At 66.8% G+C, this 115,343-nt stretch carries 104 protein-coding genes and 2 pseudogenes (1 of these 106 running past the window's edge); 36 read left to right on the forward strand and 70 right to left on the reverse strand.

The genetic code is table 11. The annotated features are described in order from the left end of the window. Nucleotides 1–1,194, reverse strand: a 1,194-nt coding sequence (locus CYU59_RS17175) for an HNH endonuclease signature motif containing protein (RefSeq protein WP_292991876.1), incomplete at its 3' end; no start/stop codon positions are given. A 106-nt stretch (nt 1,195–1,300) separates the two neighbouring features. Next, complete coding sequence (locus tag CYU59_RS17180) at nt 1,301–2,731, reverse strand: FAD-binding oxidoreductase (RefSeq protein ID WP_292991878.1); 1,431 nt, start codon at nt 2,729–2,731, stop codon at nt 1,301–1,303. A gap of 160 nt (nt 2,732–2,891) precedes the next feature. Here CYU59_RS17180 and CYU59_RS17185 point away from each other — a divergent pair, with 160 nt between their 5' ends. Next, nucleotides 2,892–3,257, forward strand: coding sequence for a DUF732 domain-containing protein (locus CYU59_RS17185; RefSeq protein ID WP_292991880.1), 366 nt, complete (start codon nt 2,892–2,894; stop codon nt 3,255–3,257). Here CYU59_RS17185 and CYU59_RS17190 read toward each other — a convergent pair. After that, the gene (locus CYU59_RS17190; RefSeq protein ID WP_292991882.1) at nt 3,254–3,526 is read right to left on the reverse strand and encodes a DUF3017 domain-containing protein; all 273 of its coding nucleotides are present in this window, start codon (nt 3,524–3,526) and stop codon (nt 3,254–3,256) included. The two genes, CYU59_RS17185 and CYU59_RS17190, sit on opposite strands and share 4 nt — an antisense overlap. A gap of 2 nt (nt 3,527–3,528) precedes the next feature. Continuing rightward, complete coding sequence (locus CYU59_RS17195; protein WP_293001161.1) at nt 3,529–4,374, reverse strand: bifunctional methylenetetrahydrofolate dehydrogenase/methenyltetrahydrofolate cyclohydrolase; 846 nt, start codon at nt 4,372–4,374, stop codon at nt 3,529–3,531. Between the two features lie 48 nt (nt 4,375–4,422). Here CYU59_RS17195 and CYU59_RS17200 point away from each other — a divergent pair, with 48 nt between their 5' ends. Next, the gene (locus CYU59_RS17200; protein ID WP_292991884.1) at nt 4,423–5,616 is read left to right on the forward strand and encodes an NADH:flavin oxidoreductase; all 1,194 of its coding nucleotides are present in this window, start codon (nt 4,423–4,425) and stop codon (nt 5,614–5,616) included. Nucleotides 5,617–5,695: 79 nt separating this feature from the next. After that, nucleotides 5,696–8,311, forward strand: a complete 2,616-nt coding sequence (locus CYU59_RS17205; RefSeq protein ID WP_292991886.1) for an ATP-binding cassette domain-containing protein — start codon at nt 5,696–5,698, stop codon at nt 8,309–8,311. Here the strand turns inward: CYU59_RS17205 and CYU59_RS17210 are convergent. Genes CYU59_RS17210 through CYU59_RS17230 form a run of 5 tightly spaced genes read right to left on the reverse strand, consistent with a single transcriptional unit; the run spans nt 8,308 to nt 12,968 of the window. Then, nucleotides 8,308–8,853 carry a pentapeptide repeat-containing protein gene (locus tag CYU59_RS17210; RefSeq protein ID WP_292991888.1) on the reverse strand — a complete coding sequence of 182 codons (546 nt, stop codon included), beginning with the start codon at nt 8,851–8,853 and terminating at the stop codon, nt 8,308–8,310. The two genes, CYU59_RS17205 and CYU59_RS17210, sit on opposite strands and share 4 nt — an antisense overlap. Next, nucleotides 8,853–9,422 carry an ATP/GTP-binding protein gene (locus CYU59_RS17215; RefSeq protein WP_293001163.1) on the reverse strand — a complete coding sequence of 190 codons (570 nt, stop codon included), beginning with the start codon at nt 9,420–9,422 and terminating at the stop codon, nt 8,853–8,855. Before CYU59_RS17215 ends, CYU59_RS17210 begins: the two co-directional genes overlap by 1 nt. Nucleotides 9,423–9,435: 13 nt before the next feature. Then, nucleotides 9,436–9,816: a DUF742 domain-containing protein gene (locus tag CYU59_RS17220; protein WP_292991890.1), complete on the reverse strand. Its 381-nt coding sequence runs from the start codon at nt 9,814–9,816 to the stop codon at nt 9,436–9,438. A 9-nt stretch (nt 9,817–9,825) separates the two neighbouring features. Further along, complete coding sequence (locus tag CYU59_RS17225; protein WP_292991892.1) at nt 9,826–10,272, reverse strand: roadblock/LC7 domain-containing protein; 447 nt, start codon at nt 10,270–10,272, stop codon at nt 9,826–9,828. Further along, the gene (locus tag CYU59_RS17230) at nt 10,269–12,968 is read right to left on the reverse strand and encodes an ATP-binding protein (protein WP_293001165.1); all 2,700 of its coding nucleotides are present in this window, start codon (nt 12,966–12,968) and stop codon (nt 10,269–10,271) included. Before CYU59_RS17230 ends, CYU59_RS17225 begins: the two co-directional genes overlap by 4 nt. 428 nt (nt 12,969–13,396) lie before the next feature. On the opposite strand from CYU59_RS17230, the gene CYU59_RS17235 reads away from it, so the two are divergent. Further along, nucleotides 13,397–13,861, forward strand: a complete 465-nt coding sequence (locus CYU59_RS17235; RefSeq protein ID WP_292991895.1) for a tRNA (cytidine(34)-2'-O)-methyltransferase — start codon at nt 13,397–13,399, stop codon at nt 13,859–13,861. A 36-nt stretch (nt 13,862–13,897) separates the two neighbouring features. Here the strand turns inward: CYU59_RS17235 and CYU59_RS17240 are convergent, their stop codons facing one another. Further along, the gene (locus tag CYU59_RS17240) at nt 13,898–14,542 is read right to left on the reverse strand and encodes a nitroreductase family protein (protein ID WP_292991897.1); all 645 of its coding nucleotides are present in this window, start codon (nt 14,540–14,542) and stop codon (nt 13,898–13,900) included. Between the two features lie 118 nt (nt 14,543–14,660). Continuing rightward, nucleotides 14,661–17,942 carry an error-prone DNA polymerase gene (locus CYU59_RS17245; protein WP_292991900.1) on the reverse strand — a complete coding sequence of 1,094 codons (3,282 nt, stop codon included), beginning with the start codon at nt 17,940–17,942 and terminating at the stop codon, nt 14,661–14,663. A gap of 65 nt (nt 17,943–18,007) precedes the next feature. Between CYU59_RS17245 and CYU59_RS17250 the strand changes: the two genes are divergently transcribed. From CYU59_RS17250 to otsB, 3 genes are all read left to right on the forward strand, one after another. After that, the gene (locus CYU59_RS17250; protein WP_292991902.1) at nt 18,008–18,199 is read left to right on the forward strand and encodes a hypothetical protein; all 192 of its coding nucleotides are present in this window, start codon (nt 18,008–18,010) and stop codon (nt 18,197–18,199) included. A 226-nt stretch (nt 18,200–18,425) separates the two neighbouring features. Then, nucleotides 18,426–19,823: a wax ester/triacylglycerol synthase family O-acyltransferase gene (locus tag CYU59_RS17255; RefSeq protein ID WP_292991904.1), complete on the forward strand. Its 1,398-nt coding sequence runs from the start codon at nt 18,426–18,428 to the stop codon at nt 19,821–19,823. A 61-nt stretch (nt 19,824–19,884) separates the two neighbouring features. Beyond that, nucleotides 19,885–20,997 (forward strand): trehalose-phosphatase, encoded by a 1,113-nt coding sequence (gene otsB, locus CYU59_RS17260; protein ID WP_292991906.1) that lies wholly within the window; start codon nt 19,885–19,887, stop codon nt 20,995–20,997. Here otsB and CYU59_RS17265 read toward each other — a convergent pair whose 3' ends face one another. The 4 genes from CYU59_RS17265 to CYU59_RS17280 all read right to left on the reverse strand — a co-directional run bounded on the left by CYU59_RS17265 (nt 20,998) and on the right by CYU59_RS17280 (nt 23,448). Next, complete coding sequence (locus CYU59_RS17265; RefSeq protein WP_292991908.1) at nt 20,998–21,399, reverse strand: PaaI family thioesterase; 402 nt, start codon at nt 21,397–21,399, stop codon at nt 20,998–21,000. It abuts the gene before it with no gap. A gap of 4 nt (nt 21,400–21,403) precedes the next feature. Further along, nucleotides 21,404–22,195, reverse strand: a complete 792-nt coding sequence (locus CYU59_RS17270) for a helix-turn-helix transcriptional regulator (RefSeq protein ID WP_292991911.1) — start codon at nt 22,193–22,195, stop codon at nt 21,404–21,406. Nucleotides 22,196–22,277: 82 nt separating this feature from the next. Then, nucleotides 22,278–22,544, reverse strand: a complete 267-nt coding sequence (locus CYU59_RS17275) for a hypothetical protein (protein WP_292991914.1) — start codon at nt 22,542–22,544, stop codon at nt 22,278–22,280. Between the two features lie 28 nt (nt 22,545–22,572). Next, a complete protein-coding gene (locus CYU59_RS17280) occupies nt 22,573–23,448 on the reverse strand; it encodes a MaoC/PaaZ C-terminal domain-containing protein (RefSeq protein ID WP_292991917.1) in 876 nt (291 codons plus the stop codon). A 157-nt stretch (nt 23,449–23,605) separates the two neighbouring features. Here CYU59_RS17280 and CYU59_RS17285 point away from each other — a divergent pair, with 157 nt between their 5' ends. The 8 genes and pseudogenes from CYU59_RS17285 (at nt 23,606) to CYU59_RS17320 (ending at nt 34,842) form a co-directional block, all read left to right on the forward strand. Further along, a complete protein-coding gene (locus CYU59_RS17285) occupies nt 23,606–24,316 on the forward strand; it encodes a histidine phosphatase family protein (protein WP_292991919.1) in 711 nt (236 codons plus the stop codon). 57 nt (nt 24,317–24,373) lie between these two features. Next, nucleotides 24,374–24,987, forward strand: a pseudogene (locus CYU59_RS17290) (TetR/AcrR family transcriptional regulator). Next, nucleotides 24,984–25,424, forward strand: a complete 441-nt coding sequence (locus CYU59_RS17295; RefSeq protein WP_292991922.1) for an MmpS family transport accessory protein — start codon at nt 24,984–24,986, stop codon at nt 25,422–25,424. Before CYU59_RS17290 ends, CYU59_RS17295 begins: the two are co-directional and overlap by 4 nt. Next, nucleotides 25,421–28,321: an MMPL family transporter gene (locus CYU59_RS17300; RefSeq protein ID WP_292991924.1), complete on the forward strand. Its 2,901-nt coding sequence runs from the start codon at nt 25,421–25,423 to the stop codon at nt 28,319–28,321. Before CYU59_RS17295 ends, CYU59_RS17300 begins: the two co-directional genes overlap by 4 nt. A gap of 64 nt (nt 28,322–28,385) precedes the next feature. Beyond that, entirely contained in the window at nt 28,386–30,416 is a 2,031-nt protein-coding gene (locus tag CYU59_RS17305; RefSeq protein ID WP_292991926.1) for an SDR family oxidoreductase, read from the forward strand. Between the two features lie 40 nt (nt 30,417–30,456). Next, nucleotides 30,457–32,406 (forward strand): SpoIIE family protein phosphatase, encoded by a 1,950-nt coding sequence (locus tag CYU59_RS17310; RefSeq protein WP_292991929.1) that lies wholly within the window; start codon nt 30,457–30,459, stop codon nt 32,404–32,406. Between the two features lie 25 nt (nt 32,407–32,431). Beyond that, the gene (locus CYU59_RS17315) at nt 32,432–33,466 is read left to right on the forward strand and encodes a nucleoside hydrolase (RefSeq protein ID WP_292991932.1); all 1,035 of its coding nucleotides are present in this window, start codon (nt 32,432–32,434) and stop codon (nt 33,464–33,466) included. 56 nt (nt 33,467–33,522) lie between these two features. Beyond that, the gene (locus CYU59_RS17320; RefSeq protein WP_292991934.1) at nt 33,523–34,842 is read left to right on the forward strand and encodes a hypothetical protein; all 1,320 of its coding nucleotides are present in this window, start codon (nt 33,523–33,525) and stop codon (nt 34,840–34,842) included. Here the strand turns inward: CYU59_RS17320 and CYU59_RS17325 are convergent. The 5 genes from CYU59_RS17325 to CYU59_RS17345 all read right to left on the reverse strand — a co-directional run bounded on the left by CYU59_RS17325 (nt 34,813) and on the right by CYU59_RS17345 (nt 39,021). Next, nucleotides 34,813–35,409 (reverse strand): hypothetical protein, encoded by a 597-nt coding sequence (locus CYU59_RS17325; protein WP_292991936.1) that lies wholly within the window; start codon nt 35,407–35,409, stop codon nt 34,813–34,815. The genes CYU59_RS17320 and CYU59_RS17325 overlap by 30 nt on opposite strands. Then, nucleotides 35,406–35,981 (reverse strand): hypothetical protein, encoded by a 576-nt coding sequence (locus CYU59_RS17330; protein ID WP_292991939.1) that lies wholly within the window; start codon nt 35,979–35,981, stop codon nt 35,406–35,408. Before CYU59_RS17330 ends, CYU59_RS17325 begins: the two co-directional genes overlap by 4 nt. Next, entirely contained in the window at nt 35,978–36,679 is a 702-nt protein-coding gene (locus tag CYU59_RS17335; protein ID WP_292991942.1) for a hypothetical protein, read from the reverse strand. Before CYU59_RS17335 ends, CYU59_RS17330 begins: the two co-directional genes overlap by 4 nt. A 75-nt stretch (nt 36,680–36,754) precedes the next feature. Beyond that, the gene (locus tag CYU59_RS17340; RefSeq protein ID WP_292991943.1) at nt 36,755–38,350 is read right to left on the reverse strand and encodes a DNA polymerase Y family protein; all 1,596 of its coding nucleotides are present in this window, start codon (nt 38,348–38,350) and stop codon (nt 36,755–36,757) included. Continuing rightward, nucleotides 38,347–39,021 carry a hypothetical protein gene (locus CYU59_RS17345; RefSeq protein ID WP_292991944.1) on the reverse strand — a complete coding sequence of 225 codons (675 nt, stop codon included), beginning with the start codon at nt 39,019–39,021 and terminating at the stop codon, nt 38,347–38,349. The genes CYU59_RS17340 and CYU59_RS17345 overlap by 4 nt, the downstream gene beginning before the upstream one ends. 277 nt (nt 39,022–39,298) lie before the next feature. On the opposite strand from CYU59_RS17345, the gene CYU59_RS17350 reads away from it, so the two are divergent. After that, on the forward strand, nt 39,299–40,105 hold the full coding sequence (locus CYU59_RS17350) for an SDR family oxidoreductase (protein WP_292991945.1): 807 nt from the start codon (nt 39,299–39,301) through the stop codon (nt 40,103–40,105). On the opposite strand, the gene CYU59_RS17355 is transcribed toward CYU59_RS17350, so the two are convergent. From CYU59_RS17355 to guaA, 5 genes are all read right to left on the reverse strand, one after another. Continuing rightward, nucleotides 40,084–40,770 carry a TetR/AcrR family transcriptional regulator gene (locus tag CYU59_RS17355; protein WP_292991946.1) on the reverse strand — a complete coding sequence of 229 codons (687 nt, stop codon included), beginning with the start codon at nt 40,768–40,770 and terminating at the stop codon, nt 40,084–40,086. The two genes, CYU59_RS17350 and CYU59_RS17355, sit on opposite strands and share 22 nt — an antisense overlap. Then, a complete protein-coding gene (locus CYU59_RS17360; protein ID WP_292991947.1) occupies nt 40,757–41,902 on the reverse strand; it encodes a sulfotransferase in 1,146 nt (381 codons plus the stop codon). The genes CYU59_RS17355 and CYU59_RS17360 overlap by 14 nt, the downstream gene beginning before the upstream one ends. Beyond that, on the reverse strand, nt 41,899–43,104 hold the full coding sequence (locus tag CYU59_RS17365; RefSeq protein WP_292991948.1) for a DUF1214 domain-containing protein: 1,206 nt from the start codon (nt 43,102–43,104) through the stop codon (nt 41,899–41,901). Before CYU59_RS17365 ends, CYU59_RS17360 begins: the two co-directional genes overlap by 4 nt. A gap of 173 nt (nt 43,105–43,277) precedes the next feature. Then, nucleotides 43,278–43,631 carry a UBP-type zinc finger domain-containing protein gene (locus CYU59_RS17370; RefSeq protein WP_292991949.1) on the reverse strand — a complete coding sequence of 118 codons (354 nt, stop codon included), beginning with the start codon at nt 43,629–43,631 and terminating at the stop codon, nt 43,278–43,280. 6 nt (nt 43,632–43,637) lie between these two features. Then, on the reverse strand, nt 43,638–45,191 hold the full coding sequence (guaA, locus tag CYU59_RS17375; protein WP_292991950.1) for a glutamine-hydrolyzing GMP synthase: 1,554 nt from the start codon (nt 45,189–45,191) through the stop codon (nt 43,638–43,640). Nucleotides 45,192–45,312: 121 nt separating this feature from the next. Here guaA and CYU59_RS17380 point away from each other — a divergent pair, with 121 nt between their 5' ends. The 3 genes from CYU59_RS17380 (at nt 45,313) to CYU59_RS17390 (ending at nt 49,540) form a co-directional block, all read left to right on the forward strand. Beyond that, on the forward strand, nt 45,313–46,191 hold the full coding sequence (locus tag CYU59_RS17380; protein WP_292991951.1) for a TauD/TfdA family dioxygenase: 879 nt from the start codon (nt 45,313–45,315) through the stop codon (nt 46,189–46,191). Between the two features lie 226 nt (nt 46,192–46,417). Next, the gene (locus CYU59_RS17385) at nt 46,418–47,152 is read left to right on the forward strand and encodes a beta-phosphoglucomutase family hydrolase (protein ID WP_292991952.1); all 735 of its coding nucleotides are present in this window, start codon (nt 46,418–46,420) and stop codon (nt 47,150–47,152) included. 9 nt (nt 47,153–47,161) lie between these two features. After that, complete coding sequence (locus CYU59_RS17390) at nt 47,162–49,540, forward strand: glycoside hydrolase family 65 protein (RefSeq protein ID WP_292991953.1); 2,379 nt, start codon at nt 47,162–47,164, stop codon at nt 49,538–49,540. A 187-nt stretch (nt 49,541–49,727) separates the two neighbouring features. On the opposite strand, the pseudogene CYU59_RS17395 reads toward CYU59_RS17390, so the two are convergent. From CYU59_RS17395 to guaB, 3 genes and pseudogenes are all read right to left on the reverse strand, one after another. Further along, a pseudogene (locus CYU59_RS17395) lies at nt 49,728–51,449 on the reverse strand (GMC family oxidoreductase); the annotation flags it as partial. Between the two features lie 54 nt (nt 51,450–51,503). Next, complete coding sequence (locus CYU59_RS17400; RefSeq protein WP_293001167.1) at nt 51,504–52,631, reverse strand: GuaB3 family IMP dehydrogenase-related protein; 1,128 nt, start codon at nt 52,629–52,631, stop codon at nt 51,504–51,506. Nucleotides 52,632–52,658: 27 nt separating this feature from the next. Then, the gene (gene guaB, locus CYU59_RS17405) at nt 52,659–54,248 is read right to left on the reverse strand and encodes an IMP dehydrogenase (RefSeq protein ID WP_292991954.1); all 1,590 of its coding nucleotides are present in this window, start codon (nt 54,246–54,248) and stop codon (nt 52,659–52,661) included. A 167-nt stretch (nt 54,249–54,415) separates the two neighbouring features. Between guaB and CYU59_RS17410 the strand changes: the two genes are divergently transcribed. Continuing rightward, entirely contained in the window at nt 54,416–54,829 is a 414-nt protein-coding gene (locus tag CYU59_RS17410; protein ID WP_292991955.1) for a DUF5319 domain-containing protein, read from the forward strand. Between the two features lie 26 nt (nt 54,830–54,855). Here the strand turns inward: CYU59_RS17410 and CYU59_RS17415 are convergent, their stop codons facing one another. Next, nucleotides 54,856–55,668, reverse strand: a complete 813-nt coding sequence (locus CYU59_RS17415; protein ID WP_292991956.1) for a hypothetical protein — start codon at nt 55,666–55,668, stop codon at nt 54,856–54,858. 317 nt (nt 55,669–55,985) lie between these two features. Here CYU59_RS17415 and CYU59_RS17420 point away from each other — a divergent pair, with 317 nt between their 5' ends. After that, complete coding sequence (locus CYU59_RS17420) at nt 55,986–56,294, forward strand: WhiB family transcriptional regulator (RefSeq protein WP_292991957.1); 309 nt, start codon at nt 55,986–55,988, stop codon at nt 56,292–56,294. Between the two features lie 39 nt (nt 56,295–56,333). Here CYU59_RS17420 and CYU59_RS17425 read toward each other — a convergent pair whose 3' ends face one another. The 10 genes from CYU59_RS17425 to CYU59_RS17470 form a co-directional block, all read right to left on the reverse strand. Then, a complete protein-coding gene (locus CYU59_RS17425; RefSeq protein ID WP_292991959.1) occupies nt 56,334–57,554 on the reverse strand; it encodes a CoA transferase in 1,221 nt (406 codons plus the stop codon). Nucleotides 57,555–57,585: 31 nt separating this feature from the next. Further along, nucleotides 57,586–58,593, reverse strand: coding sequence for a dihydrodipicolinate synthase family protein (locus CYU59_RS17430; protein ID WP_292991961.1), 1,008 nt, complete (start codon nt 58,591–58,593; stop codon nt 57,586–57,588). Between the two features lie 16 nt (nt 58,594–58,609). Next, nucleotides 58,610–59,476 (reverse strand): hypothetical protein, encoded by an 867-nt coding sequence (locus CYU59_RS17435; protein ID WP_292991963.1) that lies wholly within the window; start codon nt 59,474–59,476, stop codon nt 58,610–58,612. An 89-nt stretch (nt 59,477–59,565) separates the two neighbouring features. Continuing rightward, nucleotides 59,566–60,783 carry a cytochrome P450 gene (locus tag CYU59_RS17440; protein ID WP_292991964.1) on the reverse strand — a complete coding sequence of 406 codons (1,218 nt, stop codon included), beginning with the start codon at nt 60,781–60,783 and terminating at the stop codon, nt 59,566–59,568. Between the two features lie 13 nt (nt 60,784–60,796). Next, entirely contained in the window at nt 60,797–61,777 is a 981-nt protein-coding gene (locus CYU59_RS17445; RefSeq protein ID WP_292991966.1) for an SDR family oxidoreductase, read from the reverse strand. Further along, on the reverse strand, nt 61,770–62,894 hold the full coding sequence (locus CYU59_RS17450; protein ID WP_292991968.1) for a spirocyclase AveC family protein: 1,125 nt from the start codon (nt 62,892–62,894) through the stop codon (nt 61,770–61,772). The genes CYU59_RS17445 and CYU59_RS17450 overlap by 8 nt, the downstream gene beginning before the upstream one ends. 7 nt (nt 62,895–62,901) lie before the next feature. Next, complete coding sequence (locus CYU59_RS17455; protein ID WP_292991970.1) at nt 62,902–64,020, reverse strand: ABC transporter substrate-binding protein; 1,119 nt, start codon at nt 64,018–64,020, stop codon at nt 62,902–62,904. Nucleotides 64,021–64,111: 91 nt separating this feature from the next. Next, nucleotides 64,112–64,963 carry a CbbQ/NirQ/NorQ/GpvN family protein gene (locus CYU59_RS17460; protein WP_292991972.1) on the reverse strand — a complete coding sequence of 284 codons (852 nt, stop codon included), beginning with the start codon at nt 64,961–64,963 and terminating at the stop codon, nt 64,112–64,114. Between the two features lie 91 nt (nt 64,964–65,054). Continuing rightward, complete coding sequence (locus CYU59_RS17465; protein WP_293001169.1) at nt 65,055–66,710, reverse strand: VWA domain-containing protein; 1,656 nt, start codon at nt 66,708–66,710, stop codon at nt 65,055–65,057. Between the two features lie 58 nt (nt 66,711–66,768). After that, nucleotides 66,769–67,650, reverse strand: coding sequence for a mycofactocin-coupled SDR family oxidoreductase (locus tag CYU59_RS17470; protein ID WP_292991974.1), 882 nt, complete (start codon nt 67,648–67,650; stop codon nt 66,769–66,771). 272 nt (nt 67,651–67,922) lie between these two features. On the opposite strand from CYU59_RS17470, the gene CYU59_RS17475 reads away from it, so the two are divergent. Next, the gene (locus CYU59_RS17475) at nt 67,923–68,324 is read left to right on the forward strand and encodes a hydrogenase (protein ID WP_292991977.1); all 402 of its coding nucleotides are present in this window, start codon (nt 67,923–67,925) and stop codon (nt 68,322–68,324) included. A 175-nt stretch (nt 68,325–68,499) separates the two neighbouring features. Here the strand turns inward: CYU59_RS17475 and groL are convergent, their stop codons facing one another. Both groL and groES read right to left on the reverse strand, forming a co-directional pair. Then, nucleotides 68,500–70,125, reverse strand: a complete 1,626-nt coding sequence (groL, locus tag CYU59_RS17480; RefSeq protein ID WP_292991980.1) for a chaperonin GroEL — start codon at nt 70,123–70,125, stop codon at nt 68,500–68,502. Between the two features lie 78 nt (nt 70,126–70,203). Further along, the gene (gene groES / locus CYU59_RS17485) at nt 70,204–70,506 is read right to left on the reverse strand and encodes a co-chaperone GroES (RefSeq protein ID WP_163779981.1); all 303 of its coding nucleotides are present in this window, start codon (nt 70,504–70,506) and stop codon (nt 70,204–70,206) included. A gap of 280 nt (nt 70,507–70,786) precedes the next feature. Here groES and CYU59_RS17490 point away from each other — a divergent pair, with 280 nt between their 5' ends. Further along, a complete protein-coding gene (locus CYU59_RS17490) occupies nt 70,787–71,440 on the forward strand; it encodes a C39 family peptidase (protein WP_292991988.1) in 654 nt (217 codons plus the stop codon). Between the two features lie 4 nt (nt 71,441–71,444). Here CYU59_RS17490 and tsaD read toward each other — a convergent pair whose 3' ends face one another. The 8 genes from tsaD to CYU59_RS17530 all read right to left on the reverse strand — a co-directional run bounded on the left by tsaD (nt 71,445) and on the right by CYU59_RS17530 (nt 79,196). Next, a complete protein-coding gene (gene tsaD / locus CYU59_RS17495) occupies nt 71,445–72,470 on the reverse strand; it encodes a tRNA (adenosine(37)-N6)-threonylcarbamoyltransferase complex transferase subunit TsaD (RefSeq protein ID WP_292991991.1) in 1,026 nt (341 codons plus the stop codon). Continuing rightward, nucleotides 72,467–72,925 (reverse strand): ribosomal protein S18-alanine N-acetyltransferase, encoded by a 459-nt coding sequence (gene rimI, locus CYU59_RS17500; RefSeq protein ID WP_292991994.1) that lies wholly within the window; start codon nt 72,923–72,925, stop codon nt 72,467–72,469. The genes tsaD and rimI overlap by 4 nt, the downstream gene beginning before the upstream one ends. Further along, nucleotides 72,922–73,554 (reverse strand): tRNA (adenosine(37)-N6)-threonylcarbamoyltransferase complex dimerization subunit type 1 TsaB, encoded by a 633-nt coding sequence (gene tsaB, locus CYU59_RS17505; protein WP_292991997.1) that lies wholly within the window; start codon nt 73,552–73,554, stop codon nt 72,922–72,924. The genes rimI and tsaB overlap by 4 nt, the downstream gene beginning before the upstream one ends. Further along, on the reverse strand, nt 73,539–74,006 hold the full coding sequence (gene tsaE, locus CYU59_RS17510; RefSeq protein WP_292992000.1) for a tRNA (adenosine(37)-N6)-threonylcarbamoyltransferase complex ATPase subunit type 1 TsaE: 468 nt from the start codon (nt 74,004–74,006) through the stop codon (nt 73,539–73,541). Before tsaE ends, tsaB begins: the two co-directional genes overlap by 16 nt. Further along, a complete protein-coding gene (locus CYU59_RS17515; RefSeq protein ID WP_292992003.1) occupies nt 73,999–75,084 on the reverse strand; it encodes an alpha/beta hydrolase in 1,086 nt (361 codons plus the stop codon). The genes tsaE and CYU59_RS17515 overlap by 8 nt, the downstream gene beginning before the upstream one ends. 38 nt (nt 75,085–75,122) lie before the next feature. Next, nucleotides 75,123–76,283, reverse strand: a complete 1,161-nt coding sequence (gene alr, locus CYU59_RS17520; RefSeq protein WP_292992006.1) for an alanine racemase — start codon at nt 76,281–76,283, stop codon at nt 75,123–75,125. Nucleotides 76,284–76,386: 103 nt separating this feature from the next. Then, on the reverse strand, nt 76,387–77,772 hold the full coding sequence (locus tag CYU59_RS17525) for a glutamate decarboxylase (protein ID WP_293001171.1): 1,386 nt from the start codon (nt 77,770–77,772) through the stop codon (nt 76,387–76,389). After that, nucleotides 77,763–79,196: an NAD(P)H-hydrate dehydratase gene (locus CYU59_RS17530; RefSeq protein WP_293001173.1), complete on the reverse strand. Its 1,434-nt coding sequence runs from the start codon at nt 79,194–79,196 to the stop codon at nt 77,763–77,765. Before CYU59_RS17530 ends, CYU59_RS17525 begins: the two co-directional genes overlap by 10 nt. 118 nt (nt 79,197–79,314) lie before the next feature. On the opposite strand from CYU59_RS17530, the gene CYU59_RS17535 reads away from it, so the two are divergent. Continuing rightward, nucleotides 79,315–80,199, forward strand: coding sequence for a class I SAM-dependent methyltransferase (locus CYU59_RS17535; protein ID WP_292992009.1), 885 nt, complete (start codon nt 79,315–79,317; stop codon nt 80,197–80,199). 116 nt (nt 80,200–80,315) lie between these two features. Next, nucleotides 80,316–82,250: an NAD(P)/FAD-dependent oxidoreductase gene (locus tag CYU59_RS17540; protein ID WP_292992011.1), complete on the forward strand. Its 1,935-nt coding sequence runs from the start codon at nt 80,316–80,318 to the stop codon at nt 82,248–82,250. On the opposite strand, the gene glmS is transcribed toward CYU59_RS17540, so the two are convergent. Further along, entirely contained in the window at nt 82,237–84,102 is a 1,866-nt protein-coding gene (gene glmS / locus CYU59_RS17545) for a glutamine--fructose-6-phosphate transaminase (isomerizing) (protein WP_292992014.1), read from the reverse strand. The genes CYU59_RS17540 and glmS overlap by 14 nt on opposite strands. Before the next feature lie 149 nt (nt 84,103–84,251). Next, nucleotides 84,252–84,635 carry a hypothetical protein gene (locus tag CYU59_RS17550; RefSeq protein WP_292992017.1) on the reverse strand — a complete coding sequence of 128 codons (384 nt, stop codon included), beginning with the start codon at nt 84,633–84,635 and terminating at the stop codon, nt 84,252–84,254. Nucleotides 84,636–84,934: 299 nt separating this feature from the next. Between CYU59_RS17550 and CYU59_RS17555 the strand changes: the two genes are divergently transcribed. Next, complete coding sequence (locus CYU59_RS17555; RefSeq protein WP_292992019.1) at nt 84,935–85,777, forward strand: hypothetical protein; 843 nt, start codon at nt 84,935–84,937, stop codon at nt 85,775–85,777. Nucleotides 85,778–85,795: 18 nt separating this feature from the next. Here CYU59_RS17555 and CYU59_RS17560 read toward each other — a convergent pair whose 3' ends face one another. The 5 genes from CYU59_RS17560 to rplM all read right to left on the reverse strand — a co-directional run bounded on the left by CYU59_RS17560 (nt 85,796) and on the right by rplM (nt 89,922). Next, nucleotides 85,796–87,199 carry a hypothetical protein gene (locus CYU59_RS17560; RefSeq protein WP_292992022.1) on the reverse strand — a complete coding sequence of 468 codons (1,404 nt, stop codon included), beginning with the start codon at nt 87,197–87,199 and terminating at the stop codon, nt 85,796–85,798. An 11-nt stretch (nt 87,200–87,210) separates the two neighbouring features. Continuing rightward, complete coding sequence (locus CYU59_RS17565) at nt 87,211–87,513, reverse strand: type VII secretion target (protein ID WP_292992025.1); 303 nt, start codon at nt 87,511–87,513, stop codon at nt 87,211–87,213. Nucleotides 87,514–87,550: 37 nt separating this feature from the next. Then, on the reverse strand, nt 87,551–88,888 hold the full coding sequence (glmM, locus tag CYU59_RS17570; RefSeq protein WP_292992028.1) for a phosphoglucosamine mutase: 1,338 nt from the start codon (nt 88,886–88,888) through the stop codon (nt 87,551–87,553). Nucleotides 88,889–88,975: 87 nt separating this feature from the next. After that, a complete protein-coding gene (gene rpsI, locus CYU59_RS17575) occupies nt 88,976–89,479 on the reverse strand; it encodes a 30S ribosomal protein S9 (RefSeq protein ID WP_292992030.1) in 504 nt (167 codons plus the stop codon). Continuing rightward, on the reverse strand, nt 89,479–89,922 hold the full coding sequence (gene rplM, locus CYU59_RS17580; RefSeq protein WP_292992033.1) for a 50S ribosomal protein L13: 444 nt from the start codon (nt 89,920–89,922) through the stop codon (nt 89,479–89,481). The genes rpsI and rplM overlap by 1 nt, the downstream gene beginning before the upstream one ends. A 303-nt stretch (nt 89,923–90,225) precedes the next feature. Here rplM and CYU59_RS17585 point away from each other — a divergent pair, with 303 nt between their 5' ends. Then, nucleotides 90,226–90,549: a hypothetical protein gene (locus tag CYU59_RS17585; protein ID WP_292992035.1), complete on the forward strand. Its 324-nt coding sequence runs from the start codon at nt 90,226–90,228 to the stop codon at nt 90,547–90,549. Between the two features lie 70 nt (nt 90,550–90,619). Here CYU59_RS17585 and CYU59_RS17590 read toward each other — a convergent pair whose 3' ends face one another. The 4 genes from CYU59_RS17590 to eccCb form a co-directional block, all read right to left on the reverse strand. Beyond that, nucleotides 90,620–90,925 carry a WXG100 family type VII secretion target gene (locus tag CYU59_RS17590; RefSeq protein WP_292992038.1) on the reverse strand — a complete coding sequence of 102 codons (306 nt, stop codon included), beginning with the start codon at nt 90,923–90,925 and terminating at the stop codon, nt 90,620–90,622. Between the two features lie 10 nt (nt 90,926–90,935). After that, nucleotides 90,936–91,262 (reverse strand): WXG100 family type VII secretion target, encoded by a 327-nt coding sequence (locus CYU59_RS17595; protein ID WP_292992040.1) that lies wholly within the window; start codon nt 91,260–91,262, stop codon nt 90,936–90,938. A gap of 82 nt (nt 91,263–91,344) precedes the next feature. Next, the gene (locus CYU59_RS17600) at nt 91,345–92,544 is read right to left on the reverse strand and encodes a type VII secretion-associated protein (RefSeq protein ID WP_292992042.1); all 1,200 of its coding nucleotides are present in this window, start codon (nt 92,542–92,544) and stop codon (nt 91,345–91,347) included. Beyond that, nucleotides 92,541–96,290 (reverse strand): type VII secretion protein EccCb, encoded by a 3,750-nt coding sequence (gene eccCb, locus CYU59_RS17605; RefSeq protein ID WP_292992044.1) that lies wholly within the window; start codon nt 96,288–96,290, stop codon nt 92,541–92,543. The genes CYU59_RS17600 and eccCb overlap by 4 nt, the downstream gene beginning before the upstream one ends. An 84-nt stretch (nt 96,291–96,374) precedes the next feature. On the opposite strand from eccCb, the gene eccD reads away from it, so the two are divergent. Both eccD and mycP read left to right on the forward strand, forming a co-directional pair. Next, nucleotides 96,375–97,745, forward strand: a complete 1,371-nt coding sequence (gene eccD / locus CYU59_RS17610; protein WP_292992047.1) for a type VII secretion integral membrane protein EccD — start codon at nt 96,375–96,377, stop codon at nt 97,743–97,745. 29 nt (nt 97,746–97,774) lie between these two features. Then, entirely contained in the window at nt 97,775–99,106 is a 1,332-nt protein-coding gene (gene mycP, locus CYU59_RS17615) for a type VII secretion-associated serine protease mycosin (RefSeq protein WP_292992050.1), read from the forward strand. On the opposite strand, the gene eccB is transcribed toward mycP, so the two are convergent. Further along, the gene (gene eccB, locus CYU59_RS17620; RefSeq protein ID WP_292992053.1) at nt 99,062–100,465 is read right to left on the reverse strand and encodes a type VII secretion protein EccB; all 1,404 of its coding nucleotides are present in this window, start codon (nt 100,463–100,465) and stop codon (nt 99,062–99,064) included. The two genes, mycP and eccB, sit on opposite strands and share 45 nt — an antisense overlap. Before the next feature lie 133 nt (nt 100,466–100,598). Between eccB and CYU59_RS17625 the strand changes: the two genes are divergently transcribed. The 3 genes from CYU59_RS17625 to CYU59_RS17635 all read left to right on the forward strand — a co-directional run bounded on the left by CYU59_RS17625 (nt 100,599) and on the right by CYU59_RS17635 (nt 102,839). Continuing rightward, nucleotides 100,599–101,441: a cutinase family protein gene (locus CYU59_RS17625; RefSeq protein WP_363114923.1), complete on the forward strand. Its 843-nt coding sequence runs from the start codon at nt 100,599–100,601 to the stop codon at nt 101,439–101,441. A gap of 44 nt (nt 101,442–101,485) precedes the next feature. Beyond that, entirely contained in the window at nt 101,486–102,106 is a 621-nt protein-coding gene (locus tag CYU59_RS17630) for a cutinase family protein (RefSeq protein WP_293001175.1), read from the forward strand. Between the two features lie 64 nt (nt 102,107–102,170). Continuing rightward, the gene (locus tag CYU59_RS17635) at nt 102,171–102,839 is read left to right on the forward strand and encodes a cutinase family protein (protein ID WP_292992057.1); all 669 of its coding nucleotides are present in this window, start codon (nt 102,171–102,173) and stop codon (nt 102,837–102,839) included. Here the strand turns inward: CYU59_RS17635 and truA are convergent. From truA to CYU59_RS17680, 9 genes are all read right to left on the reverse strand, one after another. Further along, a complete protein-coding gene (truA, locus tag CYU59_RS17640) occupies nt 102,836–103,708 on the reverse strand; it encodes a tRNA pseudouridine(38-40) synthase TruA (protein WP_292992059.1) in 873 nt (290 codons plus the stop codon). The two genes, CYU59_RS17635 and truA, sit on opposite strands and share 4 nt — an antisense overlap. A gap of 10 nt (nt 103,709–103,718) precedes the next feature. Beyond that, nucleotides 103,719–104,303: a 50S ribosomal protein L17 gene (gene rplQ, locus CYU59_RS17645; protein WP_292992061.1), complete on the reverse strand. Its 585-nt coding sequence runs from the start codon at nt 104,301–104,303 to the stop codon at nt 103,719–103,721. Nucleotides 104,304–104,378: 75 nt separating this feature from the next. Continuing rightward, nucleotides 104,379–105,425, reverse strand: a complete 1,047-nt coding sequence (locus CYU59_RS17650) for a DNA-directed RNA polymerase subunit alpha (RefSeq protein WP_240259689.1) — start codon at nt 105,423–105,425, stop codon at nt 104,379–104,381. Between the two features lie 80 nt (nt 105,426–105,505). After that, nucleotides 105,506–106,111 (reverse strand): 30S ribosomal protein S4, encoded by a 606-nt coding sequence (rpsD, locus tag CYU59_RS17655; RefSeq protein ID WP_292992066.1) that lies wholly within the window; start codon nt 106,109–106,111, stop codon nt 105,506–105,508. Nucleotides 106,112–106,121: 10 nt separating this feature from the next. Beyond that, on the reverse strand, nt 106,122–106,538 hold the full coding sequence (gene rpsK / locus CYU59_RS17660) for a 30S ribosomal protein S11 (protein ID WP_292992068.1): 417 nt from the start codon (nt 106,536–106,538) through the stop codon (nt 106,122–106,124). 3 nt (nt 106,539–106,541) lie between these two features. Beyond that, nucleotides 106,542–106,916, reverse strand: a complete 375-nt coding sequence (gene rpsM / locus CYU59_RS17665; protein WP_292992070.1) for a 30S ribosomal protein S13 — start codon at nt 106,914–106,916, stop codon at nt 106,542–106,544. Between the two features lie 203 nt (nt 106,917–107,119). Continuing rightward, a complete protein-coding gene (rpmJ, locus tag CYU59_RS17670; RefSeq protein ID WP_003879483.1) occupies nt 107,120–107,233 on the reverse strand; it encodes a 50S ribosomal protein L36 in 114 nt (37 codons plus the stop codon). Nucleotides 107,234–107,283: 50 nt separating this feature from the next. After that, nucleotides 107,284–107,505 carry a translation initiation factor IF-1 gene (infA, locus tag CYU59_RS17675; RefSeq protein WP_003418601.1) on the reverse strand — a complete coding sequence of 74 codons (222 nt, stop codon included), beginning with the start codon at nt 107,503–107,505 and terminating at the stop codon, nt 107,284–107,286. Between the two features lie 207 nt (nt 107,506–107,712). After that, nucleotides 107,713–109,569 carry a serine/threonine-protein kinase PknD gene (locus tag CYU59_RS17680; RefSeq protein ID WP_293000767.1) on the reverse strand — a complete coding sequence of 619 codons (1,857 nt, stop codon included), beginning with the start codon at nt 109,567–109,569 and terminating at the stop codon, nt 107,713–107,715. 147 nt (nt 109,570–109,716) lie between these two features. On the opposite strand from CYU59_RS17680, the gene CYU59_RS29015 reads away from it, so the two are divergent. The 4 genes from CYU59_RS29015 to CYU59_RS17705 all read left to right on the forward strand — a co-directional run. Continuing rightward, on the forward strand, nt 109,717–112,317 hold the full coding sequence (locus CYU59_RS29015; protein ID WP_363114887.1) for an FAD-dependent oxidoreductase: 2,601 nt from the start codon (nt 109,717–109,719) through the stop codon (nt 112,315–112,317). A 234-nt stretch (nt 112,318–112,551) separates the two neighbouring features. Further along, complete coding sequence (locus CYU59_RS17695) at nt 112,552–113,802, forward strand: pyridoxal phosphate-dependent aminotransferase family protein (protein WP_293000769.1); 1,251 nt, start codon at nt 112,552–112,554, stop codon at nt 113,800–113,802. Next, complete coding sequence (locus tag CYU59_RS17700) at nt 113,799–114,776, forward strand: NAD-dependent epimerase/dehydratase family protein (protein ID WP_293000771.1); 978 nt, start codon at nt 113,799–113,801, stop codon at nt 114,774–114,776. The genes CYU59_RS17695 and CYU59_RS17700 overlap by 4 nt, the downstream gene beginning before the upstream one ends. Beyond that, nucleotides 114,773–115,343 carry the 5' portion of an acyl-CoA dehydrogenase family protein gene (locus CYU59_RS17705; RefSeq protein WP_293000773.1) on the forward strand. Its footprint extends 566 nt past the window's final position, so 571 of the gene's 1,137 nt are visible here — the first part of the coding sequence; its start codon is at nt 114,773–114,775; the stop codon falls past the right edge of the window. Before CYU59_RS17700 ends, CYU59_RS17705 begins: the two co-directional genes overlap by 4 nt.

The following is a 115,343-nucleotide window of genomic DNA, read 5'->3' on the forward strand; positions in this document are numbered from 1 at the left end:
GCAGGTCAGGGTCATGGTGTTGGCGTCGGTTTCGGGGTGGGTGCGGTAGGGGTTGTTGTGGTGGACCTGGCACTGGTAGGCGGGCACGGTGCAGCCGGGGAAGGTGCAGCCGCGGTCTCTGGCGTGTAACACGATTCGCTGGGCTGGGGAGGCCAGGCGTTTGGTGTGATACAGCGCGAGTGCTTTGCCGTGGTTGAAGATGGCCAGGTAGTGGTGGGCGTGGGAGGCCAGCCGGATCACATCCGACATCGGTAGCAGGGTGCCGCCGCTGGTGAGTCCGCGGCCGGCGCCGGCTTCCAACTCCTGCAAGGTGGTGGTGACGATGATCGAGGTGGGCAGCCCGTTGTGCTGACCCAGCTCCCCCGACGCCAGCAGTGCCCGGCCGGCGGCGACGAGTGCGTCGTGGTGGCGCTGCCCGGCGGTGCGGGTGTCACCCTGAATCGCGGCCTGCGACGGTGTCCCACTGATGCACGGTGTGTCGTCGGCCGGGTTGCACATCCCGGGGGCGGCCAACTTCGCGAAGACGGCGTCGAGGGTGGCGCGGGCTTCGGGGGTGAGCCAGCCGCTGATCGATGACATCCCGTCGATGTCCTGTTGACCAATGCTCACGCCGCGACGCCGGGCGCGGTCGGTGTCGGTGAAGTCGCCGTCGGGTTTGAGGCAGTCGGTCAGGGTGTCGGCCAGCTTGGCCAACTCATCGGGGCGGTGCTCCAGACTCAGCCGGGCCAATTGCGCTTCAGCGGTAGCGCGGGTGTCCACATCGACGAAGTCGGGGAGCCGGTGCCAGAAACTGCGAATCACCGCGACATGGCCAGCACCGAGGTCGCCGTTGCGTTGCGCGGCCGCGGTCGCCGCAAGGACCGGCGCTAAAGCCTCACCGTTCAAGGCCCGCCGCTCACCGAGGTCGGCGGCTTCGTGGACGCGTCGGGAGGCGTCGGTGCGGCTGATCCGTAACCGGTTGGCCAGCACCGGCGCCAACTTCCCGCCCAGCACGGCCGGCTCGACAACAGCCAGCTCGTTGATCAGCGCATGCTCGACGGCGGGCTGGGCGCGGCGAAACCCTTCGAGGCTGTCGAGGAGGTTCAACCGCTCAGGTGTGGTCAGGGCGTCAAAGCTGAGGTCCAGGACGCGTTTCCAGGCAGACTGGAGCGCGTCGAATCCCTCGACGATCTCTTCGCGACTACTAGAACGCATGTTCGAATATTAACGACGGCCACCGACAGCAGCACCTCACCGAAGCCCGATTGTGGATAAAGCCGCCACTGTGGATAAAGCCGCAACAGTCCACGCCCGCTACGCCTCACACCGGCATGCCGGAGAACATCACCCGCCCGGGATCGTACTTCTGTCGGACGGCGTCCAGCCGCGACAGATTGGGCCCGAAGTAGCGCGACGCCGGCTGGTTGGCCTCGAGGTAATTCACATACCCGCCAACGGAATACGGCTGCACAGCCCGATGCGCGGCGCCCAGCCAGCCAAGAGCAGCGGAGGGATCACCCGGCGTTTCGACGTACCACTGGACCAACGACGACTGCTGGCGCCACGGAAACGCGGACGCCCCGACCGGCACATCCGCCAACGCCCCATCGAGAGCATGCATGATGGCCAGCATGCGACCGGCTCCGCGCGGGAACGCCTCGACAGCTGCGGTGATCCCCTGCGCCGCAGCCGGTGTCAGAGATGAGAACACGTCTGAGCCGCCGACATATCCGAGCGGCGACGGATTGAGGTTGTTCACCGCCAGATAATTCGTCAAATCCAGATAGTTGAATCGGTGATTCTCCGTGCCGGTCGGCGCCAACCCGACGGCCGACGTGATTGCCGATGCGACGCTGCCTCCGGACCCGGGCGGACACGTCGCAAGAATGCGGCAGTGCGTTCCCATCGCGTCGACGGTGGCATCGGCGAGTGCCCAGCAGCTGCGGTCCGCGGTCCGCAGCCAGCTCTGCCAGCCCACCAACACCTGAGCGAACGCTTGCGGTGGAAAGTCGAGATTGACCGCGTCGACCTCCCCCGCCGGGAACGTCGCGAACGTCAACGACGTGGTCACGCCGAAATTGCCACCGCCGCCGCCTCGCAAACCCCAGAACAGGTCGGGCTGGCTCTGCGCCGACGCCGTCACCGCCTGCCCGTTGGGCAACACCACCGTGACCGACCGCAATGCATCCGACATCAGCCCGGCATGCCGGGAATGAGCGCCGAGTCCGCCGCCCAAGGCATGACCCGCGGCCCCGACCGACGGACAGGTCCCGGTGGGAATGCCCCGACCGGCCGCGGCCAGAACCTGATGCATCGCATACAAACTCGTGGCGGGCGGCACTGTGACCAGCCCGGTTGCCGCGTCGAATTCGACGCCGCCGGGCAGCTGACGCAGATCGAGCACCATCGTGCCGTTCGCGGTGGACGCCCCCACGTAGGAATGTCCGCCACCGCGCGGAGCAACTTTGAGATTGTTGGCAGCGGCAAAGACCACGGCTCGCTGCACATCGGACGCAGAGTTCGGCACGACGACGGCCACCGGCGACAAACCGTTGTAGTTGGTGTTGAAAACCGCTTTGGCTGAACCGAATTGAGCAGCGTCTGGGCGGATGACCTGCCCGCCGATGGACAGTCCATCCCAGCCGGTGGCGATCGGCTCGCCGGCGGCGCGGCCCGGGCCGACGAAAGCACCCGCCGCCAACGCCCCGACGGCGCCGCGCAGGAACGTCTGACGTGAGATTCCACCCGTCATGCCCGAATTGTCATGCACGTGAACCCAAGACACGCCGTGACGCCACGCGGACGATCGCGTGTCGCCCCAAACGTACGCGAACCTTTACTCCGCCGTGTTCTGAACGTGACTGCGCTAGACCAGAGTTCGATTCGAACCACGCAACGTAAAGGGGGTAGCGATGCTCGGCAACCAGCCCCTCGCCGTGCGTGTCCTGATCGGTCTGTCATGTCTGATCACCGTCGCCACCGCGTTCTCGATTCCAGGTGAAGCGGATCCCAGCGACGACAACTTCATCGACGCGCTCAGTCACGCCGGGATCGAGTACGGCGAACCGGGCAACGCGATGGCGGTCGGTCAGTCCATCTGCCCGATGCTCGCTCAGCCAGGTAGCAGTTTCGCCGCTGCGGCCTCGGGCGTCGCACGCCGCGGTGTGTCACCGCAACTGGCCCGCGCGTTCACCACGATCGCGATCCAGACCTATTGCCCCGAGCAGATGTCAAACTTGTTGGGCGGCAGCGGCGTAACCACCGCTCCGCGCTTCTAGCGGGTTCCGAGCGGGTCGATCGTCCAGGCGATGTAAACCATCGCCGTGGCGACCGTCGCCATCGTCGCGAAGTCGATCGCCTTGCTGCGCACCACCAACAGCCCGGCACGCTCATCGGTCAACGCCAACCGCAGGACGGCGGCCACGCCCACGCCGATCCCGATCAGTAACGCGCCCCGGCGCCAGAAGTTGGCCGCGGCCAAGCTGAATGCCACCACGAAGATCAGCGTCACCCAGACGATCGGCCACTGCGGTCCAAGTCGGCGCATGCCTATCGGCTCTCGGCCAGCTCGACGACGTTCGTCAGCAGGAACGCGCGGGTGAGCGGCCCGACACCGCCCGGGTTCGGCGACACATGACCCGCAACGTCCCAGACGTCGGGATGCACGTCGCCGGTGAGTTTGCCGTCGACCCGGCTCACCCCGACGTCGATCACGGCGGCACCGGGGCGCACTATGTCGGCGGTCAGCATGTGCGGCACACCGACGCCGGCGACGATGATGTCGGCTTGCCTGGTCAGGGCCGGCAGATCCCGAGTTCCGGTGTGGCACAACGTCACCGTGGCGTTCTCCGACCGCCGGGTGAGCAGCAGGCCGAGAGGGCGACCGACCGTCACGCCGCGACCGATCACCACCACGTGCGCACCGGCGATCTCGACATCGAAGCGCCGCAGCAGGTGCACGATGCCGCGCGGCGTACAGGGCAGCGGCGCCGGATCCATCAGCACCAGCCGACCCAGATTCGTCGGGTGCAACCCGTCGGCGTCTTTTGCGGGATCGACGCGCTCCAGCGCCGCGTTCTCGTCCAGACCCTTGGGCAGCGGCAACTGGACGATGTAGCCGGTGCACTCGGGGTTGGCGTTGAGTTCGTCGATGGTGTCGTTGAGCTCGGCCTGGCTGATGTCGGCGGGCAGATCGCGGCGCAGCGAAGTGATGCCCACTTTCGCGCAATCGGCGTGCTTGCCGCGCACGTAAGCCTGCGAACCGGGATCCTCGCCCACCAGGACGGTGCCCAGTCCCGGAGTCTTGCCCGCCGCGGTCAGCGCGGCGACGCGCTCCTTGAGATCGACGAAGATCTCGTCACGTGTGATTTTGCCGTCCAACGTGATTGCACCCACGTCGTCCAGTTTGGCATGTGCGTCCGCCATCACAGTTAGGCTCCACACATGTCCGAAGCCCCGGACGTGCTGGCACCGGCAAAGCTCGGACCCATCACGCTGCGCAATCGCACGATCAAATCCGCAACCTTCGAAGCTCGTACGCCGGGCGCGCTGGTCAGCGACGACCTCATCGAATATCACCGATTGCCCGCGGCCGGCGGCGTGGGCATGACGACCGTCGCCTACTGCGCGGTCTCGCAGGGTGGCCGCACCGAAGGCAACGGGATCTGGATGCGCCCGGAGGCCGTGCCCGGATTCCAGCGACTCACCGAGGCGATCCACGCCGAGGGCGCGGCGGTCAGCGCCCAGATCGGGCACGCCGGACCGGTCGCCAACGCCCGCTCCAACAAGGCGACGGCCTTGGCGCCGGTGCGTTTCTTCAATCCGATCGGCATGCGGTTCGCCAAGAAGGCCAGCCGCGACGACATCGACGACGTGATCGCCGCGCACGCCAACGCGGCCCGGCTGGCCGTCGAGTCCGGATTCGACGCCGTCGAAGTGCATCTGGGTCACAACTACTTCGCCAGCGCCTTTCTCAGCCCGCTGATCAACCGCCGCAGCGACGAGTTCGGCGGGTCGCTGGAGAACCGCGCCAAGGTCGCCCGCGGAATGGTGTTGGCCGTCAAACGCGCCGTCGGCGACCAGATTGCGGTGACCGCAAAGCTCAACATGTCCGACGGCGTGCGCGGTGGCATCTCGGTCGACGAATCCATCACGACTGCCAAGTGGCTGCAGGACGACGGCGCCCTGGACGCGATCGAACTCACCGCGGGCAGCTCGCTGGTCAACCCGATGTACCTGTTCCACGGCGATGCGCCGCTCAAGGAATTCGCCGGCGCGTTCTCCCCACCACTGCGCTGGGGCATGCGGATGACCGGAAAGAAATTTCTCCGCGAATATCCCTATCGCGAGGCTTACCTGTTACGCCAGGCGAAGCAGTTCCGCGCCGAGCTGACCATCCCGCTGATTCTATTGGGCGGCATCACCAATCGCGACACGATGGATCTGGCGATGGCGGAGGGCTTCCAGTTCGTCGCGATGGGCCGGGCGCTACTGGCTGAGCCCGACTTGATCAACCGGATCGCCCGCGACGGCGCCCAGGTCCGTTCCGCCTGTACGCACTGCAACCGGTGCATGCCGACGATCTACAGCCGCACCCGCTGCGTGGTCACCGGCGCGCCCGACGCGCTGGCACGTTGATCGCCCGTATCTATCGAAAAGGCTTGAAACGCCAGCCGATGCATTCGGCTCAGTGAGCCGAGCAGCTAATGTTGGGCCGATGAGTCACGCAGCACAGCCCGCGCTGACAGTCCGGTACGACGGGTCACAACGCACTTTCGGTGCAGGTCATGACATCGTGGTCGGCCGCGATCTGCGCGCCGATATGCGCATCACGCATCCGCTGATCTCCCGGGCGCACCTATTGCTCCGCTTTGACCAGGGCCGTTGGGTGGCCATCGACAACGGCTCGCTGAACGGAACGTACGTCCACGGCCGTCGCGCACCGGTGATCGACCTGCACGACGGCCAGACGATCAACATCGGCAACCCGGATGGCCCCGCGCTCAGCTTCGAGATCGGCCGCCACGACGGTGGACGACCGCCGCAGACGACGTCGATGCCGATCGCCCGGGCCGGCGCGCCCGCACGGCCAGGCCCCGGGCAGCAGCCACACCGCCCGCCGCCGCGCCCGCAGGAGCCCCCGCCGGGCCCCGGACCGCGCCCGTATCCCGGCGGACCACCGCAGCAGCCGTATCCGGGACCACGGCAGCCCAATTACCAGCCGGGTCCGTCGCCGCAGGTCCCCTCGCATCAACCGCCGCCCCCGAGCCGGCAACCCGCACCGGCACCGGTGAACTACGCGCCGAAAACCGAGATGGGGCCGGCTCCGGCGATCAGCACTCCGCCCGAGGCGGGCAACCTCGCCACCAAGATGATTCAGGCGATCCTGCCCGGCTCGTCGACCCCGAACAAGCCGGCCGGATCGATGACGATCGGCCGTGCCAACGACAACGACATCGTCATCCAGGACGTCCTGGCCTCGCGGCATCACGCATTCCTGGTCGACTCGCCGCTCGGCACCGAGATCCGCGACGCCAGCAGCATCAACGGCACATTCGTCAACGGCGTGCGGGTCGGCTCTGCGGTGCTCAGCGAGGGTGACGTGGTCACCATCGGCAACATCGACCTCGTCTACACCGACGGCAACCTGGTTCGCCGTACCGAGGCCGCGACCCGGACCGGCGGTCTCGAGGTCAACAACGTGCACTTCCGGATCGACGGCAAGGAGTTGATCAACGGCATTTCACTGACGGCCCGCCCTGGCAGCCTGACCGCGATCATCGGCGGCTCCGGTGCGGGTAAGACGACGCTGTCGCGGCTGATCGCAGGATACACCCGGCCGAGCGCCGGCAATGTCACGTTCGAGGGCCACGACATCCACGGCGAATACGCGACCATGCGTAGCCGGATCGGGATGGTGCCGCAGGACGACGTGGTGCACCGACAGCTGACGGTGAACCAAGCGCTGGGCTACGCCGCGGAGTTGCGGCTGCCACCGGACACCAACAAAGAGGAGCGAGCTCAGGTCGTAGCGCAGGTGCTCGAGGAACTCGACCTGACCAAGCACGCCGATACCCGCGTCGACAAGCTATCGGGCGGTCAGCGCAAACGCGCGTCGGTCGCGCTGGAGTTGCTCACCCAACCGTCGCTACTCCTGCTCGACGAACCGACCTCTGGTCTCGACCCGGCGCTGGACCGTCAGGTGATGCTGATGCTGCGCCAGCTCGCCGACGCAGGCCGTGTCGTGCTGGTGGTCACCCACTCGGTGTCCTACCTGGACGTGTGTGACCAGATCCTGCTGTTGGCGCCCGGCGGCAAGATGGCTTTCAACGGCCCGCCCAGCCAGGTAGGCGAAGCGCTGGGCACCACCAACTGGGCGGACATCTTCGCCAATGTCGGCGCCGACCCCGACGAGGCGAACCGCCGCTTCGTCGAACGCGGCGGCAGATCCGCGATCAAGCCGCCGGACAGAGAATCCCCCGCCGATCTCGGCGAACCGGTGCACACCGATCTGTTCCGTCAACTCTCCACGATCGCACGTCGGCAGATCCGGCTGGTCATCTCCGACCGCGGCTACTCCGTGTTCCTCGCGGTGCTGCCGTTCCTGATCGGCGCGCTGTCACTGACCGTCAAGGGCCCGAAACCCGGTCTGGGACCGGCGGATCCGCTGGGCCTGGCACCCACTCAGCCGCAGTACATCATGGTGCTGCTCAATATCGGGGCCGTGTTCATGGGCACGGCGCTGACCATCCGAGACCTGATCGGTGAGCGGCCGATCTTCCGCCGAGAACAGGCGGTCGGGCTCTCCACGACGGCCTATCTGCTGGCCAAGGTGTCGGTGTTCTGTGTGTTCGCGACGGCCCAGGCGGCCATCGCGACGTTCATCGTCCGGCTCGGAAAGGGCGCTCCCACAGCGCATCCCCCGTTCTTCGGCGATTCGACCTTTGCGCTGTTCATCACGGTCGCCGGAACCTGTGTGGCGTCGGCCATCCTCGGGCTGATGATGTCAGCCTTGGCGCAGACCACCGAGCAGATCATGCCGCTGCTGGTGGTGACGATCATGTCCCAGCTGGTGCTGGCCGGCGGCATGATTCCGGTGACCGGCCGGGCCGGACTCAACCAGCTGTCCTGGCTGACACCCGGACGCTGGGGCTACGCCGCCGGTGCGTCGTCGATCGACTTCCCGAGCCTGGTGAAGGTCAAGCAGATTCCCACCAACGACCCGATCTGGCAGCACTCCCAGCACATCTTCTTCTTCGACCTGGGGATGCTGGTGACGCTGTCGCTGATCTACGGCGGCTACGTGCGGTGGCGCATCCGGCTCAAACGCTAACCGTCCAGACGTAATCCGTGCGCCACGGCGTAGGCCAGCGCCTGCTCGACGTCGATGCGCGCCTTGGTCAGCGTCGCCGTCGTCCACAGCGACGGGTCGACGATTGCGCCGCGCAGATCGGCTTCGTCCAGCCGGGTTCCGGTACTGCGCGCCCCGGAGAGGTCGGCGCCGCGCAACACGGTCTTGCGCAGATCGGCTTCCACCAGGTTGGCCTCGCGCAGCCGGCAGCCGCTGAAATCAATTCCGCGCAGGTCGTTTCCGCCGAGTGTGGTCAGCGTGAAGTCGACCTCGTCGAGGACCACCGGCCGAAACCGGCATCGCACGAACACCGAGCCCAGCATGCTGCACTGACGGAAAGTGCTGTGCCACAGTGTCGTCAGGTTGAATCTGCAGTTGCGAAACGCCGACCCCAGATGTTCCGACTCGGCCAGGTTGACGCCGCTGAAGTCGCATTCGGTGAACACCACCCGGTCGGTGCGTATGCGGCTGAGATCGTCGTCGCGGAAGTCACGGCCGACGAACTCGCAATCGGTCCAATCCACTACGCGGTGGGCGACAAACTCGCCAGCGCGTACTCACTGACGGCGATCAAGGCGTCCGTCGCCGATCTGCGGTCGCGGGCGTCGACATTGATGACGGGGACATGCGTGGGCAACGTCAAAGCTTTACGCACCTCGGCCGCCGGATACCTTGGTGTGCCGTCGAACTCGTTGACCGCGATCAGGAATGGCAGGTTGCGGTGCTCGAAGAAGTCGACCGCGGCGAAGCAGTCCTCCAGTCGCCGACAGTCGACCAGGATCACCGCGCCGATCGCACCCCGCACCAAGTCGTCCCACATGAACCAGAACCTGCGCTGCCCCGGCGTTCCGAACAGGTACAACACCAAATCCTCGTCGAGGGTGATGCGGCCGAAGTCCATGGCGACCGTGGTGGTCCGCTTGTCCGGGGTGGCGTCGACCATGTCGACACCGGCCGAGGCATCGGTGACCATCGCCTCGGTGCGCAGCGGCATGATCTCCGACACCGCACCGACGAAAGTTGTCTTGCCCGCGCCGAATCCACCGGCGATGACGATCTTCGTGGACGCGGTGTCGCGCGACTTCTGATGCAGAGGGGGCCCCGCGTCAAAGCGCTCGTAGGCCACGGAGCGTCCTTCCTATCAGTTCGCGGCGTTCGTCACGGGTCGAGTGTTCGGTCAACGACTGATTCACTCGAAGGTAACCCGAAGTCACCAGATCGCCGACCAACACGCGCGTGACACCGAGCGGCAAATCCAGCCGAGCCGATATTTCCGCCACCGACGGGCTTTTGACGCACAGCTTCACGATTCGGCCCCGGACGTCGTTGAGCGGCCACCGGTGGAACATCGCCGACTGCAACGCCTGCACCGGCGCTTCGAGCGGAATGTCGACGCTGGCCTTCGTCCGGCCCGCCGTCAAGGTGTAGGGGCGGACCAGGCTGGCTTCGGGCGGCGGGGGCTCGAATCTCGGCTCGCGGCTGTCCATCACGTCTCGCTAGTACGTCTGGCTCGGCGACGCAGCGCGTCGGGTCGATTGCACGACGTTGCCGACGCGTTCGACGAGGACCGCCATCTCGTAACCGATCTGGCCGATGTCGCACGACGTCGAGGCCAGCGTCGCCAGGTGTGACCCGTCGCCGACCTGCATCAGCAGCAGGTAGCCGTTCTGCATTTCGACCACCGACTGCAACACCTGGCCACCCTCGAAGAGCTGCGCCGCGCCGCTGGCGAGACTGGCCAGGCCTGAGGACACCGCGGCGAGCTGGTCGGCCCGCTCCTTGGGCAGCCGCTCGCTGGCGGCGATGAGCAGCCCGTCGACGGACACCAGGATGGCGTGCGAGACCCCGCGCACTTCGCGGGCGAAGTTGGACACCAGCCAGTCCAACGATTCGCCCGATCGAGCGGGATGGCTGGGCTGTGCGGGATGAAACGCTGAGGTCATTCGGTGTCGGATCCTTGATCGTCGTCACGGGCATGGGCGCGGCCGGCGCGCACACCGCCGAAATGGCTGCTGATCGACGCGCGGACCGCCTCGGGGTTGCGAGCCGGCGCCGTCCCGTTGTCGTCACCGTCGGCTCGGTGGTGCGCGCTGCCATTCTGCTCTGATCCGGCGCCGCCGGGAATCAGCCGGGCACCGGGGTCACGCACCGGCAAGCCTTGTTCGGTGTGCGTCTGAACCGGTGTGTTGTCCACCTCCGCGGCGGCCGTCCAGCCGTGGTCCCACACCGATTGCCAGTCCAGGTCCGGACTCTGGACCAGATCGCCCGGGTCGACCAGCCATTCGGAGAGCATCCGCTGGTAGATCAGGTCGTCCTCTGCTGTGTCGGTCGGCGCCGCGGCCGGTTCTTCAACCCAGACATCGTCGGGCTCGGCCGCCGGTGCGGGTGGCGGGGCCGGCGGTGCTTCCGGGCGCCGCCGGTTCTCCTTGTTGAGCCGGACCCGCGAGCCGAAGAACGATGAGGTGTTCGAAACGGGTTGCGCCACAGCTCTTTCCGGAACCGGCGGGGCGACCTCGGCTTGGGCGGCCCGATTCGGTACGGGTTGGCCCGGGGCGGCCGGCACGCCGGTGATGCCGCTGCCGCCGGGCCGGCGGCGGGGCAAGAGGCTGACCGAGGACTCGGTCGAAGGAGCGCCATTGCGCTCGGAGTCGTCCTCGATCGGAGCGAGGTCGGCCACGTAGTCCGGTTCGTCGAGCGGCGGCTCGGGCGGCAGCGCGGCCGACTCCGTCGGGCGTGGCGCCGCCGGGCCCGCGTCGGCCCCCGCCAGCACGCTCGACGGCAGGTAGACCTCGGCCGTCGAACCCGACCGCGCCTCCTCGAGCGACGTCCCCCGCAACCGCACCCGGATACCGTGCCGGTCCGCCAACCGGCCGACCACGAAGAGACCCATGTGCCGGGCGCTGTCAGGGCTGACCTCTCCCCCGGCGCGCAGGCGCATGTTGGCGATCCGGCGATCGCCTTCGGTCATGCCGAGCCCGACGTCGACGATGTGCAGTAAAACCGCTCCATCGCTGCGGAATCCGGCCGACACCCGAACCGGCGATGCCGGCGGCGAGTAGCGCAACGCGTTGTCGATCAACTCGGCGAGCAAATGGACGACGTCGCCGGAGACCGCCCCGGAGACCGCGCAGTCGGGCACCATCGACGTCTCGACACGGCGGTAGTCCTCGACTTCGGAGGCCGCCGCGTGGATGACCGACGACAGCGGCACGGTGGTGCGCTGATCTCCCCGGGAACTCTGGGCACCCGCCAGCACCAGCAAGTTCGCGCCGTTGCGTCGCATCCGGGCGGCCAGGTGGTCCAGGCGGAACAGGCTGTCGAGGCGCTCTGGGTCTTCCTCGTTGCGCTCGAGCCGGTCGATCAGCGAGAGCTGTTGGTCGACCAGGGACCGGTTGCGCCGCGACATCGTCTCGAACATGTCGTTGACCAGCAGCCGCAACCGGGCCTCGTCGCCGGCCAGCAGAAGTGCCTGGGTGTGCAACTCGTCGACGGCGTGCGCGACCTGACCCATTTCCTCGGTGGTGTACACCGGCAGCGGCTCCGGTGGTGATTCGTCACCGGCCCGCACTCTGACGATCTCGCGCTCGAGGTCTTCGTGGGCGACCTTCAAGGCACCGTCGCGCAGCACGCGCAACGGGCGGATCAGCGAGCGTGCGACCAGCAACACGATGACGATGGCGGCGAGGATCGCGGTCAGCACCAGCACGGTGTCCCGGATCGCCGCGTTGCGACGATCGTGCGCTTGGTTCTCGACGGCCTTGGTCACCTTGGCGGTGAAGTCCGCGATGATCTGGGAGGCGATCCGGTCGGTGGTCTGCACCGAGCGCAGCAGCGCCGGGTTGTTGACCAGGTTCTGCGCCGGGTCCGACATCACGCCCATCCGGGTGACCATCTGCTGCTGAAGCGTCTTGGCATCCGGAGAGCCGACGCCGAGCACTTCGGCCATTCCGAACAGCGTCGACGGCTCGGTACCGGCAAGGGTCGTCATTGAGGTGCGCAGCTCGGGCTCGGGGAGGTCGGCCCCGCGCGCGATCAGGATCTGCTGCATCGTCATCTGCCCGCGGGCCCCGATCGCCCGGCTGAGCCCCTGCGCCTCGGCGCGGATCTGCTCGTTGTCCACCCGAACCGAACCGTCGATAGCGTTCTCGGCGGTCAGCAGGATGGGCGCGTAGGTGGTCACCCGGGGCCGCAGTCCCAGGGTGTTCGAGGCGACGTTGTCCAGCAAAGATTGCCCGCCGTCCAGCATGGCGTCGACGCCGGCGCTGACGTCGGCTTCGACATCGGTTCCGTGCAGGCGGGCTTCGAGCTCGCTCCTGCGGGCGTCGTAATTCTTCTTTGCTCCCGCGACATCGCCGCCGGTCGAGTTCGCCAGCAGGGCTACATCGAGAGCCGACATGTATTTGGTGATCGCCGGAACCATCTCGGCCCGGTCGGCGGCCAGCCGAAGCCGGTGCGCGTCGGTCAGCGCGCCGGCGACGCGAAAGCCTCCGAACACCATTGCCAGGATCAAAGGCAGCGCGACAATTGCCACGACTTTCCAACGGACAGGCCAATTGTGCAGTGACCACGACGCGGGCCGTTTGGTCGACGCGGATTCGACACCGTTGCGCGCCGCGGCGTCACCGTTGGTCGGTGAGATGGCTCGCGTGGCGCGGGCAAATATCGTCACCGGACCAGCGCGGTGTAAGCGTCCGCTCCGCTGAATCGCAGTGATAGCGCGTCGTTCATGGGACTTCCTGCTAATTGCGCTCGCCCCGAGCGACGGGCAAGCAAGTACGCCTGGCAATTCTGCGAGTATGCCAGGCTGCGGCGGTAGTGACCACAATTCTTACTGAACAGACAGAGTTCACCGATGCCGTTCAGACTGCACTCATCAGCGTCCAGCAAACTTTCTGAACGGTTTACCAGCGCTGCGGCAACACTCAGTACGGTCAACCGGCGGCGTGCCCGATACCGTCATTGCCGTCGCGCACCGAGCGATTAATCGGTTCGGCGAATCGGCGATTCTGCGCGACGCCTACCCATCGGTCCCGGGAGCGAATCCGCCCATTCCGGTTACCGTGTGTTGTGTTCCGCCTCCTGTTTTTCTCGCCGCGAATCCCGCCCAATACCGGTAATGCAATCCGGACGGCCGCGGCCACCGGGGCAGAACTGCATCTCGTCGAGCCGTTGGGTTTCGACCTGTCCGAGCCGAATCTGCGACGGGCTGGGCTCGACTACCACGACCTGGCCTCGGTCACCGTGCATCCGTCGCTGGAGGACGCGTGGACGGCGCTACAGCCGCAGCGGGTGTTCGCGTTCACCGCCCACGCCACTCAGCTGTTCACCACGGTGAGCTATCAGCCCGGCGACGTGTTGATGTTCGGCCCGGAACCCACTGGGCTGGACGCGGCCACGCTGGCCGACCCCCATGTCACCGAGCGGGTGCGGATCCCGATGCTCGATGGTCGGCGTTCGCTGAACCTGGCCAACGCCGCGGCGGTCGCGGTGTACGAGGCATGGCGACAGCAGAGCTTTGCCGGCGCGCGGTGACGATGCGGAACGCGAAGCGGTGATGCAGCCGGTGACTTACCAGGTGTCCCAGTGCGTCAACTGCTCGGCCGGCAGTCGCTTGGCTCGCTTGAAGTCAGTGCCCTTGGTGTAGGCGATCGGGAAAAGACCGCCCTGGCTGTACTTCTCGAAAGGGATGCCGAGAATTTCGGCGACCTGCTCTTCGCCACCCTTGAGTAGGTGCAGCGTCGTCCAGCAGGTGCCCAGCCCGCGCGAGCGCAGCGCCAGACAGTAGCTCCACACCGCGGGGAACAACGAGGCCCAGAACGACACTCCGCCCAGCGGCTGCTTGTCCTCGCGGCCCTCGATGCACGGGATCAGCAGGACCGGCGCTTCGTGCATGTGCTCGGCCAGATACCCGGCGGAGTCCCGGACCGCTCCCATCCGCTCGCCGCGGGTGTCGCCCTCGTCGTATTGGGGTGCCGGCGAGCTCAGGTATTGGCGGGCATTCGCCAGATAGATATCGCCGATCGCCTTCTTCTTCTCCGCATCCTCGACGAAAACCCATTGCCAGCCTTGGGTATTGGATCCGGTGGGCGCCTGCAGCGCCAAGTCGAGGCATTCCATCAGCACGTCGTGCGACACCGGCTTCTCGAAGTCGAGGCGCTTGCGGACCGAACGGGTGGTGGTGAGCAATTCGTCGACAGAAAGATTGAGGGCCATGCGCGCGACATTACCGCGCGACATTTCGACGCCGCTCCGAGCGTGAAACTGTGGCGAATTTTCGGCGTTTTTCTCGCCGTGGTTTCACGTTCGGCGCACCGCAGCGGGACTGTGGGTCTCAACGGAAATCGCGGGACTTCGATCCGACTTGCAAAGTGAGCGGCGCGATCCGTTCCGCCATGACAGTGATTGCGCCACTGGCATTTTGAACCTGACCACGGATCAGCAGAGCCGACGACATCTGCGCCACCTTGCGGTGTCTCGCCCACACCCCCGGTGTGCAGAGCACGTTGACCATTCCGGTCTCGTCCTCGAGGTTGACGAACGTCACCCCTTGCGCCGTCCCGGGTCGCTGCCGGTGGGTGACCGCCCCCGCGACCAGCACCCGGTCACCGTCAGGCACCGAAAGCAGATCGGCGGCGGGCACCACTCCCATCTCGTCGAGATCGGAGCGCAGGAACTGGGTCGGATAGCTGTCCGGTGAGATGCCGGTGGCCCACACGTCGGCAGCGGCCAGCTCCACCTCACTCATCCCGGGTAGCGCCGGAACATGCGACGAGGAGCCCACTCCCGGCAGACGATCCGGTCGCTGGGTGGCGGCCGCACCGGCCGCCCACAGCCCCTCTCGCCGCGACATACCGAAGCAGCGCAGCGCTCCCGCGGTGGCCAATGCCTCGGTCTGCGGCACCGACAGCTGCACCCGAGTCGTCATGTCCAGCAGAGAAGTAAAGGGACCATTCGCTTTTCGCTCCTGCACCAGCTTTTCGGCCAGGTCTTCCCCGATATGGCGGACGTCGCCCAGCCCCAACCTCACCTCGGCTCCGGCGTTCTCCAGCGTGGCATGCACCACGCTGGCTGCCACGCACGGACCGTGCACCGCCACGCCGTGCCGGCGGGCATCGGCCACCAGCGACTGCGGAGAGTAGAAGCCCATCGGCTGCGCACGGAGCAGCGCCGCGCAGAACGCCGCCGGATGATGCAGCTTGAACCACGACGAGTAGAACACCAGCGAGGCAAAACTGAGCGAATGGCTTTCCGGGAAACCGAAATTGGCGAATGCTTCCAGCTTTTCGAAGACCCGGTCGATGACCTCGTCGGTAGCACCGTGCAGGCTCCGCATGCCGTCGTAAAACCGGCCGCGTAACCGCTGCATGCGTTCGGTCGACCGCTTTGATCCCATGGCGCGACGCAGTTGATCGGCTTCGGCTCCGGAGAAGCCGGCGCAGTCCACCGCCAGCTGCATCAGCTGTTCCTGAAACAGCGGTACTCCCAACGTCTTGTGCAGCGCCGGCTCCATCGACGGGTGGTCGTAGACAACCGGGTCGAGGCCGTTGCGCCGCCGGATGTACGGGTGCACCGATCCCCCCTGGATGGGACCGGGACGGATGAGCGCCACCTCGACCACCAGGTCGTAGAACACCCGCGGCTTCAGCCGTGGCAACGTGGCCATCTGCGCGCGCGACTCCACCTGAAACACCCCGACGGAATCGGCGCGCTGCAACATCTCGTACACCGCCGGCTCGGACAGGTCCAGCGTCGACAGGTCGACTTTGAGTCCTTCATGCTCGTGCACCAGGTCGATGGCGTAGTGCAACGCCGAAAGCATGCCGAGGCCGAGCAGATCGAACTTCACCAAACCGATTGCCGCACAATCGTCTTTGTCCCACTGTAGGACGCTGCGGTTTTCCATACGAGCCCATTCGACCGGACAGACGTCGGCGATCGGGCGGTCACAGATCACCATGCCACCGGAGTGGATGCCCATGTGCCGGGGCAGGTTCTGGATCTGTTCGGCCAACTCGATCACCTGCTCGGGAATGCCCTCGATGTCCGACGGGCGTCCACTCCAGTGGCTGATCTGCTTACTCCACGCGTCTTGCTGCCCTTGAGAAAACCCTAGGGCCCGGGCCATGTCGCGCACCGCGATTCGGCTGCGATAGGTGATCACGTTGGCGACCTGGGCGGCATAGTCGCGGCCGTATTTGTCGTAGACGTACTGGATGACGTTTTCCCGAAGGTCCGACTCGATGTCGATGTCGATGTCGGGCGGGCCGTCGCGCTCCGGCGACAGGAAACGCTCGAACAGCAACTCGTTGGCCACCGGGTCGACCGCTGTGACGCCGAGGGCGTAGCAGACCGCCGAGTTGGCCGCCGACCCCCGGCCCTGGCACAGGATGTTGTTTTCCCGGCAGAACCGGGTGATGTCGTAGACCACCAGGAAATATCCCGGAAACTTGAGTTGCGCAATGGTTTTCAGCTCATGCTCGATCTGGGCATACGCCTGAGGCGCCTGGGACCGTTGACCGTAGCGGCGCTCAGCACCGGCCATCGTCAACTCGCGCAGCCAGCTGTCTTCGGTATGCCCGGCCGGTACGTCGAACGGCGGCAGCTGCGGGGCGATCAACGCCAGGCCGAAGGCGCACTGTTCGCCGAGCTCGGCGGCGGCGGTCACTGCGTCGGGGTGCTGGGCGAACAGTCGCGCCATCTCCTCACCGGAACGCAGATGCGAACCGCCCAGCGGCGCCAACCAGCCGGCCGCCTCGTCCAGCGACTGCCTGGCCCGGATGGCGCCCATCGCCATCGCCAGTCGGCGACGGGACGGCCCCGCGAAATGCGCGCCGGTAGTCGCCACCCTGCTCAACCCGAATCGCTGTGCCAGCAAAGCCATTCTGGCGTTGACGTCGTCGTCGGTCGGGCAGCCGTGATGCGTCAGCTCGACACTGACCCGATCGGAGCCGAAGCGGTCCACCAGATCGGCCAGTGCCGCCGCGGCCGCATCCGGCCCGCCGGCGGCCAACGCGGAGCGAACGTGACCTTTGCGGCAACCGGTCAAGATGTGCCAATGGCCACCGGCAGCCTCGGTGAGCGCGTCGAAATCAAAACGCAGCTTGCCCTTTTCACCACCGGCCAGATGTGCCACCGCCAGCTGACGCGACAGCCGACGGTAGCCTTCCGGCCCGCGAGCCAGCACCAGCAGATGCGGCCCGGCCGGATCGGGGGCATCGGTCCTGGCCTCGGATCCCAGCGACAGCTCGGCGCCGAACACCGTGTGCATCTTCAATTCAACGGCCGCTTCGGCGAATCGCACCGCGCCGTAGAGCCCGTTGTGATCCGTCAGCGCGATGGCCCGCAGGCCAAGCCGCACCGCCTCTTCGACCAGTTCCTCCGGCGCACTGGCGCCGTCGAGAAAGCTGTACGCCGAATGCGCGTGCAACTCGGCGTACGGGACCGACGAGCGGGCCGGCCGGCCCTCGTCCGGCGGCTGGTAGGCCACCCGCTTGGGCGATCGGGGTGCTTCATCCGCCGGGGTCCACACCGTAGGCGTGCCGGCACGACGCGGTTTGCCGGAGAGCACCCGCTCCATCTCCGACCAGCCCGGCGGTCCGTTGCTCCACCCCACCGGCGCAGTATATCGAATGTTTGTTCGAATGGCTTTTGGTGTTTCCGGCGGCCTACCCTCGGGGCATGAGAGGGACTTTCATCGCGACGTTCGTGATCGGACTGATCGTCGCGCTGTTCGGTCTGGTCTGGGCGCTCCAGGGATTCGGCGCGCTTCAGGGCAGCCAGATGAGCAGCACCACAACCTGGTCGATCGCCGGCCCGATCACGGCGCTGATCGGGATCGTGGTCGCCGCAGTCAGTTGGCGAAAAATCTGAATTGTGCTGAGCTGGAACAACTCTGATGCAACTCTCAGAGAATCTCAGGCAACTAGAGCTCGAGACCGTTGTTCGGCACGCGACTAACACCGCAGCGGGTTTTCCAACTACGTTGCCACACAACCGACTCCAGTTGTTTACATGAATTAATATTGCCGCCACCTCTGACCAGCGGTCACCGCCGATACTCGAACACAGTCGAAAAAAAGAACGGCGGTGGCGGCTCGTGGAGCAACTCAACACGCTCGATGCAGGCTTCCTCATGGCCGAGGATTCGGATCGAAACGTCAGTTTGGCGATTGGCGGGATCGCCATCATCGATGGCGCGGCTCCCAAGGACGATAAATTCAAAGCTGTTCTCACAGAACGTGTTAGATCGATTCCGCGTTTCACGCAGATGCTGCGTACCCAACCCTTGGACGTCGGCGCGCCGCAGTGGGTCGACGACCCGGCTTTCGACATCAGCCGTCATGTGCGCCGGATAGCCGTCCCGCGACCCGGCGACGACACCGAACTGTTCCGGGTTGTCGCCGACGTGCTGGAGCGCCGACTCGATCGCGATCGTCCGCTGTGGGAGTGCTGGGTGATCGAAGGCCTGAAGGGCAACCGCTGGGCGATCTTGATGAAGGTCCACCACTGTATGGCCGACGGAATCTCGGCAATGCGCATCCTTGCCCGCCTTTGCGACGAGGTCGACGGCGACGTGTTCGCCCGGCCCGTCGTTTCGAAGCCCGGCGGTCGGCGGCCCAAACACCTGGCGCCGGTTCCCGAACACACCGAAGCAACCAATCCCCTGGGCAGCCTATGGCGGACCGCCACCGGCATCACCGGCACTGTGACCCGGACGGTCGGCGGGGCGACCGAAATCGCTACCGGCCTGCTGCGGCCAACCGCCGGGTCGTCGCTGGTAGGGCCCGTTACGGCGCGACGCCGCTATCGTGCGGTCCGCGTCCCCCTCGCCGACGTCGAACAGGTCTGCCGCAAGTTCGACGTCACGATCAACGATGTCGCGCTGGCTGCGATCACCGAGGGGTACCGATCCGTCCTGCTGCACCGCGGCGAGGAACCTCGGCCGGATTCGCTGCGCACGCTGGTGCCGGTCTCGGTTCGCGCGTCCGGATCGTCGGACCGGCCGGGCAACAAGATCTCGATGATGCTGCCCTACCTCCCGGTCGAGCAGGACGACCCGATTCAGCAGTTACGCATGGTGCACGACCGGATGACCCGGACCAAGCAAGGCGGGCAGAAGCAGGCCGGCAACCTGGCGGTGTCGATGACCGGCTACGTCCCGTTCATGTTGTCCTCGTGGCTGATTCGATTTCTCACCCGCCTTCCGCAGCGTGGCATCGTGACGCTGGCGACCAATGTGCCGGGTCCGCACCGTCGGCTGGAGATGATGGGTCACACCGTCAGTCGTCTGTTGCCCATACCGCCGATCGCGTTGCAGCTGCGCACCGGGGTGGCGGTGACGAGCTACGCCGACGATCTGGTCTTCGGCATCACCGCCGACTACGACGCGGGTGCCGACATCGATGAGCTGGCCGACGGCATCAAGCTCGGCGTCGAACGCCTGGACGTGCTCGGCCAGGACTCGATCTTGCTGTTCGACAGGAAATCGGTCTGACCGCCAGCGACTAACCTGACTACCGGTCCCGCGAGGGCGGGCCGGGAAGGCGGGACGGCGAATGGCGGTCATCATCGACCCGCGCCGGGTGGACGCCGTGTTGTTCGACCTCGACCCCGAACCCGATCCCACCGTTGCCGCACGCCTGGACAACGCCGGCGTGCGCTCCTGTCGATCCGATCCCGCCACGCTGGTCGACTCGGCCGATGCCCTGTCGGTGCGCCCGGGCCGGTGCGCGGTCGTCACCGCAACCCACGCGGGAGTGACCGCCGCACGCGCCGCCGGTTTCGCGCTGGTGATCGCGATCGGCCCGAACGAAACCCCGCACGGTGCCGACGCGGTGCTCGCCGACGCGAGCGACCTCGAGGTCCGCACCGGTGATCGCCGGATGTCCGAGTTGCCCGACGGGTCGCAGGCCCTGGAGTTCACCGGCACGCCGGCGGTCTTCTACGACTTCGACGGAACACTGTCCGAGATCGTCAACGATCCCGACGCCGCGCGACTCGTCGACGGCGCGGCCGACGCGCTGACGTCGCTGAGCGCGCAATGTCCGGTGGCGATCCTCAGTGGCCGCGACTTGGCCGACGTGCGCGACCGAATCGGCCTGCCCGGCCTGTGGTACGCCGGCAGCCACGGTTTCGAGCTCACCGGCCCCGACGGCGAGCACCACCAGAACACCGACGCGGCCGCGAGCATCCCGGTGCTGGCCGAGGCGGCAGCCGCACTCGCCGACCAGCTCGGCGACATTCCCGGAGTAGCCGTGGAGCACAAGCGATTCGGGGTGGCCGTGCACTATCGCAATGCCGCGCGCGACCGGGTCGCAGAGGTGACCTCAGCGGTCCGGCAGACCGGGCAGCGGACGGCGTTGCGCGTGACGACCGGACGAGAAGTGATCGAGCTGCGACCGGATGTCGACTGGGACAAGGGAAAGACGCTGCGCTGGGTGCTCGACTACATCCGCGACAACGAGGGCGGCGACCCGCTGCTACCCATCTACCTGGGCGACGACATCACCGACGAGGACGCCTTCGACGCGGTCGCCGACGACGGCATCGCGATACTGGTGCGCCACGGCGACGACGGCGACCGCGCCACCGCCGCGCGTTACGCGCTGGCCGACCCCGACCGCGCGAAAGAATTCACCGAGCGGCTGGCCCGCCGCCTCGCCGACTGATCACAGAACCGCTTGCGACTGAATGGTTTTGGCGGCGAGCCTGCCGGTGTCGCCGCGGATCTCTGTTTCGACCACGATGACACGCCGCCCGACATGGAGCGGGCGGCTGTGCGCCTTCACCGTTCCCGAGCGTGTCGCGGCAAAGAAGTTGGTCTTGGATTCGATGGTCGTCGTGCCGCCGGCACCCTCGGGAAGGTTGAGGAATGCGCACACCGCACCCGAGGTGTCCGCCAGCGCCATCACGATCCCGCCGTGCAGCACGTCCCCTCCCGTCGTCAGGCCGGGCGCCCAATCCAGGCTCAGCACAACCTCTTCGGGTACGGCAACGTCTGCGGTGATCCCGAGCGTCACCGCCAGCGGAACCAGCCCGTGGATCATCTCCGTTGCGGCGGTGTCGGTCATCGGCTCACTTTCCCAAGTCCTGCAGGGCGTCGGCGGTGTCCGCGTCGGCCGGGTAAAATGATTCGATCGCGACCTCGGCAACGGTGATGTCCAACGGTGCGCCGACGACCGCGGTCATGCTGAAAAACGAGAGCTCGGTTCCGTTGTACTGCAACCGGAGTGGCACGGCGACGTCGGTGGGCTCGGGCCGGGCGGCCTCACCGCCCGGATAGCCCGACAACTCGGTCAGCAGATCACCGAGGCGCGGGTCATGGGTGGCCCGGACCTGGCGATGCAGTCGCTCGAGGACATGCGCGCGCCACTCCGGCAGATTGACGATGCGCGAGGCCATCCCGTCCGGATGCAACGAAACGCGCAGGGCATTGATCGGCGGCGTCAGCAATGCGGGGTCGCACCCGTCGATCAGCACCGCGACGGCGGTGTTGCCGTCGAGCATGTCCCACCATCGATTGATCACCAGCGCCGGATACGGCTCGTGGCCGGTGAGGATCTGCCGCAGCGCGGCGCGCAGCCGGGTCAATTCCGGCTCGTCGAGCGAGTGCTCGGGGTAGGCGGGCGCGTACCCGCCGGCCAGTAACAATGCGTTGCGCTCCCGAAGCGGCACGTCGAGTTGTTCACTCAACCGCAGGATCATTCCCGGGGTCGGCCGCGAGCGTCCGGTCTCGACGAAGCTGAGATGCCGGGCCGAGATCTCGGCTTGGATCGACAAGTCGAGTTGGCTGATCCGGCGGCGCTCCCGCCATTCGCGCAGCAGTTGACCGACTGCCGGTGTCGCCCGCCGGGTCAGGGTCGTCATCGCCCCGATGCTAGCTGCGGCGTGTCGCCGCCACGATTACCTTCGAGGTAAGCGCCCGCGGGCGTTCACGGCCGCCGCAAACTCAGTCGACGTCGGACTTCTTGTCCTTGTCGGACTTCTTGTCATCGTCCGACTTCTCGTTCTTGTCGGACTTCTTGTCCTCGTCGGACTTCTTGTCGCCATCGCTGCCGGTGCCCAGCTCGAGCGTCGCCCAATGACTCGGGGAGATGTAGACCGTCCAGTCCCCCTCGTCGCGGCCCAACTTCACGACCCCGTCGTCGACTTCCCACTTGGTGCTGTCGTCGTAGTCGGTGGACTGCCCGTCGCTGTAGGTGAGTTTGAAAGCCATGCCCGGGACTGCCACGTTGACGGCCCGGCTAAACCTCGACGTACTCCACCGCGCCGTCCTCGAGCACGAGACGAGCGTCGCTGCCGCCTTCGGCCCCGGAAGCCACCGTGCGGAACACCGCCTTACCGGGCTCGGTGCGCCAGATCAGCGTGGTCAGCGTCTCGCCGGGAAACACCGGTTTGGTGAATCGCGCGTCGATGGCCGTGATCGCATTGGCGTCGCCCTTGCCGAGTTCGGCGACCAGCGCGCGGCCGGAGAACCCGTAGGTGCACAGCCCGTGCATGATCGGCTCGGGGAAGCCCGCGAGTTCCTTGGCGAACCAGGGATCGCTGTGCAGCGGGTTGCGGTCGCCGGAGAGCCGGTAGATCAGCGGCTGGTCTTTGCGGGTGGTCAGCGCGATCTGGGCGTCGGGCTCGCGGTCGGGAATCGCCGGTGCGTTGGGGCGCTCACCCGGCTGTCCGCCGAACCCGCCCTCGCCGCGGATCACCAGCGTCGTCAGCGTTTCGGCGACGAGTTCGCCGGTGTCGGGATCGGAGCCGCGACCGCGCAGCATGACGATCGCGTTCTTGCCTTCGCCCTTGTCCTGGATGTCGGCGACCTCGGTGACCACCGACAGCTTGCCCGCGGCGGGCAGCGGCGCGTGCAGCCGGATTCCCTGTGAGCCGTGCAGCAGCATCGCCCAGTTGAACGATCCGACCTTGGCGGCCGCCGCGAACGCCGGGCAGCAGATCACCGCGTAGGTCGGGAGCACCTGCTGGTCAATGCCGTGGCTGTTTTCGGTGGTGAACTTCAAGTCGTCTAGGCCGGCGCCCACGCCGAGGGCGTAGAGCAACGTGTCACGGTCGGTCCATTCGAACAGCGCGGGCTCGGTCGTCGCGCCGACGGCGTTCGGGTCGATCGCCATGCGGGTCTCCTCTTCGGTCGGACGGTCATCTTTTCCGGGGCATCGCCATTCCATCACCCGACGATGCGGACGACGCCCGCGCCTGGGTTGTGTGATTTGTCCACCCAACCCGGGCAAACATGCCACGTCGAGGCCCCCGGCAAGGCAGGCTGTCGCCATGCGCAATCGCACCCGCACCGCCATCTGGAAGGCCGCCGCCGTTCTCGCCGCCGTCGTCACGGTCGGCGCCTGCTCGGGATCACCGCAGGTACGCAGCATCACCTTGACGTTCATCAGGCATGCCGAGTCGCAGAGCAATGCCCAGCACGTCATCAACACCGACATCCCGGGCCCGGAACTGACCGAGGAAGGCCAGGGCCAAGCCGAACAGCTCGCCCATCAGTTGTCCCGCAACAACTTCGACGGCATCTATGCCTCCAACATGGTCCGCACCCAGCAGACCGCGGAGCCGCTCGCCCACGCGCTGGGCAAGCACGTCGAGATTCTGCCCGGGCTGCGCGAGATCGACGCCGGCCGGTTCAACAACCTACCGGCCAAGCGCGCCGACCTGACCTACCTGGTGGCGCCGTCACTCTGGCTCCGAGGCGACGTCCAGGACGCGGTCCCCGGCTCGATCAGCGGCCGGGAATTCAACGATCAGTTCAGCGCTGCGGTGCAGAAGATCTACGACAGCGGCAACAGCAGACCGGTGGCATTCGCGCACGCCGAGTCGATCATGTACTGGACCTTGCTGAACGTGAAGAACCCGAAGGACACCCTGGCGACCAGCCACCCACTGCCCAACCTCGGCCGGGTGGTGATCACCGGTAGCCCCGCGGGGGGCTGGACGCTGCTCGACTGGGACGGGATCAAGGACTTCAGCAACTGAGCTGAGCGCACCGGCCGCAGCGGTACGGTACTGGACAGTACTGTCACCGCCGATCTAGTGTTACCCGCTGTGACCGAGACGGCGGAACGCGGAGTGTCCCCGTCACCGTGGTCCCCCCGCGAGACCGAGTTGCTCGACGTCACCCTGGAGTTGCTGCAAGAGCACGGCTACGACCGGCTGACACTGGACGCCGTCGCGGCCCGCGCCAAGGCCAGCAAGGCCACCGTCTACCGACGCTGGCCGTCGAAGGCCGAATTGGTACTGGCCGCTTTCATCGAGGGAGTCCGACAGGTCGCGGTGCATCCGCGGACTGGCACGCTGCGCGGCGATCTGCTGCAGTTGGGGGAAGCGTGCCGCGAGCAGGCTTCCCAGCAGAGGCCGGCACGATCCGCGCCGTGCTGGTCGAGACGTCACGGCACCCCGCTCTCAACGACGCCCTGCAGCACCAATTCCTCGACCAACGCAAAGCCCTGATCCACGAGGTACTGCGAGATGCCGCGGACCGCGGTGAGATCGACATCGCGGCGATCAGCGACGAACTCTGGGATGTGCTGCCCGGGTACCTGATCTTCCGGATCGTCATGCCGAGCCGACCGCCGACGCGCGAGACGGTGGAAGCTCTGGTCGACGAGATGATCATCCCGGGCCTCACCCGAAAGGTGAATGGATGAAAGGCATTTCGATCACAGGCGTGATCCGTCGACGATGGATGATCATCGTCGCCGTGGCCGTCGTGGCCTTGGCAGGGTTCGCCGTGTATCGGCTGCACGGCGAATTCGACGCGGCGAACAACACGGCGCACGGCGGCACCAACGAAATCGTGCCGATCAGTCCGAAGCAGGTCATCTACGAGGTCTTCGGCGCTCCCGGTGCGACCGCCACGATCAACTACCAGGACGTCAATGCCGCGCCGCAGCGCATCGACAACGCGCCGCTGCCGTGGTCCTACACCATCAACACAACCGATCCCGCCGTCATCGCCAACGTGGTCGCCCAGGGCGACGGCAGCTCGCTGGGGTGCCGCATCACCGTCAACGGCATCGTCAAAGACGAGAGGACCGTGAACCAAATGAGCGCCTACACCTATTGCTTGGACAAGTCCGGATGAGCAACCACAGCACGCGCCGCCCACGGGTCGCACACACGATTCACCGCCTCGCCCTACTGATCCTCCTGTTCTGGATCGCCCTGGCGATGATCCCGAACATCGTTGTGCCGCAACTCGAGCAGGTCGGCCGGCTGCACAACGTCGGCCTGAGCTCCCCCGAGGCGCCGTCGTATCAGGCGTTCAAGCACATCGGAAAGAAGTTCCACGAGTTCGACACCGACAGCTCGGCGATGATCGTGCTCGAGGGCGACAAGCCACTCGGCGCCGACGCGCACGCCTACTACGACAAGCTGGTTCGCAAGCTCGAGCAGGACAAAGCACACGTCCAGCACATCCAGGACTTCTGGGGTGACAGCCTGACCGCGGCCGGCGCGCAATCCAGCGACGGAAAAGCCGCCTACGTCCAGCTCTACCTCGACGGTGCGCAGGGCGAGGCGAAGTCCAACGAATCCGTCGACGCCGTCCGCGCCACCGTCGACAGCATGAAGCCGCCCCCCGGGGTCAAGGCCTACCTCACCGGTGCCGCCCCGCTGATCGCCGACCAATTCACCGAGGGCGACAAGGGATCCAACAAAGTCACCGCTCTGACCATCGCGGTGATCGCGGTGATGTTGTTCGTCGTCTACCGATCGTTCGCAACCACCGCCCTGGTGCTGGTGACGGTGCTGCTGGAAATGGCGGCAGCCCGCGGGTTCGTCGCATTCCTCGGCAACGAGGGCATTCTCGGACTGTCGACCTATGCGACAAACCTGTTGACACTGTTGGTGATTGCCGCGGGCACTGACTACGCGATCTTCTTCGTCGGCCGCTACCAGGAGGCCCGCTCGGCCGGCCAGGAGCGCGAGGACGCGTACTACGACATGTACAGCGGCACTTCGCATGTCGTGCTGGGTTCCGGCCTGACAGTCGCCAGCGCAGTGGCATGCCTGGCCTTCACGCGACTGCCTTACTTCCAAAGCCTCGGTATTCCGGCCGCGATCGGCATCCTGGTGGCGCTGGCGGCTTCGCTCACGTTGGGCCCGGCAATCCTGGTCCTCGCAAGTCATTTCGGTCTGTTCGATCCCAAACGCGTGATGCAGACCCGCGGCTGGCGCCGGATCGGCACCGCGATCGTCCGCTGGCCCGGGCCGATTCTGGTGGTGTCCATCGCGATCGCCTTGATCGGCTTGCTCGCCCTGCCCGGTTACAAGACCAGCTACGACACCCGGCCCTACATTCCGGCGACCGCCGCGGCCAACGTGGGATACACCGCCGCGGAGAGGCACTTCCCGCGCGCACGGCTGGAACCGGAGTTGCTGATGATCGAGACCGATCACGACCTGCGCAATCCGGCCGACATGCTGGTGCTGGAGCGGGTGGCCAAGAGCGTCTTCCGCGTTCCCGGAGTAGCTCTGGTGCAGTCGATCACCCGCCCACTGGGCACCCCACTCGACCACAGCTCACTGGCTTTCCAGGTCAGCCAGCAGAGCGTCGGCCAGGTACAGAACCTCAAATATCAGGCGGACCGTGCGCACGACTTGCTCACGCAGTCACAAGAACTGGACAAGACCATCGGTATCTTGCAGCAGCAGTACACGCTGCAGCAGCAACTCGCGGGTGCCACTCACGAAGAGACCCAGAAGTTCCACGAGACGTTGGCGATCATCGCCGAGGTCCGTGACAAGCTGGCGAACTTCGACGACTTCTTCCGGCCCATCCGCAGCTACTTCTATTTCGAAAAGCACTGCTACGACATTCCGGCGTGCTTTGCGCTGCGCAACACCTTCGAAGCACTCGACGGCATCGATCAGCTCAGCGAAAAGTTCTCCGACCTCACCGCCAGCCTGGACAAGCTCGACGCCATCCAGCCGCAGCTGGTCGGGTTGATCCCGCCTCAGATCGCCAGCCAAGAGGTCAACCGCGAGCTGACGCTGAAGAACTACGCCACCAACCTCGGGATCAACAAGCAGTCGATGACCGCCAACGACAACCCGGCGGCGCTCGGGCAGGCCTTCGACAAGTCGAAGAACGACGACCTGTTCTATCTGCCGCCGGAAGTCTTCGACAACCCCGATTTCAAGCGCGGACTGAAGCTGTTCGTCTCCCCCGACGGCAAGGCGGCGCGGATGATCATCACCCACGACGGTGATCCCGCCGAGCCCGAAGCCATTTCGCGGGTCGGACCGATCAAGCTGGCCGCGCACGAGGCCGTCAAGGGCACGCCGCTGTCGAGTGCCGAGTTCTATCTCGGCGGCACCGCGTCGACGTACAAAGACATCCAGGACATGGCGAGCTATGACATCCTGATCGTCGCCGTCGCCTCGCTGAGCCTGATCCTGCTGATCATGATGCTGATCACCCGCAGCCTGGTCGCCGCGATCGTGATCGTGGGCACGGTGGCACTGTCCCTGGGCGCATCGTTCGGCCTGTCCGTGCTGTTGTGGCAGTACATCTTCGGGATCGAATTGTATTGGGTGGTACTGGCTTTGGCAGTCATCCTGCTGCTGGCCGTCGGCTCCGACTACAACCTGCTGCTGATATCGCGGTTCAAAGAAGAGATTCCCGCCGGCTTGAAGACGGGCATCATCCGCTCGATGGCAGGCTCGGGATCGGTGGTGACCGCCGCCGGTCTGGTCTTCGCGGTGACGATGTGCGGGTTCATCTTCAGCGGTCTGCAGACACTCGGCCAGATCGGCACGACGATCGGCCTCGGGCTGCTGTTCGACACGTTGATCGTGCGGTCGTTCATGACGCCGTCGATCGCCACCCTGCTCGGCCGGTGGTTCTGGTGGCCGCTGCGGGTGCGCCCGCGCCCGGCCAGTTCGATGCTCCAGCCGTACGGGTCACGCCCCGCGGTGCGCCAGCTGCTGCTCTGGGACGACCCGGAAGAACAGGAGTCGCCGGCGCCGTCGCGCTGACCGACAACGACGATCACGTCACACCCCGTTGACGTGCGGGCCTACCGAGCGCACCATGTCCTGCATGCGTTATGTCGTTACCGGCGGTACCGGGTTTATTGGGAGGCGGGTGGTGGCCCGTCTGCTGGCTGCCAACCCCGACGCGGAAGTGTGGGTTCTGGTGCGCCGCGCCTCGCTGGGCCGCTTCGAACACCTGGCCAAGACCTGGGGTGAACGGGCAAAGCCGCTGGTCGGCGAGCTGACCGAGCCTGAGCTCGGGTTGACCGAGACGGCTATCGCGGAGCTCGGCACGGTCGAGCACGTGGTGCATTGTGCGGCGATCTACGACATCACCGCCGCCGAAGCCGAGCAGCGGGCCGCGAACGTCGAGGGCACCCAAGCCGTCATCGAGCTGGCCCGACGGCTCGATGCGACGCTGCATCACGTGTCGTCGATCGCGGTGGCCGGCGACTTCCACGGCGAGTACACCGAGGACGACTTCGACATCGGACAGCAGCTGCCGACGCCGTATCACCAGACGAAGTTCGAGGCGGAGTTGCTGGTGCGCTCGGCCGGGAGTTCAGCGGGGTTGCGGTACCGGATCTACCGGCCGGCGGTGGTGGTCGGCGATTCGCGCACCGGCGAGATGGACAAGATCGACGGGCCGTACTACTTCTTCGGCACGCTGGCCAAGCTGGCCGTGCTGCCGCGGTTGACCCCGATGATGTTGCCCGACACCGGCCGCACCAACATCGTGCCGGTCGACTACGTTGCCGACGCGCTGGTTGCGCTGCTGCACGCCGACGGACGCGACGGCCAGACATTCCACCTGACCTCACCGAAAACCATTGGGCTGCGCGGCATTTACCGTGGAGTTGCCGCTGCCGCCGGTCTGCCGCCGCTGCGGGGATCACTGCCCCGCTCGGTCGCGGCGCCGGTGCTCAAAGTGCGGGGCCGGCCCAAGGTGTGGCGCAACATGATCGCCACTCAGCTGGGCATCCCCGGTGAAGTTCTCGACGTCGTCGACCTGGCTCCGACCTTTCTGTCCGAGCAGACGCAGAAAGCGTTGCACGGCAGCGGAATTGCGGTACCAGAATTCGCCGACTACGCGCCCGCGCTGTGGCGGTACTGGGCCGAGCACCTCGATCCCGACCGGGCCCGTCGTGACGATCCGGAAGGACCACTGGTCGGACGGCACGTGATCATCACCGGGGCATCGAGCGGCATCGGCCGGGCGGCGTCGATCGCCGTCGCCGAGCGCGGAGCGGTCGTGTTCGCGCTGGCCCGCAACGCCGACGCGCTTGACGACCTGGTCACCGAGATTCGCGCCAACGGTGGCCGCGCCTACGCCTTCACCTGCGACGTCACCGACAGCGGTTCGGTGGAGCACACGGTCAAAGACATTCTCGGTCGCTTCGGCCACGTCGACTACCTGGTCAACAACGCCGGCCGGTCGATCCGCCGCTCGGTGGTCAACCAGACCGACCGGCTGCACGACTACGAACGCGTGATGGCGGTCAACTACTTCGGCGCGGTGCGAATGGTGCTGGCGCTGCTGCCGCACTGGCGCGAGCGCCGGTTCGGTCACGTGGTCAACGTGTCGAGCGCCGGGGTGCAGGCACGCAGCCCCAAGTACAGCGCATACCTACCCACCAAGGCCGCTCTGGACGCTTTCTCCGAAGTGGTCGCGACCGAAACCCTTTCCGATCACGTCACATTCACCAACGTTCACATGCCGTTGGTTGCCACCCCGATGATCAAGCCGTCCCGGCGGCTCAACCCGGTTCCGCCGATCAGCGCCGAACATGCGGCGGCGATGGTGGTTCGCGGCCTGGTCGACAAGCCTTTGCGGATCGACACACCGCTGGGCACGCTTTCCGAGGCGGGTCACTACTTCACCCCCAAGCTGTCGCGGCGGATTCTGCACCAGGTCTACCTCGGCTACCCGGACTCGGCGGCCGCACGCGGCGAATCCAGCCCGGAAGTTCCGAAACCCGTTGAGGAACAGCAGTCGTCACGTCAACCGAAACGCCCGGCACGCGCGGTGGTGAGCCGCGTTCGGGTCCCGGGTCCGGTCAAGCGACTCGTACGCCTGGTTCCCGGCGTGCACTGGTAATTGCGCGACCGCCGCTGGCGCTCGGGTTACCCTGAAGCCCGTGGGGCACGAGACGGACCTGGACAACACGGTCGGCAAGGCCGACGTAGTCCGGCGCGCCTTCGACAGTATCCCCGCATTCGTGGTGGCTTTCGCAGGTCCAGAGCACCTTTACGTCGCCGCGAACGCCGCGACGCGGGCGGCTTTTCCGGCGGTGCGGCTCGGCGTCTCGGCACAAGAGCTGTTTCCTGAATTCGAAGATCAGAACCTGATCGAGATTCTCAACCGCGTCTATCGCACCGGTGAGGTACAGCAGGGACGCGAATGGCGTTTCCAATTCGACTTCGACGGATCCGGAACAATGCAGGAGATCTACGGCGACATCGTGATCAGTCCGCGCATGGGTCCGGAAGGACACATCGAAGGCACCCAGGTGATGCTGATCGACGCCACCGCCGCGGTCAAGGAGCGCCGAGCGGCGGAAGCCCGCGAGGCAGAACTGTCCGAGCGCTACACCCAGGTACGGGATCTCGGAATTGTTGTCCAACGCGCGCTGCTGTCACCGACCTTGCCGGTGCTACCGGGGGCCGACATCACCGCCGAATACCTGGTTGCCACCGAGGACAGCGGTGCCGGCGGCGACTGGTTCGACGCGATGCCCGGCGAACCCGCAAGCGTGTTCCTGGTCGTCGGGGATGTGGTCGGACACGGCGTCGAGGCCGCTGCGGTGATGGCTCAACTGCGAACCGCGATCCGGATGGAGCTGCTCGCGGGCAAGAGCATCGCCGAAAGCCTGGCCGCCGTAGACAGATTCAGCAGATTCGTACCGGGGTCGAAGGCGGCGACAGTCTGCATCGCGCGCCTCGACACCGGCACCGGCACGTTCGAATACTGCACCGCCGGGCACCCTCCCCCGCTGTTGATCAGCGGCGACGTCCCGCGGTTTCTCGAGCCGACCGGATCAGGCCCGCTGGGCAGCGGAAGCGGCTTCGCCACCCGCACCGAGACCATGGCCGTCGACGATGCCGTACTCCTCTACAGCGACGGCATCATCGAACGGCCGGGTCGGCCGCCGTCGGCCAGCACAGCCGAGTTCGCCGACATCGCCTCGCGCGTCCTGGCCGGATCGGCTTTTCCGATCGAGTCGGCGACTCGTCCCGCCGAGCGGCTGTGCTCGCAGACGCTGGAACTGATGCTGCGTACCACCGGCTACAACGATGACGTGACTTTGCTTGCCGCGCAACGCCGCACACCACCGCCAGCCTTCAACCTGACCGTCGAGGCGACTGTACAGGCGGCCCGCGAGGTACGCGCACCGCTGCGGGCCTGGTTGTCCGAAATCGGCACCGACGACGTCGACGTGATGATCATCGTGCAGATCCTGTGCGAGTTCGTCGAGAATTCATTCGAGCACGGATACCGTTCAGCGCCAACCGGTCACATCGAGCTCGAGGCCGCCCTCGACGACCAGGGCCTGGTGCACGCGTCGGTGTCCGACCACGGCCGGTGGAAACCTCCTTCGGCGGACCCGGGAATGCGCGGTCGCGGATTGATGCTCGCGGACGCGCTGGCCACCGAGAGTCGCATCACCGGCACCGACAGCGGCACGACGGCATCAGTCTCACACCGGCTGAGCCGGCCCGCCCGCATCGTGATCGACCCGAACGTGGTGGCCGCCGCGGAGCCGCCCGCCGCTCCCGAATTCTCCACCGAGGTCGTCGACGAGCGTCTGGTGGTCAAAGGGGATGTCGACAACGCGACCTCGCCCACCCTGGGAACGCAGATTGCACGTCAAAGCCGTTCAGGCACATACCCGTTGAGTGTGGACCTGTCGGGGGTCAGCCACATGGGTTCGTCCGGGCTACGGATCCTGGCCGAAGCACTGGAACGCTCGCGCCAGCACGGGACCGAACTGAGGCTGATCGCTCCGGCCGGGAGTCCGGCTCATCACGTGCTGACGCTGATCGGAATGCCGCTGGTGAGCACGGCTGTCGCCGACCGAGTCGACTAGGCACCGAACCGGTATCGTCTGCGCGGTGGCCGCGCCAGTTTTCGCCGATGTCGACACCGGTGTCGACGATGCCATCGCGCTGATCTATTTACTGGCCTGCTCCGACGTCGAACTGGCCGGTATCGCCTCGACAAGCGGCAACGTCCCGGTCAGTCAGGTCTGCGACAACAACCTGAGCCTGCTCGACCTGTGTCGCGTCGAGGGCGTGCCGGTGTCCCGGGGAGTCGAGCAGCCGCTGAACTCGTCGAAACGGTCCGACAGCCCGGTCCACGGCCCGCGCGGCCTCGGCTACGCCGAGTTGCCGCCGACCGATCGTCAGCTCAGCGGTGACGATGCCGCGACGGCGTGGGTGAGGGCGGCCCGGCAACATCCCGGTGAATTGATCGGACTGGCCACCGGACCGCTGACCAATCTGGCGCTTGCCCTGCGCGAAGAGCCGGCGCTGCCAAAGCTGTTGCGTCGCTTGGTGATCATGGGCGGGGCATACGACCACCGCGGCAACACCAGCCCGGTGGCCGAGTGGAACATCGCTTTCGACCCCGAAGCGGCAGCCGAAGTGTTCAATGCGTGGTCGCCGACGGAAAGCGTTGATCCGCTACAGCTTCCGATTCTCTGCGGCCTCGACGTGACGCGGCAGATTGCGATCACCCCGGAGATCCTCACCCGGCTGGCGACGGCCGCCGGCTCCACCACGATCGCGATGAGCATCGCTGACGAGCGGGGGCGCCGATCGTCGGCGTCCAACCCGTTGATCCGCGTGATCGAAGATGCGACCCGGTTCTACATGGAGTCCTACCACGACCTGGGCCACGGCTACCTCGCGCATCTGCACGATCCGCTGGCCGCGGCCGTCGCGTTGGATCCGCAACTGGTACAGACCAAGGCGGCCACGGTCGACGTCGAGCTGACCGGCACCCTGACCCGCGGCATGACGGTGACCGACTGGGCGGGTCGGTGGGCCCGAAAGCCCAACGCACTGATCGCCGTTCACGCGGATCCGGCGATGTTCTTCGACCGGTTCATCGAGCAGGTGGGCCCGTTCGCCCATCGATTGGGCTGAAAAGGTGTCACCCGCACGCTGACCGACGGGCTATCGTTAGGCCACTGGGAGGTGCGGTGCTCACGATCCTGCGGCGGACGGTCAGCCTGTGGTGGCAGACCTGGCCCTGGCTGGTCGCGATTTATCTGATCGGGTGGTTCCTGCGGTACTGGGCACTGCATCTGGCCATGCATGTGGCGTTGAGCCACGGCGACTTCTTGGGAAGCCTGATCCTGCCGCTCGCGCCGCTGACCCGGCTGCTGACGTATCTCGCCATGTTTCTGGTGATTCGGTCCGTCACGCCGGGGTTGCGGGATGTCGAGACGGACGGCCAGGAAGCAAAGGGCGTCTTCGATGTGGTGATGATGGCTATTCTGCCGTTCCTGGTGATCTACACCGCCTGGAAGATGGTTGTCGAGGACTACTACGTCTACGTCACCAGCGTGACCCACCTGCTGCTCAACGACTGGAAAACGGCGGCAGCCCGGGAGATCTACGGTTCGTCGCTCGGATCCAAGTTGTGGCTGGCGATCTTGGTCGCGTTCGTCCTGCGTCAACTGATGACCCGATTCCGCGAACGGCTGCCGCGATGGACGATGATCATCGCCGCCTACCTGGAGGTGGTGTGGCTGTACTTCGCGATCAAGGCATCGGCGGTCGTGCTGTTCGGCTCTCCCCAGTGGATCCGGGAGCGGCGAATCGTGGTGTGGCTCGGCAGCGTTCGCGACGCAGCCTTCTCCCACGTCGCATGGCTTGCGCAGCTGTGGAACACCGCGGGAACGCTCCTGGGCGCGGTGATCTCGGTGGTGGCGTTGGCGTTGGCATGGCTGGCCATCGGATCAGCGGTCTACGGCACCCCGTTCACGCCGACCTGGGCGAGCGCGCGCCGGGTGCTGCTGGGGGAACGCGCAGCGACCGCGGTCGGCTCGGCGATCGAACGTGGCCGGCGCGCCGCACAGCCCCGCTGGCAACGAGTTCCGGCCCAGATCCGCAGGCGGGCAGTCGAATTCGCCCGGTCGCAACTCGGCCGTTTCGGGCCGATCGCGGACGCCTGGCGACTGATCCTGCATGGCGGTGCGCTGCCGATCGCCTTCTTCGTGCTGGCGTATACGGCGCTGGTACTGCTCGCGCCGAGTGGGGCTTACTGGACTCAGACCGTGAACGACGGCTATCTGTGGCGCGGCGTCGCGTTGCTGCTGGGGCCGCACGACTACCCCTGGTGGCAGACCTACCAGGATCTGATTCGGGCGCTGATCGGCGCGGTGGTCGACCCGCTCCGCATCTCGCTGGTCGCGGCAACGTATTGGTTCTGCGCCGACCGGGTTCGTATCGAGGCGGCCCGCGACCAGGAACTGCCCAGCGCCGAATTAACCAGTGTCGAAGCGGATCACGAGTAGGTCAGTCGATTTGGACAAGGTCTTCTTGTCGTCCCACGACGCCGGGAGGAACTGAACGTCGACCGAGGTCAGTTGGACATCTTTCGGGACGACGATGGCTACCAGCAACGGCTCGCTGTGGCGGGGCGAGCAGATGGTGGAGACGCCCCCGTGAAGCTCCCACTCGGTTATCCCGAGCGAGAACGACATCTTTGTCCATTGCCGGTCGCCCGAATTCACCATCGCTACGCAGCCCGCGTAGCCGTCCGGAACGCTGGCCGGCTTACCGTCTCTGGTGCGGCGCAAGAGATATGTAGCCAACCGGGCGTTCGGCGGAAGATTGTACGGATCGGTGTTGAGGTAGCTCGTGTACTTACGCAATTCGTCGACACTGGGCGGTTTCGTCGATGACAGCTGCCAGCGGGTATTCCCGATTTCGATCGAACTTCCATATGGCACAACATGTTTTGGGCGGGTGAATCCGACGTTCTCCCGCCATGCCGGCAGAGTGATCGAGATGACGATGAGGTTGACGACGAGGACACTGATGACAATCGCCCGGCCATTGCGGCCGATCCACGACCTCACCGATCGACCAAGTCGTCGAGTTTCAGCGATGCAAGCGGTACGACGCCGGAAAGTGTTATGTCGACCGCGATCTGGGAATCCAGTGGCGCGAAGTCCATCTTGGCCATGCTGGACTCGGTGAGTGCGTTACTGACCAACAACGTCGCGCTACGCGGGGCCTTCGGCAGCTCGTACGCCAAAGGCCCGCTTTCCGGCATCCCGGGCTGGGCCATGTGGTGAAAGTCGGAGAGGTTGGTGTCGAACAGATTTCCGTCGGCTCGCAGATCGAAGCGTGGCGAATGCGGCTTCAGCAGAGGCTGGTAGGTGAGCACCATGACGAGCCAGACGCCTTTCGAGGGAAAATGATTCAGCCCGTTGTGGCTGTTGGCGGTCACCTCGCGCGCCAGGTAAGTGCGATGAACCGTCACGGCGATGTCGCGACCGACGATTCGCTGCCCGACCGGGCCGTGTACCTCTATCGGCGCCCATGACTGCAGCTTTGTCGGTAGCAATGACCACATCGCGCCCGCGCTGACCAGCAGCATGGCAGCCAGAATTCCGCGCGCGGCGGGCAGCAGCTTTTGCGCTGTCATGCCGACTCCAGATTGGCGATCCGCAACTCGGCGAATCTGTCCGCGTCGCCGGCCCATCGGTGGGCGAGAACGAACGTCGAGATGAATGAGCTCATCTTGTGAATGCGGACAGTGATTGCGGGGTGGTGCGACAAATCGGCCGCAGGCACGGCCCACAACACCGAATAGGCGTAGGTGAACCCAGCATCGATGGAGGGCACGGCGATGGTTTCGGCACCGCGAAATGCCGCCGCGTACCGATTGGCGATACCGGTGAGTCCGAACAATTCGGTGTCGGCGCGTGGGTGCGCTGTGCAGTCGTCGGGTTTTCCCATCAACGCGCCATCGAGCGGGAAAGGAACGGACTCATGGGCGGTGTTCTGGACCGTCACCTTCAAGACCAGCAGTCGGCACTGCGGCGCCATGCGTGGCAGTCCGACGAAGTGGTCGACCAGCGAGACCGAGCGTGGGGTGACTGTCAGCGCTCCTGCGTTGTACGACTGGCCGAATGAGATGGTCGTGACGTGGTGAGCCGTTTTCAAGCCACCGAACGCCGCAGTGACGACGAGGATCACGGCAAGGGCGGTCCAGCGCAGCTGTTTGAGCGAAAGTCGCTGCCAGACCGTGGATTGTTCGCCTTCGGCGACGGCCTGGCCCTCGGCGACGGCCTCACCTTCGCCGTCGACGGCAGTCGGCGGTTCGCCTTCGATATCCGGCAAGACGCGTCTTCCCCTTGGCCGCTGATGGATTGAGCTGATCGTACCTGCGTGCGGCGGACTGGTGAGACGCATTTTTCATTCGTAGATTCCTTCCAGATACCACCTCCGCTGCCGATAGCAGAGCAACATTGCGGTGCCGGGATCGGACGGCTGCTCGCCTTCCAACAGCACCTGCACACGGGCGGTGCGGCTTGCTCCTTGACCGGCCCCGAGCCGGTCATCCCACCACCGCTCATCGACCGGCCAGGGGCCGGCCCACCAATGCAGCTTGGTGTCGCGGCCGCGGGCGGTCAGCCGGGCCGGGTCGGCGGAGAAGAGCCCCCTGCTGGTCACCCGAACCGAATTGCCTTGGTCATCAAGCAGTTCCACGGGATCGTCGAGCAGCACCGTCGGCGACGGCTCCGGCAGCTGACCGGGCCACGGCCGATGCGGGTCGGCGAGCGGCACCGGCTCGTCACCCAACGGTGTCAGCGTGATGCGTTCGGCCGGCCCGCGACCGCCGGACAGCATCGGCACCTGCACTGCTTCCTGGCCGAGTAGACCCTGGACCCGGATCAGCGCTCGACGCGCCCGCATCCTGTCCTCTTCACCGAGACCACCCCACAGCGGCAACTGCAGCGCCCCCGCCGATACCACCTCCACCGCCTGCAGCCGTAACTGCACCACCGGCGCGGAAGGCCGATCCAGCACGATCCGGGTGTTCAACCAGCCGTCCAGCTGCCAGCGGACCCGGTCGGCGGTGGCATCCTCGGTCAACGGCTCGGCGCATCGCCAAACCCGGGTCAACTCTTCACCGTTGGCCGTCACGGCGTGCACGGCCAATCGAGTGCAGCCGACACCGGCGGCCAGCAACGTCTGATGCAGTGCGCCGGCCAGCGAGCGCCCGGCGAACGCCGCGGCGTCGACCCGGTCGATCGGTGGGTCGCACTGCAACTCCGCATCGAGCTCGGCGGGCGGCTCGCGACCGGACGGCCCGCGTTCCGGCTCCCCCCGAGCGAACCGGTGCGCGATCACCGCGTCGGCGCCGAACCGGGAGGCCACGTCCGTTCGCGACAGCTCGGCGAATTGGCCGATGGTGCGAACCCCCATCCGCCACAACAGATCCGCCAGATCAGCTCGCCCAGCCCCGGACAGGCTGGGCTCGGTGGCGAGTTGCCGGATCGATATCGCCGACAGAAACCGCGCATCCTCCCCCGGCGCCACCACACGACCCGCGCGAGCGGCGAAAACCGAGGTCGGCAGCTGATCGGCGATTCCGACCTGGCACTCGGCGCCGGCTGCCGCGACGGCATCGGTCAGCCGCTCGGCGACCTGCTGCTCGGAGCCGAAGAACCGGGCCGCTCCGCGAACCGGCATGACCACCAGGCCGGGACGCAGCACCTCGGCGCGCGGTACCAGGTCGTCGACCGCCGCCACCACCCCTTCGAAGTAGCGGGCGTCACGGTCGGGGTCGGCGGCGACGACGTGCAGTTGCGGGCAGCGGGCCGACGCCTCGCGGCGCCGCAGTCCCCGGCGCACTCCCACCGAACGGGCTGCCGACGAGCAGGCGATCACGCGGTTGGCCAGCGTGACGGCGACCGGGGAGGTCGCCGACAGTTCCGCTGCGGCAGCGGCGGCGACCGCGGGCCAGTCCATGCACCAGATCGCCATCACCCGGGAGGCCACACTCACCCCGTCCGAGCTCGCCTGGTCGCCCGACCCGCGGCGCACACCTCGAGACGCACCTTGCTGATCCGCCCGAAACCCGGTGTCGGCGATGTCGTTTCGTAACCGCTGACCCGTGCCTTCAGCCGGATCGATGCACCCTGCCAGTCGCCGTCGGTGACCAGCAATGCGCATCCTTTCTGTTGAGCCCTGGCCACCACGGCCCGGGCCCGGGTCAGCGGCACCGAGCGTCCCTTCAGTGCCAGCACGATCAGGTCCATCCCGTCCATGAGCACCGCGGCCACTTCCACCGGATCGGTTCCGGGATCCGGGATCACCGCGAGCCGGCTCAGATCGGCTCCCATTTCCACCGCAGCCAACAGGCCGACGTCCGACTGGCCGACGATGGCCGCATTCCCTCCGGCGGCCGTCACCGCGGCCACCATGCTCAGTGCGAGCGAACGGGCGCCCGACAGCACCGCAACCGCGCCCCTTGGCAACGCATCGGGCAACACCTCCGCCAGCAACTGCGGCACCGGTAGCCTGGCTTCCGAGTCCGGAAGCAGGTCGTCCACCGGTGCGTGACCGCGCCGGGTGGAACCGACTTTCCCCGACACCGCAGCCATCTGCCGTCGCAGCTGTTTCAGCTGCTCAGCACGGTCGAGATGCGGCTGTTCGGAAGCAAGCATCGCCGTCATCAACTACTCCTGCGGTACGGGTGTGACTGCTGTTGTCCGAATGTTTGTTCGAATACCAGTAGTCAATACCCAGCCACCGACAAGGTCAAGCGGGGGCTGCCCGAGGGCGCAGCCCAGCAAACTATCGGCAGGACGCCCCGAGAGGCAGCGGCCGAGGCATTCCTCGAGTAGACGTCTCGGCAGCTGCACTCTCGGCGCCGAATCAGCCGACAGCGGAACCGGAATCGCGGCAGGAATCTGGCGCCGCGGGGCTCACCTGCAAATAGTGTCCACACCCATGGGAATTGATCCGTCGAGCATCCTCCTCACCGACCGTGTCGCCGTTGTCACCGGTGGCGGTGCCGGCATCGGCCGCGGCATCGCCGCGGGGTTGACGGCATTCGGCGCCAAGGTGGCGATCTGGGAACGCAACCCAGAAGCGTGCGCGTCGGCCGCCGACGAGATCGGCGCATTGGGCATCACCGTCGACGTCCGCGACAGCGCGGCCGTCGACGCCGCACTCGAGCAGACAGTCGCCGAACTCGGACCGGTCACCATCCTGGTCAACAACGCCGGCGGCGTCTTCTGGTCAGGAATACTCGACACCAGCGAAAACGGTTGGGACGCACTGTATAAATCGAATCTGCGCCACGTCTACCTGTGCACCCAGCGGGTGGCCCGCGGCCTCGTCGAGCAGAAGCTGACCGGCAGCATCATCAGCGTGACCTCCATCGAAGGGATCCGCGCCGCACCCGGTTACGCGACCTACGCGGCCGCCAAAGCCGGGGTGATCAACTACACCAAAACCGCGGCCCTCGAACTCGCGCCGTACGGCATCCGGGTCAACGCCCTGGCCCCCGATATCACCTTGACCGAAGGCATCATGGACATCGCTCCCCCGGGTTCCGAAGAGCGATTCGGCCGCACCGTTCCGATCGGACGAGCCGGTCATGTCGACGAGATGGCGGGCGCTGCAGTATTTCTGGCGTCCGAGATGTCCAGCTACATCACCGGGCAGACGATTCACGTCGATGGCGGCACCCAGGCAGCCAGTGGGTGGTACCACCATCCCGAGACCGGCGCCTACGCGCTCGGACCGAGCTGACGCCGCGCATCGTCGAGTACCGCCCCGATCACCTCCGGAGTCACCCCGAGACCGCGCAGGCAGAAAGACAGCACGCGCCTACGGATTTCAGCCGGATTACGCGGGCCGCTGCCCCAATGCCGTTCGATGTTGGTCCACACGACGCCATGGATGGACAGCGCTTCACCGTCGGGGTCGATCTCGGTGAATATCTCCAGATCTGCTCCACGCGTGAGTTGTTCGACAAGCGGACGCAGAATTTCCCGGTAGGCAGGGGCAACGAGTTCGGGCGCGGCGACCATCTGATTCTGCGCCTCGAGCGACATCTGGCGGAGATCGGAGCGGATCTGAAGATTGAAGGCGAGATCCAGCCGTCCGTCGATCCAGGCCGCCACCGCGTGTATCGGATCGGAGTCCGCCATCCGTTGTTCCAGGCGCACGACCTCGCTACGCGCCATCTCCAGGAATACCGCCGCAACCAGCTGATCCTTCGAGTCGAAGTGCCGGTAGAACGCCCGGGTGCCCAGCTGCGCACTGCTGAGCACGCGGGCCACCGACAGCGCCTGAACTCCCTCCGTCCGAACGACTTCGGCGGCAGCAGCGAGGATTACCGCGTGTATGTGCGGATCGGGTTCGAGCTTTCGGCGCCCGCCGGCGCGGCCGTCGACCCCATCATGCTGAAGCATCGTAGGCAGCAATGTAATCGCCGAAGGCGTCGTGCACCTGTTCCGCGGTCAACCCGTAGTCGCTCAGCTCGTAGGTGTGCGTGCCATGCTGGCCGGGCTTGTGACCATCTGCCCACGCCTGCACCCTCGCGCGCGCCGAATCGGTGAACGTGAGACCGAGCTCGTCGTAGCTATGGGCGATCGTGTTGATTGGATCGGTCTGCAGGTCGGCGAAGGACACGTCCACAAATCGATCGTCGCCGAACTTTCGGCGGAACTCCATCGCACGGCCCATGCCCTCGGCCCACCAAGCCAGTTGCTCAGCCCCGAGCTCCTTGGGATCCCGATGATCGCTGCTCCAACTTCGGACATAGGCGATGAGGCTGCACACGGACCCGAGCACCTTGGCCGGATCCCGATGACTCCACAGGAATTTGGCGTTCGGATAGACATCGACAAACGCTTCGAGCGCGAACATGTGCACCGGCGTCCGCAGGTGCCACAAGCTCGGTTTGCAGTGCCACTGCAGAAGTTTCAACACATCGCGGTGAAAGGTGTAGGTCTCGCGCATGTCGCTCTGCAGCAGCCATTCGACGTATCCCGGGACCCGTACCACTCCGTCGAAGTGGAAGGTGCGAAAGCTCATGCCCATCAGGTCCTGGCATTCCGTCGCGGATTCGGCATCGAAACTGTTCATAGTCCGAAATTCGGGGAACATCTGGTCGATCATCGCGATGCCTTCCGCGGCTTGTGCGATGCGCGGGTCGTTGTGCTGGGTCGCGGCTTCCGGCGGTGGGGTCGGCGCCTGAGATTCCCAGGTGCGCAACGATCTCAATTGCGGGTCGGCAGAGACCAATTGGCCCAGCGCGGTCGTGCCGGTTCTCGGTAGACCCAGGACGACGATCGGGCCGTCGACGACCTCGTCGCCGATCTCGGGATGCTGCTTGTAGGTTTCGATGATCTTCAACCGCTGGATCAGAGCGTTGCTGATGGTGGCGTGCTGCATGACCCGGCCGAGATCGTTGAGGTCGGCTTCGGTGTTCAACGCGGTGACCGTCCGCTCCAGGCCTTCGCGGTAATAGGCCGAACCGAAATCGTCGAGGCCAGTGGCGGCGCGGGCGCCGTCTTCGAGTTCGTCAGCGGAGAAAGTCACCGGGAGAACCTTTCGTAGACGGCGCGGCGCCGGGCTTCGATCACGTGAGAGCGTTCGTCGGGGGTGGTCATCGTGGTGTCGGCGGGCAACGACGACAGGACCTCGTCTACCTTCACCACCCGCACGTTCGGCACCGGTGCGGTTTCGGTTCTCACGCAACGCAATAGCATCGCACCGTTGCTGTGGCCGGCAGTGTCCAGCCAGTTGGCCACCCCAGGATCCGTCGCACAGATGACGGCGCGGAAGATCCCGTCGGGATCGACAACCGCCTGATGTCCATTGAGACTGGACTGATGGCGCCCGTAGTGGATCGTCTCCAACCACGGATTGCCCAGCGAGATGCTCCAGTAGACGCCATCGGGTGGCTCGACCTCGAGGATCAGCGCCTCATCCGGAGCCAGATCGAATCGTCCGATGACAGGCCGGTTTTCGGCTGCCGCACCCATGTCGCTCATGTCCATCGGCGGGATGAAGCCGTTGGCCGGCGGCATGGCGCCGAAGTCGAGGAAGAATTTCAGGTTGTCGTAGACGAAGTCGCCCAGCGCGTGAAGCTGCCGCGACACCGAGACATCCAATTCGACGGAATGACCCGCGGGGGCCGCTTTATCGCCGATTCGCTCGATGTCGAGTGACGCGGGAACCTCGGTGTCCCAGTCGTAGAAGAAGTTTCGCACCGTCAGCGTCGGATGATCGCCCGTCAGCCGCAGCCAGTTGCCGCTGTGCTCGTCGGCGGACAAGATCGCTTCGAAGTTCCCGTCGGGGTCGACCTCGAGTTCGTCGACGAGACAGTTGGCGGTCGCGGCGATTCCGTCCATGGTCTGCAGGCCGACGTATCGGGCCGTGCCCCGGCTGCCGAAGATCCGATATGTCTCGCCCGCACGAAGGCTCGCGTTCAGATACACGCAGTCCGGGCATTCCAGCCCCCAGGTGACGATGTCGTCCATGCTGGCCCGGTTGACCGCGAGAACCGGGTCGGGCTCCGCCCGCAGTGCCATGTCCGTGCCGACCGCCAACAGCACCATCAGATGTCGCATCCCTGACCCGTAGTCGAGGGGATTCTTGTTGACCGGCGTGGACTGTACGAGTTGTCCGGCCGCGTTCAACCGCTCCTGCAGATGCGCCCACGCGGCCGAAAGGTCGGCGGTGCTGCCATCGCCTGGCGACAGCGCCGCCTCCGCGATCGAATGCGGCAGCCACGCCATCGTTTGTTTCCAGGCAGGTGGGGCCTGATCACTGCCGTCATCGGCCACGGATGCCCTCCAGCCAGGTCGGCACAGCACTCAATTGAAAATGATGTTTTCAATTGAGTAGTTGGTACCACGCAGCCGGCGAGACAGTCAACAAGTCGGGGCGCACCGCCCGGATCGGGACGGCGTCAGTCGTTGCGCGAACTGAGCAATTCGGCCCAGTCGCGCGGCACGCGGCCCCTGGGGCCGGGCACCGTCTGATCAGCGGGATGACATTCCGGCGGGGCAAGTTCGGGACCGTCGTAGTAATCGTCGGTCTCGTAGTTCCAGAACCAGTCCTCGCCCGGTTCGAACGAGCGGATGATCGGGTGTCCGGTCTCGCGCCAGTGCTGCGTCGCGTGTCTGGACAGCGAATCGTCGCAGCAGCCGACGTGGCCGCAGGCCGCGCATCGGCGCAGGTGCACCCACCAACCACCGTGGGCGTCACACTCGCTACAGCCGACACCACCGGGTGGCACCGACGGGTCGACAGCAGCAGCCATGGCGGTCTACTCCCACTCGATGGTGCCCGGCGGCTTGCTGGTCACATCCAGCACGACGCGGTTGACTTCGGCGACCTCGTTGGTGATCCGGGTCGAAATCCGTTCCAGCACTTCGTACGGCACCCGGGTCCAGTCGGCGGTCATGGCGTCCTCACTGGAGACCGGCCGCAGCACGATCGGGTGGCCGTAGGTGCGGCCGTCGCCCTGCACGCCCACCGACCGGACGTCGGCCAGCAGGACCACCGGGCATTGCCAGATCTGCTGATCCAGACCCGCGGCGGTCAGCTCTTCGCGGGCGATCGAGTCGGCGCGACGCAGTGTCTCCAACCTGCTCGCGGTGACCTCGCCGACGATGCGGATAGCCAGACCCGGCCCCGGAAACGGTTGGCGCCCGACGATTTCCTCGGGCAGACCCAGCTCGCGTCCGACCGCGCGGACCTCGTCTTTGAACAGCAACCGCAACGGCTCGACCAACGCGAACTTCAGGTCGTCCGGTAGACCGCCCACATTGTGGTGGCTCTTGATGTTCGCCGCGCCGCTGCCACCGCCGGACTCGACCACATCCGGATAGAGAGTTCCCTGTACCAGGAATTCAGTCTCGTTGTCTCCCAATACATCCCGAACGGCGCCCTCGAACGCCCGGATGAACTGCCGCCCGATGATCTTGCGCTTGCCCTCGGGGTTGGTCACCCCGGACAGCGCTTCGAGGAATGTCGCCTCGGCGTCGACGGTCACGAGGTTGGCGCCGGTCGCTGCGACGAAGTCGCGCTGCACCTGGGCGCGCTCGCCGGCCCGCAGCAGCCCGTGGTCGACGAACACGCAGGTCAGCCGGTCCCCGATCGCCCGCTGGACCAGCGCGGCGGCTACGGCTGAATCAACCCCACCGGAGAGCCCGCAGATCGCGTGACCGTCACCGACCTGGTCGCGCACTTGCTCGACCAGTGCTTCGGCGATGCCGGCCGGCGTCCAGTCCGGCGCGATGCCGGCGAATTCGTGCAGAAACCGGGTCAGCACCTGCTGGCCGTGTGGACTGTGCAAGACCTCAGGGTGGTACTGCACGCCGGCCAGTCGCCTCGACCGGCTCTCGAAGCCGGCCACCGGCGAACCCGCACTGGTGGCGATCACCTCGAAGCCGTCCGGCGCGGAGGTGACGGCGTCGCCGTGACTCATCCATACCGGCTGGGTCTCGGGTAGATCGGAATGTAGTTCGCCGCCAACCACTCTCAGCTCGGTCCGGCCGTACTCGCTGGTCCCGGTACGGGCGACCGTGCCGCCGAGCGCCTGTGCCATCGCTTGAAATCCGTAGCAGATGCCGAACACCGGCACGCCCAGGTCGAACAACGCCGGGTCGAGTTGCGGCGCGCCGTCGGCGTACACGCTGGCCGGGCCGCCGGACAGCACCACGGCGAGTGGGTCGCGCACCTTGATCTCGTCGACCGAGGCGGTGTGCGGAATGACCTCTGAGAACACGCGGGCCTCGCGCACCCGGCGGGCAATCAGCTGGGCGTATTGCGCGCCGAAATCGACAACAAGCACGGGACGGGGCGTTGCGGACTCCACCGGCACAGTCTAGAGCCGTGCGCACGTCAGCCCATCAGTTGACGCGCATGTAGTCATATGTCTACACTCGTCCTCAGCAGACTGTAGTAAATTGACTACAGTCGAATCAGGAAGGACCACCATGACTCTGAGCGTGACCCAGTTGGGCAGCCGCATCGGCGCCCGCATCGACGGCGTGAAGCTGTCCGGCGACCTCGACACCGGCACCATTGCCGACATTCGAGAAGCGTTGCTGCGGCACAAAACAATCTTCTTCCGCGACCAGCACCACCTCGACGACGCGGGCCAGCACGCCTTCACCACGCGGATCGGCACACCCATCGCCCACCCCGCGCTGCAGCAGGCGAACATGCCGATCATCACGCCCATCGACTCCGAGTTCGGCAAGGCGAACCGCTGGCACACCGACGTCACCTTCGTCGCGAACTACCCGGCCGCCTCGGTCCTGCGCGCCGTCACCCTGCCGAGCTATGGCGGGTCGACACTCTGGACCAACACCGCCGCGGCCTATGACGCCCTGCCCGAGTCGCTCAAGCAGCTGGCCGAGAATCTGTGGGCGCTGCACAGCAACCGCTTCGACTATGTCCCGGCCTTGCACCCGCAGACCGAGGACGAGAAATCGCATCGGGCCCGGTTCGAGAAGATCGACTTCCGTACCGAGCACCCCGTAGTCCGCGTCCATCCCGAGACCGGCGAGCGCTCACTGGTCGCCGGCGACTTCGTCCGCGGATTCGTCGGGCTGGACAACTTCGAGTCGCAGACCCTCCTCGAATTGTTGCAGCGTCGAATCACTATGCCGGAGAACACCGTTCGATGGAACTGGGCCGCCGGCGACGTAGCCATCTGGGATAACCGCGCCACCCAGCACCGGGCGGTCGACGACTACGACGACCAGCACCGGCTGATGAACCGGGTCACCGTGCAGGGCGATGTTCCCGTCGACGTGCACGGCCGACGCAGCCGGGTGATCAGCGGGGCACCGCTACAAGCCGTCAGCTGAGCCGCACAGCGGGACGAGAGGTCGCTCACCGCCGCCAGGGGTACGCCGCCACGTCCATCGCCGGCATCAAGTGTTGAGCGGCACACCGGGGCGCTGACCACGCCCGACGGCCGCGGACCAAAGTGCGGAAACCCGTGGTTCGCCCGGAACGCCTGGCGAACCTGCACCGGGCATGGTGAGGTGGTAGTGCTCATGGCAGAAACCACCCCGGGAAGCGAGGTCCGCAGTGCTGGGTCTACCGGAAGCGGTGCAAGCCTGCCTTTTCGATCTCGACGGCGTGCTCACCGACACCGCAAGCGTGCACACCAAAGCCTGGAAAGTCATGTTCGACGAGTTCTTGAAGCAGCACGCCGAACAGAACGGTGAGTCGTTCGTACCGTTCGATCCGGACAAGGACTACTTGAAATACGTCGACGGCAAGAAACGCGAAGACGGCGTACGGGCGTTTCTGGCCAGCCGCGACATCGAGCTTCCCGACGGCGACCCCGACGACTCGAGCGACAAAGACACCGTGCACGGCCTGGGCACCCGCAAGAACGACGCGTTCCAGGAGACGTTGCACAAAGACGGCGTCAAGGTTTTCGAAGGCTCGCGCCGCTATCTGGAAGAAGTCGCCGCCGCCGGGCTGGCCACCGCTGTGGTGTCGTCGAGTGCCAACACCCGTGAGGTGCTCGAGATCACCGGACTGGAACAATTCATCCAGCAACGCGTCGACGGAGTGACGCTGCGTGAGGAGAACATCGCAGGCAAGCCGGCACCGGACTCGTACCTTCGCGGCGCCGAGTTGCTCAACGTCGAACCAGCCGCCGCGGCGGTCTTCGAGGATGCGCTGTCCGGGGTCGAGGCAGGCCGCGCCGGTAAATTCGGTTTCGTCGTCGGTGTCGACCGGGTGGGCCAAGCCGACGAATTGCGCAGTCACGGTGCCGATGTCGTGGTGACCGACCTTGGCGATCTACTTTAGGAGGCCGTGATGATCCCCGATGACACACTCCCCGTCGAACCCTGGCAGATCCGCGAACCCAAGCTGAACCTCGACGTGTTGGCTCAGTCGGAGTCGCTGTTCGCATTGTCCAACGGGCACATCGGGATTCGCGGCAACCTCGACGAAGGAGAGCCGCACGGCATACCCGGCACCTACCTCAACTCGTTCTACGAGGTACGGCCGCTGCCCTACGCCGAAGCTGGTTACGGATATCCGGAAGCCGGCCAGACCGTCGTCGACGTCACCAATGGGAAGATCCTGCGCCTACTGGTCGACGACGAGCCCTTCGACGTGCGCTACGGCAAGCTGCTCAGCCACGAACGCGTGCTCGACCTGCGGGCCGGGACACTGACCCGCGACGCGCACTGGCAGTCCCCGGTCGGCAAACAGGTCAGGGTGACCTCCACGCGGCTGGTGTCGCTGTCCCAGCGCAGCGTGGTCGCCATCGAGTACATCGTGGAAGCTGTCGACCAATTCGTACGTGTCACAGTGCAATCCGAGCTGGTGGCCAACGAGGAACAGCCCGTGACGTCTGGCGATCCGCGCGTCGCGGCGATTCTCGACAACCCGCTGGAGGCCGTGCAGCACGAAGACACCGAGTGCGGCGCGCTGCTGATGCACCGGACCCGCGCCAGCGCGTTGATGATGGCCGCGGCCATGGACCACGAGATCGAGGTCGAAGGTCGCTACGAGGTCAGCAACGACGCGAGCGGCGACCTCGCCCGAACAACCGTGATCTGTGGACTACGCCCCGGCCAGACGCTGCGCATCGTGAAATACCTGGCGTACGGCTGGTCGAGCCAGCGGTCCCGTCCGGCGCTGCGCGACCAGGCATCCGCCGCGTTGCACAGCGCGCGCTACAGCGGTTGGAAAGGCCTGCTCGAGGCGCAGCGCAAAATTCTCGACGACTACTGGGACGGCGCCGATGTCGAGGTGGAGGGCGATCCGATCTGCCAGCAGGCGGTCCGGTTCGGGCTCTTTCACCTGCTGCAGGCCAGCGCACGGGCCGAAGGCCGCGGCATCGCCAGCAAGGGCCTGACCGGAACCGGCTACGACGGCCACATCTTCTGGGACACCGACGGATTCGTCCTTCCGGTTCTCACCTATACGCTGCCGCACGCGGCCGCCGACGCATTACGTTGGCGCGCTTCGACATTGGACTTGGCGAAGGAGCGCGCCGCGCAGCTGGACCTCAAGGGCGCCGCCTATCCATGGCGCACGATTCGGGGCCAGGAGTGCTCGGCCTACTGGCCGGCCGGCACGGCGGCGTGGCACATCAACGCGGACATCGCGATGGCGTTCGAGCGCTATCGGATTGTCACCGGTGACGAGTCGCTGGAGAAAGACTGCGGACTCGAGGTGCTCATCGAGACGGCCCGGTTGTGGCATTCGCTCGGACACCACGACCGTCATGGCGTGTGGCACCTGGACGGGGTCACCGGCCCGGACGAATACACCGCGATCGTGCGCGACAACGTGTTCACCAACATGATGGCGGCGCACAACCTTCGGGTCGCGGCCGACGCGTGCGCCCGGCACTCCGAAGTCGCCCGTGAGATGGGCGTCTCCAGCGACGAGACCGCGGCATGGCGCGCCGCCGCCGACGCCGCGCACATCCCTTACGACGAAGAGCTCGGCGTGCATCCACAGTCCGAGGGCTTCACCACCTACGCCGAGTGGGATTTCGACAACAGGAACAAATACCCGCTGCTTCTGCACGAGCCTTACGCGTTGCTGTACTCGTCGCAGGTGGTCAAACAGACCGACCTGGTGCTCGCAATGTATTGGCAGAGCCACAAATTCACCGACGAGCAGAAGGCGCGCAACGTCGACTACTACGAGCGTCGGACCGTGCGCGATTCGTCGTTGTCCGCCTGCACCCAGGCGGTGATGTGTGCCAACGTCGGGCACGTGGACCTGGCCCACGACTACACGTATGAGGCGGCGCTGGTCGATCTCCGCGATCTACACAACAACACCAAGGACGGCCTGCACATGGCGTCGCTGGCCGGCGCCTGGACGGCACTGGTCGCCGGCTTCGGGGGTCTGCGCGACGACGAAGGTGTCCTGTCACTCAACCCGTACCTGCCCGACGCCATCTCGCGGCTACGTTTTCGGCTGCGCTGGCGCGACTTCCGGGTGACCGTGGATGTCCAGCACGACCAGGTCACCTACACCCTTCGCGACGGCCCGGAAGATCAGCAGTTGAACATCCTGCACGCCGGCGAAGAGCTCGAACTCAGCACCACCAAACCGAAGACGGTCAAGCTGACCAAGCGGGAGCCTTTACTACCCACGCCGCAGCAACCGCCGGGACGCGCCCCGATGCACCGGAACGCCTACCGGTCGGTCAACCAGCAGAACTGACCGAGCCGGGGCTTATGCGGCGCTCCTCAGCATCGCTGCGCTCTGCATCGTCGCCGCCGGAGCTGATGCGGCGCTCCTCAGCATCGCTGCGCTCTGCATCGTCGCCGCCGGAACTGATGCGGCGCTCCTCAGCATCGCTGCGCTCTGCATCGTCGCCGCCGGGGCTCTCTTCTTCCTTGACAGCGTCGATCGATTCGATCGGCAGCCAGCGCAGCGCGCCGGGCGCCGAATCCGGCACCACCGGGTGGGCAGGCGCGATCGGGTCGAGCCGGCGATAGGCCTCACCCTGCTTGGGGCGAAGGTCGTCCTCCCCCTTGTTCGGCCACAGCGACGCGGCCCGCTCGGCCTGCGCGGTGATCGACAGCGACGGGTTCACCCCGAGGTTCGCCGAGATCGCGGCGCCGTCGACCACGAACAGTGTCGGATAGCCGTACGCCCGGTGGTACGGATCGATGACGCCGGCCTCCCGGCTGTCGCCGATCGGCGCGCCGCCGAGGTAGTGCGCGGTCAGCGGGATATTGAACAGCTCGCCCCACGTCCCGCCGGCGACACCGTCGATCTTCTCTGCGATGCGGCGAGTGGCCTCGTTGCCCGCCGGGATCCAGCTCGGGTTCGGTACGCCGTGGCCCTGCTTGCTGACGACGCGGCGGCGACCCAGCTTGGTCCGTTTCGTGTAAGTGGTGATCGAGTTGTCGAGGTTCTGCATCACCAGCGCGATCATGGTGCGCTCGCTCCAGCGCCGCGGGTTGAGCAGCCGCAGCGTGCCGCGCGGATCCCCACCGGCGTTGTCGAGGAGCTGTCGCCACCGTGGAACGTCGCTGCCGCCTTCGCCCGGGCCGTCGGTCATCAACGTCTGCAGCAGACCCATGGCGTTCGAGCCCTTGCCGTAGCGACACGGCTCGATGTGGGTGTCCGAGGACGGGTGGATGGAGGAGGTGATCGCCACCCCGTGGGTGAGATCGAGGTCGTCGCTGACCTTCAAACGGCCCGCCCCGACGATCGACTCCGAGTTGGTCCGGGTCAACTCGCCCAGCCGTTGCGAAAGCTCGGGCAGCTTGCCCTTGTCGCGCATTTTGAACAGCAGCTGCTGGGTGCCCCACGTGCCCGCGGCCAGCACCACATGCTTGGCGGTGAAAGTGCGCTTCTTGCGGCGCAGCGCCCGACCAGTGCGTGCGGTGCGCACCTCCCAGATCCCGTCTTCGCGCTGCTCGAAACTCGTGACCGTCGTCATCGGAATCACGTCTGCGCCATTGGATTCGGCCAGGCCGAGATAGTTCTTCAGCAGCGTGTTCTTGGCGCCGAAGCGACAACCGGTCATACAGCTACCGCATTCCAGGCAGCCGGTGCGGTCCGGGCCGGCACCGCCGAAGTACGGGTCGGGCACCGTCTGGCCGGGAGTCTTGGTGCCGTCGGGACCGAAGAACACCCCGACCGGGGTGGGCACGAACGTGTCGCCGCAACCCATGTCGTCGGCGACCTCTTTGAGAATGCGGTCGGCGTCGGTGAAGGTCGGGTTGGTGACCACCCCGAGCATCCGCTTGGCCTGGTCGTAGTGCGGCAGCAGTTCCGACTTCCAGTCGGTGATGTGCGACCACTGCTTGTCCTCGAAGAACGGCTTCGACGGCACGTACAGCGTGTTCGCGTAGTTCAGCGAACCACCGCCGACCCCCGCGCCGGCCAGGATCATCACGTTGCGCAGCAGATGGATGCGCTGGATGCCGTACATGCCGAATTTAGGTGCCCACAGGAATTTGCGGAGGTTCCAGGAGGTCTTGGCCATGTCCTCGTCGGCGAAGCGCCGGCCGGCTTCGAGCACGCCGACCCGGTAACCCTTCTCCGTCAACCGCAGCGCGGTGACGCTGCCACCAAAACCCGAACCAATGATCAAGACGTCGTAGTCAGGTTCCACGTCATCCAGTATGGACTTACTCGCCGGTAATGATCCAGCGAACCAGGTCAGCGCCTAATTGCCGACAGTCAGGCCGACCTTCTGAAACTCTTTGAGGTCGCAATAGCCCGATTTGGCCATCGACCGGCGCAGCCCGCCGACCAGGTTCAGCGAACCAAACGGATCGTCCGACGGACCGTTGAGCACCTGGCTCAGCGGCAACCGCTCGCCGACGGCGATCTGCAGCAGGGCGCCGCGCGGCAGCGACGGGTGAGCGGCCGCCGACGGCCAGTACCAACCCTCGCCCTGGGCTTCGGCGGCCTCGGCGAGCGGGGTACCCAGCACCACCGCGTCGGCGCCGCACGCGATCGCCTTGGCGAGGTCGCCGGAGGTGTGGATGTCGCCGTCGGCGAGCACATGCACGTAGCGGCCGCCGGTTTCGTCGAGGTATTCACGACGGGCGGCGGCGGCGTCGGCGATCGCGGTGGCCATCGGCACGCTGATGCCGAGCACCTCGTCGCTGGTGGTCACCCCGCTGGTCGAGCCGTAGCCGACGATGACGCCCGCCGCGCCGGTGCGCATCAGGTGCAGAGCGCTGCGATGGTCGATGACGCCACCGGCGACCACCGGGACGTCGAGCTCGGAGATGAAGGTCTTGAGGTTCAGCGGCTCGCCATGGCTGTCGACGCGCTCGGCGGAGACGATGGTGCCCTGGATGACCAGCAGGTCGATCCCGGCGGCCACCAGTGTCGGGGTCAGCGCCTGGGCGTTCTGCGGGCTCACCCGGACCGCAGTGGTGACCCCTGCCTCGCGGACGCGGGCCACCGCGGTGCTGAGCAGGTCGAGGTCCAGCGGCGCGGCGTGCAGCTGCTGGAGCAACCGGATTGCCGCCGACGGCTCGGGCTCCTTGGCGGCGGCCTCGATGACCTGGGCGACCTTGGCCTCGACATCCGCGTGCCGGCCGATCAGTCCCTCGCCGTTGAGCACTCCCAGACCGCCGAGCCGACCGAGTTCGATGGCGAACTCCGGCGACACCAACGCATCGGTCGGGTGCGCCACGATGGGGATCTCGAACCGGTAGGCGTCGAGCTGCCAGGCCGTCGTGGCGTCCTGCGACGAGCGGGTGCGTCGCGACGGGACGATATTGATGTCGCTGAGTTCGTAGGTGCGCCGGGCGGTTCGGCCCATGCCGATTTCAACCATGTCACGCATGAGAGGTCCTTCGATCAATCACCGGGCGTAGTAGTTGGGCGCTTCGGCGGTCATCGTGATGTCGTGCGGATGGCTCTCCTTCAAGCCCGCCGCGGTGATGCGGACGAACTGCGCCCGCTGCAGTGCCTCGATGGTCTCGGCGCCCGTGTAACCCATCGCGGCGCGCAGACCGCCGGTGAGTTGGTGGATCACCGACGACAGCGGGCCGCGGAACGGCACCCGCCCTTCGATGCCCTCGGGCACCAGCTTGTCTTCGGACAGCGCGTCGTCCTGGAAGTAGCGGTCCTTGGAGTACGACTTGGCCTCGCCACGGCCCTGCATAGCGCCGAGCGAACCCATCCCGCGGTAGCTCTTGTATTGCTTGCCGTTGACGAAGATCAGGTCGCCGGGCGCTTCGCCGGTGCCGGCCAGCAACGATCCCAGCATCGCGGTGGACGCGCCCGCCGCCAGTGCCTTGGCGATGTCACCGGAGTACTGCAGTCCCCCGTCGGCGATCACCGGGACGCCGGCCGGGCCGCAGACCGCGACCGCCTCGAGGATCGCGGTGATCTGCGGCGCGCCGACACCGGCGACCACCCGGGTGGTGCAGATCGAACCGGGCCCGACGCCGACCTTGACCGCGTCCGCACCGGCCTCGACCAGCGCGGCGGCGCCGGAGCGGGTGGCGACGTTGCCGCCGACGATTTCGACCCGGTCGCCGACTTCGCCCTTGAGCTGGCGGACCATGTCGAGAACCAGCCGGTTGTGGGCGTGGGCGGTGTCGACCACCAGGATGTCGGCGCCCGCGTCCGCGAGCGTCATCGCCCGCACCCACGCGTCGTCGCCGACACCGACGGCCGCGGCCACCAGGAGCCGGCCGTCGCTGTCCTTGGTCGCATACGGATGCTGTTCGGTCTTGACGAAGTCCTTGACGGTGATCAGCCCGGTCAGCCGGCCATGCCCGTCGACGATCGGCAGCTTCTCGATCTTGTGCCGGCGCAGCAGGCCCAGCGCCGCATCCGCGCTGACCCCCTCCTGGGCGGTGATCAGCGGGGCCTTCGTCATCACCTCGGCGACGTGCTTGGACTGGTCGACCTCGAAGCGCATGTCGCGGTTGGTTATGATGCCGACCAGCTGGCCCACATCGTCGATGACCGGCAGCCCCGAGATCCGGAACCGGGCGCACATCGCGTCCACTTCGGCCAGCGTGTGGTCCGGCTTGCAGGTGACCGGGTCGGTCACCATGCCGGCCTCGGACCGCTTCACGGTTTCGACCTGCCCGGCCTGCTCGGAGATCGGCAGGTTGCGGTGCAGTACGCCGAGGCCCCCGGCGCGCGCCATCGCGATCGCCATCCGGGATTCGGTGACGGTGTCCATCGCGGAGCTGACCAGCGGCACCCTGAGCCGGATGTTCTTGGTGAGCTGGCTCGATGTGTCGGCAGTGGCCGGCACGACGTCGGACGCCGCGGGCAGCAGCAGAACGTCGTCGAAGGTCAGCCCCAGCATTGCGATCTTCTGCGGATCGTCGCCACCGGTCGGCACCGCATCTTCCCCGAAACCGCCGACTCGAGGGTAGGAGGTGACGATCAGGTCGCCGCTGTCTTCGAGACGGGACAAGCCAGATGACATAGCCGGGGCCCTCCCAGTGCGAGCGCGGAGTGGAAAACGCCATCCTATCGGCTAGGTCAGACAGCGCTGACGACGCGCGCCGGGAAGCCCTCGCGAGACTGCGACATGGCGGCTGGGCTGCGGGGTAGCGCTGGCGTGATGCCCGCCGGGCTGCGTAATGTGGAGCCGTGCGCGACCACCTTCCGCCCGGGCTGCCGCCTGATCCATTCGCCGACGACCCTTGTGATCCGTCGGCCGCGTTGGACGCTGTCGAGCCCGGCCAGCCACTGGACCCCCAGGAGCGGATGGCAGTCGAGGCCGATTTGGCGGATCTTGCGGTATACGAAGCGTTGTTGGCGCCCAAGGGTATTCGCGGCTTGGTGGTCTGTTGCGACGAATGTCAGCAGGACCATTACCACGACTGGGACATGCTGCGCGCCAACCTGCTTCAACTACTCGTCGATGGCACCGTGCGCCCGCACGAGCCCGCCTACGACCCCGAACCCGACTCCTATGTGACCTGGGATTACTGCCGGGGATACGCCGATGCGTCGCTCAACGAGGCGACGTCGGACACCGAGGGATTCCACGGGCGCCGCTAGCCGCTCGCGCTTGTCCCGGCCGGTCCTCACGGCCGTCGCCAGGTACCACCCCAGCGCTCGACACGCATCGCGCACTCGTCGCGGACCGCGCGTAATTCGCCGACACGGTCTTTCGCCTCAGCGAGATCGCCCAGCAGGCAGGCAAGCGCCCATCGCAATGGAACAAGCCCCAGACGACCGGTGAGGTCCAACGCCGCTTCGCCAACGAGCCGGGCTCGGTCCAGGTTGCCGGCGCTGCACAGCGCCGCCGCCAGCACCACCTGACTCTTGGCCGCGTGTCGCGCCGCGCCGCCGAGGGTGGCCGCGGCCAATTCGACCGCTGACTCCGCGTGCCGAACCGCGTCGTCACCCGCGCCACCCACCATCGCCAACTCCGCGGCGATCCAGGCCCGCCGCACCGCCGCCCGGGGCGGCGCCAGGGGCACGAACTCATCGGCCCGCACCAGCAGTGCTGCGGAGGCGGCCAGCCGCCCGACTCCCAACGCATCCGCCGCCAGCCCGGTCAACGCGTCAGCGACCGGTTCGGGATCGTCACCCGCCAGCGCCAACGCGCGACCGTCCCAACCTCGGGCCAGACCGTGCCACCCCAGCTGCCGCAGAAACGACGCCTGTGTGCTGTGCGCGAGCGAGCCCAGCCGGGCCGACGGGGCCGCCCGGGTCAACGCCGCCAGGTCGGCGTAGGCAGCGCCGTAACGGCCCTGCCCTGCGGCGGCTACCGCCCGCAACCATTGCTGGCGTGGTGAACTGGCAGCGGGCAGCGGCCAGGCCCCCGGAGCGTCGCCAAAGGCGGCCGCGGCCAGTTCCGGTTCGGCGGACGCACTGTGAGAGAGATGTATCACGGTCCGGTATCCGTTAAGAATTCATGGTTTCTGCGTTACACCGGTATTAAATCCACCGAGGATGGAATTTGGTTTGCATGTGCTGCGATTCGGCTGCGAGCTGCAGTATTTCGGACCAGCATGCCGCCAACATGCAGTGCTCGCCTCCAACTAGATTTTGAGACGTATGAACGCGGGGTAAATTGCCAAGCCGCGCTTGGTCATTCGGCACGTTACCGCGTGTTGACTGTAATTCCCTAGCGCCCCTACGTTTATGGCGACGAGTAGTCACCGATGACCCGCTCGACCTGATCATGGGCGCGTAGAGAGGGACTTCAATGCCGCAACCAGAGCAACTACCAGGGCCCAACGCAGACATTTGGGATTGGCAACTTCAAGGCCTTTGCCGCGGCGTGGATTCGTCCGTGTTTTTCCACCCCGACGGTGAGCGTGGGCGGGCCCGCCTGCAGCGGGAGCGCCGGGCCAAAGAGATGTGCCGCAGTTGCCCTGTGATGGCTCAGTGCCGTACCCACGCGCTCGACGTGGGCGAGCCGTACGGAATCTGGGGCGGCCTGTCGGAGACCGAACGCGAACTGCTGCTCAAGCGCGACATCGGCAGGACACGCGGCATCCGCCGCAGCGCCTGATTTCGGCTCAGCAGCAGCCGGGCAGGGACGGGTCGGTGCTCACAGAATCGACCCGTCCTTCTTGTACTGCTCGATCTTGTCCCAGTCGACGCCGGCGTCGAGCAGGATCTCCTCGGTGTGCTGGCCGTGCTCGGGGGCACCGGTCGGTTGCACGTGGTGCCCGTCGAACTGCACCGGGTTGGTCGGCAGGATGTAGGGCTTGCCGTTCATCGCCGTGACCTCGGGGATGTAGCCATTGGCGATGACAGCGGGATCGTCGACCAACTCGCTCGACTTCTGCAGCACACCCCAGGCGCCCGTCAGCGGCTTGAGGATGTCGCGCCACTGGTCGAGGGTCTTGGACGCGAATTCGGCGTCCATGATGTCGATGAGCTCGCCGCGATTCATGAAGCGCGAGTGGCCGTCGGCAAAGCGCTCGTCGGTGATCAGGTCGGTACGGCCGATGACGGTCATGAACTCGGGATAGAACTTGTCGCCCTGCAACATCATCAGCGTGATGTAGCGGTCGTCCTTGGTCTTGTAGTTGCCGACCAGCGGGTTGGGCATCTCGCGGTGGGTGAAGGTCGGGATCGGGTCGCCGCCGTACAGCATCGCCGCGGTCACCTGCGGGGTCATCGCCCACGCCGCGAGGCCGAGCAGCGAGACGTCCACGATGGAGGTCTCCCCCGTCGCCTTGCGCTTGAACAACGCGGCGGCGATCCCGCCGGCGATGGTCAGCCCGCCCATCAGGTCGCCGAATGCCGGGGTCTGCATCACCGGCTCGGGTAGCTCACGGGTCAGCGCATCGGCGATTCCGCCGCGCGACCAGAAGGAGACACCGTCATAGCCGGGCCGGTCGGCGTCGGGACCCTCTGGCCCGTAGCCGGATCCACGGACATAGATGATCTCGGGGTTAGCGGCGCGGATCTGCTCGATCTCGATGCCGAAGTGCTTGCGACGACTGGGCAGATAGCTGGTAAGGAACACGTCGCTGCTCTTGGCCAGTTCGTGGACGACCTCCTGGCCGCCCGGGGTGGTCAGGTCGATACCGATGGATTTCTTTCCGCGGTTGGGCATTTCGATCATGTAGTTGACCGCGGTCGGGCCGCCCGGGATGAGACCCATGGTGACCAGACCGCGCTGCGGGTCGCCACCCTCACGTGGCTCGACCTTGATCACGTCGGCGCCCCACTCGGCCAGCACCGCGCCGGCGGCGGGGACGAATGTCCACGCCGCGACTTCCAGCACGCGGATGCCGCTCAGTGGTTTGGCGTCAGTCATAACGAATCCTTCTCTCTCGCAGTCATTGTCACTAGTCACTGATGAGTCCGAAGCGGCGGTACGCCGCACGGATGTCGGTACGCGCCTGCTCGGGCAACTTCGCCTGAGGCGGACGGGATTCGGGGTAGGACCCGATCGGCAAGCCGACCACCGACGCGGCGTACTTGAAAGCGCCACCCCAGTGGGTGAAGTAATCGGGCCGTCCGGGGTACCGGGTGAACCAGCCGCGCATATCGAGCTCGAACTGGTCGAGCCCCGACTCCTGAGCGAAGTCCATTGCCTCGACCAGCTTGTCGTTCCAGACCAACTCCCAATACTGAGACAGCGCAGGCTTGTCCGCCGTCTCGAACAGGTAACCGGTGGTGCCGAGCTGTCCGGGGCCGACGATGCCGGACCGCAGCCAACCGGCCCGGTACACCGTGGTGTCGCATTCCCAGATCAACAGATCCGGTGCCAACTCGTGCAGCATTCGGCTTTGATGCGGCCGGAACGAACCCTCCTTGGTGGCGCACACCGCCGGAATCTTCTCGACGATGTGAGCGCTCTCCTGCGCCGAGAGCACATAGCCCGAACTCGGCGAGTTGAACATTCCGAGCGCGATGTCCGTGCGGTCGGCGATGTAGGAGAAAAAGCCCAAAACTCCCTCGCCACCGTGCAATTCCATCATCGGGGTCTGGATGTAGACGATGTCGGCGCCGGCATCCTGGGCGTGCCGGGTCAGCTCGAGGCAGTCCTTGGCCGACAGCGCGGCGGTGCAGGCTTGCACCACCACCTCCGGGTTGATGCCACGAGCTTCCTCGATGGCGATCTCCAGCAGCTTCTTCCGCTCGGCGATGGTCAACGACCAGAACTCGGCGACACCACTGGTCACCCAGAGCATCGGGTGATGCAACGTGCCCACGCAGTGCCTTACCAGCGTGCGATAGGCATCCCAGTCGATGTCGTCACCGTCGCGGCCGCTGAACGGCGTGTAGAGCGAGTCACCGATACCGTGCAGCGACGTTCGCGCCCATTGACGAGCATCCTTGGCGTTGACCATCTTTCGACCCCCTGAATCAGCCGACGATCTCGAAGATCGCCGCCGCCGACGTCACCGCTTTGTCGGCGTTGCCCTCGTCGTGCAGCAGCATGCGCACGCCGACCTTGCCCGACCCGCTGACGTGTGCGGTGCCTTCGACCCGGAACGGGCCCACCTTGCCCCGCGACATGAACATCACGTGCCAGCTCACCACCTGCAGCTTGCGGGTGCCGGCCGCGCCGGCGGCCAGGTCGATCGCTGCGGTTTCCAGGAGCACGTGTTGCGGCCCGATGTGCAGCGCGGCATCCGGTGACGCCAGCTCGACGCTGAGCGCGGGCAGCTGCCACTTGCCGTCGGAACGCTGCGATGCCCCGAAGGCCTTCCACAGCGGGGGCAGGTCCGGGGTGTCCTCGATCACCAACTCGGTGCCCGAAACATCCATCTTGCCAAGGCCTTCGGGTGGGATCCCGATGATCGCGCCTTGGCCCTCGTTGAAAGCGATGACGCGGTCGGGGTTGTCGGCGTCGACGATCTTGCATCGCCCGTAGCCCATCATCCGGCCCTGGTGCACATTGCCCGAGTCGACGATCTCGACGCGTTTGACGTCGTATCCCGGGTCGACGATCTGCACCGAGGCGATCACCGGGTTGGGCACCGCGATCATGTCGGTCTGGCAGCCCTCCGGTGAGGATATGGCCAACGGCGCCACCATGATTCCACCGGCCTCGTTGCGCATGTCGCGGCGGATGACCACGGTGTCGTCGACCTCGCCGATGTCCATCGACGAGTGCTTGCGCCCGATGTAGCGGTAACTCAGCAAACCCGTCCAGCGCCGGTACAGCTCGTCTCGGTAGGCCTCGGCGTCGTCGAGGAATTCCCGGATGTCGCGCAGCGGCTCGGTCATTCGCGTCGTCCTCCTGAGCGGGAAGTTGAGCGGACGCTCGGTTAGGACTTTACGGCTGCCCTCGTCAATGTAAAGGCGGTATTGCCGATCTACTGCGGATCGAACAGCACCGGGACCGAGGTCGGCGACCGGAAGACCTGCCCGCGGACATGCGGATCGTCGGCGTCGGGATCGAGCCGCAGGTTGGGCAACCGGTCCAGCAGCAGGTTGATCGCGGTGCGCATCTCCAGCCGGGCCAGGTGCATGCCCAGGCAGACATGGACACCGTGGCCCCAGCCAAGATTCGCCTTGGCCTGGCGATGGATGTTGAAGGTGTCGGGGTCCTTATACCGGTCCTCTTGCCGGTTCGCCGCGCCCAGCATCGGCATCACGGTGCAGCCGGCCGGAATCTTGACGCCACCGAGTTCGGTGTCTCTGGTCGTCACCCGGGTGATGGTCAGCAGCGGAGGCTCCCACCGCACGCCTTCCTCGATGGCCTGCGGAATCAGCGAACGATCCGCGCGGATCGCCTCGAGCTGCTCGGGGTCGGACAACAACCCGAGTAACAGGCTGCCCAGCGACCGGTAGGTGGTCTCCACGCCGGCGGGCAGCAGCAACCGGAGGAACGAGAAGATCTCCTCGTTGGTGAGCTTCTCCCCGTCGATCTCCGCGGCACCGAGCGCACTGATCAGATCGTCTTTGGGCTCGGCACGACGCGCCTCCAGGATCGGCTCGAAGTACTCGCAGAGTGCGGCCGAGGCCGCCAGCCCACGCTCGGGGTTCATCAGCCAGCTGAGTAGGGAGATCGACCAGCGCTGGAACTGCGGGTAGTCCTGCTCGGGCAGCCCCAGTAGGCCCGCGATGATCTGGCTCGGGTAGTCGAAGGTGAATTCCTTGACCAGGTCCGCTTTACCGTTGGCCGCGAAGTTGTCGATCAGGCCGTTGGCCACCCGGCCGACCAGCTCGTCTTGCCACTTCGCCAAAGCCTTCTGCGAGAACGCTTTCGACACCAGTGAACGCAGCCGTCCGTGCCGGGGCTCGTCCATGCCGAGCATCACGCCCTCGCCGAGCACCGGCCCGAACGCCGCGATGACGGCAGCCGAGGAGAAGGTCTCGTTGTCGCGCAGCATCTGCTGGACATCCTCGTGGCGGTACACGATGAACATCGGCAGCGATTCCTCGTGCGGCAGAGCACCCGAGGTGTCGAGTCGCTGCACCGGCTCCTCACGGCGCAGCCGCGCGAGTTCGGTGTACGGGTCGCGAACGTCCCCGGAGATCGCGTCGTCAAAGGCGCCGAAGTCTTCCAGGTCGTCGAAAAGCTGTTCCATTACCACTCACTCCTCATTTTCCGCTGCGCTTGGCGGCTAACGACGCCAACCGCTGCATCACCGGTGCCGGGACGACTTTGGTCGCCGCCACCATCGCTTTCTGGGCTGTCGTCAAGGGCCACGCACCATTGCGCATCGATCCTTGCTTGGGTATGCCGAGCACGACCCGCGACATGTGGTGCATGCCGATCGCCGGCAGAATCCGGCTGGCGGTCAACAACATCGACGCGTCGGGTCCCACGCCGCGACGACGGAACGAACTGGTGTCGGCCAGCGCCTTGAGCACTCCGTCGGTGAACTTCTCCGGTGGCCGGGCCATCCGCATCGCTGCGCGCCCGCGGGTGTTCATCGTGTTGTGCAACCGGGCGTAGGGACCGCCGAAGTCGCGATCGTCGATAGTGCCCGCGTCGGTGATGATCTCGGTGTCGTAGGTGCCGGCCACCAGCACGGTGACACCCAATCCGAACGGTGCGATCTCCACCGCCATCGACTCACCCCAGCGCTCCAACGCACCCTTGGCTGCGGAGTACGGCGCGGTGGCCGGCTGACCGCGCACCCCCGCCGCGCTGGACACCAGCACGATTCGACCCTCGCCGGCCGCCCGCATCGACGGCAGCAATGCCTGGGTGAGCGCAACCGGCCCGAGAACACTGGTGGCGAACAGCTTCTGCCACAACGCGATGTCGGTCTCCTCGACCATCCCGGCGGCGGAGATACCGGCATTGTGCACAACCGCGAACGGCGCACCCACCGCCTCGATGATCGTCTTTGCCGCGACCGCGACCGATGCCTGATCGACCAGGTCGAGCTGCACGGCGATCAGACGGTCGTCGTCGGCCGTCGCTCCGGTCGCGTCGCGTAGCGACGCCATTCCGGTGTCCGGAGTGCGCATCGCCGCGACCACGCGCCACCCCTCGCGATACAGGCGCGTGGCGGTGGCGAGCCCCAGACCACGGGAGGCGCCGGTGACGACGACGCTGCGCGGCTCAGCCATTTTTGCTCGCGCAGGCGCCTACGCCGGGAGGTGGCGCATCGACGTGCGGGCGGCCGTTGGGCTCGCCGCTCGCCCATGTCGACCAGATGCCCACCGAGTACGGACCTTGTGCGCCGGCTTTCTCGTAAAAGCCCTGCGGGTCATACACTTTGGCCTCCGGGTACGGCCATGGGCAGGCTACCGAAGTGGCGGAGTGGGTGACCTTGATGACCCAGAACCAGCCTCCGTAAACGAAGTAGGAGACGTTGATGATCGCGAACATCACCAGGAAGGTCCCCAGCACCGGCCGCGCCGGGAACAACTTCGCTTTGGCCGCAAGCTTTTCCGCGACCGACTTGCCGGTGTCGTCGCGGTAGCAGAGGATCGCCGCCGGCACCATCACGAAGCACACCGAGAACGACTCCCAGATCAGCGGGAACTGGAAGGTGGTGCCGGTGAACACCGAGCCCCAGGGAATCACCTGCGCATAGATGTACATGCCCCAGTGGATGAGGATGTTCTCCAGGAACGCGTCGAACACGAAGCCGATCGCGAGCGTCAGCAGACCGAGGCTGATCAGCGGGTGCCGGGACACATAGCTCGCAGGTCCATGTTTGGCCTGCAGCTTGCGCAGGATCGACACCGCCGGGAAGTACGGGCCGAAATAGAACATCACGTAGCCGAAGACCACGAACGGCTCGACGGTCGGCGAGATCGACACCAGCGGAAAGTATTCGGGCCAGTGCACCAGATCGGGGTTGTAGACCGCGAAAGGTGACCAGTTCATGATCGGGTCCTGCCACACGATCAACGTGGTGCACAGGAACATCAGCATCGCCGGGCTGCCCGGGTTGCGCCGCCAGCCCCGGATGAACACGACCAGCAGCACCAGCAGCGCCACCACCGTGGCACCGTCGAGGAAGTCGATGTAATCCAGCCCGAAGCTGAATTTCACCGGTCGCGGGCGGCCCTGCACATTCGGGTTGGCGACACGTGGGTCAAGGGCCACACGGCAATTCGCGATGAAGAACAACGCGAATGCGGCCAGCGCGGCACCGGCAATCCAGCCACCCCATTTGCGCTTCGCTGCGGCCGGCCGGGTCCCCGTGGCCGGCGGTGCGGATTGGTCGGTACTCATCTCTTCCTCACCCTTCTTCTCCGAAGCGGTCGACGAGGTGCGAGTTCACGCCGTCGGCGTCGAGCGTCCGGGCGACCAGGTAGCCGGCGCCCATCCAGGCACGTCGGGTCCACTTACCGAAAGACACCCGGGTGCCTGGAGCACCGGATGCGGCGGGCATCATCTTCACCCTCTCCAGCGCCTCCTTGACACCGCGCGGGCTGAGCGGATGGGCGTCGCTGAACGCCCGCACGAGTGTGGCGGCGACGTCGCGATTGACGACGGTCACGCAGAATTCGGGGCGGCTGCCGTTGTACTTCTGCGCGTAGCTGTCGAGGAAGTCCTGCCCGATCTGGTTCGCTTCGTCGTACTGGTCGACACCGGTCCACCCCATGAACGCGTTCCACATGATCGGATTGACCCACGCGTTCTGCCATGCGGTGGTGGTGAAGCGCGGGGGGTCCCAACCGATGGCCTCCAGTGCGGGGTTGATGAAGACGATTCCGAATCCGAATCCCAGGTGCACGATCGCCTCGGACTTTGCCTCATGCAGGGTTTGCACCGCGGCGTTGATGTCCTGAGCAGTCTGGGCGATGGAGACCTCCGCGACGATCCGAATTCCCTTGCGCCGACAGGCACTTCGTAGGTTCTTCAGATAGCTCTCGCCGATCAGGCTCTGTTCGACCAGAACACCGATCTCGGTGAGTCCCCGTTTAGCGACCAGGTCCGCGATGAAGATCGGCTCGTCTGTCATCGATCCCTGCGGGAAGGCGAAAGTCCATTCGCCCAGCCAGTCGTCGGTGCCGGTCACACTGATGGCGGGCACTTTGAACCGCTCCTCGATGGCTTCGCGCAGCGGCACGCAGTTGTCGGTGATGTTGGGACCGAAGACCACGAGGCAGCCCTCGTCGACCAGTTCGCCGTAGGCGTCGATGACCGCTTTGACCGAACCCTTGGGCAGACCCTCCACCTCGCGGTAGATCATCTGCACGGGACGGTCCATCAGACCCTGCTGCACCGCCTCTTCGAATATCACGTCGAAGGTCTGAGTGAAGGAGGCGAAAAGCTCCTCGGGGAACCCCGGCGGGAGCTTGAAGTCCATCAAATAACCGACCTTGATCGGCTCCGCAGTGCTCTCGTAGGACATGGAACCTCCACTGGGCCGGTTCACCGCCTCTGGTCGCCGGCCTCGGCAAACCTAATATTTGTTCAGACCCTAGCGTCGGCGCCGATGCGCGTCAATCACCGGAGGCGACAGACTCGCTCAAGTACACGCCGATCATTTCCTTGAGACTGCGGGTGACGGCCACGTCGTCGGTGAGCGGGCCGGCGATCGCCGCCTCGGCGGCGGCGTGCATCGGTAGACCCTCGGCGACCAGTCGGCCGGCGGCGATCAGCACCCGGGTGGAGGCCACCTCACGCAGGCCGCCGGCTTCCAGGCGGCGGATCGCCTGTCCGAATCGCACCAGTTCCGCGGCCGTGGCTGGGTCCACCCCGGCTTCGTGCGCGACGATGCCCTCCTCGACTTCGCGTGCCGGAAAGCCGAATTCGATGGCGACCATCCGCTGGCGCGTCGAGTCCTTGAGGTCTTTCAGCACACTCTGGTAGCCGGGGTTGTACGACACCACCAGCCCGAATCCCGGTGCCGCGTCCAGCGTCACCCCGAGCCGCTCTATCGGCAGTTGGCGGCGGTAGTCGGCCAGCGGATGCAGCACGACGGTGGTGTCCTGGCGCGCCTCCACCACCTCGTCGAGATAGCAGATCGCACCCTCGCGCACCGCGCGCGTCAGCGGGCCGTCCACCCACTCCGTCTCGCCGCCACGCAGCAGATACCGGCCGACCAGATCGGCGGTGGTGAGGTCGTCGTGGCAGGCCACCGTGATCAGCGGCCGTTGCAGGTCGTGGGCCATCGCCTCGACGAACCGGGTCTTACCGCAACCGGTCGGACCTTTCAGGACGATCGACAGACCCTGGCGGTAGGCCGCCTTGAACACGGCCTCTTCGTTGCCGACCGCGGTGTAGAAGGGTCGGGTCGCGTCGGCCGCCGACGATGCACCGTTCTGGTGCACGAGCGCGGACTCGTTGGCCATCACTACCCTTCCGCCAGCCGCAGCATTGCGGTTCCTGGAGCCTAAACGGAACAGATGTTAGTTTCAACAAAGCGTTCGGTTCGCCGGAGCGTCACGACACCCGCCGCTTCACTTCTGCCGCGCGGATCGCCGAACGAAACAGTGGCCCAACGACACTCGTCAGTTCATCGGGTCGGGCGATGCTGGCATGCGCGGTGCTGCCGAACACCCGGCGCAGCGATTCCACGTCGGTGCCCGCGCCGACGGTCAGGCACACGCAGCCGGTGCCGCGCCGTCGGGCCTCGGTCAGCGCGCGCCGTGCGTCGGCGGCACCGTAGCCGCGCTCATAACCGTGGTCGTAGGCCAGTCCATCGGAGAGCACCACCAGCAGTCGGCGCGAGGTGCCGCCACGCGCTTCCAGGACGGCCGAGCCGTGCCGGACCGCGGCGCCGAGACGCGAGTAGGCGCCCGGCTGCAGGCTGTTCAGTCGCCGCAGGACGAAGCTGTCCAACGGATCGTCGAATCGCTTGACCGGCATCATCGTCACGGCACTCCGGCCCTGCGAGTAATAGGCGTACAGGGCCACCCGGTCACCCAGATCATTTAGCGCAACGGCCAGATTCGCGACGGCGGTGCGCTGCTGCTGATGCACCGTCCGTCCCAGCGTGCCCGCCTCGGCCGCCGATCCCGAGATGTCCAGCAGTAACAGCACCGACAGGTCTCGTCGACGCCGCAGGCTGTCGAGATACACCGATTCGTCAGGCACGGATCCGGCCATCGCTTCCACACGTGCTTCGACGACGGCGTCGATGTCGATGTCGTCGCCTTGCGCCTGTCGGTGCCGACGATGCAGGCCCATGCCGAGCCTGGCCAGGGGACGTCGCAAGCCGATCGCATCGTCGATCGCCACGCTCGCCGATGCCCTTGTCGGGCAATCGATTTCGAGCACGGTGCACCAGTCGACCCGGTAGCTCTTGCGGTTGACATCCCACTCCGGATATTTCACGCCGCGGGTGCTCAGGTCGGCCGCGTGATCAATACCGTCCTCGCCCACCCGCGATGCCAGCGAAGATACGGCCAACGCACCACGCGTCGCGGCGTTGGTGCGATGGGTGGGGTTGTCGGCGCCGGGCGGGCCGCCGCCGCTGCCGGTCTTGCGCGCCGAGGACAACATCTTCTTCAACCACTTGCCGACGAACCCGCCACCTCCCACCGGGCTGGTGAACAGGTCCGGGTCGTCGGTGTCGTCGACTTCGCCGTCGTCGAGCTCGTCCAACTCTCGAGGCTTCGTGCTGCGCGGGACGTGTGCGGTCTGTTCGCTGTCCGCCTGCTTGGCAGCACGCGACGACGCCGCGATCAGCTTCTTGGCCCGTATGACACCGAATTCCGGGGGCGGGTCGTCGACCGCTTCTCGTCCGGACGCCAGGGTGAGCGACGCGGCAGGATTGGCGCTGCGACGGGCGATGCCCGGATCGCCTAAGGAAGCCAGTACCTGCGGCAGGACGTCGGCATTGGCGATCAGAGCGCGATGCCCCTCGACGGCCAAATAGCGCTTGGCAGAACGTGAATGACCGGCCAGCGAGCGGACGACAGCGGGGTCGAAGCTCTGCGCGGCGATCATCGACGCCTGCACCGCGACGGCCGCCAGATTCGCCCGCGTCGGCAGCGACGGGTCGACGAAGATCGTCTGCCCGTCCGTCCATGGCGGCTCGCCCGGGCGCTGCGCGTCGACTGCCACCGCACAGCCCGCGAAAGCTGAAGCGAGCATGCCGAGGGTGCGCAACCGGTCGGCGTCGGCGCTGTCGGGCGCAGTCACCTCGATGTCGCTATCCCCCGGGGCCGTTGGGCCACTTGAGCAGTGAACCGGCGTCGACCCGGATCTGTTGACCGGTGATGTACCGGCTGTCGTCGCTGGCCAGGAACACGCCGAGGTTGGCGCTGTCCTCGGGTTCGATGTACGGGATCGGCATCGCCTGGAAGATGGTGAACAGCGGCTCGGCGTCCTCGCGGGTCGCCTGCTTGCCCTGCTGGGTGAGGTCGGGCCGGAACATGCTGTACATGCCGTCGTTCTGCAGCAGGTGGGTGTTGCAGTTGGTCGGGTGGATGGCGTTGACGCGAATCATGCGGGGCGCCAGGTGCATACACATCTCTTCGATGTACTCCATCACGACTCGCTTGCTCCAGCCGTAGCCCGCGCCGCCCGGTCCCATGTTCGGGTTGTCGGTGGTGCCGCGGATCATGCCTGCGGTCGATCCGGTGACGATGATCGAAGATCCGTCCGGCAGATGCGGCACGGTGACGGCGATGGTGTTCATCACGCCGAGCAGGTCGACGTCCGAGGCGTCGACGAACGACATCGCGTCGTGCGGACGGCCCATCGCCATCGGCAGGATTCCCGCGTTGGCCACGACGATGTCGATACGTCCGAGATCGGCCAAGCCGGCCTCGACCGCATCGCGAAGTTCGTTGCGCTCGCGCACATCGGCGATCCGTGCGACGACGCGACGGCCCAATTCCTTGACTGAGCGCTCGGTTTCGGCGAGATCGTCGGGCGTTGCGAGCGGATAGGGATTGGACGGGATATCACGGCAGATGTCCGTCGCGATGATGTCGGCGCCCTCCCGGGCCATCGCGATGGCGTGGGCCCGGCCCTGCCCACGGGCCGCTCCCGTGATGAAAGCGACCTTCCCCTCAAGCTTTCCGGGCATCCGTGCTCCGTCCTCGGCGATAGTTGAGCGCGGGCCCAGTCCCCTTGCTCGGATGCACCGAACCTAACCAGCGTTACGGATCACGTCAACTCTGTAAGCACAAATGTTTGGTTACGGCGCTGGTGGTGTACCGCCCGAGGCGGCAGCTATTCAGCGGTTCGGGGCCTTGATAACGGCTGCGACCCGTCCGGCGCGACACCGGTATGGCGGATAGCCCCGAACATATATTTGGTTGAGCGGTCTGTTCGACGGCCCGCCGATAGGATCCGTCAATGCAGCTGCTGCTCGTGAAACTCGGGCTGATCCTGTTCGTGATCGGCCTGCTGACCGGGTTCGCCGTCCAAGCGCTGAAGAATCCGCGGATGGGGTTGACCAGCCACCTCGAGGGAGTGCTGAACGGCATGTTCCTCGTGCTGCTCGGCTTGTTGTGGCCGCACGTGCACTTGTCGCACGCGTGGGGTGTCACCTCGGTCGTGCTGATTGTGTACTCCACCTACGCGAACTGGCTTTCGACACTGCTCGCCGCGGCGTGGGGTGCCGGTCGCACATTCGCGCCAATCGCCGCCGGCGACCACGAAACCTCCCCGCTCAAGGAGCGGATCTTCGGCACCCTGTTGATTTCACTGTCGGTCGCGATCGTGATCGGCGTCGTCATTGTGATCGTCGGGCTCTGACGATGGGCGACGACCAGCGGTGATCCCTGGGCGGCTCGGCTAAAGAAAACGAGCGAGCGTGAAGCTAGGCGAACGCTCGGTCTCGAGCGTGAATCTAGACGCACTCTCGGCTGCTAAGCCCAACGGAAACACCCCCGGACCTGTTGAGTCCGGGGGTGTTTCGTCGAGCAGTGACCTAGTGGGCGTGGCCGTGGTGATGGCCGTGCCCGTGGTCGTCGGCAGCCTCGGCCGGCTTCTCGACAACCGCGGTCTCGGTGGTCAGCACCATCCGCGCCACCGACGCGGCGTTGAGCACCGCCGAACGGGTGACCTTGACCGGGTCGATGACCCCGTCGGCACCGAGGTCGCCGTACTCCAGCGTCGCCGCATTCAGACCGTGCCCGACCGGCAGCTCGCTGACCTTGCTGACCGCGACCGCGCCGTCGAGCCCGGCATTGGTGGCGATCCAGTGCAGCGGGGCGCTGAGCGCGTTGGAGAACACCTCGACCCCGCTGGCCTCGTCGCCGGACAGCGATGCCTGCAGCTCTCCGAGCGCCTTGCGGGCGTGGATCAGCGCCGATCCGCCACCGGAGACGATGCCTTCTTCCACCGCCGCCTTGGCCGCGGCCACCGCGTCCTCGACGGCTTCCTTGCGCTTCTTGAGCGCGGTCTCCGTCGCCGCGCCGACCTTAATCACCGCAACGCCGCCGGCCAGCTTGGCCAGCCGCTCCTGCAGCTTTTCGCGATCCCAGTCGGAGTCGGTGGCTTCGATCTCGGCGCGCAGTTGCTTGGCGCGGTTGGTGATGGCGTCAGCGCCGCCACCGCCCTCGACGATGACGGTGTCGTCCTTGCTGACCACCACGCGACGGGCCGAGCCCAGCACGTCGAGGCCCACCTCGCGCAGCGAGAGACCGACGTCGGGGTTGACCACCTGTCCGCCGGTGACGATGGCCAGGTCCTCCAGGAACGCCTTGCGGCGGTCGCCGAAGAACGGCGCCTTGACCGCGACGGCCTTCAGCGTCTTGCGGATCGCGTTGACCACCAGCGTCGACAGCGGCTCGCCCTCGACATCCTCAGCGATCACCAGCAGCGGCTTGCCGGCCTCGGCCACCTTCTCCAGCAGCGGCAACAGGTCGGGCAGCGAGCTGATCTTGTCGCGATGCAGCAGGATCAGGGCGTCCTCGAGGACGGCCTGCTGGGCGTCGAAGTCGGTGACGAAGTAGGCCGACAAGAAGCCCTTGTCGAAGCCGACGCCCTCGGTGAACTCCAATTCGGTGTTCAGCGTCGACGACTCCTCGACGCTCACCACGCCGTCGTCGCCCACCTTGCTGATGGCCTCACCCACAAGCGCACCGACCTCCTCGTCACGCGACGAGACGGTGGCGATCTGGGCGATGCCGGTCTGGCCGGACACCGGGGTGGCGGCGGCCAGCAGCGCCTCGGACACGGCGTCGGCGGCCTTGCTGATGCCCTGGCCCAGCGCGATCGGGTTGGCACCGGCCGCGACGTTGCGCAGTCCGTGCTTGATGATGGCCTGCGCCAGCACGGTCGCGGTGGTGGTGCCGTCGCCGGCGATGTCGTTGGTCTTGGTGGCCACTGACTTCACCAGCTGGGCGCCCAGGTTCTCGAACGGGTCTTCCAGGTCGATCTCACGGGCGACCGTGACGCCGTCGTTGGTGACGGACGGGCCGCCAAAGGCCTTGGCCAGCACCACATTCCGGCCACGCGGGCCCAGCGTCACGCGGACCGCGTCGGCGAGCTTGTCGACACCGGCTTCCATCGCCCGACGCGCGGTCTCGTTGAACTCAATCTGCTTACTCATGAATGTCCTTACGACTAACGAGTGCCGCCCCGGAACTCACCCGTCGAAACGGGAAGCTCCGGGGCGGGACACGGGCGCTTACTTGTTGACGACAGCCAGCACGTCGCGGGCCGAGAGGATCAGGTACTCCTCGCCGCCGTACTTGATTTCGGTGCCGCCGTACTTGCTGTAGATGACGGTGTCGCCTTCGGACACGTCCAGCGGAATCCGCTTCGAGCCGTCCTCATCCCACCGGCCGGGGCCGACGGCGACGACTTTGCCCTCTTGGGGCTTTTCCTTAGCGGTGTCGGGAATGACCAGACCGGATGCGGTCGTGGTCTCGGCCTCGTTGGCCTGTACGAGGATCTTGTCCTCGAGTGGCTTGATGTTGACGCTCGCCACGATTGGAGCCCTCCACTTAGTTAGTCAGGTCGGGGGCGGTTGCCCCGATTTTCCAGGTGTTTTTGGCTTTCGTCCGCGCCTGCGCGTCGTCGTCGCGGGAGCCGACGCCGGGCTTGGCCGATTGCCACCTAGCACTCTATACATGCGAGTGCTAGCACTCAAGGCTGGGCCGGTGCGATCTGGACACGGAGCGCGCTCGGGGGCTCGCACTGACAGCCTTGCAGCTCGTTGGCAGGTTGCTCACAGCCGCTCCCACTCCGGGATGGTGAACAATTTGATCGTGTCTTTTTTCAGAACAGCGGTTCGCATCGTCCACGCGATCGCTCCGAGTCTCGCAATCGGCATCGCGCTCTCCGGCGTCGCGCATGCAGACGGCCAGCTGTACGGCGACCCGCAGACTGCGGCGACATACTGGCGCTACCAGCATCAGGAGGATTGCGGGCTGATGGCGGTGGCCGACGTCGTCGGCCAACTCACCGGCCACGAACCCTCCCAGGTCGGTATCGAGATGCGCGGCATCTTCACCCCGAGTTCCTCGCACGGCGGTGATGTCTACTTCTTCGACGGGACCTCGCCGCAGGACATGGTGGGTTTGCTGCAGCATTACGGCATCCAGTCCGACATGACGACCGGCAATTCCCTCGACACCATCGAGCAAGACCTGACCGGTGGACACAAAGTGATCGCGGCGCTCAACGCCGAAACCATCTGGAACATTTCCGGCAGCCGCACGACCCCCGATCATGCCGTCGTCGTCACCGGGGTCGACACCGCCAACAACGTCGTCCATCTCAACGACAGCGGCACGCCCAACGGTCGCGACGAACAGATCCCGCTGAACGTCTTCAGTCAGGCGTGGGCCACCAGCAACGACTTGCTCATCGTGACGCAGGCGACCGGTTACGACACCGTCCCGTGGATTCCGCGCCTTTGAGCCGTCATTGCAGCTGCCCGGTCACCACCGGCAACCCCGGATCGCTGGCCACGTCGAGCGGAGACGGCGCCGCACCGGCAGCCAGCAGCTGCGCGGCGAACGCGGCGATCATCGCGCCGTTGTCGGTGCACAGCCGAAGCCGCGGGATGCGCAGAGTCAGTCCGGCCGCCTCGCAGCGCTGACCGGCGAGTTCCCGCAGCCGCGAGTTGGCTGCCACCCCGCCCGCGATCAACAGCGTGGACACCCCCAACTCGGTCGCGGCGCGGACCGCTTTGGCGGTCAGCACGTCGGCAACCGACTCCTGGAAACCGGCCGCAACGTTAGCGGTCGACGCGTCCGAATGGCTCTCGACGTAGCGTGCGACCGCGGTCTTGAGACCAGAGAAACTGAAGGCGTTGCGTTCGTCCCGCGGCCCGGTCATCCCACGCGGGAACACGATCGCCTGCCGGTCGCCGGTCTGCGCGAGCTCGTCGAGCACCTTGCCACCGGGGTAGCCGAGACCCAGCAGCCGGGCCACTTTGTCGTAGGCCTCCCCCGCGGCGTCGTCGACGGTGCTGCCCAGCTCGACGATCGGCTCGCCGAGCGAGCGGACGTGCAGCAGGTGGGTGTGGCCGCCGGACACCAGCAGCGCGACGCTCTCCGGCAACGGTCCGTGCTCGTAGACGTCGGCCGCCAAGTGACCACCCAAGTGGTTGACCGCGTAGAACGGCACGTCCCAGGCGGCTGAATACGCTTTGGCCGCAGCAACTCCCACCAGCAGGGCGCCCGCCAGACCCGGGCCGATGGTCGCTGCCACGACGTCGGGCTTCTGCAGGCCCGCGGCGTCCAGGGCGCGCCGCATCGCCGGACCGAGTGCTTCGAGGTGGGCCCGTGAGGCGACCTCCGGCACGACGCCGCCGTAGCGGACGTGTTCCTCGACGCTGGATGCCACCTCGTCGGCCAGCAGCGTCACGGTTCGGTCGTCGTTGAGTCGGGCGATCCCGACACCTGTTTCGTCACAGGATGTTTCGATCGCGAGGATGGTTGTCACCGGGTCAGTGCCTCCCGTCGCATCGTGTACGCGTCCGCGCCGCTGATCCGGTAGTACCGCTTGCGCACGCCCACCTCGGCGAAACCCACACTGCGGTACAACGCGATGGCCGCGTCGTTGTCGGTGCGGACCTCCAGGTGCACGACGGAGTTGCCGGCGATGTCCAGCAGCGTATTCAGCATGCGCCGGCCGATACCCCGGCCCTGGTGTTCGGGGTCGACACCGATGGTGTGGATTTCGTATTCGAACGGCGGCGTGCGGCCCAACCGGGAGATGCCGCCGTAGCCCACCAGCGTCTCGCCTTCGCGGGCCGCCACGTAGTGGTTGTGCGCAGCCGCGAGCTCACGGACGAATGCGACAGTGGGCCAAGGGTCGTCGCCCGGAAACAGTATGGACTCCAACTCGGCGCAGCGACCCGCGTCGGCCTCGGTCAACCGGTCGATGATCGCGGTCACTGGGCTGCCCGCTCGGCCAGTGTCTTGGCATCCGGGCGGCGCAGATACAGCGGCACCAACGCCGCGGGCGGCTGCGACCAGTCGACCGCGGCAACCAGGCCGACTGAATTGGGATACAGCGGCTCCACACACGGCAATCCGAACAGCGCGGCATGATCCGGCGAACCGGCGACCGAGTGCGCATCAGCCGGCGCGACATCGGCCGGGGCGCTGACCGCGGGCCCGTCGACACGTACGCCGTCGCGGTAACGGGCCCAGTAGATTTCGCGCCGGCGCGCATCGGTGACGACCAAGACCTCGCCGCTGGTCTGCACACCGATGGCGTCCAGGCTGCACACCCCGTACACCGGGATGTTCAACGCGTGGCCGTACGCCGAGGCGGTCGCCATCCCGACCCGCAAGCCGGTGAACGGACCAGGGCCGCAACCCACCACCACCGCGTCGAGTTCGGCCATCGACCGTCCGGCATCGGCCAGCGCAGCCAACACGTTCGGGGTGATGCGTTCGGCGTGCGCGCGGGCGTCGATACTGATCCGCTCGGCCACCAGCCGGCCGTCGGCAACGATGCCCGCGGTGACCGCAGGAGTCGAGGTGTCGATCGCCAGGACGACACTCACGGCAGGCTCCATTGCCACGTCGCAGTTCGGGTGTCGGAGTTGCTGATTCGCTCCAGCCGGATGTCGAGGTGCCGATCGGACAACCGCTCGGCCAGGCCCTCACCCCACTCCACCACGACCACGGCCTCGTCGAGCTCGGTGTCGAGGTCCAGACTCTCGAGTTCGTCGAGCAGGTCGGCGCCGGTGTGTTCCAGCAGCCGGTAGACGTCGACGTGAATCATCGACGGAGCCCCGTCGCGCCGCGCCGGGTGCACCCTGGCCAGCACGAAGGTCGGTGAGGTCACCGGGCCGTCGACGTCCATGGCCGCAGCGATCCCCTTGGCCAGCACCGTCTTTCCCGCGCCCAAAGGGCCGGAGAGCACGACGACGTCACCGGCCCGCAACTGGCTGCCCAGTTGCGAACCCAGCGCCACGGTGTCGTCGACGTTCGGCAGGGTCGCGATGCCCGACACCCCGTCAGTCACGGCGCAGGACCCGATCGCGCAGCCGCTGGCTCAGCACCGCGAACCTCCCCGGGCTCGCGTGCTTGACCAGCCGCACCAACCCGTCGTTGACCGAGGCCGGCTTGTCCAGTAGCACCAAATGTCCTGCGCGCGCGACGATCACCAGTTCGGATTCCGGCAGCGCCTCCGCCATTCTCCTGGAGTAGTCGGCGGGCGTGAGTAGATCGTGGTCACCGCAGACGATCAGCGTCGGGATCTTGGCCAGCGTCGGTAGTGCCGCCGTCTCGTCATGCGCCTGCAGGGCTTGCAAGAACTCGACCATCGTCCGGACCGGGGTGTCGAGCATCATCGACTCGGAGAACGACACAATGCTGCGACTGACCCGCTTGTCGTTGTAGGACGCGGCCCGCAGAATCGGCCCGATCAGCGACCGCGCAGCGGTGCGACCCCGCTGTACGAGCTTGGGCGCCGAGCGTGCGGCTCGCCGAACCGCTTCCAGCGCAGGATTGTTCAGGATCTCACCCAGTGGCGACTCCGCAACACCTTCGGCCGCCGACGAAATCAACGCCGCCCCGGTGATCCGGCCACCGTAATGCTGGGGGAACTGCCGGGCGTGCGACAGCACTGTCATGCCGCCCATCGAATGGCCCACCAGGACAATCGAACCGCGCGGCGCGATCACCTGCAGCAGGGTCTCCAGGTCCCGGCCCAACTGGGTGATCGTGTAGGTCTCCGACGGTGCTTCGTCGGAACGGCCGTGACCGCGTTGGTCGTAGAAGATCATCCGGACCTGTGGGCCCCATTCCTCGGACAGCCGCATGCGCTGAAAGTGGAAGGAGCCCATCCGAAGACAAAAACCGTGGGCGAACACGACCGTCAGCGGCGCGTCGGTGGGTCCGACCTCACGCACCGCCAGGTGCACACCGTCGGGGGTGGTCACCAGGTAACTGCGATCACCGTCGAGGGTCTCGAAATCCTCGTGTCGAAATGGATCGTCGACCACCGCGCGCCGGTTCAGCATCGAGTGGGCCACCGTCGCGCCCGCGATGGTGCCCACCGCACCGATTCCGGCGGCGCCGGCCAGCCAGCGTCCCCGCATCGGCCTACCTCGATGAAAGCCGTTGGAATGGTGGTCGCTCAATGCTTTTCAGCCTCGCGATAGGTTCGGACGATGCGGCCGCGCGGGCTGGTCACCACTTCGTAGTGGATGGTGTCGAGCAGGTCGGCCCAGTCCTGCGCGGTCGATTCACCGTCGGAGCCGGGCCCGAACAGGATCGCCTCGTCTCCTTCGGCGACGTCGGCGGGCCCGGGACCGAGGTCCACCAGGAACTGGTCCATGCAGACCCGTCCGACACCGGGCCGGCGACGGCCGTTGATCAGCACCTCCAGCCGTCCGCCGAGCGACCGGAACACCCCGTCCGCGTAGCCGATCGGCATCAGGGCCACCGTGGTGTCCTGTTGCGCGATCCAGGTGTGCCCGTAGGACACGCCTTCACCGGCCTTGATCGATTTAACTAGTGCGACAGTGCATTTCACCGTCATCGCCGGTAGCAGGCCCAGGTCGCCAAGCGGGGGTACCGGACTCAGGCCGTATAGCGCGATCCCGGGCCGGACCAGGTCGAAGGCCAGTTCCGGGCGGGTCATGGTCGCCGACGAATTCGACAGGTGCGCCACTTCGAAGGGCACCTTGTGGTCACGCGTCAGCGCCAGGATTTCGTTGAACCGTTGCGCTTGAAGGTTGTTGATCGGGCTGTCGGGCTGGTCGGCGTACACCATGTGCGACATCAGACCGCGTAGCGTCACGCAGTTCTCGGCGATGGCCTTGCCCAGCGCCGTCAGCACCGTCGGGTACTGCGTCAGCGGGACGCCGTTGCGGTTGAGGCCGGTGTCGACCTTCAGCGTCACCGCGGCGCTGCGTCCGGTGCGGCGAACCGCAGCCAGCAGCTCGTCGAGCTGGCGCGCCGAGGACACTGCGATCTGCACATCGGCCTCTAGCGCAGGGCCGAAGTCGATTCCAGGCGGATGCAGCCAGGCGAGCACCGGCGCGGTCAGGCCCGCAGCGCGCAGTGCCAGCGCCTCGTCGACGGTGGCGACGCCCAATTCCGCCGCGCCCGCGGCCAGGGCGGCACGGGCGACCTCGACGGCGCCGTGGCCGTAGCCGTCGGCCTTCACCACGGCCATCACCTGGGCCTGGCCGGCGCGCTCGCGCAGCACCCGCACGTTGTGCTGGATCGCGCCCAGATCCACGACTGCCTCGGCGAGGACGCCCGGAGTCAGGGAGATCGGCGTTGCGGACACGCTCGCCATTCTCCCAGAGACGGAATTTCAACCGCGAAAGTGCAACCACCGAGGCCGCTACTCGCGAAACACCTCGGCAGTTGCACTCTCGCGGCGTAGACACTCAGTGGGCGAAGTGCTCCGCCTGGTAATGCCCGCCGGGCTTGAGTTTGTCCAGGCTGGCCAGGGAGCTGCGGGCGTCGTCGTGCAGGGCCCGGGCCAGGTCGGCCGACAGGCCTTCCCGTACGACGATGCGCAGCACCGAGACGTCCGTCGCGTTGTCGGGCATGGTGTAGGCCGGCACCTGCCAGCCATATCCGCGCAGCTCGTGGGAGACGTCGAACTCGGTGTAGCCGCAATTCTTGGCCAGCCGGAAGCTGACCACCGGGATCGCCGAGCCGTCGGAGATCAGCTCGCAGTGGTCTCCCACCCGCAACTGCTCGCCCAGCCAGCGCGCGGTCTGCGACAACGTCTGCATCACCTGCGTGTAGCCCTCGCGGCCGAGTCGCAGGAAGTTGTAGTACTGGCCGATCACCTGATTGCCCGCCCGGGAGAAGTTCAGCGTGAACGTCGGCATGTCACCGCCGAGGTAGTTGACGTGGAACACCAGATCGTCGGGCAGATGCTCCTTGCTGCGCCACACGACGAAACCCACGCCGGGATAGGTCAAGCCGTACTTGTGGCCGCTGACGTTGATCGACACCACCCGGGGCAGCCGGAAGTCCCATTTCAGCTCCGGGTGCAGGAACGGCACCACGAAGCCACCGCTGGCCGCGTCGACGTGCACCGGAATGTCGGGACCGCCGCCGGCCGCCAATTTGTCCAGCGCCGCACAGATTTCGGCGATCGGCTCGAGTTCGCCGGTGTAGGTGGTGCCCAGAATTCCGACCACCCCGATGGTGTCTTCGTCGACGGCGTCGATCACCTGCTCCGGCGTGATGACGTAGCGGCCCACCTCCATCGGCAGGTAGCGCGGCTCGACGTCGAAGTAGCGACAGAACTTCTCCCAGACCACCTGGACGTTGGAGCCCATCACCAGGTTCGGTGTGCGGCCCTTCCAGCCCTTCCCGATCTTTTCGCGCCAGCGCCATTTGAGCGCCAGCCCACCGAGCATCACCGCCTCGCTGGACCCGATCGTCGACACCCCGATGGCGCTCGACGGGTCGTCGTCGCGCAGGCCGTCGGCGTGAAACAGGTCGGCCACCATGCATACGCAGCGCTGCTCGATGGCCGCGGTCGCCGGGTATTCGTCCTTGTCGATCATGTTCTTGTCGAACGTCTCGGCCATCAGCCGTCCGGCCTCCGGGTCCATCCAGGTCGTGACGAAAGTCGCCAGGTTCAGCCGGGAGCTGCCGTCGAGCATCAGCTCGTCGTGGATGAAGCGGTACGCCGCCTCGGGGTCCATCGACTCGTCGGGCATCCGCAACGCGGGCACCGGCGTGGTGAACAGCCGGCTGGTGTAGGCGGGGCTGACGGAATGCGACGGTACGGACGGGTGACTCATGTGGATCCTTTCGGCAGAAGCGCGGCGAGGGCAGGACGGATGTGGGCCAGGATTCGAGACGCCGAGGTCGGTGCGTCGCCGGGTCCCGGATCGGCGGCCGACGACGCGGCGGCGCGGGCGTGCACGAACGCCCCGGCCGCTGCGGCCTCGACGGCAGGCAGGCCCGCGGCCAACAGTGCACCGATCATTCCGGACAACACGTCGCCGGAACCGGCGGTGGACGCCCAGGACTGACCGGCCGGATTGAGGTAGACCGGGCCGCCGGGATCGGCGACGACGGTGACGTTGCCCTTCAGCAGCACGGTCGCGCCCAGTGCGTCGGCCAGTCTGCGAGTCGCACCGACGCGGTCATCACCGGGGGGCGCGCCGGCCAGCCGGGCGAACTCGCCGGCATGCGGGGTGAGCACGGTCGGGGCGCGACGCGATTCCAGCACATCGGGGTGCGCCGCCAGGATGGTCAGCCCGTCGGCGTCGACCAGCACCGGCACGTCGCTCTGCAAGGCGAACCACAGTGCGGCAGCGCCGGTTTCGTCGGTGCCGAGCCCGGGCCCGACCACCCAGGCCTGCACCCGCCCGGCGGCGGCCGGGGTGGGCGAGGCGATCACCTCGGGCCACCGGCTGAGCACTTCGCGGTGGGCACTGCCGGCGTAGCGGACCATCCCGGACGTCGCCGCGACCGCAGCGCCGGTGCACAACACCGCGGCGCCCGGATATGTCGACGAGCCGGCCATCACGCCGGTGACGCCCTGGCTGTACTTGTCGTCGCGGGGCCCGGGCACCGGCCAGCGTGCCGCGACGTCGGCCGCGTCGAAGCCGACGAGATCGGTGTCGGGCAGCTCGAGGCCGATGTCGACCAGCTGCACCCGCCCGCAGTCGGCCAGCGCATGCGCCGGCTTGAGACCGCCGAACGTGACGGTCAGCGCGGCCCGCACAGCCGGGCCGTCGACGGCACCGGTCGCCACGTCGATACCGCTCGGGATGTCGACGGCGACCACCGGGATCCCGCGCGCCCGGGTGAAGACCTCGGCCGCGTCGGGCCGCAGCGGTCCCGAGCCCGAGATACCGACCACTCCGTCGAGCACCAGATCGGTTGTCCCGTCGACGCTATCGACGATCCGGCCGCCGGCCCTGCGGAACGCGGCCAGGGCTTTCGGGTGGGTGCGTTCCGGCTTGAGCAGGATCGCGTCGGCGGCCGCCCCGCGACGCCGCAGGTAGGTCGCGGCCCACAACGCGTCACCGCCGTTGTCGCCGGAGCCGACGACCGCGCACACCCGCCGTCCGGCGACTCCCCCGGTGCGCGCCTTCAGCTCGGCGAGGATCGCGGCCGCCAATCCGTATGCCGCACGCGCCATCAGGGCGCCGTCGGGCAGGCTCGCCAGCAAGGGCGCCTCGGCCTCACGGATCGCGTCTGCGTAGTAGTAATGCCGCATCAACGTCAGCATTCCACGCTGGGAGAGGGATTCACACACAGCCCATACTCAGGGCCCGTCCGTACGGTCGGGCGCATGGCACGAAACAGACAACGACACCTGGGACCTGGCCACCAGCGTGGGCGCCACCGCGACCGGCGTCGCAGTCGGACGCGCACTGGCGAACCGGGCGGAGCACCCGCTGATCAACGACCCCTTCGCCGAGCCGCTGGTGCGCGCGGTGGGCGTGGACTTCTTCACCCGATTGGCCAGCGGTGAACTGGATGCCGCCGAGGTCGACGACGGCGGCGAGTTCGGGATGCGGCGGATGGGCGACATGATGGCCGTGCGTACCCGCTTTTTCGACGACTTCTTCCTCGAGGCGGCCGACGCCGGCATCCGCCAGGCGGTGATCCTGGCGTCGGGTCTCGACGCCCGCGGGTATCGACTGGCGTGGCCGGACGGCACCACCGTCTACGAGATCGACCAGCCCACCGTCATCGAGTTCAAAGCGCGCACGCTTGCCGATCTCGGCGCCGACCCGACCGCCGACCTGCGAGCGGTTGCGATCGATCTGCGCAACGACTGGGCCACCGCGCTGCGCGGGGCGGGCCACGACTCCACTCAGCCCACCGCCTGGAGCGCCGAGGGGCTGCTGCCCTTCCTGCCGCCGGAGGCCCAGGATGCGTTGCTGGACAACATCACTCAGCTCAGCGCCGGAGGCAGCCGACTGGCCACCGAGAACATCCCGAACGCCGGTGAGGCCGTGCCGGTGATGGCGGACCGGATGCGGCAGTCCACCGAGGCCTGGCGCAGGCACGGCTTCGACGTCGAGATGACCGATCTCTGGTACGACGGCGAACGGCACGACGTCGTCGAGTACCTGGGCCGCCACGGCTGGGAGGTGTCAGCCGTCGGTGCGGCGGACCTCGTTGTATCCCATGGCATTTCGGTAGCCACGTCCGGCGACGACGCGGCCAAGAACTTCGCCGGCATCAGCTATGTGAGCGCCACACGGCGGTAGCCCTTGATCCGGTGTGGCACCCCGCGTAACGTTGATCTGCAATTACGAAACCCTGCGTATCGTAATTCTGGCTTCCGCCGCAGGCGCTCAGCGATGATGCGAAAGGATCTTCACCGGTGCGCAGCCGTTACGCGGGCCAGCCTTTCACCAGTTCCGACACCGACATCGCCGCCGCGCTGGAGCAGGTCAGCATCCCGACGCTGCTGCTGTCGCTGGTGCACATCACCGGTGACCCACGCTTCATCCGCGACTTCCGGCCCGCGGGGATCTTTCTCAACGAAGTCCAGGGCTACATGTCCGAGCAGGACAAGGCCCGCGCCCGCGCCGAGGCGATTCCGGTGATCGCCGACTACCGCGACCGCGGCTGCCCCGAACCCCCTGCCCTGCCGCCGCAGCTCATCCGGGAAATGCTGGATTGGGCCGTCTGCGAGAACGTGCCTGAGGACTACCTGCCGCTGCTCGCCGAGGAGATGGACCTCGACGGCGTCGATCCACGTCGGCCGGACGCGCTGGACTCCGACCGCGCGGCGCAGGTGCCGGTAGTCGTGATCGGCTGCGGCGAGTCGGGGATTCTGGCCGGTATTCGATTGCGGCAGGCCAACATTCCGTTCACCATCCTGGAGAAGAACGCCGGCCCCGGCGGGACGTGGTGGGAGAACAGCTATCCCGGCGCGCGTGTCGATGTCGCCAACCACTTCTACTGCTACAGCTTCGAGCCCAGCAACGACTGGTCGCATTTCTTCGCCGAGCAACCGGAGCTGCAGAGCTACTTCGCCAGCATGATGGACAAACATCATCTGCACGATCACGTCCGTTGGCGGAGCGAAGTCGTCGCCGTCGAGTGGGACGACGAAGACGGCCTCTGGACCGTCACCACCCGCGAGGATGACGAGGGTCTGACCACGCTACGGGCGCGAGCCGTCATCACCGCCGTCGGCCAGCTCAACCGCCCACATGTACCAGAATTCGTTGGAGCCAACAACTTTCGCGGTCCAGCGTTTCACTCCGCCCGCTGGGACCATTCCGTCGATATCACCGGCAAGCGGGTCGCGCTGATCGGCGCCGGCGCCAGCGGTTTCCAGATCGCGCCGGCGATCGCCGACAATGTCGCACACCTCACCGTCTTTCAGCGCACCGCGCAGTGGATGTTCCCCAACCCGATGTACCACGACGAGGTCGGCGACGGCGTGCGCTGGGCGATGGACCACCTGCCCTATTACCAACGCTGGTACCGGTTCCTGGTGCTCTGGCCTGGTGCGGACAAGGGTCTGGACGCCGCGCGGGTCGACCCCGCCTACGCCAACCAGGACTACGCGGTCAGCGAGATCAACGCCATCGCCCGGGTGATGTTCACCGACTGGATCAGCACTCAGGTGGACGGCGACGAAGATCTGCTGGCCAAGGTCCTACCGGACTACCCGGCCACCGGCAAGCGGACGTTGCAGGACAACGGCACCTGGCTGCGGACGCTGCGCCGCGACAACGTCGAGTTGGTGCGCACGCCGATCACCGAGATCACCGCCGACGGCGTCGTCACCGACGACGGCCAACACCACGATGTCGATATCATCGTCTACGCCACCGGGTTTCGGCATACCGACGTGCTGTGGCCGATGACGGTCACCGGGCGGGACGGCGTCGACCTGCACGGCGTCTGGGGCAGTCGGCCGTTCGCCTACCTGGGTATCACAGTTCCGCAGTTCCCCAACTTCTTCGTCCTCTACGGCCCCGGTGCCCACCTGGCGCACGGCGGCAGCCTGATCTTCAACTCTGAGCTACAGATGCGCTACATCAACAGCTGCCTGGCGAAACTGTCTGAGCCCGAGGTGTATTCGATCGAACCGACCGCCGAGGCGGCAGCGGATTGGCATCGGCGCACCCAGCGCGAGATCAAGCAGATGGTGTGGGCACACCCGGGAGTGAAGCACTCCTACTTCAAGAACGCCGACGGCGAGATCCACACGGTCAGCCCGTGGCGTCTCAACGAATACTGGTCGGCCACTCGCGAACCGGACTGGTCGGCGTTCGTGACCCGAACTACTCGACGGTGACGGATTTCGCCAGGTTTCGCGGCTTGTCGACATCGTAGCCACGGGCCTGGGCAACCGCCGCCGCGAACACCTGCAGTGGAATGGTCGACAGGAGTGGCTGCAAAAGCGTTGACACTGCCGGGATCTCGAACAGATAGTCGGCGTACGGGCGAACCGTGTCGTCACCCTCTTCGGCGATCACCACGGTGACGGCCCCGCGCGTCTGGATCTCGCGGATGTTCGACAGCAGCTTGCCGTGCAGCATGGCCGAACTCTTCGGCGACGGCATCACCACGATCACCGGCAGGTCGTCCTCGATCAGTGCGATCGGGCCGTGTTTGAGCTCGCCGGCCGCGAAGCCCTCGGCGTGCATGTAGGCCAGTTCCTTGAGCTTCAGCGCGCCTTCCAGCGCCACCGGATAGCCGACATGACGACCCAGGAACAGGATCGTCGACGCCTGGGCGAAGCGGTGGGCCAGCTCGGCGAACGGCTCGATCTCGGAGATCACCCGGGCCACCAAGTCGGGCATCGCTTCGAGGTCGCGGTATTCGCGTTCGACCTCGTCGGGGTACTTGGTGCCGCGGGCTTGCGCCAGCGCCAGCCCGACCAGGTAGTTGGCGGCGACCTGGGCCAGGAACGTCTTGGTCGAGGCCACCCCGATCTCGGGGCCGGCGCGGGTGTAGAGCACCGCGTCGCACTCGCGGGGAATCTGCGAACCGTTGGTGTTGCAGATCGCCAATACCTTGGCCTTCTGCTCTTTGGCGTGCCGGACCGCTTCGAGGGTGTCGGCGGTCTCCCCGGACTGCGAGATCGCGATGACGAGCGTGCTGCGGTCCAAAACCGGGTCGCGGTAACGGAATTCGCTGGCGAGTTCGACCTCGACCGGCAACCGCGTCCAGTGCTCGATCGCGTACTTGGCCAGCAGGCCCGAGTGGTAGGCCGTGCCGCAGGCCACGATGAAGACCTTGTCGATCTCGCGCAGTTCCTGATCGGAGAGCCGCTGCTCGTCCAGCACGATCCGGCCGTCGACGAAGTGCCCGAGCAGGGTGTCGGCGACAGCGGTCGGTTGCTCGGCGATCTCCTTGAGCATGAAGTATTCGAAGCCGCCCTTCTCGGCGGCGTCGAGATCCCAATCGATGTGAAATTCGCGGTATTCGACATCTTCGTTGCCGTGGAAGTCGGTGATCCGGTAGCTGTCCGCGGTGATGACGACGGCCTGGTCCTGCCCGAGTTCGACGGCCTCACGGGTGTGCCCGATGAAGGCGGCGACATCGGAGCCCACGAACATCTCGCCGTTGCCGATGCCGACCACCAACGGCGTCGATCGGCGTGCCGCGACGATGGTGCCCGGCTCGTCGGCGTTGGCGAACACCAGGGTGAAATGGCCCTCGAGGCGACGCAGCACGGCCAGCACGGACGCGGTGAAATCACCCGCGGTCTCGCCGTGCTGATAGGCCTGGGCAACCAGGTGGACGGCGACCTCCGTATCGGTGTCGCTGGCAAACTCCACCCCGGCGGTCTCCAGCTCCTGGCGCAGAGGGGCGTAGTTCTCGATGATGCCGTTGTGGACCACGGCGATCTTGCCGGCCGCGTCACGGTGCGGATGCGCATTCCGATCGGTGGGGCGACCATGCGTCGCCCAGCGGGTGTGGCCCACACCTGTGGTGCCGCGCAGCGCAGCGGCGTCGGTCTCGACGAGCGCGGCCTCCAGGTTCGCCAGACGGCCGGCCCGGCGCCGGACGGTCAGCTGACCTGCGCCGTCGACGAGCGCGATGCCGGCCGAGTCGTATCCCCGGTACTCCATCCTGCGCAGCGCGTCGACGACGACATCGAGGGCAGGTTGGTGCCCGACGTAGCCGACGATTCCGCACATAGCCCTTCAGGGTAGTGCAGACAGCGCGCTCAGGACGCCCGGCAGTGGTCCGTGTAGAGCGAAACAGCCGCCCCGACGGGGGCGGCTGTTTGCCTGTGACCTGGTAAAAGGTCAGCGGTATGTCGTTGTGGTGAAGATGACGCCGGGGCTCAGTGCTGCCAGCCGGGCCCACCCGGACCGTGGTTGTCCCAGCCCGGTCCGTGGTTGTCCCAGCCGGGCCCGTGGTTGTCCCAGCCGGGCCCGTGGTTGTCCAAGCCCGGACCGTGGTTGTCCCAGCCCGGACCGCCTTGCCAGGGGCCCTGACCGTGCCAATGACCCTGGTCACGGGGTTCGCCGTCGAAATAGCCGTCATCGTGGCAGCGGCCTGCGTCCCAGTTGGGTCCCCATGCCGGGTCGAACCACTGCCCCGGGCACCAGTGGTAGTCCGGCAACGGGGCCGAGGGCATGGCCTCAGCGACGCTCGCCGCGCCCACGCCGGCGAGTCCGAGACCCGAGGCGATGGCGGTTGCAGCTGCGATTCGTTTGATGTTCATCACCGCTATTTCGTACCACCCGAGAACGCACAGCTAAACCCTTAGCTGGCAAAACTTGTTGCGAATCGCTGTGAATCTGGTTGGCGTGCGATGTGTCTCGTAGCTATGAAAAACCTGTGTTGACGTCGATGCACGTGCCCTGGGTCGCGACGGACTGTCGAGCGGCCGGCTGTTCGGCACACAACGTCACCCCGTTAGCCGCAGCAACTGCCGACTTGCTGTCAATGTGCTTGATATCGGCTGGAACGGCGCGTCGCCGAGGCGTCGGCGTGGGCGGGCCGGTGCGCTACCGTCATCGGGTGGCGAAGACCAGCAAGCTCGTCGGCGTCTTGAGCCGACGTGGCCCGCACCGAGTGCTGCGTGGCGACTTGGCTTTCGCGGGCTTGCCCGGCGTGGTGTACACGCCCGAGGCGGGTCTGCATCTGCCGGCGGTGGCGTTCGGCCACGACTGGCTGACCGGCGTGACCCGCTACTCGGGCCTGCTGGAGCACTTGGCGTCGTGGGGCATCGTCGCGGCGGCACCGGACACCGAACGCGGGATGGCGCCGTCGGTGTTGAACTTCGCCTTCGACCTGGGCACCGCGCTGGATATCGCCTCCGGGGTGCGACTCGGACCGGGCCGGATCAGCGTGCACCCCGACAAGCTCGGCGTGATCGGGCACGGGTTCGGCGCCTCGGCCGCGGTGTTCACCGCCGCCGGGATGAAGGTCAAGCCCGCGGCGGTCGCGGCCATCTTCCCGGCCGTCACCACCCCGTCGGCCGAGCAACCGGCCGCCGGCCTGCGAGTCCCGGGCGTGGTGTTCAGCGCGCCCGGCTCGGCAAAAGCGTTGCGCTCCAATTCCGTTGCACTCTGGAAGGCGTGGGACACCGCGGCGCTGAGGATCGTCAAGAAAGCCGACGCCGACGGCTTGGCCGAAGGCCGGCGACTGGCGACCGCGTTGGGCCTCGGCGGGCCGGACCGCAAGACGCAGAAAGCGATTCGCGCCCTGCTGACCGGCTTCTTGCTCAACACGCTCAGCGGCGACAAGACCTACCGCGACTTTGCCGACCCCGACGTGCAATTGCCAAAGACCTTGCCGCTCGGCGAGGAAGACGCAGCCCTGACGCCCGAAGAGAAGTTCGTCGCGCTACTCAAGGGCTGAGCTACCGGCCGGGCTGAGCTACTGGCCTGCCTGGGGCAGTTGATCTTCGGCGATCTCGCACGGCGCAGATCCACCGGCCGGCGTTCCTGCCGTCGGGTGCTGATCGGCGGGCGATCCACCGGGCGGCAGCGCATCCGGCGGTAACGCATTCGCGACCGGCGCCCCTACCGGCGCCTCGACGGCGTCGGTAGTCGCGGGCGGATTCTCGGCGGACGGGCTTCCGGTCGCCGCCGGCGCCACGTCGTCGCCGAGCGGTCCGGCGGCGCCAGCCGCGTCGTCCGGCAGATCGTCGTCTAGGAGATCGTCGTCTGGGTGATTGTCGTCTGGGTGATCGTCGTCGGGCAACAGATCCTCGTCATCGAGGCCCAAGGGGTCGTCATCGAGTCCTGTGCCGCCCGGTCCGCCGCCGAGTGCGCCCAGCAGTCCCCCGATGCTGTCGACGAAGCTTCCGAGGATGCCACCGACGCCGCCCGCCATACCACCAAGTCCTCCGAGTCCACCTGCGCCACTGGACAACCCGGACGCATCACCCAGCGGCGTCGCCGCCTCTGGCATCTCCGGACCGGTGTCCTCCGCAGCGTCCGGCGGAACCGACTGCGGCACATCCGGTGTCAGCGGTGACGCGGCCGGAGCTGCCGCAGGCACGGTCGAGGCCGAGGCGGCTGGCAGCGACATCACCGGCGTGGTGGCGGCGACCGGGTGCTCCTCCGGCGCGGGTTGCCAGCTCGGTCCGAGGTCGCCCGGGATGTCGAAACCCACGTCGGCGGTGGCTGCCAGGACGTGAACGGCGGAGTCGTAAGCCGCTGCGACCGAGGCGCTCGCCGCGCTCATCGCCACCAGCCAGTCATTACGAATGTCGTTGTCCACGAAAGGCAATACTTGCTGGCGTATCACCGCCTCGGCCGCCGGTCGCTCACCCGGCCCCGCGGTGACGGTGTGCGCGGCGGCAAGCCATGCCGGGCGATCGGCGACCCGACGCTCGTCGATGGCGACGGCGGTCGCGACCTTTCCGTCGACCGTCTGCCACAGCTCGTCGCGCAGAGCGGCGCACCGCTCGGCAGCGGCACGGACATGACCCGCCACCTGCGCCGCGGTGTCGCAGTGCCGTCGGAGAAACTGCGTTGCCGAGTCGGCGCCGAAACCCCGCCACGCCGTCGCTATCTCGGTGACCTGCGTTCGCTGCACCCACAGCGCCTCCTCGACGGCGGTGAGCGCGACACGGAGCTCGGCGGCGTCGCTGTCGAGCACCCGCAAGTCCAGCCCGGCTTCGCTCTCGTACCAGTCCTGCACCTGCGACGGGTGTGCGGTGAGGTCGGGCTGCTCGTAGCCGAGCGCCTGGCAGGCCTGCACGTAGGTTCGCGTGTGTTCGACCGCCGGCCGGCCTTCCTCAAGGCGTGCGGCGACGTCGTAGCGCTCACTCATGGCGCGGCGTGTCAGGCGATCCGGGCGGCGGCGAGGTGTTCGGCGTCGTCGTAGCGGTCGGCGCCGGCCCGCAGCGCCGCAGCGACCTCCAAGCTGGCCCGGGACCACTCGGCGAGCTCACTGCCGAGGCGGTGCAGGGCGAATCGCAGCGCGTCACCCTGGCCGATGTAGGCGCGACCCGACGTGGTGCCGTCGAAGGCCAGCCTGCCGAAATGCGTCCGGACCGCGCCGTCGAGGAGGTGTGCCGCCTCGTCGAAACGATTTGCGACGGCATGGACCGCCGCCACGTCGACGTATACGTCTCGTTGTGCCATAACAAATTCGACGCCGCGAGCGCCGAAACGGTTCCGCTCAGCGGGTGGCGCGCACCATATCGGCGACGTGCGCCGCCAAGCGGTGGGCGACGTGCTCGTCGTCGGCCTCGACCATCACCCGGATCATCTGCTCGGTTCCCGAGGGCCGCAACAGGATTCGGCCGGTATCGCCGAGTTCGTCCTCGACCTGCTGTACCGCGGTCTGCACCGACGGCGCCGCGACCGCAGCCGCCTTATCCGCGACGTCGACGTTGATCAGTACCTGCGGCAGGGTGTGCATCGCCGAGGCGAGGTCGGCCAGCGAGGTGCCGGTCTGCGCCATCCGCGACATCAGCCGCAGCCCGGTCAGGATGCCGTCGCCGGTGGTGGACAGCGTGGGCAGCACAATGTGTCCGGACTGCTCACCGCCGAGGCTGAACTTGCCAGATCGCAACTCTTCCAACACATATCGGTCACCGACGCTGGTAGTGCGAACCTCGACGCCGGCCGCGCGCATCGCCAGGTGCAGCCCGAGGTTGCTCATCACGGTGGCCACCAGGGTGTTGCCGGCCAACTCCCCGGACTCCTGCATGGCCAGCGCCAGAACCACCATGATGGCGTCGCCGTCGATGACCTCTCCCGCAGCGTCGATGGCCAGGCAGCGGTCGGCGTCGCCGTCGTGCGCCAGGCCGAGATCGGCGCCGTGCTCCAGCACTGCCGCCCGCACCACGTCGAGATGCGTTGAGCCGCAGCGATCGTTGATGTTGCGTCCATCGGGCTCGGCGTTGATCGCGATGACGCGGGCACCGGCGGCGCGGTAGGCGCGCGGGGCGGCGGTCGAGGCGGCACCGTGGGCACAGTCGACCACCACGGTCAGCCCGTCGAGCGGCACAGTGGTGGCCGTGCCGACCTGACGCAGGTAGCAGTCCAGCGCATCCTCGGCGTCGATCACCCGACCGATGTCGGCGCCCACCGGACGCAGGCCCGGTCCGCCCGCGACCAAATCCTCGAGCTGGTCTTCGGTCGCGTCGTCGAGCTTGTGCCCGCCCGGCCCGAAGATCTTGATCCCGTTGTCGGGCATCGGGTTGTGCGAGGCGGAGATCATCACCCCGAAATCGGCGTCGTAGGCGTGGGTCAGGTAGGCCACCGCCGGGGTCGGCAGCACACCGCAGCGCAGCGCGTCGACGCCCTCACTGGTGAGACCGGCGATCACCGCGGCTTCCAGCATTTCGCCGCTGGCCCGGGGGTCGCGACCGATCACCGCGACGCGCCGGCGGCCGGTTCCCGTCCTACTCAGCCGCCGAGCTGCCGCGCCGCCGAGGGCCAGCGCGAGCTCGGCGGTGAGCTCGCGGTTGGCGACTCCTCGAACGCCGTCAGTGCCGAATAGTCGACCCATAGTTCTCCTTTATGCCGCGAGCGTGCGCGTTTGTACGCCGACACGCCGAACTACGCGTACAACGATGCACGCTCGCAGCCAAAAAGATCAGCGCTTGCTGTACTGCGGCGCCTTACGGGCCTTCTTCAGGCCGTACTTCTTGCGCTCAGTGGCACGCGGGTCACGGGTGAGGAAGCCGGCCTTCTTCAGTGCGGGCCGGTCCTCGGGCTGGACGATGATCAGCGCCCGGGCGATCGCCAGACGCAGCGCACCGGCCTGCCCGGACGGGCCGCCACCGTCGAGGTGGGCGAAGACGTCGAAGGCGCCGTCGCGGTCCACGGTCACCAGCGGAGCCTTGATCAGCTGCTGGTGCACCTTGTTCGGGAAGTAGGCCTCCAGGCTGCGGCCGTCGAGGTCGAACTTGCCGGTGCCGGGCACCAGGCGAACCCGGACGACGGCTTCCTTGCGGCGGCCGACGGTCTGGATCGGGCGCTCGATGTAGACGGCGTCCTGCGGGGCCGGTGCGGCCGCCTCAGAAGGCTCAGCAGCCGCTGGGGTCTCAGTGACCTCTTCGGCGACGACCTCGGTCTCGGTTCCTGCGGTTTCAGTCATTACTGGGCCACCTGCTTGATCTCGTACGGGGTCGGCTGCTGAGCAGCGTGCGGGTGCTGCGGGCCGGCGTAGACGTGCAGCTTGCGCTTGATCTGACGGCCGAGCTTGTTTTTGGGGATCATGCCGACGATGGCCTTCTCGACCACGCGGTCGGGGTGCTTTTCCAGCAGCTCGCCGATCGTGCGGCTCTTCAGCCCGCCGGGGTAACCCGAGTGGCGGTAAGCGAGCTTCTTCTGCAGCTTGTCGCCGCCGATGGCGACCTTGTCGGCGTTGACGATGATGACGAAGTCGCCGCCGTCGGTGTTCGGGGTGAATGTCGGCTTGTGCTTGCCGCGCAGCAGATTGGCTGCCGCGACGGCCAGGCGACCGAGCACCACGTCCTGGGCGTCGATGACGTACCACGTCCGCGTGGTGTCACCCGCCTTGGGCGCGTATGTGGACACAGCGCTTACCTCTCGTTTTCGGGCCGTCGGCCCGTATGGATCCCGGTAACCCGGGTGCCGGTCATTCGTTTGCGGCTTTGGGATGTTCTCGGCGACCGACATTGACCCGAGTCCCGACGTACCGCACGCCAACGGAGCAGCTTACCGGCGGTTATCCGGGCAGGTCAAAACGCGTCATCCGGAGCTCGCGGCGACAGCCCGGGCGCCACGGAAACCGGGGTCTTCACCCGCGATGCACGTCACACAACGCCGCAGCGTAGCGTAGATAAAATCGTCGTGACTTTAATTTCGAGGAGGTCAACCATGGCGAACACTGGAACTGAAGAGCCCGAGCAACCTGCCCGACTGATCGACAAGATGTGGCACAAGCGCGCCGAACTGCTGTGGGGCCTGGCCGCCGTCATCCTGTTGCTCACCTTCGTGAGCCCGGTGGTGCTGATCGGCGCCGCGCTGCTGATCGCGACGGTCGCCGCGGGCTGGGCCGGATTCCACGAGCTGATGACCCGCGCGAAGCAGGACGAAGCACGGCGGGCGGTGGCTCCCGTGCGTTCCGTGAAGACCGATCGGCGCGAGCCGGATGCCTCCTCGGCACCCGCGCCGTGGCACGGGCATCATCACGCGGCTTAGGCCTCGGCATCCCTGACTGCGCGATTCCGCCGGTCTCTCCTTCCCGGCGGAACCGCGCAGAGTCTCGGCGTCAGCGACCCGGGTTTGCCCACGCTCCAGCAGCTCGACGATCGGCGGCCGCGACATCCTCGGCCCCGTCTCGAACCGCGTTTCCGAGTTCGACCAGGATCTCGTTCAGCGCCGTCGCCGCCTGATGCCACCGCACCTGCTCGATGCCATAAGCGGTCGCGGCTTCGCGGGTCCACTGTTCCTGCAGTGGGGCCACGTGCGCCCTCAACTCCTGCAGCGCGACATTGAACCGCGCGGAGGTGGCGTAAATTTCTTGGCGCACCGACGCTTCGATCTCGTCGAAGTTGTACGACAGTCGCGTGTCCATCAGCGCGGCCTCACAAATGTCCGGCAGCGGCACCGATGTGCGCCGCATGTATGTCCGCCGCATCCCGCAACGCGACCTCGTTGGAACGGATGGTCTCGGCGATCGCGTGCAGCGCTTGATGCAATTTCATCGTCTCCGCGTTCCACCGCTGTACGACATCCTTGAACCGCGACGCCGCCATCCCGCCCCACACCGACTGCGGCACACCGCTCATCCGGCCGATGAACGCCTGCAGCGCCGCGCGAATCTCCTCGTTACGGGTGTCGATCGCACCGGCGACCGATCGCATGAGGTCGAAGTCGGTGCTGAGTGCATTGCCGCCCACCGGTGCGCTCACTGACTCTCCTTTCGGTAAATGGGCCGCGCTCATTCGTGCTGACAAGAAATAGGACTCCCGCCGGCATGATTTGGTTCCATGCTCAATCGAGAGCATGTGCTGACCGGACAGCCAGATCGCACGCCTCGCTCACGAGCTCGGCACGACCGCGAGGACTCTGGCACCCGATGCTGATCCGGACCGCCTTGTCGACCCACACCGTCCAACGGATGTCGTGACCCGCCCGGACCTCCCGGTAGGTCACTGCCGCACGACCCGCGGTTTGGCCCGCCGGGTTGAAGTCGACGAATACACCCGTGGGCGCGGCATCGATCGCCCCTTTCAGGAAGTCCGCGGTCGCGGCCAGGCCCGTCAGGGCGACCCGCGATTGAGTTGCGTGCACAGCGAGGTCGGGATCGCCGGGTGACGTGACCTGAACCCGCGCCGACCCCGGACCCGCCACGATCCGCCGTTTCGACCACTGCGACGGAACGTCGAACGCTATCCGGCCTTCGACGACCGTCGTCGTCGGAACGTGTTGGGAGGAGTGCGGTTCGGCGTGGTGATGCCAGGCCGCGATGCCGGGAAAGGCCACGGCCAGCAGCACCGCCGAGATCAGCGGCCCGCGAAAACGTCCGGTTCGCGAATGGGGCGTCGCCGCAGCCCGGACCGGCGAGTTGAGGTGTCCGACCAGCTTTTTCAGCAGGAGGTCATCCATGATCACCACACCCACACCGTGGGAACCCGCCAACCGTTTGGAGATCGCTGTCGCCAACGTGGCGGCGCCACAGACTGTCGGCGGTGCATCGATCACCACCGTCTCCGGAATATCCGGCGCCATCGCGACCACCGACCCCGCGACCGTGTCGGCGTCAGCATCCACCTCACCGCTGCGGGTCTCGACAGTCAACGAGGTGCCGGTGAGCACGACGATGTCGTCCGCGATCTCGACGACCGCAGATCGACTCTGGGCGGCAGACGCTCGACGCGACAGCCACGTCCGCGGCTGGATGTCGGCCACCCCGACCAACACCCGCGCGGCCTCGTCCACCACCGCGACGCGAGCCGGCGACCACCACGACGGGTGGATCACGGTGACGCGTCCGGACGCACCGCAGTCGATCGACGCAAGGACGTTCTTCCAGAGCTCCGCGACGGCGAGCGGCTGGAGATCGACCAGCGCGATGTGATCGTCGATGCTCTCGAACGCAGCCCGCTCCGTCTCCTCGTCGTCGATAGTGGCTCCGCCGCAACACAATCGACGGACCGACCGCGGTCCGACCTCGAGCAGATGCGCGGTCATGGTGGCGGCGCCCAGCCAACCTGAACGAGTTGGGCGTCGCCGCGACGAGTGATCAGCACACCGCGCCCGGGCGGCAGCAGAGCGGGGCGCACCGATCCGATCGTCAGCCCCTCGTCGGGGCTTGCGCTCATCAGCAGCGTCGTGCAACCGGCATCCCGCAACCCGGCAAGCAGCGGTTCGAACATGGCACGCGCAGCACCGCCGGTGCGCCGTGCGACCACGAGATGCAGTCCCAGGTCCCGGCCGTAGGGCAGCAGTTCAGTCAAGGGCGCCAGCGGATTACCCGTCGCGCCGCTTGTCAGGTCGTAGTCGTCGACGACAATGAAGATTTCCTTCCCGGACCACCACGACCGGTTGCGTAGTTGCCACGACGTGGCATTCGCGGGCGCCATTCGCTGGCGCAACAGCTGCATCAGCTGCGGCATCACCTCGGCAACCGTGTCCGCGGCAGCCAGGTACCCGCCGAGTTGCGCAGACGCCGCGTCGACGGCGTCCAGCAGACCGCGCCGCGGGTCGACGATGAAAAGCTGCGCCGTCGTGGAGGTCCTGAGCAACTCACCGCAGAGCAACCGCAGCGTTGCGGTTTTCCCGCATTCGCTGTCACCCACGATCATCAAATGCTGGTGCTGCCCGAAATCAATTGTCACCGGGCACAGTTCGTCTGCTTCGACGCCGAGGATGGGTGTGCTCGCGAGTTCGCCGGCCTGCTCGAGCAGCCGGTGATGCGGAACCTGCGTGGGCAACATCGGGATGGCCGGTGCATTCCAGCCTCCGTGACGATTCCGCAGCATCTCCCCCACCGCCAGCCCCGCGTCTGCGAGGCTCCGCTCGGACTCCTCACCGTCGAGTCGCGGCAGGGCGACGATCATGTGCAGGCCGTCGTGGCTGAGTCCCCGACCGGGCATTCCCGCGGGAACTTCGTGCGCCCGCCGGCGATCCAGTTCGGAATCCGACGGATCGCCGAGCCGCAATTCGATCCGCGTTCCCAACTGATCGCGCAGGGCGGGCCGAATCTCGGCCCACCGGGAGGCCGACACCGCGACATGCACACCGTAGGCGAGACCTTCGGCGGCGAGCGTGGTGATCGATGCTTCCGCGGTTTCGCTTTCGCGTATCAGGCCCTGCCATCCGTCGACGATCAGGAATACGTCCCCGAATGGATCGCACACCGGGTCACGCGCCGCCTTGAGCTGACGGTAGTGCTGCATCGATTCGATGCCGTGCCGGCGGAAAAGCTGTTCGCGCGAACGGATTACCGCCAGGAGTCGGGCGATCGTGCGGCCCAGCCGCTCGGGATCGGTACGTCCGGCCACCGAGCCGACATGCGGCCAATCGCGCAGACCCGCCAGAGCTCCGCCGCCGAAGTCGAGACAATAGAACTGCACCGAGTGCGGATCGTGACTGACGGCCAGCGCGGTGATCAGCGTTCGCAACGCGGTCGACTTGCCGGACCGGGGACCACCGATGAGCGCGACGTTGCCTGCTGCACATGATAATTCGACGACCAAGGGGGTACGCCGCTGCTCGAACGGACGGTCGACGACACCGATCGGAGCCGAGAGGGCGGGCAGCGGCCCAGCCTGCTGCAGGACCGCGTTCAGGGCCGGCGCCGCCTCCAGCGGCGGCAGCCATACCTCCCGAGCCGGCGGGCCGTCCTGCGACAGTCGCTGGACGACCGCTTCCAGCACCGTGGGCGATTCGCTTCGGTGGGCCTCGGGGGCTGGGTCATGACGGATCGGCCCGACGGCTTCGGCAGTGAACAGTCGGACCGGTGCTGGACGAGCGTCGCACCGCGGTACGGTCGGCTGCCCGTCGGAACCGGTGACCGTCGGGCCGGAGACGTAGGCTGCGTGAAACTGCACCGGCGCGACCGTGCCGACCCGCAGGAATGCCGCGCCCGGTGTGGCGGGTAGCTCGTAGGCCTCCGATGTACCGAGGACGACCCGAGACTCGTGAGATGACAACGTCTTCAGGCATATCCGGTAGGACAGATGCGATTCCAGACCCCGCAGCCTGCCCTCGTCGAGCCGTTGACTGGCCAGTAGCAGATGCACGCCCAGCGATCGCCCGAGCCGGCCGATTGCGACGAACACCTCTGCGAAATCCGGCTGCTGGCTCAGTAGTTCGGAGAACTCGTCGACGATGACGAACAGCGACGGCAGCGGCTCGAGGCCGGCATCGAGCATCCGTCTTCGCCGGTAGGCCGCTACACCGTCGAGGTTGCCCGCCCCGCGAAGCACCTCTTGGCGGCGATTCATCTCGCCCATCAACGCATCGCGCATTCGAGCGACCAGCGCTGCCTTGTCGGACAAGTTGGTGATGAGCGCCGCGACATGCGGAGCCGGCTCTAACCCTGCGAACGTCGCACCGCCCTTGAAATCGACCAGCACCAAGTTCAGCTCCTCGGGCGAATGCCCGGCGATCATCCCCAAGGCGACCGTCCGCAGTAGTTCCGATTTACCCGAGCCCGTTGCGCCGACGCACAATCCGTGCGGACCCATCCCGTCCGCGGCGGCCTCATCGATGTCCAGCTCGACCGGCGTCCCCGCGGCCGTAGTCCCAACCGGAACGCGCAATCTCTTCGTGGCTCGATGGGCACCCGGGGCGAAGTGCTCGACGTCGGGAATCCCGACGAGTTCCTGCCACGTGCCGCCACTCGATATCGCCGACGGGCTGGGCCGGTAGCCGGCCAGCCGCTGCGCGCACGCCAACGCCGCGGCGCAACTGAGCTGATCCGGATGGACGACAATCTCCCTGTCAGACGCCCTGACCACCACCGGTTCGCCGCGACGGCCACCGACCGTCAGCGTCGTCACCCGTGGGGTGGCCCATTCGGTGTCATCGCGCTCGCCATCGAGCAGGACGACGAGATGTGGCACGGTCAGGTCGCTGAGGGCTTCGTGCGCGGCCGACCGCGACGCGTACACCATTCGCGCGGGACCGATCTCGTCGACAGCGTTCGGATGTCTGTTGTGCGGCAGCCATTTCAGCCACTCCCAGGCCGGCCGATGATGTTCGTCGACGACAGCGGCGACCAACATCGTTGCCGGAGTGTGCATGACGGCCAACTGGCAGATCATCGCCCGCACCAACGCACGCCCCCGGCTCGGGTCACCGTCGATGCTGACCGTCTTCTCACCGCGCAGCGCGATCGCGACCGGCAGGTTCGGCACGGTCGACTGCGCGTCGAGAAATCGGTGCATCGCATCCAGCGACAACGGATCCACCCGGCGTGCCGACTCGAGGACCGGTGGGGCCAGACGAGTGGCGAGTGGCAGCGCTCCGAGACCGAGCCGCACCTGACCGAAATCCGGGTGCGCCTCGTCCCGCTCCCACATCCGCGGTCCGCCGACCAGGGTCCACAGCAGGCCCGGATCGGGATGGCACCAGCTGATCGAAACATGCTGGGCTGCAGCGCTCTTGAGGGCGGCGGCGCGCACATCGGATAGGTGGCCGAAATAGTCCACCCGTTGCGCGTCGATTTCACCGCGGCGCCGGTCGACACCGGAGAGCACCGTCGCAATCGCCGACATCAGCATCATCAGCGGGAGCATCATGAACACCGGATTGCGCGCCACCGCCGAACGCGCCTGGTAAGCGACCGCCATCGCCCCCACCGTCACCAGAGCGGCGACCAACGGAAGAAAGCGAACCAGCTGATTCGCCGGTGGCCGAGGGGTCACTTCCGGCGGGGCCGCCAACACGAGGTCCGGTGTCTCGCACAGCGGCGGCGGCAGTCGCTCCATGCTTCGGGCACGCTATGCACGACCACGATCACCGGCAAGTCGCCTGTGGATCAACGGAAGCGGAGTGTCGTCGTTGCAGCTAGCGTGCGAGCCGGCGAAATGGAGATCGGCGTGCAACACACCTCGGCGGCACCCTCAGGCGTGCGCCACCTGACCGTTCACGCCGGCGCCGGCGGTGTCGATGTGGTGGTCTCGGCGCAGACGCCGTTGGGGTCGTTGCTACCCGCGATCGTCGATGTGCTGGCCATCGATCCCGGCCCGGTCGCGGTCCAGTTTCAGCTGCTCACCCCGAGCGGTTCGGTGCTGGACACGTCGAAGACATTGATCGAGTTGGGGATTCGTGACGGAACCACACTGTCGTTGATCCGGTCGCAGACGGAGTTTCCGGCTCCGCCCAGCGATGATGCCGCCGAGGCGGTATCGGCTGCGGTCACCACCATCGAGCGTGGCTGGACCCGGCGATCGCTCGAGCGTGCCGGGACTTTGCTGGCATTCGGCTCCGCCGGTGTCACCGCGGTGGTGCTGGTGCGGGCCGGTGTCGACGATGCGCATCACGCCGGCTGTGCCGCCACCTCCGCAGCGATCAGCGTGCTTGCGCTCCTCGCGGCGGCCGGCGCGTATCGCATCGCCGGTGCACCCGGGGCGGGCATGGTGCTGGGCGTAATAGCCACCGGATTCGCGGCCATCGCAGGACTGATCGGCGTGCCCGAGGGACCGGGCACACCGAACGCGCTCTTCGCCGCCGCCGCAGCGGCACCGTGCGCGGTGGTGATGTGTGGGATCGCCTGCCAGACAGTCGTCTTCACGGCGCTGGCCTGCTTTGCGACAACGTGTGTCACCGCGGCCGCGGTGTGCGTGCTCGCCGACGTATCACTTCCGGCCATGGGCGCGGGGCTGGCGGCGGTGTCGTTGGCCGTCATCGAAGCCTCACCCGCGGCGTCGGTGATGCTCACGCGGCTGTCGGCGCAGCAGATCCGCGATGCACCAGATCAGTGGGAACTGAGAATAGTTCGTGCACACCGTTGGCTCGCCGGCCTGATGTCGGCGTTCTCGGCGTCAGCCGCGCTCGGGGCTGTCGGCGCGTTGCTCGGCACATCTCCACCCAGGTTGCTGTTCGCTGCGGTGGTGGGCGGCCTTCTGCTGCTGCGGTCTCGGGCTCATCGCGACGTGAGCCGGTCGTTGCCGCCGCTGATCTGTGGAGCGGTGACGCTGGCCGCTGTGTTCGTTGCGGGCGCGGAGGTGTACCCGGAGTACGCGCCACACGTCGCCGCCCTGGCGACGCTGCTGGGGTCCGGCGCCGTGTACCTCGGCTTTTCAGCCGGTCCGACGATGCCCTCCCCGGTGTGGCGGCGAACCGTCGAGGTGGTCGAGTACCTCGGCTTCGCGACGGTTGTCCCGTTGACCTTTTGGCTGTGCGGCCTGCTCAGCACTGTGCGCGGCATGAATCTCTCGTGAAGTCAGGGCGATTGACGCTGTGGCGATGTGTGGCAGCTGCGACGTTGGCCGCCTGGCCGCAGTGCGTCACATCGCCTGCGCAAGCGGTGTCACCGCCGCCCGTCGACGAGCGTTACCTGCCGCAACCGGCACCGGCAAGCCCGCCCCGGCCGACCGTGCAGCGGGAGATCTGCGCGGTGCCGTCATTGCAGCGCGACACCGCGGCCGACCAGCTCGCTGCACTCGACCTGCACCGGGTGTGGCGTCTCACCCGCGGCGCCGGTCAGCTCGTCGCGATCATCGACACCGGGGTCGCACCGAACCCACGGTTACCGCGTGTGCTGCCCGGCGGTGACTACGTGTCCACGGGCAATGGAACACAGGATTGCGACGGACACGGTACAGCGGTGGCGGGAATCATCGCCGGCGCAGCGGAATCCAACCACGCCGACGACTTCAGCGGCGTCGCCCCGGGCGCCAACCTGATCAGCATCCGCCAGTCCAGCACCAGGTTCGGACCCGCCGCGGACCCGGCCGTCGCCGGATACGGGGACGTGACCACGATGGCACGCGCGGTACGAACCGCTGCCGATCTGAACGCCTCGGTGATCAACATATCCTCGGTCGCCTGCACTCCGGCGGGCTCAGCTCTGGACGATCGCGCACTCGGCGCCGCGTTGTCCTACGCGGTCGACACCAAGAATGCTGTCGTGGTGGCCGCAGCGGGAAATGCCGGCGCCGGGCAGTGCCCGCCCCAGCGACGCGGCGCTACCTGGGAGACCGCGACGGTTGTTGCGAGCCCAGGCTGGTACGACGACTACGTGCTCACGGTGGGTTCGGTGAACGCGGCCGGGCAGCCCTCGTCGTTCACCCTCGCTGGGCCATGGGTGGACGTCGCAGCGCCCGGTGAGGGGTTGACCTCGCTGAGCACATCGGGCGGTCTGGCCAATGTGCTTGGCAACGAGCATGATTCGACTCCGCTGTCCGGCACGAGTTACGCCGCGCCGGTGGTCAGCGGACTGGCAGCGCTGATCCGATCCCGATTCCCGACCTGGACCGCCCGCCAGGTGATGCAGCGCATCAAGGCGACCGCGCATCGTCCACCCGGCGGACCGGATCCGCGCGTCGGCGTCGGCGTCGTGGACCTGCTCTCCGCCGTGAGCACCGATGCTCCCGCCGCGCCGTCGCCCACAACGAACCGGGCGCCGGCACCCCTCGATGAACCTCCCGCGACCCCTACGCGCAATCCCAGGGTCCGACAGATGGCACTGTGCGGCGTCACGATGTGTGGTGGGTCGTTGGCGGCACTGCTGTTGCTGCGCGCGACCTGGACACGGCTACGGCGATCGGGTTCCCGCCGGCGGAACATCCTGAGCGACTGAGGCACTGGCCCTACTCAACGTCGGACCCGCAGGCAGAGCGGTCAGCAGCGACCACGGTGAGGCCTCCAAGGAGTCCGCCAGGCCGAGATCATGAGCCGCGTCGTCGTCGGACACGCCGAACCGAACCCCGGTGTCCGACACCAGATAGCGACCGCCCGCACGCGCGTTGACACCGGACAGCCCGGTGGCGCGAACGAAGGCCGCCCGCCCGGGCGGCAGGTAGACCGCGTCGACTGCCGGCCCCGCTCCGTCCGCCTGCGCCAACGTGACCGGCGCCTGTCCTGCCGGAATCGGCAGTCCGCCAACAGAAAAAGACACGATCGCGCCGTCGGGGGTGGCATGCCGCCAGCCTGTACAGAACGTCGGGCCGTCAGTGGTCGGGGGGCCACCGACATGGTCGGGGAAGTCGCTGACCGGCAGACGCGTCACGGCCGTCGCGGCCCGGATGACGTCGGGCGCGACCGCGACGGCGGTGCGGGTGCCCTGCGAATCGGCGAACCGTATGAGGTCGGCGACAACCTGCCCGACGCGCTGAATCCCCTCCCGCAGAACGACGTAATGCTCATCGCCACCGGCCAGGGCCACCCGCAGCACGCTGCCAACCGGGAACCCGGCGAGTGCGCCCGGTCCGGGTCTGCCGGCATCGGGAATGCGCGGCGCGGTGATCGACGGCGACTCGGGTATCAGGTTCAGCAGCACCGGCGACACCCGTCGTGGTGACCGTCCATCGAGCAGCAAGGCGCGGGCCGTCGCCGCGTCATCCGGGTGGACGACGGACCTGCGCCCGTCGAACAGCAGGTAGGTCGAGCCGCCGGATGTCGGTGTGACAAGCAATGTCTGGTCGCGCCTCAGCGGATCTGATCGCTGATCCGCGCCGACGATCACCGTCGTACCGTCGCGGCTGTCGCACACCGTCCACTGCGATTCGTTGCTGTCGAGCGGCGCTCCGACAAACTGAGGAGCACCGGGAATGCCCACCAGCCGACCCAGCTTCGCCTGACGCAAGGACGTCGCCGCCATCGGCTGCGGGTCGGCGCCCGTCTTGGCGATCAGCCGTGCCGACGCCAGGTTCAGCACTGGATGCAACGTGTCACCGATCCGGACGAACAGCGCCCCGGTCTGCTGCTCCATCAGGATCGGCGCCGTCCCCAGCCCGGGTTGCGGGCGCATCAGGGCAAGCGCCAGGCATCCCGCCAGCAGAAAAATCGAGAGCGCCAGACCGGCCGTCATCGACCGAATCGGCGCTCGCGTCGACTCGTCAACGGCCCGAAGGTCGCCGCCCAGCAACGCCCGCTCGAGGCGCCGCCGCATGAAGCGCTGACCGCTGATCTGCAGCCTGGTGGTCGGAAGCCATGCCACCCGCGTCACGGTAGGCACCGATCGCTTCGCATCCCGACCGCGATCCACAGCCAATGCCTAACCCCGTAGATATGACCTAAAGCCGCAAAATCCGTAGAATCACCTGGTGAGCATTAGCCCCAAGAGTCCCTTTGTGCGGCGTCGCCGCTGGTCACGAGCCCTCGGCCTGACCGCAGCCGCATTGCTGAGCGCGGGCGCACTGCTCGTCGCGCCGCACGGGACCCCGTCCGCCGAGGCCGACAACTGCCCCGACATCGCGGTCACCTTCGCCCGCGGCACCGACGAACCCAAGGGGCTGGGCCGCGTCGGCGACGCCCTGGTCGACGGCATCCGGCAGAACACCGGCAAGAACGTCGACGCCTATGGCGTCAACTACCGGGCCACGCTGTTCCAGATCCATGGCAACGACGGCGCCAAGGACGCGATCAAGCACATCCAGGAGATGGCCGACAAGTGCCCGGCCACCCCGCAGGTGCTCGGCGGCTACTCCCAGGGCGCGTCGGTGGTCGACATCGTCACCGGAACGCAGATCGGCGGCGTCGGCTGGGGCGACTCGCTACCGGCCAAGTACGCCGACCACGTGGTCGCGGTGACCACCTTCGGCAACCCGGCCGACCGCAGCGGCGGATCGATCGCCGCGCAGAGCGCGCTGTTCGGCGCCAAGTCCGTCGACTACTGCAACCCCGAGGACCCGATCTGCCACGCCGGGCAGGGCAACGAATGGAAGGGTCACACCGACGGCTATGTGCCGGTGTACACCAGCCAGGCCGCCAGCTTCGTCTCGACGCGGCTGCTGTCAGTGTTGCCGCCGACCAGCGCCACCGGCCCGATCGGTCCGCAGACCGGCCCCACCGGGCCCCTCGGTCCGCTGCCCGGGCCCAGCCCGCAGTCGAACCAGGGTCCGCTGCCCGGACCCAACCCCTACGCCCCGTCCCCGTCGGTGGTCGACCAAACCCGTCCCGTCGCGTTTCGCTGATCGCCATGACAATCCGGGCCGCGTGCGCCCTCGCCGCGTTGGTCATGGTGGCGACGCTCGCGCCTGTCGCGGCTCCCACGATGCTCCCGACCGCCTCCGCCGCCTGCCATGACGCCGAGGTGGTGTTCGCCCGCGGCCGCCAGGAGTCGCCCGGCGCCGGGATCCTCGGCAACGCCTTCGTCAGCGCGCTGCGGTCCAGGGGCAACCGGGATGTCGGCCTCTACGCGGTGCAGTACCCGGCCAATACCGAGGTCACCGTCGGCGCCAACGACATGAGCGCGCACGTGCAGTCGATCATCAACAACTGCCCGAACACCCGCGTGGTGCTGGGCGGCTACTCTCTGGGCGCCGCCGTCACCGACGTCGTGATGGCGGCTCCCGGCGCGATGTTCGGCTTCACCAATCCGCTCCCGCCCGGCGCCGATCAGCACATCGCGGCGGTCGCCCTGTTCGGCAACGGCACCAGGTGGGTGGGGCCGATCGCGAACTTCAACCCGGTCTACACCGACCGGACCATCGACCTCTGCCACGGCGCCGACCCGATCTGCAACCCGGCCGACCCGCACACCTGGTCGGACAACTGGAATCAGCACATGGCCGGCGGCTACATCCAGGACGGCATGGTCAACCAGGCGGCCGACTTCGTCGCGGGCAAGCTGGCCTAGGTCGCTGATCTCACGCACAGGTCGGTATCAGCGGGCAGCTAGTTTCACCCGCTAGCTTTTCGCTATGCGATCAGGTCTGCTCCGGTTGGCGGCGGTGACGTTGTCAGCGGCCGGCCTGGTCATGGCACCCGCCCTGGCGCCCCACTCGCTGACGAATGCGGCGACGGCTTCGGCGGCGTGCCCGGACGTCGAGGTCGCCTTCGCCCGTGGCCGGGAGGAAGCTCCCGGCGTCGGCGCGGTCGGGCAGTCCCTGGTCAACGCGCTGCAGAAGCGGTTGCCGCACAAGACGATCGGCGCCTACGGGGTCAACTACCCCGCCGACGTCAGCGTCACCAAGGGTTCCAACGACATGAGCGCCCACGTCCAATCGATGGCCAACGCCTGCCCCAACACCCGTCAGGTGCTCGGTGGCTACTCGCTGGGTGCGGCCGCCGCCGACGTCGTGATCGCCATGAACCAGCCGGGGTTCGGCTACACCAATCCCCTGCCGCCGGCCGCGGACCAGCACATCGCGGCAATCGCGTTGTTCGGCAACGGCACCCAGAAGGTGGTCGGCGCTGTGCCCGGCCCCCGGCCGGATCTGGCCGGCAAGGTGATCGACCTGTGTGCGCCCGGTGATCCGATCTGTACCGGCGGTACCCAGGACCTGCACTGGCACTCGCATCTGCAGCCGTCGTACCTCGACTCGGGCCTGGTCGATCAGGCGGCGAACTTCGTGGCGGCCAGACTCTAGTCGCGGGTGCGGAGGTCGCGGGTGATCAGCGTCCGGGCCTGCAATTCACTGTCGGGTGGATAGTCCACCCCGGCCAGCGTCAAACCCCGCGCGGGCGCGGCCGCGTAGTCGCTGGAACGCTGTGTGTCGCTGAGCAACTCGACGCACCACTGCGCGGTGCGCCGATGCTCGCCGACCGCCAGCAGCGCGCCGACCAGCGACCGCACCATCGACCAGCAGAACGCGTCGGCGGTCACGTGCGCGGTGATCAGGTCGCCGTCGCGCTCCCAGTCGAACCGCTGCAGGTCGCGAATCGTGGTCGCACCCTCGCGGTGGCGACAGAACGCCGCGAAGTCGTTGAGCCCCAACATTTTCTGCGAGGCGGACGCCATCGCCTCGACATCCAGCGGCCGCGGCCAACTGGTGACCACGCGGGCCTGCTGCGGATCCACCCCGTAGTCGGCGGTCGAGATGCGATAGACGTAATGCCGGCGTAGCGCCGAGAACCGTGCGTCGAATCCCGCTGGGGCACGGACGATCCGGCGCACCCGCACGTCGGCGGGCAACAGTCTGGCGAGTCGACGGACCAGCGGCTGGAACTCCGGCTGATTCGGCCGCGGCGTGCGCGGATAGACGTGGCGCAGCGAATCCAGCGGAACGTCGACATGGGCGACCTGGCCGGTCGCGTGCACGCCGGTGTCGGTGCGACCGGCCGCGCGCAACCGCAGCGGGGTGCGGAACACCGTCGACGTCGCCTCTTCGAGGACACCCGCGACAGTGCGCTGGCCGGCCTGCGTGGCCCACCCCGCGAAATCTGTTCCGTCGTAAGCGATATCGAGCCTGAGACGAACGAGCCCGCCATCAGTGTCGATGGCGGGCACGTCGTTCAACGGCAGATCTTCAGGACTCGTCAGCGCCCTTGGCTTCTTCCCCGGCGGCTTCGGCCTCAGGGGCTTCGGCCTCGGTGGCTTCGGCTGTCGGCTCGGCGGCCTCGGTGGCAAACTCTTCGACCGCCTCGGGCTCGACCGCGGCCTGCGGCGCCGCCGCGGCGGCCTCCGGTGCCGGTGCCTTGGCGGGCGCCTTCGACGCGCCCACCCGACGCGCCCGGTCGGCTTCCGACGTCACCGTCTTCTCCTGCACCAGCTCGATGACCGCCATCGGGGCGTTGTCGCCCTTGCGGTTCTCGACCTTGATGATGCGGGTGTAGCCGCCGTTGCGGTCGGCGAAGAACGGCCCGATCTCGGCGAACAGGTTGTGCACCACGTCCTTGTCGCGGATCTTCTTGAGCACCTCACGCCGGTTGTGCAGCGTGCCCTTCTTGGCGTGGGTGATCAGCTTCTCGGCATAGGGCCGAAGTGCCCGCGCCTTGGGCTCGGTGGTCTTGATCCGGCCGTGCTCGAACAGCGCCGTCGCCAGGTTGGCCAGGATCGCCTTCTGGTGCGCAGACGATCCGCCGAGGCGGGGTCCCTTGGTGGGCTTGGGCATTGCGACTTCTCCTCATTGGGGCCGGCCCCCGTATCAGGTAGGGCCGGGACGGCACTCTTGTCGAGCGGTTGGGCTTTAGAGCTGTTCGGTTTCGGCGTAGTCCTGGTCGTCGTAGGCGGCGGCCTCGGCGGACCAGGTGCCGGTGGCGACGTCGTAACCGGCGACCTCGGACGGGTCGAAGCTGGCCGGGCTGTCCTTGAGCGACAGACCCAACTGGTGCAGCTTGACCTTCACCTCGTCGATGGACTTCTGACCGAAGTTGCGGATGTCGAGCAGGTCGGACTCGGTACGGGAGACCAGCTCGCCGACGGTATGCACGCCTTCGCGCTTGAGGCAGTTGTACGAACGCACGGTCAGGTCCAGGTCGTCGATCGGCAGGGCGAACGACGCGATGTGGTCGGCCTCGGCCGGTGACGGGCCGATCTCGATGCCCTCGGCCTCGACGTTGAGTTCGCGTGCCAGACCGAACAATTCGACCAGCGTCTTACCCGCCGACGCCAGCGCGTCCCGGGGGCCGATCGAGCTCTTGGTCTCGACGTCGAGGATCAGCTTGTCGAAGTCGGTCCGCTGCTCGACACGGGTGGCGTCCACCTTGTAGGTGACCTTCAGCACCGGCGAGTAGATGGAATCGACTGGGATGCGGCCGATTTCGGCACCCGACGCCTTATTCTGGACGGCGGGGACATATCCACGGCCACGCTCGACGACGAGCTCGATCTCGAGCTTGCCCTTGTCGTTCAGCGTCGCGATGTGCATGTCCGGGTTGTGCACGGTGACACCGGCCGGCGGCACGATGTCACCCGCGGTGACCTCGCCCGGACCCTGCTTGCGCAGGTACATGGTGACCGGCTCGTCCTCCTCGGAGGACACCACCAGGCTCTTGAGGTTCAGGATGATGTCGGTGACGTCTTCTTTGACCCCGGGCACGGTGGTGAATTCGTGCAACACACCGTCGATGCGAATGCTGGTGACCGCGGCGCCCGGAATCGAGGACAGCAGCGTGCGCCGCAGCGAGTTACCGAGCGTGTAGCCGAAACCCGGCTCCAGCGGCTCGATGACGAACTGTGAACGGCTGTCGCTGATGACCTCTTCGGACAGAGTCGGTCGCTGTGAAATCAGCATGGTGTTCTTCTATCTCCTTCTCGGCATCCGCTATTTGATGCCAATTCGGTTTCCTGGTCGCCGCGAATGCGGCGCCAGAGCTACTTCGAGTAGTACTCGACGATGAGCTGCTCGGTGAGCGGCACTTCGATCTGGGCCCGCTCGGGCAGCTGGTGGATCAGGATCCGCTGCTGCTCGCCGACCACCTGGATCCACCCGGGGATCGGGCGGTCGCCGGCGGTCTCGCGGGCGATCTGGAACGGCACGGTGTTCAGCGACGTCCCCTTGATGTCGATGATGTCGTACTGCGACACCCGGTAGCTGGGGATGGTCACCTTGACGCCGTTGACGGTGAAGTGGCCGTGGCTGACCAGCTGACGGGCCATCCGACGGGTCCGCGCGATGCCGGAGCGGTACACGACGTTGTCCAGCCGGCTCTCCAGGATCTGCAGCAGCTCGTCACCGGTCTTGCCGGGACGGCCGGCCGCTTCTGCGTAGTAGCGGCGGAACTGCTTCTCCATGACGCCGTAGGTGAAGCGGGCCTTCTGCTTCTCCTGCAGCTGCTGGCGGTACTCGCTCTCCTTGATCCGCGCGCGGCCGTGCTGGCCGGGCGGGTAGGGGCGCTTCTCGAACGACTGGTCACCGCCGACCAGGTCGACGCCGAGGCGGCGCGACTTGCGGGTGATGGGTCCGGTGTAACGAGCCATTTTTCTTTACCTAGACCCTTCTGCGCTTGGGCGGGCGGCAGCCGTTGTGCGGCTGGGGGGTGACGTCGGAGATTGCGCCGACCTCCAGGCCGGCGGCCTGCAGCGAACGGATGGCGGTCTCGCGGCCCGAACCCGGGCCCTTCACGAACACATCGACCTTCTTGACGCCGTGCTCCTGGGCCTTGCGGGCGGCGTTCTCGGCAGCCAGCTGCGCGGCGAACGGCGTCGACTTGCGCGATCCCTTGAAGCCGACGTGACCGGACGACGCCCACGCCAGGACGTTGCCCTGCAGGTCGGTGATGGTCACGATGGTGTTGTTGAACGTGCTCTTGATGTGTGCGGCGCCGTGCGGGACGTTCTTCTTTTCCCGGCGCCGGGTCTTCTGACCCTTCTTCGGCGCGGAGGCGGCCTTCTTAGCTGGAGGCATGACTTACCTGGCCTTCTTCTTGCCGGCGATGGTGCGCTTGGGGCCCTTGCGGGTACGCGCATTGGTCTTCGTGCGCTGACCGCGGACCGGCAGGCCGCGGCGGTGCCGAAGGCCCTGGTAGCAGCCGATCTCGATCTTGCGGCGGATGTCGGCTTGAACCTCGCGGCGCAGGTCACCTTCGACCTTGAGGTTGCCTTCGATGTAGTCACGCAAGTGGGTCACCTGGTCGTCGGTGAGGTCCTTGGTGCGCAGATCCTTGTCGATCCCGGTGGCGGCCAGGATTTCGTTGGACCGGGTACGACCCACTCCATAGATGTAGGTCAGCGCGACCTCCATGCGCTTGTCGCGCGGGAGGTCGACGCCCATTAGTCGAGCCATGAAAGGCGTTCCTTCTCTAAAGCGGAGGTCTGAATCCCAGCCCGTTCCCTGGCCCTGAAACAAACTCAGCGCTCCGGGGTCCGGCCTCCGTTCCGGACGTGGCTGACCGCCCCCATCTCTAAAGATGCCAGGCCGATCAGTGGTGCTGGGAGGTCTTCATTCAGTTGTGCGCGCCCTGCGGTTCTCGGGACCGAGCGTCCGGGCTAGCCCTGACGCTGCTTGTGGCGCGGATCGGAGCAGATCACCATGACCCGTCCATGCCGACGGATGACCCTGCACTTGTCGCAGATCGGCTTGACGCTCGGGTTCACCTTCACGGCTGTTCAGATCCTGTTCTGTCTACTCGTTGGCTGGTTGTTCGGGCTTTTTACTTGTATCGGTACACGATGCGGCCCCGGGACAGGTCGTAGGGAGACAACTCCACCACCACCCGGTCCTCGGGCAGGATGCGGATGTAGTGCTGCCGCATCTTGCCGCTGATGTGAGCCAGCACCTTGTGGCCGTTTTCCAGCTCAATGCGGAACATCGCATTGGGCAGGGGCTCGACCACGCGGCCCTCGACCTCGATGGCGCCGTCCTTCTTGGCCATACTTCTCTTCGGATCCTCGTCTTTTAGTTTCGTATTGCTCGCCCGTATGAGCGCAGCCGTCACCCGACCATGAACGTGAGCCGGTGACAGGAAATTCCTAGGACAGGGCACGCAAAAGTCGGCAAGACACGCCGCACAGATAGAAGACTGTACCTGTATCAGCGCAGTCGGCGCAAAATGCGTCTGCCAGGGCCCTCAGGCCCAAGCCTAGGTGGGCCGCAACGCCAGGATCTTGTTGTTGCGGCCGGCGACGTAGACCGTGCCGTTGTTGTCGACCGCCAGGCCCCACGGGTAGTCGAGGCCGGTGAACGACAACTCCTCCTGCTGGCTCGATCCCGCCGGGAGCTTCAGCGCACGATTGTCCGCGCTGTCGGTGACATACACCGCGCCGTTGCTGTCCACCGTCACGCCGCCGGGATCGGCGAGGCCGACGAACGGCAGCGTGGTTTGGTTGGTCGAGCCGGGGGCCAGGGCCAGCACCCGATTGTTGCCGCTGTCGGCGACGTAGGCAGTGCCGTCCTTGCCGACCACCAGGCCGGTGGGCGAATTCAGACCGTTGAAGGGCAGCCGGTACTGCTTGTTCGACCCGGCGGCCAACGCGACCACCTGGTTTCTGGTGGTGTCGGTGACGTAGACGGTGCGGGCAGCGTCCACGGTCAGCCCGGTTGGACGATCCAGGTCGGCGAACGGCAGTTGGTTCTGCGTCCGGGAGCCGGCCGGCAAGACCAGCACCCGCTTGTTGCCGGAGTCGTTGACGTAGACGGTGCCGGTGTTGTCGGCGGTCACCCCGGTCGGTGCGTTGAGGCCTTCGAACGGCAACAGGACCGGCTCGGTGGAGCCCGCGGGCAGCGCCAGGATCCGGTTGTGCATGGTGTCGGCGACGTACACCGTGCCGCCGTAGTCCACCGACAGCCCCTGCGGTTCTCGCAGTCCGGTGAAAGGCAGCAGGCTCTGCCGCACATTTTCGACGGCCGGTCCGTTGCTACCGCTGAGGAGGGTCACGACCATGACGACGGCGATCACCGCGAGCACGGCCGTGGCGGGGATCAGCACCCGCGGTCGGCGCCACCACGGCGGCCGGCCCAGCAGCAACGCCTGCTGGCTGCGGGGCCCGATCTGGGTGAAGGACTCCGGCCGCGAGGCGGTCGGCTCGGGCCCCGGCCGTTGTAAGGAACCCGACGCGACATTGCCCGGCCGCGAGCCGAGCCGCTGCCGTCCGTGCCGTCCGGGCGAGGGCGCCGGTGCGGTGAGTGCGTCCCGCGCGGCGCGGGCCAGGTCCATCGGACTGCCGTAGCGCTCCGCGGGCGTCTTGGCCATCCCCTTGGCGATCACGGCGTCGAAGTTGTCCAGGCCCGGCCTGGACTGCGACGGTCGCGGCGGCGGAGCGACCAGGTGGTTGCTGACCTGCTGTTGCAGGCTGTCGCCGGGAAAGGCATGCTCCGCGGTCAAGCACTCGTAGAGCACGCACGCCAACGAATAGATGTCCGACCGGGCGTCGATCGGCGGCGCGCCGGCCTCCTGGCCGGAGAACCGTTCCGGAGCCATGTAATGGAAGGTGCCGATCACATCACCGACGCTGGTCAGACCCCGCTCGCCGACGGCCAGGGCGAGGCCGAAATCGATCAGGTAGGCGTAGTCGTCGTCGTCGATCAGGATGTTGGACGGCTTCACATCGCGGTGCAGCAGGCCCGCCCGGTGCGCTGTCTGCAGCGCCATCGCGATCTGTTCGACGAAGCGGACCGCCCGCGCCGGCGGTAGCGGCCCGACGCTCAGCATCGACTGCAGGTCGGTGCCCTCGACGAGCCGCATGTCGACGAAGAGCCGCCCGCCGATCTCGCCGTGGGTGTGGATCGGCACGATGTGTGGACTGTTCAACCGCGCGGCGGCATGCGCTTCACGACGGAACCGCTGCTGGAACACCTCGTCCCGGGAGATCTCGGCGGGCAGGATCTTGATCGCGACCGTGCGGTCGATGGCGGTGTCGTGGGCGCGCCACACCTCGCCCATGCCGCCTCGACCCAGCAACTCGATCAGCCGGTAGTTCCCGAATGACGATCCCTGCAACAAGTCCCTCCCGTCGCATCTTTAACAGCTTGCCATCGTTGCATGTGAAGCTATCGCGCGTCGCCGCATTAGCGCGACTTCGCCGCGGGGCCGGGCCTGCTCGGACGACCTGCCGCGGCAGTCGTGACGAGGGCATACTTACTAGCGATGACTAGCCCCGCAAGAGCCGATACCGCATCCCGCAAACCGGTGATGCTGACCGTCGACGACGACCCGGCGGTGTCCCGCGCCGTCGCCAGGGATCTGCGGCGTCGCTACGGCGACGCCCATCGGATCGTGCGCGCGGAATCGGGGCCTGACGCACTCGACACCCTCAAGCAACTCAAACTGCGTGGTGAGACGGTTGCGATGCTGGTCGCGGACTACCGGATGCCGCAGATGACCGGCATCGAGTTCCTCGAAGCAGCAATGGACCTCTACCCGGTTGCCAAGCGGGTGCTGCTCACCGCCTACGCCGACACCCATGCCGCGATCGACGCGATCAACGTCGTCGACCTGGACCATTACCTGCTCAAGCCGTGGGATCCCCCGCAGGAGAAGCTCTACCCGGTCATCGACGAGCTGCTGGAAGCGTGGAAGCGCACCCCGGAGCGGCCGATCCCGCACACCAAGGTGATCGGCCACCGCTGGCACGCGCGATCGTGGGAGGCCCGCAACTTCCTGGTCCGCAACGGACTGCACTACAAGTGGTTCGAGGCCGACCAGCCCGACGGCGAGCAGCTGCTGCGCGCTGCCGGCGAGGACGGCAAGCGGCTGCCGGTCGTCGTCAGCGAGAAAGGCGATCCGCTCGTCGAACCCACCGACGCCGAGTTGGCCGACGCGCTGGGCCTGACGACGACACCCTCGCAGGACTTCTACGACCTGATCGTGGTCGGTGGTGGACCCGCGGGACTGGCCGCCGCCGTCTACGGCGCCTCCGAGGGCCTGCACACGGTGCTGATCGAATCCACCGCGACGGGCGGCCAGGCCGGCCAGAGTTCGAAGATCGAGAACTACCTGGGCTTTCCCGACGGCGTGTCCGGCGACCAGTTGGCCACCCGGGCCCGTCGGCAGGCGGAGAAATTCGGGGCCGAACTCATCACCACCCGCACCGCCGTCGCGCTGGAGGTCAGCGGATCCAAACGCACCGTCCGCTTCGACGACGGCAGCTCCATCGACGGGCGCTCGATCATCGTCGCCACCGGTGTCGCGTACAACCAGTTGCAGGCCGACGGGTGTGCCGACCTGTCCGGGCGCGGCGTCTACTACGGGGCATCGGTCGCGGCGGACTGTGAGGGCGACGAGGTCTACATCATCGGCGGAGCGAACTCGGCCGGCCAGGCGGCGATGGATCTGTCGACCCGGGCGAAGTCGGTCACGATCCTGGTGCGGGGGCCCTCGCTGGAGGCGTCGATGTCACACTACCTGATCCAGCAGATCGAAGCCCGGCCCAACATCAGCGTCCGCACCTGCACCGAAGTGCACTGCGCCACCGGCGATGAGCATCTGGAGACGCTGACCCTGCGCGACAACAAGACCGGCGTCACCGAGGACGTCAAGTGCGGCCGGATGTTCATCTTCATCGGCGCCGCACCGCGCACCGACTGGCTCGACGGTGTTCTGGCCCGCGACGACCACGGCTTCCCGATGGCGGTCCACCTGCTCGACGGCATCGCCGTGGGCACCGAACGGACCCGGCGCCTGATCGACAACCGCGAAAAGCTGTTGGCGCTGGGCCAATTGTCGGCTGGGCTCACCCACCAGCTGAACAACCCGGCGGCGGCCATCTCGCGGGCCGCGCAGGAGTTACGCGGCCGAATCTCCAACATGCGCGGCAAATTGGCGATGCTGGCCGACGGCACGGTCAGCCCGGAGACGTTGAACGCCCTGGTGCGACTGCAGGATGCCGTCGCCGAGCAAGTCTCGAAGTCGGCGTCGGTGCATCTGAGCGCGATCGAGACCGCGGACCTGGAAGACACCGTCGGCGACTGGCTCGAAGACCACGGCATCGACGGCGGCTGGGACATCGCGCCCAATTTCGTCGAAGGCGGCATCGACACCGACTGGCTCGAGCGCATCGCCGCCACCGCCGACGAGCTGGAGGCGTCGACCTCGCTGGGACAGGCGATCCAGTGGATCAGCTACACCATCGAGAGCGAACTGCTGATGAATCAGCTCGTCGAAGCGAGCCAACGCATTTCAGCGCTGGTGGCCGACGCGAAGCAGTATTCGCAGATGGACCGGGCGCCGTTCCAGGTGGCTGACGTGCACGACCTGCTCAAGAGCACGCTCACCATGTTCGCCGACCGGCTGGGCAAGGACAGCACCTGCCACATCAAGGTGGCTAAGGACTGCGATCACGGGCTGCCGGCGATCCCCTGCTATCCGGGCGATCTCAACCAGGTATGGACGAACATCATCGACAACGCGATCTCCGCGATGGGGACCGCCGGCGGCACACTGACGATTCGCACCTGCCGCGAGGCCAACGAGATGTTGCGGGTGGAGATCTGCGACACCGGACCGGGCATTCCCGAAGACGTCCGCGAGCGCATTTTCGAGCCGTTCTTCACCACGAAGCCGGTCGGCGAAGGCACCGGGCTGGGCCTGGATCTGGCCTGGAAGATCGTGGTGAACAAACACCACGGCGATCTGCGGGTGGAATCGGTTCCGGGCGACACCCGGTTCATCGTGCTGCTGCCGCTCGAGATGCCCCCCGCGGTCGACGTCACCCTGCCCGAAGACGGCGACCCGCCGGTCACAATTTGAACAAATCGTAACCAACCATCGTTATAACGGCGTCGAATAAATACTAGTGTGACCGGTGGTCCAACCGGGTACGCCGGACCAAGCTACGCGCGGGGACGCCTCAATGGAGGCGGCGTGTTGGGGGTGGTGCTATGACACCGATGGCTCTCGCAGAGTCGTTCGGTCTACTGCCTGCACGTGTATCTCAGAGTCCTCCGTGAGCGTAAGGGGCAACTACACGGGGGTGCTGAGCATATGGACAGTGAGCGGGAAGCGTTTTCGGTAACGGGCGACATCTCCACGGATGTCAGCCAACGGGTGGCGATGGCCCGTCATTTCGCCTCCGTCGGGCAACTGCCTTTCTTCCAGGAGATCACGTCCGTCGATCCACCGCGGGTCGGCGTGCGGGGGCGTCAGTGCGTCTTGCTGGGCTCGAACTCCTACATCGGACTCTCGACCCATCCCGGCGTGGTCGCCGCGGCGACCAGGGCCACCGAGGACTTCGGCACCGGTACCACGGGTAGCCGCCTACTCAACGGGACCTACAGCCTGCACGTCGCGCTGGAGAAGAAGATCGCCGACTGGCTCGGACACGACGACGCGGTGGTCTTCACCACCGGCTACCAGACCAACGTCGGCACCATCCAGGGGCTGATCGGCTCGGACTGCCTTGCCGTGGTGGACTCCTACGCGCACGCCTCGATTCGCGACGGGGTCCGGCTCAGCTGGGCCGTGGAGGAGCGGTTCGACCACAACGACGTCGCGTCGCTGAAGGACGCGTTGCAGCGGCACGCCGGAAAGCAGTTCCGGCGGACTCTGGTGCTGGTCGACTCGTTGTATTCGATGGAAGGGTCGACGGCTCCGCTCGAGGAGATCGTCGACGTGTGCAAGAACGCCGGCGCGCTGCTGATGGTCGACGAGGCCCACGGCATCGGGGTATTCGGGCCGACGGGTGCCGGGTTGTCCGAACTCACCGGGGTCGCCCAGGACATCGATGTGCTGATGGGTTCGCTGTCCAAGGCCGTCGGCGGGTTGGGCGGCTTCGTCGCCGGATCACAGGACATCGTCGACGAGATCCGTTTCAGCGCACGGTCTTTGTGGTTCAGCACCTCGGGCACTCCGGCGTCGATGGCGGCGGCGGCTGCGGCGATCGACGTGATCCGCAGCGACGAGGGAACCGCTCGTCGAAAGCAGTTGGAGCGCAACGCCCGATTGATGCGCGAGTCGCTGCGGCCGCTCGATGTGGAGTTGAACCGCGCGGACGGACGCAGCCCGGACTGGTCGCCGATCATTCCGATCCGGCTTTTCGACGAGTTGCGCACCGTGCTGAGCTGGAACAACCTCAGCGACGCCGGCGTCTTCGTCACGCCCGCGGTCTATCCCGCCGTGCCGGTCGGCAAGCCGGTGCTTCGGGTCTGCATGACCTCAGAGCTCAGCGAAGACGACATTCGTTGGTGCGCAAAGACGCTGTCGGCAGAACTGTCGTGGGCCCTGGCCGCGGCATGAGGGACGGCTTCCGTCTGGCCATCACGGGCGCGACCGGTGACTTCGGTCGCAGTGTGCTGCGTTGGGCGTGCGACTGCGACGGCATCGCCGAGATCACTGCGCTCGGCCGTCGCCCGTCGGGGGTGCGCCACGACAAGGTGCGCGAGACGACCCTGGACCTGAGCGGCCCGTTCGATCTCGAGTCGGTGCGCGGCTACGACGCCTTGATCCACCTGGCTTACTGCGTCGAGGAACCGCACGACAAACGTCGCGCCTACCAGGTCAACGTCACGGCCACCCGGACCCTGCTGAAGCAGGCCCGCGAGGCCGGCATCGGCCAACTCGTCCTCACGTCGAGTGCCAACGCCCTCGGTGTGACGGCGTGCGGCACCGGCGAGGCGCACACCGAAACGAGTTACCCCGCCGGCGATCGGGACACCGGGCACTACTACTTCCAGCACAAGGCGTTGCTGGAACACCTGGCCAACTGGTACTGGGTGAACGCCATCGACGGCAAGATGTCGTTGGCCGTCGTGCGGCCCTGCTACGTCGTGGGCGACCACTTCGACAACTCGGGCCTGCAGGCGATGTTGTCCAAATCGGTTGTCTACCCGAAACCTTCGCGATCGTACTACCAGTTTCTCTGGGACTCCGATTTGGTCGACGCCTATGCGACCATCCTCTCGGGTGGGCTGAGCGGCCTCTACAACGTGGCCCCCGCCGACCACACCAGCGTTGCGGAGATCTGCAAGATCACCGGCGCCAGACTCATCCCGGGCCCGCTGAGCCTGTTGAAGCCCGGCGCGGATCTGCTGTTCCGGTTGCGCCTCTCCCCTTTCTCCGGGCACTGGGTGACGCTCGGCGACCCCGTGCTCGACTCCGGGTTGCTGCAGTCGACCACCGACTGGCGCCCGTCGATGAATTCCGCTGCCGCACTGAGGAAGTACCTGACCGCCCGTGACAACTTCCCGATCAAGGAAGGGCACACCGCATGAATCGCACCGATCTCGAAGGGCGACTCTCCTACGTCGACGCCGTGCGTCGGTACCTGCCCACGTTGGCCGACCAGCTCGAGAAGCTCGGACTGTCGGCCGTCGAGGACCCGGGTAGCGGTGTCGTCGACATGTGGAAGGAGCACGACGGCCCGCGGCTGACCGCGCCGAAGGAGCTCAGCGGCCTCGGTGCCAGCTGTGTGGAAACCGTTGAGCTCCAACGTGGTGTCGGCTATCTGAGTCCGTCGCTGGCCGCTGCCACCACCATGCACTACCTTTCGGTGGCCGGTCTCGTCGACTTCGCCGAAACCGCCGACGAGGCGACGGTGGGACTGGTCAAGTCACTGATCGAGAACAACACGGTGTTCGCGTCGGGCTTTTCGGAGGGCACGATCGAGGGCAGCGTCTTTCGCCCCACCATGAAGGCCGAGCCCGCCGACGGCGGTTACACCGTCACCGGCAGCAAGAAGCCGTGCAGTCTGGCCGACAGCATGGACTGCGTGATGGCGAGCGTGGTGCTCAGCGACACCGGACAGCGGGCCATCACGCTGATCTGGAACGGCAGCCCCG

Origin of the sequence: Mycobacterium sp., from assembly GCF_002863225.1 — a bacterium.
Taxonomy (GTDB): Bacteria; Actinomycetota; Actinomycetes; order Mycobacteriales; family Mycobacteriaceae; genus Mycobacterium.

Bases quoted from the DNA above. Each gene is read 5' to 3' on its own strand.
- CYU59_RS17330 (WP_292991939.1), bottom strand. From the start codon at position 35,981: ATGACAGCGCAAAAGCTGCTGCCCGCCGCGCGCGGAATTCTGGCTGCC.
- otsB (WP_292991906.1), top strand. From the start codon at position 19,885: ATGGCGGTCATCATCGACCCGCGCCGGGTGGACGCCGTGTTGTTCGAC.
- CYU59_RS17280 (WP_292991917.1), bottom strand. From the start codon at position 23,448: ATGGCGATCGACCCGAACGCCGTCGGCGCGACGACCGAGCCCGCGCTG.
- CYU59_RS17475 (WP_292991977.1), top strand. From the start codon at position 67,923: ATGCAGCTGCTGCTCGTGAAACTCGGGCTGATCCTGTTCGTGATCGGC.
- CYU59_RS17420 (WP_292991957.1), top strand. From the start codon at position 55,986: ATGCCGCAACCAGAGCAACTACCAGGGCCCAACGCAGACATTTGGGAT.
- CYU59_RS17295 (WP_292991922.1), top strand. From the start codon at position 24,984: ATGAAAGGCATTTCGATCACAGGCGTGATCCGTCGACGATGGATGATC.
- CYU59_RS17265 (WP_292991908.1), bottom strand. From the start codon at position 21,399: ATGACCGACACCGCCGCAACGGAGATGATCCACGGGCTGGTTCCGCTG.
- CYU59_RS17400 (WP_293001167.1), bottom strand. From the start codon at position 52,631: ATGGTTGAAATCGGCATGGGCCGAACCGCCCGGCGCACCTACGAACTC.
- CYU59_RS17550 (WP_292992017.1), bottom strand. From the start codon at position 84,635: ATGAACATCAAACGAATCGCAGCTGCAACCGCCATCGCCTCGGGTCTC.
- CYU59_RS17425 (WP_292991959.1), bottom strand. From the start codon at position 57,554: ATGACTGACGCCAAACCACTGAGCGGCATCCGCGTGCTGGAAGTCGCG.
- CYU59_RS17355 (WP_292991946.1), bottom strand. From the start codon at position 40,770: ATGCTTCAGCATGATGGGGTCGACGGCCGCGCCGGCGGGCGCCGAAAG.
- CYU59_RS17695 (WP_293000769.1), top strand. From the start codon at position 112,552: ATGGACAGTGAGCGGGAAGCGTTTTCGGTAACGGGCGACATCTCCACG.
- CYU59_RS17240 (WP_292991897.1), bottom strand. From the start codon at position 14,542: ATGGCCCTCAATCTTTCTGTCGACGAATTGCTCACCACCACCCGTTCG.
- eccCb (WP_292992044.1), bottom strand. From the start codon at position 96,290: ATGGAGCGACTGCCGCCGCCGCTGTGCGAGACACCGGACCTCGTGTTG.
- CYU59_RS17430 (WP_292991961.1), bottom strand. From the start codon at position 58,593: ATGGTCAACGCCAAGGATGCTCGTCAATGGGCGCGAACGTCGCTGCAC.
- CYU59_RS17565 (WP_292992025.1), bottom strand. From the start codon at position 87,513: ATGGCACAACGAGACGTATACGTCGACGTGGCGGCGGTCCATGCCGTC.
- CYU59_RS17445 (WP_292991966.1), bottom strand. From the start codon at position 61,777: ATGGCTGAGCCGCGCAGCGTCGTCGTCACCGGCGCCTCCCGTGGTCTG.
- CYU59_RS17380 (WP_292991951.1), top strand. From the start codon at position 45,313: ATGACTCTGAGCGTGACCCAGTTGGGCAGCCGCATCGGCGCCCGCATC.
- CYU59_RS17305 (WP_292991926.1), top strand. From the start codon at position 28,386: ATGCGTTATGTCGTTACCGGCGGTACCGGGTTTATTGGGAGGCGGGTG.
- CYU59_RS17440 (WP_292991964.1), bottom strand. From the start codon at position 60,783: ATGGAACAGCTTTTCGACGACCTGGAAGACTTCGGCGCCTTTGACGAC.
- infA (WP_003418601.1), bottom strand. From the start codon at position 107,505: ATGGCCAAGAAGGACGGCGCCATCGAGGTCGAGGGCCGCGTGGTCGAG.
- CYU59_RS17590 (WP_292992038.1), bottom strand. From the start codon at position 90,925: ATGGACACGCGACTGTCGTACAACTTCGACGAGATCGAAGCGTCGGTG.
- CYU59_RS17350 (WP_292991945.1), top strand. From the start codon at position 39,299: ATGGGAATTGATCCGTCGAGCATCCTCCTCACCGACCGTGTCGCCGTT.
- CYU59_RS17530 (WP_293001173.1), bottom strand. From the start codon at position 79,196: ATGCGGCATTACTACTACGCAGACGCGATCCGTGAGGCCGAGGCGCCC.
- groL (WP_292991980.1), bottom strand. From the start codon at position 70,125: ATGAGTAAGCAGATTGAGTTCAACGAGACCGCGCGTCGGGCGATGGAA.
- CYU59_RS17560 (WP_292992022.1), bottom strand. From the start codon at position 87,199: ATGAGTGAGCGCTACGACGTCGCCGCACGCCTTGAGGAAGGCCGGCCG.
- rpsM (WP_292992070.1), bottom strand. From the start codon at position 106,916: ATGGCTCGACTAATGGGCGTCGACCTCCCGCGCGACAAGCGCATGGAG.
- CYU59_RS29015 (WP_363114887.1), top strand. From the start codon at position 109,717: ATGACTAGCCCCGCAAGAGCCGATACCGCATCCCGCAAACCGGTGATG.
- CYU59_RS17455 (WP_292991970.1), bottom strand. From the start codon at position 64,020: ATGTCCTACGAGAGCACTGCGGAGCCGATCAAGGTCGGTTATTTGATG.
- CYU59_RS17370 (WP_292991949.1), bottom strand. From the start codon at position 43,631: ATGGCTGCTGCTGTCGACCCGTCGGTGCCACCCGGTGGTGTCGGCTGT.
- glmM (WP_292992028.1), bottom strand. From the start codon at position 88,888: ATGGGTCGACTATTCGGCACTGACGGCGTTCGAGGAGTCGCCAACCGC.
- CYU59_RS17600 (WP_292992042.1), bottom strand. From the start codon at position 92,544: ATGACCGCGCATCTGCTCGAGGTCGGACCGCGGTCGGTCCGTCGATTG.
- guaB (WP_292991954.1), bottom strand. From the start codon at position 54,248: ATGTCATCTGGCTTGTCCCGTCTCGAAGACAGCGGCGACCTGATCGTC.
- CYU59_RS17270 (WP_292991911.1), bottom strand. From the start codon at position 22,195: ATGACGACCCTGACCCGGCGGGCGACACCGGCAGTCGGTCAACTGCTG.
- CYU59_RS17250 (WP_292991902.1), top strand. From the start codon at position 18,008: ATGAGAGGGACTTTCATCGCGACGTTCGTGATCGGACTGATCGTCGCG.
- CYU59_RS17205 (WP_292991886.1), top strand. From the start codon at position 5,696: ATGAGTCACGCAGCACAGCCCGCGCTGACAGTCCGGTACGACGGGTCA.
- rpsI (WP_292992030.1), bottom strand. From the start codon at position 89,479: ATGACTGAAACCGCAGGAACCGAGACCGAGGTCGTCGCCGAAGAGGTC.
- CYU59_RS17225 (WP_292991892.1), bottom strand. From the start codon at position 10,272: ATGACCTCAGCGTTTCATCCCGCACAGCCCAGCCATCCCGCTCGATCG.
- CYU59_RS17185 (WP_292991880.1), top strand. From the start codon at position 2,892: ATGCTCGGCAACCAGCCCCTCGCCGTGCGTGTCCTGATCGGTCTGTCA.
- CYU59_RS17700 (WP_293000771.1), top strand. From the start codon at position 113,799: ATGAGGGACGGCTTCCGTCTGGCCATCACGGGCGCGACCGGTGACTTC.
- CYU59_RS17190 (WP_292991882.1), bottom strand. From the start codon at position 3,526: ATGCGCCGACTTGGACCGCAGTGGCCGATCGTCTGGGTGACGCTGATC.
- CYU59_RS17450 (WP_292991968.1), bottom strand. From the start codon at position 62,894: ATGAGTACCGACCAATCCGCACCGCCGGCCACGGGGACCCGGCCGGCC.
- CYU59_RS17470 (WP_292991974.1), bottom strand. From the start codon at position 67,650: ATGCCCGGAAAGCTTGAGGGGAAGGTCGCTTTCATCACGGGAGCGGCC.
- rplQ (WP_292992061.1), bottom strand. From the start codon at position 104,303: ATGCCCAAGCCCACCAAGGGACCCCGCCTCGGCGGATCGTCTGCGCAC.
- CYU59_RS17365 (WP_292991948.1), bottom strand. From the start codon at position 43,104: ATGGCGTGGCTGCCGCATTCGATCGCGGAGGCGGCGCTGTCGCCAGGC.
- CYU59_RS17460 (WP_292991972.1), bottom strand. From the start codon at position 64,963: ATGGCCAACGAGTCCGCGCTCGTGCACCAGAACGGTGCATCGTCGGCG.
- CYU59_RS17285 (WP_292991919.1), top strand. From the start codon at position 23,606: ATGCGCAATCGCACCCGCACCGCCATCTGGAAGGCCGCCGCCGTTCTC.
- CYU59_RS17390 (WP_292991953.1), top strand. From the start codon at position 47,162: ATGATCCCCGATGACACACTCCCCGTCGAACCCTGGCAGATCCGCGAA.
- CYU59_RS17630 (WP_293001175.1), top strand. From the start codon at position 101,486: ATGGTGGCGACGCTCGCGCCTGTCGCGGCTCCCACGATGCTCCCGACC.
- CYU59_RS17635 (WP_292992057.1), top strand. From the start codon at position 102,171: ATGCGATCAGGTCTGCTCCGGTTGGCGGCGGTGACGTTGTCAGCGGCC.
- CYU59_RS17220 (WP_292991890.1), bottom strand. From the start codon at position 9,816: ATGGACAGCCGCGAGCCGAGATTCGAGCCCCCGCCGCCCGAAGCCAGC.
- CYU59_RS17345 (WP_292991944.1), bottom strand. From the start codon at position 39,021: ATGACGGCGATGCTTGCTTCCGAACAGCCGCATCTCGACCGTGCTGAG.
- glmS (WP_292992014.1), bottom strand. From the start codon at position 84,102: ATGTGCGGAATCGTCGGCTACGTCGGGCACCAACCTGCCCTCGATGTC.
- rpsD (WP_292992066.1), bottom strand. From the start codon at position 106,111: ATGGCTCGTTACACCGGACCCATCACCCGCAAGTCGCGCCGCCTCGGC.
- CYU59_RS17585 (WP_292992035.1), top strand. From the start codon at position 90,226: ATGGCGAACACTGGAACTGAAGAGCCCGAGCAACCTGCCCGACTGATC.
- CYU59_RS17465 (WP_293001169.1), bottom strand. From the start codon at position 66,710: ATGCTCGCTTCAGCTTTCGCGGGCTGTGCGGTGGCAGTCGACGCGCAG.
- tsaB (WP_292991997.1), bottom strand. From the start codon at position 73,554: ATGGAGCCTGCCGTGAGTGTCGTCCTGGCGATCGACACCTCGACTCCT.
- CYU59_RS17180 (WP_292991878.1), bottom strand. From the start codon at position 2,731: ATGACGGGTGGAATCTCACGTCAGACGTTCCTGCGCGGCGCCGTCGGG.
- CYU59_RS17300 (WP_292991924.1), top strand. From the start codon at position 25,421: ATGAGCAACCACAGCACGCGCCGCCCACGGGTCGCACACACGATTCAC.
- CYU59_RS17650 (WP_240259689.1), bottom strand. From the start codon at position 105,425: ATGCTGATTTCACAGCGACCGACTCTGTCCGAAGAGGTCATCAGCGAC.
- CYU59_RS17515 (WP_292992003.1), bottom strand. From the start codon at position 75,084: ATGCGGGGACGCTGGCTGGCCGGCGCCGCCGGAATCGGTGCGGTGGGC.
- CYU59_RS17275 (WP_292991914.1), bottom strand. From the start codon at position 22,544: ATGGCTTTCAAACTCACCTACAGCGACGGGCAGTCCACCGACTACGAC.
- CYU59_RS17435 (WP_292991963.1), bottom strand. From the start codon at position 59,476: ATGACCGAGCCGCTGCGCGACATCCGGGAATTCCTCGACGACGCCGAG.
- CYU59_RS17200 (WP_292991884.1), top strand. From the start codon at position 4,423: ATGTCCGAAGCCCCGGACGTGCTGGCACCGGCAAAGCTCGGACCCATC.
- rpsK (WP_292992068.1), bottom strand. From the start codon at position 106,538: ATGCCTCCAGCTAAGAAGGCCGCCTCCGCGCCGAAGAAGGGTCAGAAG.